A 112,926-nucleotide genomic window follows, 5' to 3' on the forward strand; every position below is an offset into this window, starting at 1 on the left:
TTGACTCCACGAATGAGGCCGCCGTGCAGTCTGCTCTGGGCGAGGCGCTGGAGGGCCGCACCGCGGTGGTCATTGCGCACCGGCTCTCCACCATCCGCTCCGCCGATTCCATCCTGGTCATTGAGGCCGGGCAGATTGTGGAACACGGCACGCACGACGAGCTGATTGTCAGGGGCGGGCGCTACGCCGAGCTCCACGACACCCAGTTCGCCCAGGCCGTCGCCGCCGTCGCGGACGCCGCCATTCCCGAGGAGGGCTGACACTTCTTGGATCTGTGTTGCGCTTGTTGGACGAAATCAGGCTGGAAACCGCTTTCTTCGTATAACAACTGCAACACAGATATTTAGGCGCTAAGCCGGGGCAGGACGTAGTCGGTCAGCAGCGGGGCGAGGTCGTCGAAGTCTGCCGCCCGGGCGGGGTCCATCCAACGCAGTTCGGCAATCTCGGCCGCGGCCTCAATGCCGGCTGGCGCCCAGCTCCCGGGTGCGGTAAAGACGGTGGCCTCAATGTCGGTGTTGGATTCGTTGGCGGCCGTCCCGGTCCATACGCCCATCAGCACAAGGTCCGAGGCAGCCACCTGGATGCCCACTTCTTCCGCCAGTTCGCGGGACCCGGCCTCCGCGGCGCTCTCCCCGGGCTCCGGCTTGCCGCCGGGGTGCATGAACTTGGCGGTGCCGGACTTGCGCACCGTCAGCAGGCGCCCGTCCCGGTCGTAGACACAAACGGCCGATACCCGCAAACAGTTCTTCACGGCTTCGATCCTAACTTCTCCGTTTCAGGCCGGACGCGGGGCGAACATGATGACGGATACGCCAAAGAGGCACACCATGGCGCCGATAACGTCCCAGCGGTCCGGCATGAACTTGTCGAAAACCATGCCCCACACCAGCGACCCGGCAATGAATACGCCGCCGTAGGCGGCCATCACCCGGCCGAAATTGGCGTCGGGTTGCATGGCGGCGATGAAGCCGTACGCGCCGAGGGCGATGACGCCGAGCCCGGCCCACCACCACGCACGGTCCTCGCGCACCGCCTGCCACACCAGCCAGGCCCCGCCAATTTCAGCGACGGCGGCTAGGGCAAACAGGACAATGGTTTTGGCGATGGTCATGGTTCAGTCTCCCAGCGCAAGTCAGGCAGACGCACACCGGCCCGGTTCCCGGGGACGTCAACATCTGAAGGTGCTGTCCATCCCGCTGCCTTGGTTGCACGGCCAGTACAGGACTCTTTCGCGTGGCATGCAAGGCGCCGCCCTGCTTCAGGCCGCTTCTTGGCCCGTTTTGAGGTCCGAGCCGGCGCCGCGGGGGCACTGTTCGTCCAGCTGGCGCGGAACGTTCGCGGCGACCGCGTGCGGACACGCCTGGGTCCGGTGCCGGTGCCGGTGCGCCAGCCCTGGACGAGGCGGGTTGGCCCGTCATCACCTCGTCATGACGGATGGCCGATTGTCGCGAACCACAACGGGCCAATGCGGCGACCTCCGGGGTGAGGTAACGGTTGGGCTGGTGTTAGACGTTGGATCGGTGGTTACAACGCGGTTTTGATAGCTAACACCAGCCGAATCGTATCTGGCACTGCTAACACCAGCACAACTGAAGTCCGGGCGGCCAGGGCGGCCGGTCCCCGGTGACCAGTGCTTGTTGAGAGCCGTGCCCCGAGGCGAGACAGGGACGGCCACTTCTCTTTCATCTCAACCCAAGGGGGTGTGCGGAACGGCGGCCGTCGACGGCCAGGAACACCAGTGCCAGCAGGATGGGGCCGTACGTCAGCAGCGCCGACCAGCCCAGCACCTCGCCCAACAGCAGCGACACCCCCACCAGCAGCACCGGCTCCACATAGCTGAGCAGCCCAAACAAGGACAGCGGCAGCCATTTGCTGGCCAGCAGGTAAAACAGCATGGCCAGCGCGCCCAGGATTCCGATGGCGCCGGCACCCCAGTAGCTGGTGTGCGGTGCCATGCCTGAAGCGCCGGCACCCAACAGGCCGTGGCCGGCCACCCCATGCGGGCCGGTAAGAATGAAGAAAATGCCCAGGGGCAGCATGGCCAGCAGCTCGGCGGCAAATGCGGCGAGGTTGTCAGTGCCGAGCTTGCGGCGCAGCACAAAGTACACGGGATAGGCCAGGCACACCACCAGGGTGGGCCAGGCCAGGCCGCCAGCGGAGAACGCCTGGTGCGCCACCCCGGCCGCCGCGGCCGCCACCGCCAGTTTCCGCAGCACGCTGAGCCTGTCGCCGAAAAACAGGCGCCCGGCGACCACCATGGTCAGCGGCAGCAGGAAGTAGCCAAAGGAGACGGACAGGGCCATGCCGTTCAGCGGAGCCCACATGAACAACCACAGCTGTACGCCCACCACTACGGCGGCCAGGGCCCCGGGCAGGAGCATGACCGGCCTGTTCCGGACCAGGGCAGCCAAGGCGGAAATTTCGGCCCGGCCCCGTGCCATCAACGGCAGGACCACCGCCAAGGTGGCCAGGGTGAGCACCACGCGCCACCCGAAAATTTCCTCCGCGCCCCAGCCCGGAAGGGAGCCGGCGATGAAGAAGATGACGGCGAACAGGGCCGACGCCGCGACGGAAACCGTCACGCCGCGTGCGGCAGTGTGAGTGCTCATGAATGGACCCTGCCACAAGTAGGAAACCGGCTCAAAACGCGTCCTTCGCGGCCGCTGCGGACAGACCCAAATTGCACATCTGAAGGAATGCCGCGCCGGGGATCGAACCCGGACAAAAAAAGTGCCCCCGCCGGGGATCGAACCCGGATTTGCCCTTTAGGAGAGGGCCGTCTTATCCATTGGACTACAGAGGCGCGTCAACCAGCCTAGCGGAACAGGTTAACAAGTAAAAAAACCGCGGGACGGCTGGGAAAAATCAGGCCGGGGCGGGGCCTTCCGTGACCGGGCCGGCTTTCTTTCGGCGGCCCGCGTACAGAGCCACGCCCAGCCCGGCCAGGGAAACCACCAGCAGGAACCACGACGAAACCACCAGCCACGAGGCCACGGTGACCGATCCGGCGTCGAGCGTTTTCGCCGAAAGCGTGTTGTCGATGGCCACATTGGCCCACAGCTGGGCCCCGGCAAAGAGGATCGGGAAAACCCACAGCAGGCGCCGGAGCCACTTTTTGGCCACGTTGATGGCAATGAGCGTCATGGCCGTGAGCCCAAACACCAGCGGGAACAAGGTGCCGGCCGTCTTGTGCACAAACTGCAGCTGCCCCATCGCATCGGCATTCATGGCCGAGCGGAGCGCCTCGATGTGCCCGCCGCCGAAGCCGAACACCATGGAGTCGGGCATGGCCAGGCCGCCGGAAAGGTCGGTCATCTGGTTCAGCGTCAGCAGGTGGAAGTACCAAAACAGGAACAGGCTGGCCACGGCGCCGGCAATCAGGATGAGGTTCGCGTTGCCCTGGGCCTTCGCCGGGGTGCGCTGCGTGCTGGCATTGACGACGGCGGCACTCGGGGGAGTGGCATGGTCGCCATGCTTGGCGGCGCGCTGGGCGGGAGTTTTAGCCATGGAACCATTATTGCCCAGTTCCCACCGGCGGAGTTTTCGCAGCCGGATTAGGGTGGGTACATGCCCGAACATCTGGACCCCGGCCTGGCCGACAGTGACCTCGCGGCCGCCCTGGTGCGCAACGCCGGCCGGCTCGCCCTTCGAATGCGTGACCGCGGGCTGGAGGCGCTGCGCAGCACGGCCACGGAGAAGGCCAATGCGGCCGACGTCGTCACCGCCGCCGATATGGCTGCTGAGAGCTATGTGGTGGAGCAACTCCTGCGCTGCCGCCCGCACGATTCCATTGTCGGCGAGGAGGGCGCCGCGCACAGCGGGTCGACCGGCCGCACCTGGGTGATCGACCCCGTGGACGGCACCTGGAACTTTTACAGCGGATCGACGTACTGGTGCTCGGCGCTGGCCCTGACGGAGGCCGGGCACGACGCCGGGACCTCCGTGGGTGCCGACCTCGCCGCCGCGCCGAGTGTGGACACGGCCGGCGCTTCCGCGGCCGATCCCGCAGATACGTCGTCTGGCTCGTCACCGGCTGGCCCGCCGGGTGCCGCTACGGCCGGAGCCGGCGCATCACCGTCCAGCCCATCGGGTGCCGATGCGCTTGCCGACGCGGACGTGCTGCTCGGCGCCATTTACCAACCGCAGGAGGACAAGCTGTGGTTGGGCGGACTGCTGCAGCCCGCAACCCTGAACGGCGTGCCGATTGGCGTGGATCCACGCCAGGATGTGGGCGCGCTGGCGGCCGTGACCTACCTCCACCCGGGCTGGCTGGCCGAACCCCGCGCGGCCGTTCCGTGGCAGCGGGCAGCCAGACTTCCCGCCACGCTGCGCATGCTCGGCTCCGGCTCCTGCGACCTCGGGCGCGTGGCCCAGGGCGAGCTGGGCGTCTGGTTCCAGCACAGCTGCCCGGCCTGGGACTGGCTCCCCGGAAAGGCCATTGTGCGCGCGGCGGGCGGGGGCACCGCCGTCGTGCGGGTCAACGGCCTGGACTGGTTTGTGGCCGGACCGGCGGGGGCCGTGCAGGCAATCCAGGCCGCCTTGGAATCCGCTGATCCGGCCGTGAGTGGTCAGTAGTGGCTGCTTTGGGGCGTTAAAGCAGCCACTACTGACCACTCACGGCGGCTGTGGGGGCTGCGGGAGGAATGTCAGTGAGTCCAACTAGACTGGACACCACCATGGACATGTTGTTTGACCCTTACGCCAAAAAGCCCAAACCCGCCGCGGAACGGGCCGCCGCGTTCCAGGACAGCCTCCCGTCGGTACCCCCTGTGTGGCAGCCCGCAGACCGGGACGATCCCGGGATGGACGAGCCCGAATTTCGTGAGCCCGAATTCGACGGTGGCGCCGGCCCGGGCACCGACGGGCACCCTGACCGGGACGCAGCGGCACCGGCGGGCCGCTGGCCGGACGCAGCCAGCCTGTTGGAGGGCATGAACCCGCAACAGGAAGCGGCGGTGCTCCATGCCGGTTCCCCGCTGCTGATCGTGGCCGGTGCCGGTTCGGGCAAGACCCGGGTGCTCAGCCACAGGATCGCCTACCTGCTGGCCACCGGGCGAGCGCACCCGGGGCAGATCCTGGCCATCACCTTCACCAACAAGGCCGCCGCGGAAATGCGCGAACGCGTCAGCAGCCTCATTGGCGACGCCGCGAAGACCATGTGGATTTCCACCTTCCACTCATCGTGCGTGCGGATTTTGCGCCGCGAGGCCAAGACCATTGGGCTGAACTCCAACTTCTCCATCTATGACTCCGCCGATTCCCTGCGCTTGATCACGCTGGTTTCCAAGGGACTGGAACTGGATCCGAAGAAGTTTGCGCCCAAGGCCATCATGCACAAGATCTCCGCGCTGAAGAACGAGCTCATCGACGACGATGAAAACTCCCTGAACACCAACTTCAACGAACCCTTTGCCGCCGCCGTGGCCGAGGTCTACAAGGGATACACCCGGCGCCTGCGCCAGGCCAACGCCATGGACTTTGACGACCTCATCGCCCAGACCGTTTACATGTTCCGTGCGTTCCCCGGCGTGGCCGATTCCTACCGCCGCCGCTTCCGCCACGTACTGGTGGATGAGTACCAGGACACCAACCACGCGCAGTACGCGCTGGTGCGGGAGATTGTCGGGGCCGACGGCGGGCCGGAGGCCCCTGGCGCCGGAGGCACCGGCCAGGCGCCCGGGATTGAGCCGGCGGAGCTGACGGTGGTGGGCGATTCCGACCAGTCCATCTACGCCTTCCGCGGGGCGGACATCCGCAACATCGTGGAGTTTGAAAAGGACTACCCGAGTGCGGCCACCATCAAGCTGGAGCAAAACTACCGCTCCACGCAGAACATCCTCAGCGCCGCCAACGCCGTCATTTCCCGCAACCCCAACCGGCGCGAGAAGCGGCTGTGGACGGCCGAGGGCGACGGCGAGAAGATCATCGGCTATGTGGCCGAATCCGAGCATGAGGAAGCCCGCTTCATTGCCGAGGAAATCGACCGGCTCCAGGACGAAACGGAGCTGCGCCCCGGCGACGTCGCCATCTTCTACCGCACGAACGCCCAGTCGCGGGCCATCGAGGACATCCTGGTCCGCACCGGCCTGCCCTACCGGGTGGTGGGCGGCACCCGCTTCTACGAGCGCAAGGAGATCAAGGACGCGCTGGCCTACCTGCGCGCCCTGGTCAACCCGGACGACGACGTGAACATGCGCAGGATTCTCAACGAGCCCAAGCGCGGGATCGGCGACCGCGCCGAGGGCGCCCTCGCGTCGCTGGCCGAACGCGAGAGGATCTCCTTTTCCGCCGCCCTGGCCCGGGCGGATGAGGCCCCCGGCATGGCTACCCGCTCGCTCAATGCCGTCAATATCTTTGCCAAAATGATGGGCGATCTCGGCGAGGTGGCCGCCAGCTCCGGCCCGGCCACGTCGCTGGAGGCGGTGCTGGAACAGTCGGGTTACCTGGAGACGCTGCGGAACTCCACGGACCCGCAGGATGAGTCGCGCGTGGAAAACCTGGCGGAATTGGTCGCCGTCGTGCGTGAATTTGAAAAGGACAACCCCGAGGGGACGCTCGGGGAGTTTCTGGAGCAGGTGTCGCTGGTGGCGGATGCTGACCAGATCCCGGATGCGCCGGGCGGCTCCGAGGCGGAGGCCGCGGCGGCCGTGGCCGAGGCCAAGCGGCTGGGCGTGGTGACGCTCATGACCCTGCACACGGCCAAGGGGCTGGAATTCCCGGTCGTGTTCCTGACCGGCATGGAGCACGGGATCTTCCCGCACTCGCGTTCGGCCACCGACCCGAAGGAGCTGGCCGAGGAACGCCGCCTTGCCTACGTGGGGCTGACCCGTGCCCGCAAGCGCCTGTACCTGACCCGGTCCGAGGTCCGCAGCCTCTGGGGACAGAGCCAGTACAACCCGGCCAGCCAGTTCATCGAAGAGGTGCCGGCCGAGCTGATCGAATGGAAGCGCGAGGGAATGGCCCGCATGACCCCGCCCATCGGCGGCGGCTTTGGTACCAGCCGGTACTCCGGGTCCTCCTGGGGGGCCGGCTCGGCCGTGGGCGGTCGCGACTCCGGCCAGCTGCCGCCGAGCATCTCCGCCCGGGCCGCCGCCGGCAGGGTGCAGCCGCAAAAGGAAGTCATCTCCGTCGGTGTCGGGGACACTGTCAACCACACGGCGTTTGGCGACGGGACAGTCTCGGCCGTGCAGGGTGCCGGGGATAAAACCGTGGCCACGGTGCAGTTCAGCATTGGCGAGAAGCGGCTGCTGCTGCGATACGCACCCCTGACGAAGGTGGAAAACTGAACCGGGGCGGGCGGCCGGCAGCCCTGCTGACGCTGGTCTGCGCCTTGGTGTGCCTGGCGCTTTCGGGCTGCATCACCGTCCCCACCGAGGAGCCGGCGCCCGCCAGCACCCCGGCCGCCGGTCAGCCCAGCTACGTTGACCGGCTCAAGGCCACGCCGGTGGACAAGCCCACGGACGGTGCCGCGTCCGGCACGCTGCCGCAATTTGTCACGGACTCCCGCAACATTGCCTGCGTCTTCACCACCTCACGGGCCGGCAACCTGAACCAGCCGTGGGAACCGAATAACTACGGCGACGCGGCCAACGCCAAGGCCCCCACCATCCCCGTGGTGAACTGCGAACTGGCAAGCTACCCGGATCCGTCCGCGAAGGACGTGACGGACGATTGCGCCGGCACCTCCATCGGCTACCTCGGCGGCACGGCGCTGCTGTCCCCGGACAAGGTGGGCTACGGCGGCTGCCGGGCAGGCGCCACGGCGGTGGAGGCTTCCTTCGGCACCGATGGAACAGCCAGCGAAGTGATGTCCCAGATCCCGGTCCTGGAACAGGGCAGGGCCATGGAGGCCGAGGGCTACCGCTGCGCACCCATGGACGACGGCGTGGCGTGCGCCAATCTGGCCACCGGGCTTGGGTTCTTTGCCGCCGCCGAGAAGTACGAGCTCTTTGGCCCCGGGCACAAGGCGGCCAGTCCCGCATCGGCAGCGACGCCCAAGGTGACCACCGCCAAAGCCGGCTGAGGCGGCTGGGGCCGGGACACGGCGTCGTGCGGGGAGGCTGTGCGGGGCGGCACTTTTGTGACTGGAATAACCCCCAACGCTGTGGTGCCAAGTGAAAATATGTGCTTGTCTGGCAAGGCGGTAGTGTGTGAAAAGGGGTTTTGCACCCCATGATTACTACTTCGACGTAGAAGGACACAAATCCGTGGACCTGTTTGAATACCAGGCGCGCGACATGTTTGAGGCTCACGGAGTTCCCGTGTTGGCCGGCATCGTGGCGCACACCCCTGAAGAAGCAAAGGCAGCAGCCGAGAAGATTGGCGGCGTCACCGTCGTCAAGGCACAGGTGAAGGTCGGTGGCCGCGGCAAGGCCGGCGGCGTCAAGGTCGCCAAGACTGCCGATGAGGCGTTCGAGCACGCCACCGCGATTCTTGGCATGGACATCAAGGGCCACACCGTTAACACGGTCATGATCGCCCAAGGTGCAGACATCGCCGAGGAGTTCTACTTCTCCGTCCTGCTGGATCGGTCCAACCGCAACTACCTGGCCATGTGCTCGGTGGAAGGTGGCGTGGAGATCGAGGTCCTGGCCGTGGAGCGCCCCGAGGCGCTGGCACGCGTGGCCGTTGATCCGGCCGTCGGCATCGATGCGGCGAAGGCTGACGAAATTGTCGCCACCGCAGGTTTCAGTGCCGAGCTGGCCCCCAAGGTGGCCGCGACCATCATGAAGCTGTGGGACGTCTTCGAAAAGGAAGATGCCACGCTCGTTGAGGTCAACCCGCTGGTACGCACCGGCGCCGGGGACATCCTGGCCCTGGACGGCAAGGTCACCATCGATGAGAACGCCGACTTCCGCCACCCGCACCACGCCGAGCTCGAAGACGCCGCTGCAGCTGACCCGCTGGAAGCCAAGGCCAAGGAAGCCGGCCTGAACTACGTCAAGCTCGACGGCGAAGTTGGCGTCATCGGAAACGGTGCCGGCCTGGTCATGTCGACGCTGGATGTTGTTGCCTACGCTGGCGAAAACCATGGCGGCGTCAAGCCCGCCAACTTCCTGGACATTGGCGGTGGAGCGTCCGCCGAGGTCATGGCCAACGGCCTGGACGTCATCCTCAACGACCCCCAGGTCAAGAGCGTGTTTGTCAACGTCTTCGGCGGCATCACCGCCTGTGACGCCGTCGCTAAGGGCATTGTCGGCGCACTGGCCGAGCTGGGGTCCGCTGCCAACAAGCCCCTGGTTGTCCGTCTCGACGGCAACAATGTTGAGGAAGGCCGCCGCATCCTCAACGAGGCCAACCACCCGCTGGTCACCCTGGCCGCCACGATGGACGAGGGCGCCGACAAGGCCGCCGAACTCGCCAACGCTTCGAAGTAGAGGTCTGGAAAACTATGTCTATCTTCTTGAACAAAGACTCCAAGGTCATCGTCCAGGGCATCACCGGCGGCGAAGGCACCAAGCACACCGCACTCATGCTCAAGGCCGGCACCCAGGTTGTTGGCGGCGTGAACGCACGCAAGGCCGGCACCAAGGTTGTCCACGGCAATGTTGAACTGCCCGTTTACGGCACCGTGGCAGAGGCCGTCGCCGAGACCGGCGCCGACGTCTCCATCGTGTTCGTTCCCCCGGCCTTCACCAAGGACGCCGTCGTTGAGGCCATCGAAGCCGGCGTGCCGCTGGTGGTTGTCATTACCGAAGGCGTGCCCGTGCAGGACTCGGCCGAGTTCTGGGCCCTGGCCCAGTCCAAGGTTGACGCCTCCGGCAAGCAGGTCACCCGCATCATCGGCCCGAACTGCCCCGGCATCATCACCCCCGGCGAGGCGCTGGTCGGCATCACGCCGAACAACATCACCGTCAAGGGCCCCATCGGCCTGGTGTCCAAGTCCGGCACCCTGACCTACCAGATGATGTACGAGCTGCGCGACCTGGGCTTCTCCACAGCGATCGGCATCGGTGGCGACCCCGTCATCGGCACCACGCACATCGACGCCCTGGCTGCGTTCGAGGCGGACCCCGAGACCAAGGCCATCGTCATGATCGGCGAGATCGGTGGCGACGCCGAAGAGCGCGCGGCCGAGTACATCAAGGCGCACGTCACGAAGCCCGTAGTTGGCTACGTTGCCGGCTTCACCGCGCCCGAGGGCAAGACCATGGGCCACGCAGGCGCCATCGTCTCCGGCTCCGCGGGTACGGCCCAGGCCAAGAAGGAAGCACTTGAGGCTGCCGGGGTCAAGGTTGGCAAGACGCCGTCCGAGACCGCCACGCTGCTGCGCGAAGTCTACGCAGCACTGTAATTCTGCCGCTGAGCGCGGCCGCCGCACCGGACAACCGGTGCAGCGGCCGCGCTTTTTTGTGGGTCCAGGGGCTCCGGATGCCGAAACGGACTATTGAGGCCGATATATCGGGCTCGAATCTCCGTTTCGACATCCGGACTGCCTCCGGGGCCGGCGTCGAGCTTGGCCTAACGGCTGGTGACGCCCGCGTGGAGTTGGGGGAGGGCCTGGACCAGCTGCGCCAGTTCGGGGAGCTGTTCCGCCTCGGCCAGGGCGCATTCAAGCGCTTCATCGTGGACCGGCCGGGCCCGGTGCAGCAGAGCGGAGCCGGACTCCGTCAGCTCGGTGTAGATGCCGCGTCGGTCGTCCTGGCACAGGATGCGCGTGAGCAGCCCGCGGTCCTCCAGGCGGTTGACCAGGCGGGTGGTGGCGCTGGGGCTCAGCGCGGTTGCGCGGCCCAGCTGCTGCATGCGCATGTGCCAGCCGTCCTGCCGGTTCAAGGCGTCCAAGACCGTGAATTCCACCACTGACAGTTGCGCCCCGGCCTGCAGCGCCTTTTCCAGCCCCGCCTCGATCATGCCGTGCAGGGCGGCAAGCGTCCGCCAGCCCTGGGTCCTGATTTCCAAGGCGTCGTCCCTGATGCCCATTTGATTTCCTTCCTGAGGAGCCGCCCATCGGCACACAGCAAAAGTAGTTGCTTGCGCGTCATAGTTGCTTGTGCAACAATATATACAGCGCCTGCAATTACGAGCTTACGCCGCATATATCCCACAACCAAGTTTTCTAAGGAGAATCATGCCTCTTGGCCTGATAGCCCTGGCCGTTGGCGGCTTTGGCATAGGACTGACAGAGTTCGTCATCATGGGGCTGCTTCCGGAAGTGGCGGCCGACTTCCATGTCAGCGAAGCCACGGCGGGCTGGCTCATCTCCGGCTATGCCCTCACGGTGGTGGTGGGCGCGCTGCTGGTCACCGCGGCCGTCACCAGGCTGCCCCGCAAGCCGGTGCTCGCCAGCCTTTTGCTGCTGTTCATCGCCGGCAATCTGATCTCCGCAATTGCGCCGGATTACGCGGTGATGATGGCCGGGCGCATCATCGCCGCACTGTGTCACGGCGCTTTCTTTGGAATCGGTGCCGTGGTTGCATCCGACATGGTGGCCCCGAACAAGAAGGCCGGAGCGATTGCCATCATGTTCACCGGGCTGACCGTGGCGAACGTGCTCGGCGTCCCCTTTGGCACCCTGCTGGGCCAGCACGCCGGCTGGCGCGCCACCTTCTGGGCCATCACGGTCATTGGCGTCATCGCGCTGATCGGCATTCTGGCACTCGTCCCGAACATCGCCCGGACTGAGGAACCTGCCGGACTGCGCGGGGAACTGCGTGCGTTCAAGTCACGCCAGGTTTGGCTCTCGATCGCTGTCACCATTCTGGGCTACGGCGGCATGTTCGGAGCCTTCACCTACATCGCCTTTACGTTGACGGAGGTCAGCGGATTCGCGGCCACCACCGTGCCATGGCTGCTGGTCCTGTTCGGGGTTGGCCTGTTCATTGGCAACACGGTCGGAGGCAAGGCTGCGGACCGCAACGTGGACAAGACGCTCCTGGTGGTGATCTCGGTCCTGGCCGTCATCCTGGTCCTGTTTGCCCTGACCGCCACCAGCCAGGTCATGACAGTTGCGGCGCTGTTCCTCATGGGCGGCTTCGGCTTTGCCACCGTCCCGGGCCTGCAGATGCGCGTCATGAAACACGCCTCCTCCGCACCCACCCTGGCCTCGGGCGCCAACATTGGCGCCTTCAACATGGGCAACGCCCTAGGCGCCTGGCTGGGCGGCGTCGCGATCACGGCGGGACTTGGCTACACCTCACCCATCTGGGCCGGCGCGGGCCTGACGGTGCTGGGGCTGGTCGTGATGGCCGTGGCCGCCGCGGACAACCGCCGTCAGGAGCGCACCTTTGCCGCCGTGAACGCCAAGTCTGCCGCCCTTCCGGCCAACGCCTGACCAGCCAATTCCCGGCCAGCCACTTTCCAAACGTCCATTCAAGGAGAAATTATGAGCACCGCGGCAACACAAAACACCATCACCCTGAACAACGGCGTGGAAATGCCCCAAATCGGCTACGGCGTCTTCCAGGTGCCCGACGCCGAGACCGAGACCGCGGTATCACTCGCCCTGGCCGCCGGATACCGCAGCATCGACACCGCCGCGATTTATGGCAACGAGGCCGGCGTGGGCCGCGCCCTGGCCGCCTCCGGAATTGCTCGGGAGGAACTGTTTGTCACGTCCAAGCTGTGGATCGAGGATCTCGGCTTCGACTCGGCCTTGGCCGCGTATGACTCCAGCCTGCAAAAACTGGGCCTGGACTACCTGGACCTGTTCCTGATCCATTGGCCGGCCCCGGCAACGGATGCTTTCCTGGAATCCTGGAGGGCCCTGGAAGAGTTGCTGGCCGAGGGCCGCGTGAGGGCTGTCGGCGTTTCCAACTTCCTGCCCGAGCACCTGCAGCGCATCCTGGACGCGGGCCGAATCGTCCCGGCCGTCAACCAGATAGAGCTCCACCCGGCGTTGCAGCAGCGCACCATCGCGGACTTCAACGCCGCGCACGGCATCGCCACCGAGGCGTGGAGCCCGCTGGCCCAGGGCGGCGTGCTCAGCGAGACCGCCATCACCGACATCGCCGCGGCCCACGGCCGTACGCCGGCGCAGGTCATCCTGCGCTGGCACCTGCAGCAGGGCCGGGTCATCATCCCCAAGTCCGTTACGCCGTCGCGCATAGCGGAAAACCTGGACATCCTCGACTTCGCGCTGACGGATGCCGAGCTTGCCGCGGTCGACGCCCTGGAGCGCGACGGGCGCACTGGCCCGCACCCCGCCGGGTTCAACGGGTAGCTCCCAAGCCCCATCCAAGTACGACGCCGGGCCGTCACCTTTCGCACGAAGGGTGACGGCCCGGCGTCGTACTGCCACGTGGTGCGGGGTGAGGTATAGCCTCGATGGTGTTGCGCAGGCGTTGTGGACCGTAACAATCACGAAAAGGCCACAAATCCACGTTAAAACATCCTAATGTCAGGACAAACTATTGACTTTAGTGATTCTCGTCACGATGATCTAGGTAGCGGAATTTACTGGCCGGGCAACGATGCTCCGGCATGAGTCCCAAGAAGGAGACTGCAAGTGAAAAGGATTTCCTGGCAAAGGCTGGCCGTAGTTGCCGCCATCGTGCCGATGCTCGCATTGAGCGCTTGTTCAAGTTCAGGCGGGCGCCCCGCCGAAACCGCAGCCGGCGGCGGCAGTGGCGGACAGGTGGCCACCACGCCGAGCATTAAGATCGCGCTCATCACCCACGCCGGCCCGGGCGACACGTTCTGGGACATCGTCCGCAAGGGCGCCCAGGAGGCGGCCACGAAGGACAATGTTGACCTGCTGTACACCTCCGACCCCGACGGCGGCCGGCAGGCTCAGCTCGTCCAGCAGGCCATCGACCAAAAGGTGGCCGGCATCGCCGTGACCCTGGCCAAGCCCGATGCGCTCAGGGATGTGCTAAAAAAGGCCGAAGCCGCTGGCATCCCGGTGGTCAGCCTGAACTCCGGTGGGGACGTGTTCCAAAGCGTCGGCGCCTTCACGCACTTTGGCTCGGATGAAAGCGTCGCCGGTGCCGCCGTGGGAACGAAGCTTGCGGAGGAGGGCATAAAACACCCGATCTGCGTGATCCACGAGCAGGGCAACGTGTCCCTGGAAGCCCGGTGCGCCGGCGTCAAGACCAAGGTGCCGGGAACTGAGATCCTCTATGTGCAGGGCACGGACATGACCCAGGTGTCCTCGACGGTCACCGCCAAGCTGCAGTCGACCCCAAGCGCAGACGCCATCGTAGGACTGGGTGCGCCGTTCACGGCCACCATTGTCAAGGCAGTGACGTCCCTGAACCTGGCCGGCAAGGTCAAGGTCGTCTCCTTCGACCTCAACGCCGAGCTGATCCAGTCGATCATCGACGGCAAGGTTGAGTTCACGGTTGACCAGCAGCCGTGGCTGCAGGGTTACGACTCCGTGGACGCATTGTGGCAGAACTACCGTGGCGGTTTCAAGGTTGGCGGCGGGCGGCCCGTGCTGACGGGGCCGGCCATCGTCGACAAGACCAACGCCCCGGCGATTCTCAAGTTCGCCAAGGAAGGCATCCGCTAAGGATGGCTTGCCTCCGGGTCCGCGGGGTGCACCCGCGGACCCGGGCAAGACAGGAGAAACTCATGACAACGCTCATAAAGCCCCCGCCGGCCCTTGATGAACGCGTCGGCAGGCGCAGTATGGTGGCGAACCTGCTGGGCCGGCCCGAGATCGGCGCCCTGGTGGGCGCCATCGTCCTCTTTATCTTTTTTTCCATCGTGGCGCCGGTGTTTTTGCAGGCGAACTCCTTCGCCACCGTGCTCTACGGTTCCTCGACCATCGGCATCATGGCCGTGGGTGTGGCCCTGCTGATGATTGGCGGGGAGTTCGACCTCTCCGCCGGCGTGGCCGTGATCAGCTCGGCCCTGACGGCATCCCTGTTCAGCTGGTACTTCTCCACGAACGTGTGGATCGGGGTGGGCCTGGCCCTGGTGGTCTCGCTGACCATTGGATTCGTCAACGGCTGGATCCTGATGAAGACCAAGCTGCCCAGCTTCATCGTCACCCTGGCCACCTTCTTGATGCTAACCGGGTTGAACCTGGCGCTGACCCGTCTGATTGGCGGCAGCGTCGCCACCCCGTCCATCGCCACCATGGACGGCTTCGCCTCGGCCCAGGCCGTTTTCTCCAATGACTTCATCATTGCCGGCGTGGATATCAAGTCCCCGGTGTTCATCTGGATCATCCTGGTGGCCATTACCTCCTGGCTGCTGCTGCGCACGCGAGTCGGGAACTGGATCTTCGCCGTCGGCGGCGACGCCAACGCCGCCCGCGCCGTCGGCGTGCCGGTCAGGTGGACGAAGATCGGCCTGTTCATGGGCGTCGGCTTCTGCGGCTGGGTCCTGGGCATGCACAACCTGTTCGCATTCGACGCCGTACAGTCCGGTGAGGGGATCGGCAACGAATTCCTGTACATCATCGCCGCGGTGATTGGCGGCTGCCTGCTCACCGGCGGCTACGGCTCCGCCATTGGCGGCGCCATCGGCGCGTTCATCTTCGGCATGGCCAACAAGGGCATCGTCTACGCGCAGTGGAACCCGGACTGGTTCAAGTTCTTCCTGGGCCTGATGCTGCTGCTGGCCACCATCGTGAACCTGATCGTCAAACGCCGCGCGGACAGCAAGTAGGGACGAAGAGACAATGGCTTCCAACGACATGACTTCCAACGAAACTGCCAAGCACGGCCCCGGGGGCGCTGGGACCGGAGCCCACGGCGCAGGACCCGACATTGACCAGGAGACCCTTTTGCAGCACGAGAAGGACACACTGACCCACACGCCCGTGCACCTGATGGAGCTGGAGGCGGTGGGCAAGCACTACGGGAACATCATCGCCCTGACGGAGGTGACCATGGCCGTGGACATGGGCCGGGTCACCTGCGTCCTGGGCGACAACGGGGCGGGCAAGTCGACGCTGATCAAGATCATCGCCGGCCTGCACCAGCACGACGAGGGGACCTTCAAGATCATGGGGGAGGAGCGCAGGCTGGGCAGCCCCCGCGAGGCGCTGGACGCCGGCATTGCGGCCGTTTACCAGGATCTGGCCGTGGTGGGGCTGATGCCGATCTGGCGCAACTTCTTCCTCGGCTCGGAAATCACCATCGGGCGGGGGCCGTTCAGGCGCCTGGACGTCAAGCGGATGAAGGAGGTCACCAAGAGCGAACTGGCCCAAATGGGGATCGACCTGCGCGACGTCGAACAGCCCGTTGGCCAGCTCTCCGGCGGGGAGCGGCAGTGTGTGGCCATTGCCCGTGCCGTCCACTTCGGGGCGAAGGCGCTGATCCTCGACGAGCCCACGGCCGCACTTGGCGTGAAGCAGTCCGGGGTGGTGCTGCGCTACATCCTCCAGGCCCGCGACCGCGGACTCGGCGTCATCTTCATCACCCACAACCCACACCACGCCTACCCCGTCGGGGACAGGTTCCTGCTGCTCAAGCGTGGCAAGTCGATCGGCTACTACGACAAGAAGGACATCACGCTGGAGGAACTGACCGCCCAGATGGCAGGCGGCGCCGAACTCGCGGAACTGGCCCACGAACTCGAGGCCATGGGCGGCCACGGCGAACTCGTGGATCAGGTCCAGGCTGAGGTCGCCGAAACCACCGGGCAGACGCCCCGCTAAAAACCGCTGCACTCGGCGACCGGCCCGGCGGCGGTCGTCGGCGGGGCCTCGGCTGCGGAGCGGACCCTGGCCGGACCGGCCCTTACCATGGAGGTGACGGATGAAATCCGGCGCCATCCCGGGGGAGCGGGCCGGCCGAAGCGCCGCCACGGAGCACGTGCCCGGCGCCTGGCAAGAGGGCGAATCCAGCTGGTGCTTCCCAACACAAACCATGTGGCCAACACGCCGGCCAGCAAGTCAACTGGAACGGAGACCTCCAATGGCATATCTGCAAGAATCATCCATCCCGCGTGCCCCGGCAGTGCGCCTGGGTCTTATTGGCGCGGGCTGGATGGGCGCCTTCCACGCCGAGACCATCGCTCGCCGGCTGCCCGGCGTCGTGCTCGAGGCAATCGCGGACCCAGCGACCGCGGCGGCACAGGAGCTGGGCTCCCGGCTCGGAGTGGCCAAGGTGGGCGCCGATCCGGCGGACCTGTTTGACGACCCCGCCATTGACGGCGTTGTCATCGCCAGCCCGGCCAGGTTCCATTCCCCACTCATTTCCCAGTCTGCCAAGGCCGGGAAGCACGTCTTCTGCGAGAAGCCAGCAGGCCTGTCCCTGGCCGAGCTGGATGCGGCGCTGGCCGACGTGGCCGCAGCGGGCGTGCACTTCCAGGTAGGCTTCAACCGGCGCTTTGCCGACGATTTCCTGGCCGCCAAGGCGGACATTGCCGGCGGCATCGTGGGCCGGCCGCAGCTGCTGCGCTCCCTGACGCGGGACCCCGGCACCGGCAGCATCCCCGGCGCGGCCAAGACCCCGCCGTGGACCATCTTCATGGAGACCCTGATCCACGACTTCGACACCCTGAACTGGTTCAATGCCGGTGCCGAGCCCGTGGAGGTCTACGCCGTGGCCGACGCCCTGGTGGAGCCTGGAATCAAGGAACAAGGCCTCCTGGACACCGCCGTGGTGACCATCCGGTACAGCAATGGCGCCATTGCCGTGGCCGAGGCGAATTTCAGTGCGCTCTACGGCTACGACGTCCGCGGTGAGGTGTTCGGCTCCAAGGGCATGGTTCAGGCGGGCCGGAGCACGGAAACCGCTGCCCGGCGCTACACGGCTGAGGGCCTCTCCGCCGCTACCCCTCGGCTGAACGTGGAACTGTTCAAGCAGGCCTATACGGACGAACTCGCCGATTTCGCCGCCACCATCGCTGGGACCCCGGCGCCGGACGGCGCCACGCCGGTCGGCACGGACGCGCGGCGCGCCCTGGCCATGGCGCTGGCCTGCATTGAGTCCGTGCAGTCGGGGCTGCCTGCTGTCGTCGCGCCGGCACCGAAGATCTCGGCCGCCGCCGGTGCTGCGTCGGGCATCGCCGCTTCGAGGAACGCGGCAGGTGCCTGATGCGCCTGGCCGTCTGCGCGGAAATGGTCTTCACGTCGCTGCCGTTGGGGAGCGGGTGCGCAAAATCCATGCCGCCGGCTTCGACGTCGAACTGTGGGACTCACGGAGCAAGGACGTCGCGGCGCTCAAGGCCACGGGTGCCGTGTTTTCCTCCATGACGGGATATTCAGCCGGCAGCGTGGTGGACCCGGACAGCTGCGACGACGTGGTCCGGACCGCCGCCGGGCTCATCCCCACAGCATTGGAGCTGGGCATTCCGCGCATGGTGGTCCATTCGGCCGAGCTGATGGACGGCCACGCCGCCCGCCCTGTTTTCCGTGCCACGGGGCAGATGTGGCTGACCGGCGTGCGCACCCTGGAACGCCTCGGCGCGTTCGGAGCCCGGCACGGCGTGACGTTCTGCCTGGAAAATCTCAACACCATCCTGGACCACCCGGGCATTCCGCTGGCGCGCGCCAAGGACACCCGGACCCTCGTGGAGGCGGCCGGGCACCCCAATGTGAAGATGATGCTTGACCTTTACCATGCCCAAATGGGGGAGGGGGACCTCGTCGAACTGGTCCGTTCATCGCTGCCGCACCTTGGCGAGGTCCAGGTGGCGGACGTGCCCGGGCGGTGCGAGCCAGGCACCGGTGAGATCAACTACGCCGCCGTATACCGCGCGCTCGCCGACGCCGGCTATGACGGCACGGTCGGCATGGAGGCGTGGGCCCAAGGCGACAGCGACACCGCGCTGGCCGCGTTCCGCAACGCGTTCAGCCCGGCCTGACTCCGGGGCCCAACCAGCGGAACCCTACTCCGGCGCCACCATCGGCAGGCCTTCGGCCGCCCAGTTGCTCATGCCGCCCACCAGGGTGTCGGCGTCGTAGCCCAGTTCGGTGAGGGCGGCGGCCACGCGGCCGCTGCGCCCGCCGCCGTGGCAGACGGCAATGACGCGGCGCGAACTGTCCAGTTCGCCGGCGCGTTCCAGCACGGATCCGGACGGCAGGTGCACAGCGCCGGCGATCATGCCGGTGGCGAGCTCGTCGCCCTCGCGGACGTCGATGATCTGCACGCCCGGATCGGCGGCAAGTACGTCGGCGGTGGTGATTTCGTTCATGGGGGCTCCTGGAGGTCGGGACGGCAGCGCGGGTTTGGCACCCAAGCCGGCTGCCGGCGTCGGGCATGGAAAACGTATGGGAAAAACAGTCTCTACCACCGTACCGGTTCCAGTGTGCCCGGCAGGCACGACGGCGTGGCTAAGCTAAAGGCGTGAAAGCACCACGCGCCCCGCGCAACCGGACCGTGGACGTCGACGGCCTGGACGGCTTCGACGCCCTGCTGGCGCGCGGCGCCACCTCCATGCACGGCTGGCACTTCCAATCCGTGGACCTGCGGCTCCGCTCCGTAGAGCTGGCGGGAATGCGGGCGTCGGGCGCCATTTTCATGGGCTGCCGCTTTGCAGAGGGGATCGAGGAAGCGCTGAGGGCGCGCGGGGCGCTGATCTTCCCCACGCTTCCCAACATCCCGTTCAGCACCTACCGCGGGCGCCTTTACACGGCCGCCGAGCTGTATGCCGGCATTGCCGGGACCGAGTACGAGGCCGTCCCGGACGCGCAAATCTACCAGTGGACGCTGCAGGACGGACACGGCCGGGCACTGGATGCGACGCTCGCCACCGCCATGCACGACCATGCCATCTCCGCTGTCCTGGACGGATTCCTGGACGACTGCGCCTCGGCCGGTAAGCCCGTGGCGGGCGTCATGGGCGGGCACGCCGCGGCGCGCGGCAGTGCCGGCTACGCTCAGGCGGCACAACTGGGCAGGACGCTGGCGGCCCGGGGTTTCATGGTGGCCACGGGCGGCGGCCCCGGCGCCATGGAGGCCGCCAACCTGGGTGCATATCTCTCCGCGTACGACGCCGGCGCGCTGAGGAGCGCGCTGCGCACCCTGGCCGCCGTCCCCGGCTTCCGGCCGTCCATCACCGCCTGGGCGCGGGCCGCGGGCCGGGTGCTCGACGACTTCCCAGGCGGGGCGGACAGCCTGGGCATCCCCACCTGGTTTTACGGCCACGAACCTCCCAACCTGTTCGCCACCCGCATTGCCAAATATTTCGCCAACTCGATCCGGGAGGCCATGCTGCTGGCCCGCTCCGGCGGCGGCATCATCTTCCTGCCGGGTGCGGCCGGCACCGTCCAGGAAATCTTCCAGGACGCGTGCGAGAACTATTATGCGGCGGAGGAAGCCGTGGCGCCCATGGTCCTCGTGGGGCGCCGGCACTGGGAAGAGGAACTGCCCGTCCGGGCGCTGCTGTCGGCGCTGGCCAACGGCCGGGCCATGGCCGAGAAGGTGCACGTGGTGGATACCGTCGACGAGGCGTGCGAGCTGCTTGGTCCCTGACAATGGCTGCCCCGTTCCGTGGAACGGGGCAGCCATTGTCGTCTAGTGTCTAGACCGCCGGGGCCATGGAGGCGAGCTGAAGCCACGTCTCCACGACCGTGTCCGGATTGAGCGAGATGGAATCGATGCCCTCAGCTACAAGCCATTCGGCCAGATCGAGGTGGTCGCTTGGCCCCTGCCCGCAGATGCCCACGTACTTTCCCTTGGCCTTGCACGCCCGGATGGCCATGCTGAGCAGTTTCTTGACGGCCGCGTTCCGCTCGTCAAAGCTGGCCGCCACAATCGCGGAGTCCCGGTCCAAGCCGAGGGTCAGCTGCGTCAAGTCATTGGAGCCGATGGAGAAGCCATCAAAGATCTCCAGGAACTCGTCGGCCAACAGGGCGTTGGAGGGCAGCTCGCACATCATGACCACTTCCAGGTCATTTTCCCCGCGGCGGAGCCCGTTTTGTGCCAGCAGCTCGATGACGCCCCGGCCTTCCTCCAACGTCCGGACGAAGGGGATCATCAGCTTGACGTTTGTCAGGCCCATCTCGTTGCGCACATAGGCCAGGGCCTGGCACTCCAGGTCGAAGCAGTCCCTAAATGACGGTTCAAGGTAGCGCGAGGCGCCCCTGAAACCGAGCATCGGGTTCTCCTCGTTCGGTTCATAGGCGGGGCCACCCACAAGGTTTGCGTACTCGTTGGATTTGAAGTCGGACATGCGCACAATGACGGGCTCCGGGGCGAATGCCGCAGCAATCGTGGCGACACCTTCGGACAGGCGCTTGACGTAGTAGTCCAGCGGGCCGTCATAGGCGGCGATCCGCTCCTGGATGACCTCCGCGACGTCGGCGGGCTGGTCCGCCGGATTCAGCAGCGCCTTCGGATGGATGCCGATCTGCCTGTTGATGATGAATTCCAGCCTGGCGAGCCCCACGCCATGGTTGGGCAACTGGGCGAAGGTGAAAGCCTGCTCGGGGGTTCCGACGTTCATCATGACCTTGACCGGCGCTTCAGGCAGGCTGTCCAGTTCGGTCACCTCCACCCGGAACGCCAAGAGCCCCGCATAGATGAAGCCGGCTTCCCCCTCGGCGCAGGAAACCGTCACATTGGTTCCCTCGGCCAGCGCCACACTGGCATCGCCGGTGCCCACCACCGCCGGGATGCCCAGTTCACGGGCAATGATCGCCGCGTGGCAGGTCCGCCCGCCGCGGTTGGTGACGATGGCCGAGGCGCGCTTCATGATCGGTTCCCAGTCAGGATCCGTCATATCCGCCACCAGCACGTCGCCAGTCTCAAATTCCGCCATCTGGTCAATGGAGGACAGGATGCGCACAGGTCCCGCACCGATCCGCTGGCCGATCGCACGGCCCTCCGTGAGCACCTTCCCGGTCCCCTCCAGCCGATAACGCGAAAGCTCGCCCGCCGACTGGCGTGACACCACCGTTTCGGGCCGGGCCTGCAGGATGTACAGCTCGCCGTCCAGGCCGTCCTTGCCCCACTCGATGTCCATGGGACGGCCGTAGTGCTCCTCAATCGCCAAGGCATGGCGCGCGAGCTGCTGGACGTCGTCGTCCGTAATGCTGAAGCGGCGCCGCAGCTTCGGATCGGTGGCAACCAGTTCAATGGTGTGGCCGACTTCCTCGCTGTCCGTGTAGGCCATGGTCAGCGCCTTGTCCCCCAAGCCTCGTTTGAGGATGGCCGGACGGCCGGCTTTGAGCGCCTCCTTGTAAACGTAGAACTCGTCCGGGTTTACGGCCCCCTGGACCACTGCCTCGCCCAATCCGTACGAGGAGGTCACAAAAATCGCATCCTGGAAACCCGACTCGGTGTCCATGGTGAACATGACCCCTGCTGCCCCCACGTCGGAACGGACCATCCGTTGGATGCCCGCCGACAGGGCCACGTCCAGATGTTCAAACTTGTGGTGCACACGGTAGGCGATGGCGCGGTCGTTGTAGAGCGAGGCAAAAACGTCCTTGACCGCCGCTAGGATGTTCTCGATGCCGCGGACATTGAGGAAGGTCTCCTGCTGCCCGGCAAAGGATGCGTCCGGGAGGTCTTCGGCGGTCGCACTGGACCGAACCGCCCAGGAAAGCTCGGTGGAACCGCCGTGTTTTGCCACAAGCTGGTCGTAGGCGGCGCGCAGCTGCGCCTCAAGATCCACCGGAAAGGGCGTGTCCACAATGGCGTTGCGGATGGCGGACCCGGCCTCGGCCAGCGCCCGGACGTCCTCGGTGTCCAGATCAGCCAAGATTCCAGCAATCTTCGCCTCAACGCCGGTTTCACGCAAAAACCGCCGGTAGGCATCCGCCGTCGTGGCAAATCCGTCCGGAACCTTCACCCCGGCGCCGGTCAGGTTCCCTACCATCTCTCCCAGGGACGCGTTCTTGCCGCCAACCCGGTCCAGATCTTTTAGGCCAAGTTCGGAAAACCAGAGGATGTCTGTCGTCATTGTCAGTGCTCCTTGAATATAAATCGTGGTTGTCTGTTGGGCAACCACTTCGGTCCATCTTCGCAGCGAAGGGGACGGGCTGGCCATGTACTGCATCACACTTTCCGGTCGTCGCTCCAGTTGCGGCAGCCGGGGCCGGGCAACAGCTAATGCCGTAATCCCATCCTTTCCAGAATCACCGCCGAGATTTCCTCCACGGACATGCTGGCGGAATTCAGATGCGGGATGTCGTGCGTCGCGTACATGCGTTCTGCGCTGCGCAGTTCGATTCCGCATTGCCGCAGGGACGCGTAGTCCGAGCCGGGCCGACGTTCGGTCCGGACCTGGCTCAAGCGCATGGGGTTGGACGTCAGGCCGAAACACTTGGTTTTGTAGGGCCGCAGGGGTTCCGGCAGGGTGTTCCCGGGAAAATCCTCGTCCACGAGCGGGAAGTTGGCCGCATAGACCCCGTGCTGCAGGGCCAGGAACATGGTGCTGGGAGTCTTGCCGCAACGCGATGGTGCGATGAGGATGACCTCCGCCTTTTCCAGTGCACGCAGGCTTTGGCCGTCGTCATGCTCCATCGCGTACTCAACGGCCAACATCCGCGACTGGTATCTCAACGCGTTTCCCAAGCCATGTGCCTGGCCGGCCTGATGGCTGGCTTTGGTGTGAAGTGCCTTCTCCAATACCGGTACATGCGCGCCGATCAGGTCCACCAGGACCCCCTTGCACTTGGCCAATTCGTTGCGAATATTTTCATCAACCGCTGTGGAGAACACCAATGGCGCTTCGTCCCGCAGCGCCATCTGGTCGATCTCGTTGACGATCGATCTGGCCTTGGCGATGGTCGATATGAACGGTACAGTAGTGCGGTAAAAGCGGCCGTGGGGAAACTGTGTCAGCAGCGTGCTGCCTAGGGTTTCGGCGGTGATGCCGGTTCCATCGGAGAGAAAATATACGTGGCGGAGTGCCTCTGGCATGGTCATGCTCCTATGTGGAAACTTCTTGTCATATCCTAGCCGTCCGCTAGAGACGAGCCGGCGTCCGGACGACGGGCAACTGCGGGAGTTGTGCCGGGCAATACACCGGTTGGGACGGCACGCCGCCGGGCGCGGGCCGCCCTGGCGGAACCGAACCCGGAGAAATCCGCACGTCCCGGTTCACCCCATATGACGAGCACCCGCAGGATCCCGTCGCCGGTGTTGGCCAGGTCGTGGTCCACCCCGGACGGTGCGTACACGGAGTCGCCCGGGCCCAGATGGTGCACCTGGTCGCCGAGCTGCATGCGGGCGGTCCCGTCCAATACCTGGTAAAACTCCTCCAACGGGGCATCATCCGGGGAGTGGGAATGCATGCCCTCGGTGCCTCCGGGCGGCAGCTCCCACGTCTGGACGGCCACCGGGAGCCGGAGCTCGTCCAGGAAGTGCCACTGCATGGTGATGGGGGCGGTGCCACCGTGAAGGCTGTGGTCGAAGGCGTTTTCGCCCCTCGGTTCGAACATGCTTGCTCCTTGGAATTTGTGGATGTGCGCGCAGCCCGGGCCCGTCAGCCGCCGAGGCGGCTGGTGACCAGGCCCGCCGTCCGCGCACAGGCCTCGCCGAGGGTCTGCAGCCGCTCCTGCGACACCCGGAATTTGGGTGCGGGGATCAGGACGGCGGCCACGGGGTCGCCTCGGTGGTCGTAGACCGGGGCCGCTACGCCCACCTCGTCCAGCGAGGACTCGCCGTAGTTGGTGGCGTAGCCGAGCGGGGCGACTCCGGCGAGCCGGAGGAGATAGGCCTGGAGCCCGGCGTCGTCCAGGCCGGGGTGGGAGATGGTGCCGTCGAGGAGCAGGGCGCGCACCCGCTCTTCCGGTTCCTGCGAAAGAAACACCTGCACCGAGGCGCTGAGGGCATCGTGGTAGCGGGCGCCCAGGGGGGCCGTGTGCTTGACCTGCTGGGGGCTGGCGATTTGCTCCACGCACATGGATTCGCGGCCGTTCCACACCATCAGGGCGCTGGTTTCGCCCGTCTGTTCCGTCAGCCGGCGCAGCAGCGGATAGGCGGCGCGCCGTTCCTCCAGCTCGGCCAGGAGCGGGCCGGCCACGGCGATCAGCCCCAGGCCCAGCTTAAAGCGGCGTGAATCCGGATCCCGCTCCACCAGCTCTTCCTGCTCCAGGGTGGCCAGGATCCGGGACACGCTGCTCTTGTGCATGCCCACCCTCTGGGCGATTTCTGTCACGCCCAGGAGCGGCTCCTGCGCTGAAAAACAGCGCAGCACGGCAATGGCGTTGACAATCACGGACGTCCCGCGGGGATCGGAGGTGCCGTTGCCGGCGCCGGCCGTGGCTGCGGAAGTAGTCATGGACACCATCTTTCCTTACTGGCCCGTGGTTTAAACACAGCTGCGGCGGGTGGGTTGGCCGCCGCAGCTGTGGTTGTGGGGTGGGGGTTAGGGGTTGATGATGTTGTTGTTGGGGCCGTAGCCGAATTTGGTGATGTTTTCGGCGCCGTTTTCGTCGATGACGAGGATGTCGTGTTCGCGGTAGCCGCCAGCGCCGGGTTGGCCGTCGGGGACGGTGATCATGGGTTCCATGGAGACGACCATGCCGGGTTCCAGGACGGTGTCGATGTCTTCGCGCAGTTCCAGTCCGGCTTCGCGGCCGTAGTAGTGGGAGAGGACGCCGAAGGAGTGGCCGTAGCCGAAGGTGCGGTTGGCGAGGAGGCCGTGGCTGATGTAGATCTCGTTGAGTTCGGCGGCGATGTCCTTGCAGACGGCGCCGGGCTTGATCAGTTCCAGGCCGCGTTCGTGGACTTCGACGTTGACGTTCCACAGTTCCAGGGAGCGGGCGTCGGGTTCGCCGAGGAAGAGGGTGCGTTCCAGGGCGGTGTAGTAGCCGCTGGTCATGGGGAAGCAGTTCAGGGACAGGATGTCCCCTTGCTGGAGTTTGCGGGTGGTGGCCCAGTTGTGGGCGCCGTCGGTGTTGATGCCGGACTGGAACCAGACCCAGGTGTCGCGGACTTCCTGGTCGGGGAAGGTGCGGGCGATTTCGTGGACCATGGCTTCGGTGCCGATGAGGGCGACTTCGTATTCGGTGATGCCTTCGGTGATGGCGGCCTTGATGGCTTCGCCGCCGAGGTCGCCGATGCGGGCGCCGTGTTTGATGACTTCGATTTCCTCGGCGGACTTGATCATGCGTTGGCGCATGGCGGCTTGGGAGACGTCGGTGAGGGTGGCGTCGGGGAAGGCGGCTTGGAGTTTGTCGCGGAGCAGGACCGGGAGGGTGTCGTCTTCGACGCCGAGGCGGGTGGCTTTGATGCCGCGGCGGTTGAGGGCTTCCTGGATGCCGAAGTAGAAGTTGTCGCGGCGCCAGTCGGTGTAGACGATGTTGTCGCCGTAGCTGGTGCGCCAGGGCATGCCGGCGTCGATGTTGGCGGTGATGGAGACGGAATCGTCGGCGGTGACGACGAGTGCGTAGGAGCGGCCGAAGTAGGTGAAGAGGTAGTCGGAGTAGTACTTGATGTTGTGGTAGCTGGTCAGGACGACGGCGTCGAGGTTCTTTTCGGCCATGATCCGGCGCAGGCCATTGAGGCGGCGTTCGAACTCCGCGTCGGAGAACGTCAGCTTTTGCTTGCTGCCGTTGTGCAGGGTCTTCAGGCGCTCCAGCTCGGAAACGTTGGTGGCGGCGGAGGAAGTTGAGATGGTCATGGTGACTCCTTGTCAGGGGTGGGGTTGTTGGAATGCGGAGGGAAAGGGGGCTCAGCTTTGGAGCGGGGCCTTGGAGGTTTCCCTGGCGAGGGACACCGCGATCAGGGAGACGACGGCAGCTCCCATGAGGTACCAGCCGGGGGCCAGGTCGGAGCCGCTGAGCTTGATGAGCAGTGTCGAGGCGAACAGTGCGGTACCGCCAAAGAGTGCGTTGGTGAGGTTGAAGCTCACGGCGAATCCGCTGTAGCGGATCTTCGTGGGGAACAGTTCGGCCAGGAAGCTCGGCAGGGTTCCATCGTTGAGGGTCAGCATGGCCCCGAGCAGGATCTGAACCAGCAGGATGACCAGGAAGTTCCCGGTTGCCAAAAGCATGAACGCCGGAACGGTCAGCAGCACGAAGAGGATCGACGCGGTGATCAGGACCCGTTTCCGGCCAAACCGGTCTGAAGCCAGGCCGGTGAGGAAGATGAAGCCAATGTATGTGGCCAGGGCCACGGTGGTGGCCAGGAACGACGCCGAGGAGCTCAGCCCCACCACCTCGCTGAGGTAGGTGGGCATGTAGCTGAGGACCACATAGAAGCCGACGGCATTCAACACCACCGCACCAACGGCGATCAGGAGCGGACGCCAGTGTTCCCGGAACAGGGCCGTCACGGGGGCCTTGACGGCCTCGTCTTCCTTTTCCAGGGCCAGGAAGGCCGGGGTGTCCTCCAGCCTGGTGCGGATGTACCGGCCAATCAAGCCCATCGGTGCCGCCAGCAGGAACGGCAGGCGCCAGCCCCAGGAGTTCATCTGGTCCGGTGACAGGGAAACGGACAGCAGCAACGCGATCAGTGAGCCAAGCAGCAGCCCGGTGGCCGTGCTGGCCGGGACCACGGCGGCGTAGATGCCGCGGCGGTTCGCCGGGGCGTACTCCACCAGGAACGCTGAGGCGCCGGCGTATTCGCCGGCGGCCGAGAAGCCCTGAACCACACGCACCAGCAGCAGCAGGATCGGCGCCCAAATGCCAATGACTGTGTAGCCCGGGATAAGCGCGATGGCGAATGTCGCGGCGGACATGATCAAAATTGACAGCGACAGGGCATTCTTGCGTCCGACCCGGTCGCCGATGTGCCCCCAGACAAACCCGCCGAGCGGGCGGACAAAGAAGGAGACAGCGAACAGGCCGAAGGTCAGCAGCAGGCCGGTCTGCTTGTCCGCCTCGGGAAAGAACGCATGGGCGATGGTGACTGCCAAATAGCCGTAGACGGCGTAGTCAAACCATTCAACAAAGTTGCCGATGAAGCTGGCGCCAACAACGCGGCGCAGGGTGCCCTTGGAAACTCCGGCACCGTCATTGGGGTATTGCTGGCCACTCAGGGTCAGGGCAGCGGGCGTGGCCGGCATCGTTGCCGTCTTGCCGGTGCCTGCGGATTTGCGATTTGTCATTGGTCCACCAAAAAAGTTTGGAGTTGCGATGTCTATGAGTTGCAATCAGTGCAACACTGTTGCACCAGACTATGTGTGGCACGAGTCACTGTCAAGGGGTTGCCTGCGCCTTAATTTGCCACGAGATGCAATAAATGCGCCGCAGCGGGAATTGTTCCGCTGCGGCGCATTTGTTGCACTCAAGGCAATTGAGTTGGATAGGCCAAGAGTTTGTCCCGCTAGGCTGGCACGCCTGCGGGGACGGTAAGCAGCTCGCCGGCCAGATCCAGGGACAGGTCCTCAACAACCTGGCCATGGAGCAGTTCACCCTTGGCTGCGCTGGACCCGGCTGCCGAGGACAGGCAGCCGGTGGCCGGCGTCCGCTCCGGCACCACGGGGAGCCGGTCGAAGCGCGGCAACACCGCGGCCGGACCGTCCACCAGACGGTCCATGTCAACCCTGGCCGGCTCAAGGTGAAGCATGAGCGAGGTCTCCAGCACCCCGCCATGCTCGATTTCCCAGCCGGGGAAGCCGTCGGGGTAGACCTGGGCCAGTGTTTCCTGGCTGACAAAGTCCCAATAGGACAGCAGCAATACGCTCTGCCCCGCCCCCGGCCCGATCCCGAGTTCCTCCAGGGCCAGATCGATCCCTTCGTAGAGGAACTGGTAGTTCTCGAAGTGCCCGTTGACAAAGACCACGTGCCGGACGCCCTGGTTGAGGAAGGACTTGACCAGGTTGCGCGCTATGCCGATGAGCGCGGCGCCGTCCAGGCTGGTGGTTCCGGAGAGATGGTTGCCGCCGCCGGACTTCTGCTGTGACTTGTAGCCGTAGGCGATGGGCTGGGCAACAAGTGCCCCCAGCCGCCTGGCCACCGCCTCCGCGAAATGCGTGGACAGGATGGTGTCCGTCCCCAGAGGCAGGTGTGGCCCGTGCTGTTCCAGCGACCCGACGGGGATGAGGACAATCGTCTCCCCGGACGCCAAGGCTTCGCGGTAGGCGAAGGCGTCCAGGTCTTCGAGAAATACTGATGTGTCCATGGTGGTGCTCCTCGGTGGGTGCGGTGTACAAATGGTGAATGCTGCGGCGGGTGGGTTGGCCGCCGCAGCTGTGGTTGTGGGGTGGGGGTTAGGGGTTGATGATGTTGTTGTTGGGGCCGTAGCCGAATTTGGTGATGTTTTCGGCGCCGTTTTCGTCGATGACGAGGATGTCGTGTTCGCGGTAGCCGCCAGCGCCGGGTTGGCCGTCGGGGACGGTGATCATGGGTTCCATGGAGACGACCATGCCGGGTTCCAGGACGGTGTCGATGTCTTCGCGCAGTTCCAGTCCGGCTTCGCGGCCGTAGTAGTGGGAGAGGACGCCGAAGGAGTGGCCGTAGCCGAAGGTGCGGTTGGCGAGGAGGCCGTGGCTGATGTAGATCTCGTTGAGTTCGGCGGCGATGTCCTTGCAGACGGCGCCGGGCTTGATCAGTTCCAGGCCGCGTTCGTGGACTTCGACGTTGACGTTCCACAGTTCCAGGGAGCGGGCGTCGGGTTCGCCGAGGAAGAGGGTGCGTTCCAGGGCGGTGTAGTAGCCGCTGGTCATGGGGAAGCAGTTCAGGGACAGGATGTCCCCTTGCTGGAGTTTGCGGGTGGTGGCCCAGTTGTGGGCGCCGTCGGTGTTGATGCCGGACTGGAACCAGACCCAGGTGTCGCGGACTTCCTGGTCGGGGAAGGTGCGGGCGATTTCGTGGACCATGGCTTCGGTGCCGATGAGGGCGACTTCGTATTCGGTGATGCCTTCGGTGATGGCGGCCTTGATGGCTTCGCCGCCGAGGTCGCCGATGCGGGCGCCGTGTTTGATGACTTCGATTTCCTCGGCGGACTTGATCATGCGTTGGCGCATGGCGGCTTGGGAGACGTCGGTGAGGGTGGCGTCGGGGAAGGCGGCTTGGAGTTTGTCGCGGAGCAGGACCGGGAGGGTGTCGTCTTCGACGCCGAGGCGGGTGGCTTTGATGCCGCGGCGGTTGAGGGCTTCCTGGATGCCGAAGTAGAAGTTGTCGCGGCGCCAGTCGGTGTAGACGATGTTGTCGCCGTAGCTGGTGCGCCAGGGCATGCCGGCGTCGATGTTGGCGGTGATGGAGACGGAATCGTCGGCGGTGACGACGAGTGCGTAGGAGCGGCCGAAGTAGGTGAAGAGGTAGTCGGAGTAGTACTTGATGTTGTGGTAGCTGGTCAGGACGACGGCGTCGAGGTTCTTTTCGGCCATGATCCGGCGCAGGCCATTGAGGCGGCGTTCGAACTCCGCGTCGGAGAACGTCAGCTTTTGCTTGCTGCCGTTGTGCAGGGTCTTCAGGCGCTCCAGCTCGGAAACGTTGGTGGCGGCGGAGGAAGTTGAGATGGTCATGGGATATTCCTTTGCATTGATGGTGAAATTTGGGTGGCGGCCCGGTCTCAGGCCACGGGCTCCGGTGTCGGGGTACTGTCCACGCAGGCATCGCCGTGCACCGCGAGGACGGATTCTTCGAGCAGGTTGGCGCGAATGCCGAGGGGCACGCCGGCCCGGATGCGCTTACGGAAGCGCGGGTAACCGAGGCCGAAGTAGATGGCGGAGGATGTGAGCGTGCCGGCCAGCCAGGAGATGTCGATGCCGCCCATGGCCTTGGCGATGGGACCCTGAAGTGCGGGGATGCCGCCGTACATGAACAGCCACGTCATGATGAGGCCGGCGAAGAACGCAATGAACGCCGGGGGGTTGATCGACTTCAGCGCCGTGGACTTCGGATCCAGGAACAGGTACGAATAATCCTTGTGGCGCCGTTCAAAGATGAAGTAGTGCACGGCCATGATGCCGCCCCAGGTGGCCACCCAGGCCACAATGGCGCCGAGCCAGGTGTCGAGGATCGTCGCAAAGTCCTGCGCGAACATGAAGGCGATGACGGCGCCCATGGATAGAATGCCGACTAGGATCGAGAGCTTGCGGCGGGAGATCTTCACATCCAGAGCCTGGAAGGCGACGCCGAAGGTGTACAGGTTGATGATGTTGGTGGCGATGGGGCCGTGGATGACCAGCAGGATGACCGGTATGGCCATGGTGCCGAAACTGGAGACGATCAATTCCCCGGGGTCGGCCGAGCCGTTCCTGGTGGCGAGGCTGGCGCCGAGGATGCCGAGCCAGACGACGGGCAGGAACTGGCCCAGGACGCTGACCAGAAACAGCTTGGCAGGCTTGACCTTGCGGCTGACGAAGCGGGAGTAATCGGGGGCATAGGTGAACCAGCCGATGCCCCAGCCAATGCCGATGACGGTCATGATGGAGGACATCGCGGCGATGCGCGGGAGGCCTTCCAGGACGGCGCCGGCCGGTCCCGCGTAGCCCCAGTTGATGTCAAGGTGCGTCCAGGCGATGATCGACATCGCGACCAGGACGATAATGGTGGGCGGCATGGTGATGCGTTCGAACTTGGCGATGGCGCGGTAGCCGCGGTAGCAGATGGCCACCTGCACGCTCATGATGACGGCGGCAACGGCGATGCGCACCAGGAGGTTGCGCTGGCCCGGATCCACCCAGCCGATCATGCCGAACAGGGCCATGACGAGGTCCAGGATGACCCAGGTGTTTACGGCGGACCAGCCGATGGCAATCGTCGCCTGGATGGCCGCCGGCAGATAGGCGCCCCGGCGGCCAAAGGCGCCGCGGGCCAGCAGCATGCCGGTGGCGCCGGTCCGCTGGCCCAGGATCACAAAGAACCCGAAGCCCATCATGCCGATGATGTTGCCGGCGATGAGGACCGTGATCGTGTCCCTCAGGCCCAGGCCAAGCGAGATGCCGAGAGCACCGAGGATCCAGTTGATGGGGGCGACGTTGGCGCCCGCCCAGATCCAGAACTGGCCGGACAGCTTGGTGGTGCGTGCCGATTCGGGGATGGGCTGCAGGACGTCTTCGACCTCAAGGGTCGCAGCTTCGTGCGACCGTACTCTAGTTCGGCTCATGCAGGTCTCGATTCACTACGTTGTGCTGGGGATGCAATGTTGCTCCAGCTTATGGGTGATCCACGGCACAGAATAGAGACATTTCGACTACACTAATTCATTATTAGACGACAAAATGTCGTATATTGCTGAGGGAGCTCCATGATTACGCTCGCAGAAGTCCTTGCTTCGGCGTCGATGTCCGCCGCCGACCCGCTGCTGTGCAGCAATGTGCCCGGCACCTTGGACCGCGTGGTCCGGTGGGTGCATTCCAGCGAGGTCCTCGAGATCGCACCCCTCCTGCGCGGGGGCGAGTTGCTGCTCTCCGGGGGCGAGGCCTTATTGGCCCTGCCCCCGCAGGAACAGGAAGAATATATCCGCAGCCTCGCAGCCCGGAACGTCGCGGCGCTGGCCTTGCAGACGGCGGGCCATTCCGCACCCTTGCCGCCACGGCTGATTGCCGTGGCCAACGAGGGGGGTTTGCCCTTGATCGACCTCCGCGCGGTGGCGCCTTTTGTCGATATTGCCGAGGCGGTCAACCGCCTGGTGGTCAACGAGCAGGCCGACGCCCACCTGATCGTCGACGACGTCTCACGGCGCATTGCCCGCCAGATTACCGACAAGGGCCCCCACCTGCCCACCATTCTCGACCTGATCGCCGATGCGTTCGCGGCAGAGGTGTCCCTGGCAGCTGCCGACGGCACGTCCCTGGGCCATGCAGGCAGCGCCGTCACGGGGGATGGGTCAACGGCGGTGGCCGGCATCGTGGTTGGCGGTCAGCTCGCAGCCCAGCTGACCCTCAGTTCACTGTCGCCGGACCCGTTCCTGCTGAAACTGGCGGCCGACCGGCTTTCCGGCATCCTGGCCCTGGCCCTGGCGCAGGCCTTTCGACCGACGCCGGCCCAGGTCGCCGATGCGCGCCTGCTGGAATCGCTGATTGAGGGCGCCGGGGCCGCAACGGTCCAGCGGCAGTGGCTGCAGGCCGGGCTGCAGCCGGGCCAGGCCGCGGTCATGGCCGTCTTTCGTTCCTCAGGCAGGGAAGTGAATTTCTCTGCCGTCGAACGTGCCCTGCGTGTGCGGGGAGTGAATGGCAGGTCGCACCTGTGGGACGGGGAGCTGGCCGTGCTGTTTGCCCTGCCACGCGACAATGCGCGGAAGGCCCGCGAAGCCCTGCTCCGCGCAGCGCGGGACGCCGTGCGGGGCACAGACGCCTGTGCGGCATTCGGGCCGAACGTGGGCGACGGTGTCCGCGCGCACGAGTCCTACGTGGAGGCGCAGGCAACCCTGGGGCTTGGGCTGACTGAAACGGGCGAGGTGTTCGATGCCATGGACTTCCTGGCCCGGAGGGTCCTGGGGATGGTGCCCGGGCCGGGTTTTTGGGACTTGTATGTGCGCTCGAGTGTCGGGGAGCTGCTGGACTGGGACCGAAAGCACGGCACCGTCCTGCTGGCGAGCCTGCTGTGCTGGCTGGACTCGGGGTGCAACACGACGGCCTCGGCGTTGACCTTGAACGTTGAACGGCAGACGATGCACAAGAGACTGAACAAGATCCAGGAACTGTTGGGCGGGGACCCGCGCGCGTCCGGCCACCTGCTGGACCTTCACCTCGCCGCCAAGGTTGCTGCCGCGACCGCGGGTCCCGCCCCGCACGCACCCGGGCGCAAGTCCTAGAGCACGCTGCGGACCGTCTTCTCAAAGCTGGTCACGTGGCCCAGGGCCAGGCTGCCGGCCAGCTCGGCATCGCCGTCGGCAATGGCCTCGAGCAGCTCAACGTGTTCAATGATGTGCCCGGCCACCGACGGGATCTTGTCCAGCACCAGGCACCAGATACGCGTGGCCAGGTTGTCGTACCGGATGAGCGCGTCCTCCAGGTGCGGGTTGGCCGCGGCAGCATAGATCTGCCGGTGCACCATAATGTCATAGCGCATGAGCGCCTGCTGGTCTGCGCCGCCGGGGCCCGAACCGGCGATGTCGGCCGCCAGTTCCCGCAGCCTGGCCCGCATGTCCGCGGTGGCGGTCCGGGCCGCCCGCCGCGCCGCCAGGGGCTCCAGGAGCTCACGGATCTCGGAGATGTCGGCCAGCTCCGTGATGTCGACCCGGGTGGCGAAGGTGCCCCTTCGCGGGTAGGAGATCACCAGGTGGTCGATTTCCAGCCGCTTGAGCGCCTCGCGCACCGGGGTGCGCCCAATTCCGAGCTTCGCCGCCACGGCTGAGTCATTGATGGCTTCGCCCGGGCGGATTTCCAGCATGATCAACTGGTCGCGCAGGTTTCGGTAAGCCTGTTCCGACAGCGAAAGCTCCGCTGGGGCCGCTGCCTCGTCTTCCACTGCAAGGCTCATCAGGCCTCCTCCTCGTGTCCTTGAAAAGTGCCGGCGCAACCGGCCGGCGGCACCTTGTCCCAACGACGCCCTTGACGTCGAGTGATCTACAACATATTGTTGCACTCAATCTAATATATCAGTCATGTATTAGTTGACCAGTAGTCGTGGACTACTTACGAATTGCAAAGGAGCAACCCATGGTGGACGTGCTGACAGGCACCCTTTCCAGCGTAGACCCCGAGGTCGACGCGGCCATAGCCAGGGAGCTGGACCGCCAGCAGTCAACGCTGGAAATGATCGCCTCTGAAAACTTCGCACCGACTGCCGTCATGACGGCCCAGGGATCGGTGCTGACCAACAAGTATGCCGAAGGGCTCCCGGGCAAGCGGTACTATGGCGGCTGCGAGCACGTCGACGTGATCGAACAGCTGGCCATTGACAGGGTGAAGGCCCTTTTCGGCGCCGAAGCAGCCAATGTCCAGCCGCACTCCGGCGCCCAGGCAAACGCCGCGGCAATGTTTGCGCTCCTGGATCCGGGCGACACCATCATGGGCCTGGACCTGGCCCACGGCGGCCACCTCACCCACGGCATGCGCATCAACTTCTCCGGCAAGCTGTACAACGTGGTTCCGTACCACGTCCGCGAAACTGACATGGTCGTTGACATGGCCGAGGTGGAGGCGCTGGCGCTCGAACACCAGCCGAAGCTGATTGTGGCCGGCTGGTCCGCCTACACGCGCCAGCTCGACTTTGCCGAGTTCCGACGCATCGCAGACCTGGTGGGCGCCTACCTCATGGTCGACATGGCGCACTTTGCCGGCCTTGTGGCCGCCGGGCTGCACCCGAACCCGGTGCCCTACGCCGACGTCGTCACCACAACCACGCACAAGACCTTGGGCGGCCCGCGCGGCGGCGTCATCCTCAGCCGCGAATCGCTGGCCCGCAAAATCAACTCTGCCGTCTTCCCCGGCCAGCAGGGCGGCCCGCTGGAACACGTGATCGCCGCGAAGGCCGTATCCTTCAAGATCGCCGCCACGGACGGCTTCAAGGATCGCCAGGAGCGCACCCTGGAGGGTGCCAGGATACTGGCCGAGCGCCTGCTGGCCCCGGACGTGGCTGAGTACGGGATCTCCGTGGTGGGCGGCGGCACCGACGTCCACCTGGTTCTGGTGGACCTGCGCAACTCCGAACTGGACGGGCAGCAGGGCGAGGACCGCCTGCACCGGATCGGGATCACCGTCAACCGAAACGCCGTCCCCTTTGACCCCCGCCCCCCGATGGTTTCCTCCGGGCTGCGCATCGGCACCCCGGCGCTGGCCACCCGCGGCTTTGGACCGGCCGAGTTCACCGAGGTTGCCGACATCATCGCCGAGGCCATCAAGGGTGAGCTCAGCGAAGAGACGGCAGTGCTGCTCCGCGACAGGGTCACCGTCCTGGCCGAGAAATTCCCGCTTTACCCGAACCTGTCCGGCGCCAACCTTTCCAACGCTGCCGGATCAACTCCGAACGGAGCCGCACAGTGACCACCGAACACCTGCCCGAACACCCCGACTTCCTGTGGCGCAACCCGGACCCCAAGAAGTCCTACGACGCCGTCATCGTCGGCGGCGGCGGCCACGGACTGGCCACCGCCTACTTCCTGGCCAAGAACCACGGCATGACGAACATCGCCATCCTGGAAAAGGGTTGGCTGGCAGGCGGCAACATGGCCCGCAACACCACCATCATCCGTTCCAACTATCTCTGGGATGAAAGCGCGGCCATTTACGAGCACTCGCTCAAGCTCTGGGAGATCCTGCCCGAGGAGCTCGAATACGACTTCCTGTTCAGCCAGCGCGGGGTCATGAACCTGGCCCACACCCTGGGCGATGTGCGCGAAAGCGTGCGCCGCGTGGGCGCCAACCAGCTCAACGGCGTCGACGCCGAATGGCTGGACCCGAAGCAGGTCAAGGAACTGTGCCCCATTCTGAACATCAACGACAACATCCGCTACCCCGTGATGGGCGCCACCTACCAGCCGCGGGCCGGCATCGCCAAGCACGACCACGTGGCCTGGGCGTTTGCCCGCAAATGCGACGAGCTCGGCGTGGACATCATCCAAAACTGTGAGGTCACCGGCTTCATCAAGGACGGCAACAAGGTCACCGGGGTGCAGACCAGCCGCGGGACGATCAACACCGAAAAGGTGGGCCTGTGCGCCGCCGGGCACAGCTCGGTCCTGGCCGAGATGGCCGGGTTCCGGCTTCCCATCCAGTCGCACCCGCTGCAGGCACTCGTCTCCGAGCTGCACGAACCCGTCCACCCCACCGTGGTCATGTCGAACCACGTGCACGTCTATGTTTCCCAGGCCCACAAGGGCGAACTGGTGATGGGGGCCGGTGTGGATTCCTACAACGGCTACGGACAGCGCGGTTCCTTCCACGTGATCGAGGAGCAGATGGCGGCCGCCGTCGAGCTTTTCCCCATCTTCGCCAGGGCACACGTGCTGCGCACCTGGGGCGGGATCGTGGACACCACCATGGACGCCTCGCCCATTGTCAGCCTCTCACCGGTGGAGAACATGTTCGTGAACTGTGGCTGGGGAACCGGCGGGTTCAAGGGCACTCCAGCGGCCGGGCTCACCTTCGCGCACACCATTGCCACGGGCTCGCCGCACGAGCTGAACAAGCCCTTCGGGCTGGAGCGCTTTGAAACCGGCGCCCTCATCGACGAACACGGCGCCGCCGCCGTGGCCCACTAAACCGGCCCCAAGACAAGGAGCACACCATGTTGTTGTTTTCATGCCCCAACTGCGGGCCGCGCAACGAAACCGAATTCCACTACGGGGGACAGGCCCATGTGGCCTACCCCGACCAGCCCGGGGAGCTCTCCGACCGCGAATGGGCGGAGTACCTCTTCTATCGCCAGAACACGAAGGGGCTGTTTGCCGAGCGCTGGGTGCACAGCACCGGCTGCCGCAAATGGTTCAACATGATCCGGGACACCGTGAGCTATGACATCCAGGCCGTCTACCGGATGGGTGAACAGCCCCCGGAAGGCCTGACCGCGCCACCGGCCGCACAGGCCAAGTCCCAGCCCTTGGCACCCGCCGAGGCGAACCCCACCAACACATCGGAAGGAGTGTAGTCATGACCGCGCAGAACAACCAGCCCAACCGGCTCACCAGCGGTGGCCGGATCGACCGCAGCACCACCTGGAGCTTTACCGTCGACGGCGTTGGCTACAGCGGCCACCCGGGCGACACAGTGGCTTCGGCGCTGATCGCCAACGGCCGCCTGGCCGCCGGAAACTCCCTCTACGAGGACCGCCCCCGCGGCATCCTTTCCGCCGGTGTGGAGGAGTCCAACGCCCTGATCAAGGTCGCAGGCCGCTTCCCCGGCCACGCCGCCGAATCCATGCTGCCGGCCACGGCCGTGTCGGTCGTTGAGGGGCTCGACGTCGAGTTCCTCTCCGGCCTGGGCAGGCTCGACCCGTCCGAGGATGAGGCCGTCTACGACAAAAAGTACGTCCACAGCGACGTAGTTGTGGTCGGTGGCGGCCCCGCCGGCCTGGCCGCGGCCAGGGAAGCGGCCCGCACCGGCGCCCGCGTTATCCTCATCGACGACCAGCCGGAACTTGGCGGCGCGCTGCTTTCCGGCCGCGGAGAAGACGTCGGGGGCAAGCCGGCACTGGACTGGGTGTCCGACGTCGAGGCCGAGCTGTTGACCAGCGAGGAATGCACGGTGTTGCACCGCACCACCGTGTTTGGCTCCTACGACAGCAACTTCCTGATCGCTGTGGAGAACCGCACGGACCATCTGGCGCAGGAGCCCGGCGACGGCGTCTCCCGCCAACGCATCTGGCATATCCGCGCCAAGCAGGTGGTCCTGGCCACGGGCGCCCACGAACGACCGATCGTCTTTGAAAACAACGACCGGCCCGGCATCATGCTCGCCTCCGCTGCCCGCAGCTACCTTAACCGGTATGGCGTCGCAGCCGGCTCCCGCGTGGTCATCGGCACCACCAATGACAGTGCCTACCAGCTCGCCGCGGACCTGACAGCCGCGGGAGTGGCTGTGGCCGCAGTCGTCGACGCCCGCCCGGAGCTCTCCGCGCTGGCCGCTGCCGCGGCCGACGGCGTGCGCGTGATCCACGGCAGTGCCGTGGTCAACACGGCAGCAGCGGCGGACGGCCGCGTCCACAAGGTCATGGTCGCCGCGATCGATGCCGACGGCGCCCCCGTCGGTGCCGTCGAGGAAATCGACGCGGACCTGCTCGCCGTCTCCGGCGGCTGGAGCCCCGTGGTGCACCTGCACAGCCAGGCGCAGGGCAAGGTCCGCTGGGACCTGGAGCTGGCCGGCTTTGTCCCGTCCACCACTGTGAAGAACCAGCAGAACGCCGGCGCCTGCCGCGGCAGCTACGCCCTGGCGGACTGCGTGGCCGAAGGCGCCACGGCCGGTTCGGTTGCCGCCGTCAACGCAGGGTTTGCCACGGCCGACGCCGTTGCTGCCGCCACCGCGGCCGCGTCCCGCCCCGCCCGCGCGGCCCAGCCCACCGGGCCCACCCGCCCGCTGTGGCTGGTCGGCGGGACGGAAGGAACGGCGTCGGACTGGCACCACCACTTCGTCGACTTCCAGCGCGACCAGTCCGTGGCCGACGTCTGGCGGTCCACCGGCGCTGGCATGCGCAGCGTCGAGCACATCAAGCGCTACACCTCCATCAGCACCGCCAACGACCAGGGCAAGACCTCCGGTGTGAACGCGATTGGCGTCATTGCCGCCGCGTTCCGCCAGCAGGGCACTGCGGTGGACCCGGACATCGGCGCAATCGGAACCACCACCTACCGGGCTCCGTTCACCCCCGTCCCGTTCGTGGCATTGGCCGGGCGCCAGCGCGGGGAGCTGTTCGACGCCGCCCGCCGCACATCCATCCACTCCTGGCACGAGGACCGCGGCGCTCTGTTCGAGGACGTTGGCCAGTGGAAGCGCCCCTGGTACTACCCGCTGCCGGGGGAGGACATGGACGCCGCCGTGCTGCGTGAATGCGCCGCCGTCCGCGACTCCGTGGGCTACATGGATGCCACCACGCTGGGCAAGATCGAGATCCGCGGCAAGGACGCCGGTGAGTTCCTGAACCGGATCTACACCAACGCGTTCAAGAAGCTCGCCCCCGGCTTGGCACGCTACGGCGTCATGTGCACCCCGGACGGCATGATCTTCGACGACGGCGTGACGCTGCGCCTGGATCAGGACCGCTACTTCATGACCACCACCACCGGCGGTGCCGCCAAGGTGCTGGACTGGCTGGAGGAATGGCAGCAGACCGAATGGCCGGAACTGGACGCCACCTTCACCTCGGTGACCGAACAGTGGACGACCATCGCCGTCGTCGGGCCCAAGTCCCGCGCCGTGCTGGCCAAGGTGGCCCCGGGGTTGGACCTCTCCAACGAGGCGTTCAAGTTCATGGCCTTCCAGGAAACAGTGCTGGCCTCCGGCGTTGCCGCCAGGGTGTGCCGGATCTCCTTCTCCGGCGAGCTTGCCTACGAGATCAACGTCCCGGCCTGGTACGGCATGTCCACCTGGGACGACGTGACGGCGGCGGGGGCGGAATTCAACATCACCCCGTACGGCACCGAAACGATGCACGTGCTCCGCGCTGAAAAGGGCTACCCGATCGTCGGCCAGGACACCGACGGCACGGTCACCCCGCAGGACGCGGGCATGGACTGGGTGGTCTCCAAGGTCAAGGACTTCATCGGCAAGCGTTCCTACCAGCGCACCGATGCCGTCCGCGAGGGCCGCAAGCACCTGGTCAGCGTCCTGCCGGTGGATGGTTCCATCCGCCTTCCGGAGGGAACCCAGCTCGTGGACGCCGGCGTGAGCGTCAACCCCGCGTACGGTCCAGTCCCGATGCAGGGATTCGTCACCTCCAGCTACCACAGCGCCGCCCTGGGACGGTCCTTCGGGCTGGCCCTGATCAAGAACGGACGCAACCGGATCGGCGAACGCCTCGTCGCCGCCGTCGGGACCGAACTGGTCGATGTAGTTGTCGGGGAAACAGTACTTTTTGATGCCGAAGGGAAGCGCCGAGATGGTTAAAACAGCATTCAACACAGAGGTTGCGGCACTGCGCCAGAGCCCCGCCCAGCACCTCTGGGCAGACTTCTCTGCCGGTTCGGTGGAGGGTGAGCGAGGGGTCGGCCTGCGGGAAGTCCCGTTCCAGGGCATGGTCGGCATCCGCGTCGACCCACTGTCCGAAGCCGGGGAACGGATCGGCGCGCTGACGGGCGGCCTGCCCGCGAGTTGCGGGACTGTCGCCTCCGGCCCTGCCGGGGTGTCCACCCTGTGGCTGGGACCGGACGAGTTCCTCACAGTGACCCCCGACGCCGGCGGCCAGGACGGCTTCGTCGCCGGACTCGTGGCGGCCCTGGGTGACGGCGCCGGTCAGGTCATTGACCTTTCCAGCAACCGGACCACCTTTGAGCTGGCCGGACCCAGCGCCCGCGAGGTGCTGGAGAAGAGTTGCGCGGCGGATCTCCACCCGCGCGCCTTCGCCTCCGGCACGGCCATCACCACCGAGGTGGGCAAGATCCCGGTGCTCCTGTGGAAGACCGGGCCGGAGACCTTCCGGCTCCTGCCGCGGGCATCGTTCGCTGACTACCTGGGCCGCTGGCTCCTGGACGGCATGCGGGAATTCGCCACGGCAGGCAGCCCGGCATGGCACTGAGCGTCCTTGACCTGTTTTCCGTCGGCATCGGGCCCTCCTCCTCCCACACGGTGGGCCCGATGCGGGCGGCGAAACGCTTCGCCGACGGACTTGAGCGCGACGGCGAGCTGGCCGGCGTCGTGCGCGTGAAGTCCGAACTGTTCGGCTCGCTGGGCGCCACAGGCCGCGGCCACGGCTCCGACAAGGCAGTGGTGTTGGGGCTGCAGGGGCGGGACCCCGAAACCGTGGACACGGCCCGTGCGGACGACCTCGTGGCAGAGGCCGCCCTGGACGCCGAGCTGATGCTGGCCGGCACCCACCGGGTCGACTTCAACTTCGACGAGGACGTGGTCCTGCACCGGCGCAAGTCGCTGCCGGCCCACCCCAACGGCATGACGTTCCGGGCACTTGACCACCGCGGCGAGGTGGTGCGCGAGCGGACCTACTACTCCGTGGGCGGAGGCTTTGTGGTGGACGAGGAGGCCGTTGGTGCGGACCGGGTGATCATGGATGAAACCGTGTTGCCCCACCCGTTCACCACCGCGGACGAGCTGCTGGCCATCTGCAAGCGGGAAGGGCTGTCCATTTCCGAGGTCATGCTCGCCAACGAGCTGGTGTGGCACACGGAGGAGGAACTGCGCGCCAAGCTGCTGAACATCTGGTCCGTCATGCAGGCGTGCGTGTCCAATGGCTGCGCCGCCGAGGGCATCCTGCCAGGCGGGCTGAAAGTGACACGGCGGGCGCCGGGGCTGCTGCGCGACCTCCAGACGCCGGACGATGCCGCGGATCCGCTGCTGGCCATGGAATGGGTCAACCTCTTTGCCCTGGCCGTCAACGAGGAAAATGCCGCCGGCGGGCGCATCGTCACCGCCCCCACCAACGGGGCGGCCGGCATCATCCCGGCCGTGCTGCACTACTACATGAAGTTTGTGCCCGGCGCCAATGACGACGGCGTGGTGCGGTTCCTGCTCACGGCCGCCGCCATCGGCATCCTCTTCAAGCTCAACGCCTCCATCTCCGGCGCCGAGGTTGGCTGCCAGGGCGAGGTGGGCTCGGCGTGCTCCATGGCCGCCGGCGCCTTGTGCGAGGTGCTCGGCGGGAGCCCGGTCCAGGCCGAGAATGCCGCCGAGATTGGCATTGAGCACAACCTCGGCCTGACCTGCGACCCGGTGGGCGGGCTGGTGCAGATCCCGTGCATCGAACGCAACGCCATCGCCAGCGTCAAGGCCATCAACGCGGCACGGCTGGCCCGGCACGGGGACGGCAGCCAAAAGGTGTCATTGGACAAGGCAATCGAGACTATGCGCCAGACAGGAGCGGACATGATGAGCAAGTACAAGGAAACCTCACGCGGAGGCCTCGCCGTGAACGTGATTGAGTGCTGAGATGAGTGAAGCTGCAACGTGGCCCGAGACGGCCCAATACGTCCTGACCCTTGACTGCCCGGACAGCCCGGGGATTGTCAACCAGCTCTCCGGCGCCCTGTTCAACCATGGCGCGGACATCATTGACAACCGCCAGTTCAGCGACCGCCAGCACCTGCGGCCGGTCCCCGGGACACCCGAGCCCGACGGTCACTTCTTCATGCGGCTGCACTTTTCCGCACCAGCGGGGGAGTCGACGCTGGCGGCGCTGCGGGCGGATCTGGCTCCGCTCGCGGCACGGCATGGCATGCGCTGGGAGCTGCGCCCGCACGGCGCACGGCGCCGCGTGTTGATCATGGTCTCGAAGTTTGAGCACTGCCTCAACGACCTGCTGTTCCGGACCCGCACCGGGGAACTGCCGGTGGAAGTCGTCGCCGTCGTTTCCAACCACCCGGACCACCAGCGCCTGGCCGAGTGGCACGGCATCCCGTTCCACCACGTGCCCGTCACGGCCGCGACGAAGCCGGATGCGGAAGCCAGGCTGCTGGAGCTCGTGGACGAACTTGACGTGGAACTGGTGGTGTTGGCCCGCTACATGCAGGTGCTCAGCGACGGTCTGACGCGCAGGCTGGAGGGGCGGGCCATCAATATCCACCACTCGTTCCTGCCGTCATTCAAGGGAGCCAAGCCGTACCACCAGGCGTATGCGCGCGGTGTGAAGACGGTGGGTGCCACGGCGCACTATGTCAACAGCGAGCTGGACGAAGGGCCGATCATCTCCCAGCAGGTGATTGAGGTGGACCACACCTTCGGCCCGGAGGACCTGGTGGCCGCGGGCCGGGACACCGAATGCAAGGCGCTCAGCAATGCGGTGCGCTGGCATTGCGAGGGGCGCGTGATCGTCCAAGGGAACCGGACCATAGTGCTCCGCTGACGTTGTGCAGGCAGGCCATCCGCGCGGAGGCCTGCAGGCCCCCCAGGGTGCCGGTTCCGCGCGGGCCGCCGCCTGGCAATGAGAATATCCGGTGCGGCCAGTCGTGCGGCGACTGCCGTTCCGGAGGGAACACACGCGCCGTTTCCGCCGTGGGGCAGCCGAACTTCAGCCAGGTGTCCAGGGTTCCCAGAAGCTGGCTGCCGCGCTTGGCATCGTGGTCGAGCAATCCGCCAACGAGCTCGGTGACAAAACCCCGCACCAGCTCCGGCCCGGCCGCGCGCCGCGAACCGTTCCACGGCGGGCCCCACGGCAGACACTGTGGGGCCCGCCGCCACCAACCCGACAAGCCCGGCAACCAGGGCGGTGCGCGAGGCCCGCACTTCCTTTGGATCCAGCATTGCCACGGCCACCAGTTCCCGCGCGTCCGCATGGACCATCACCCGCCAGGATGTGCGTGCCAGCAGCTTCTCAACGGCAGCCGGCCGGTAGCCGCCATCGTGGGACTGCCCGACGACGACGCACAGCGGACCGCGGGTGTCGACACGGCCGCCTCGGCGAACTGGACCAGCCGGGCCGGCGCAGTTCGAAGGCATGGCCCGCACCAGGTGCGCCCCGCCCACCTCCTAAAGTGACGGCGGGCTCGCAGCCCGATCCGGCGTTCACGGCCACCTAGGGGTGGCGCCCACCACGCTCCTGACCGGAATCCCAAACTCCAGGGTCACCGGGGAACCGGCGTCGTCCCCCAGCGCAGCCCGGGTCCCGGCCAGGCACGAAGATTCCGCCGCGACCTGCCCGGAATCGTCCGGCAGGGTCAGGTCTGCCTTGAACCCGCGAGCCAGGATGCCCACGAGTGCGGTGATGCCCGCGAACGGCACCACCTTGGGCGGTTCGATGAGTGGCAGCCCGGCCTCGGCCGCGGCGGCAGCGAGCCGTACGGACACGGCGGCCGGGGCGCAATGTTCAGGACATCCGGGAACTGTACCCACTGAACGGGTGGCGGAAACCTGCTCGCAATGGCCGTGGAACAGCGGATCGCCAGCCATCACGGAAGGCTGCAACAGCACGTCACCCAAAGTTAGGGTCATGACTAATCGTCCATTTTTTGCCCGATGTCTTTGACATAATGTATCTTGTCGACTGTGATATACCACACATAGGCTTGGAACGTCCCCTCAACACTGGAGGTTTTCCATGCGAGACACCAAAGCTTCGTCGCCGGGCAATGACGCCCAAGGCGGGCACACGTCACCCGGTGGCGACGTCGAACAAAACTTGCAGGCGATCCCTGAATCGTCCCGCACCCGGAGCGTTTCCGGACAATTTTGGATCTGGGCCGGGGCAAACCTGGCCCCGATCAACTGGGTTCTGGGGGCCTTGGGCATTCAATTGGGACTTGGATTCGCCGACACCGTCACGGTACTCGTGGCCGGGAACCTGGTCGGCATGTCCCTATTCGGTATATTCGTCCTGCTCGGCCAGCGCACCGGCGCCACCGGCATGGTGCTGGCCCGGGCCGCCTTTGGCCGGCGCGGCAATTACCTGCCCAGCGCCATCCAGGCCGTCCTGGTTATCGGCTGGTGCGCCGTCAACACCTGGATCATCCTTGACCTCGTGATGGCCCTGATGGGCAAGCTCGGCTTCGTGGATGCGGACGCGGCCAACGTGGGACCCAAGGTGGTCGTCGCCGCCCTCATCATGGCCATCCAGGTCACCATCGCCTGGTTCGGCTATAAGGCCATCGCCGCCTTTGAACGTTGGACCGTGCCGCCCACCATTGTGGTGTTGATCGCCATGTCCGCCGTGGCGTGGTTCGGTATGCACATCGACTGGTCCTACGCCGGGCCGGCTGGCCACATCCTGCACGGCGGCCCTCGGATTGCCGCGATGACCACCGTCATGACCGTCATCGGCATCGGCTGGGGCATCACCTGGTTTACCTACGCTGCCGACTACTCGCGCTTCGTCAGCCGTGGCGTGCCCCGACACAAGGTCTACCTGGCCTCCGTCTTTGGCCAGTTCCTGCCCGTCGTCTGGCTCGGGATCCTCGGTGCCAGTCTGGCCACCAAGAGTGGCTCGGCCGACCCCGGCAAGCTGATCGTGGACAACTTCGGGCTGCTGGCGATTCCGGTATTGTTCCTGGTGCTCCACGGCCCGGTCGCCACGAACATCCTGAACATCTACACCTTCTCCGTGGCCGCCCAGGCGCTCGACATCAAGATCAAGCGCCGCGCCCTCAACGTCGGCGTCGGAGTCCTTGCCCTGGGCGGCGTCGTCTTCTTCGTGATGCAGGAATCCTTCGCCAACACGCTGAGCACCTGGCTCGGTGCGCTCGTGGCCTGGGTGGCCGCCTGGGGCGGGATCATGCTGGTCCACTACTTGTGGGTGGACAAGCGGAAGCCCGTCGGCATTGACCGGCTCTTCGACCCGATCGGCACCAGGCGCCTCCCGGTCGTCAACTGGGCCGGCATCACCGCCCTGCTGATCGGCATCTTCTCAACCTGGCTGTTCATGTACGGCGTCGAGCCGATCATGCAGGGACCGATCGCCACGGCCATGGGCGGCATCGACCTCTCCTGGCTGGCCGGCGGGCTTGTCGCCGCCGGCGTCTACGCCATCCTCGGGCCACGGGTCCACGCACGGTACGCCACCGACGCCGTGCAGGGCGTGGCGGCACCGGCCGGTTCGGACGTTGTCTCCGGGGACCCCGTCGACCATGTCGCAGCCGCAGTGGATGCGGCGATCCCCGGCGAGGATCTCCCCGACGTGGCCGTCATGGATGTGGCTGCCGTGGATGCGACGGCCCCGATGGTGGCTGCGGTGGATGCTGCGGCCACACCGGCCTCGGAACGCAACTCCGCACTGATCGCAGAGTAAGGCCAGGAGGCGTCATGTTGCACGCTGCGATGGCCCGGCGCACAGTCGCCGGGCCGGTGGGCCTCATGGTCGAAGCACCACCGACGCCGGCTGGCGGGAGATTCTAATGCCGGTCATCGTCGGCTACGTGCCCACACCCGTCGGCGAGGCGGCACTGGAGAGGGGAATCCATGAGGCCAGCCTGCGGGGGGAGCGGCTGATCATCGTCAACGCCTCCGCCGGCGACGCCGTCGAAGGGGATTCCGCCCTCGCCACCGCAGCGGCGGTGGCGAGGGTGGCAGGCCAGTTGGAAAATGCGGGGATCGAGCACGAGATCCGCCAGCCCCAACGCACCCATTCCCCGGCCGAGGAGCTGCTCAGCATTGCTGCGGCTGACGAGGCGTCGATGATCGTGATCGGCCTGCGGCGCCGCTCGCCCGTGGGCAAGATGCTGTTTGGCAGCACGGCCCAGGAGGTCCTGCTCAACGCGGACTGCCCCGTGGTGGCGGTCAAGCCGGACCGGCGGCCACGGGGCCGCGGACACTAGCCGAGGATGGAGCCGAAAGCCAGGCCCAGCAGGTAGGTGGCGGCCGCGGCGCCCATCCCGATGGCCAGCTGGCGCAGCCCCCGCCATAGCGGCGACGCCCCGGACAGCAGGCCCACCACGCCGCCGGTCCCCAGCAGCACCATGCCCACCAAGGCGCAGGACAGGGCCAGGGCGCCGATGCCGGTCATCCCAAACAAAAACGGGATGATCGGCACAATGGCGCCGGAAGCAAAGAAGCAGAAGCTCGACGATGCCGCGCCCCAGGCGGTGCCCAGGGTCTCGTGCTCGTCGGCCTTTTCGAGGCTGTCCGGCCGCAGGGACAGGCTGGGGTCGCAGTCGCAGTTGGACTGGCCCAGGCGTTCGGCAGCACGGTGTTCCGCTGTTTCCCGGGACATGCCGCGCGCAAGATAGACCAGGACCAGCTCGTTGTTTTCCAGATCCAGGGACGGTGCGGCGGTCAGCGTGACCTGGGTGGGCGTGGACGCGTCCAGGAGTTCGCGCTGGGACCGGACGGACACAAATTCGCCGGCACCCATGGACAGTGCCCCGGCGAGCAGGCCGGCGACGCCGCTGAACAGCACCACATGGCTGCCAACTCCGGTGGCGGCCATGCCCATGACCAGGGAGAGGTTGGAGACCAGGCCGTCGTTGGCGCCAAACACGGCGGCCCTGAAGGATCCGGCCAGCCGGTTACGGCCCCGGGTGGCCAGCCCACGGACCACTTCCTCGTGGATGGACTCGTCGGCTGCCATTGCCTTGGTCGCGTCCGCGTCGGTGGCGTAAGGGGAGCGGGATTCGGAGCGCTGGGCCAGGGCCAGGACAAATACCGAGCCAAAGCGGCGGGCCAGCAGGCCCAGCACGCGGTTGCGGGCGGAGGCGCGCCTGGCCGGTCCGTCGTGGCCTCCCAGCAGTTGAAGCCAATGCTGCTCATGCCGGCCTTCGGCCTCGGCCAGTGCCAGCAGGATGGCCTTTTCCTCGCCGTCCCGGCGCCTGGCCAGGTCGCGGTAGACGGCGGCCTCGGCCCGTTCATCGGCCAGATACTGACGCCAGCGCTTGATTTCGGCCGGGGTGGGAATGCGGTCGGGCATGGTGCGGAACTCCTCAAGTCAGCCATCACTGTAGCGCGGATCCGCGCCGATTTCCGGCCGGTGGACCTAGGGAAAAGGTTTCGGCCCGCCGCAACCGGCCCCTGTCAGCCGGCGCCGTCAGCTAGTGGCAGCGCGTCGAGACCTGCCTGGATTCGGGCGGGTTTCGACGCTTTTGCGCTACCTCGGCGCGAGGGCGGAACCGGGTTAAGTTGCTATCCATGCCGCTGCCGCAATGACGGTAAAAGTTGGTGTCATCTGTCCTGGCGCAATGCGTCTTCCGTGGATTGAAAATACAGCAGATGCGGGTGTTGTGGCTCTTCCGTGGAATGAAAAGACAGCACATGCGGGTCAGCCTGCCTGCGACCCGCATCTGCTGTCTTTTGAATGGGCGGACGGCGCCAACACCCGCATCTGCTGTCTTTTGCTTCGTTCGAACAACCCGAGGCGCGGCGAAGGCACCCAGGCCCGGGGAAACTTCCCGTGATCCGTAAATTCACAGCAGCAACATGGATAGCCGCTCTGCGGTAATCTGGCCATATAAGGAGCGGTGATGCAGCCCACATTTGGCCGTGACGAGAATACGCCGACGTTGATTGCCTCGGTGAGCCGCGCGCTGGCCGTCCTGGACTGCATTGGTTCGGCATCACGGCCGCTGCCGGCAAAATCCATTGCCCGGTCCACGGCCCTGAGCCTGGGCACCACCTACAACGTGCTGCGCACCCTGGCCCACTCCAGCTACGTGGTGGCGGACCACGACGGCTTTGTCCTCGGCCCGGCCCATCCCGCGCTGGTAGCGGACAGCGGCGCCATCGCCCTGGCCCAGGGGCGCGGGGTCCTCAATGGCATCCGGGATGAACTGCGGGCCGCGAGCTACCTGAGCCGGTTTAATGACGGGGAAATTGAGATTGTGGACATTGTGGACGGGCCGCTGACCCCGCGGGTGGACCTGTGGGTGGGTGTCCACGACAGTGCCCACGCCACCGCCTTCGGCAAGCAGATCCTGGCCGGCCTGGAAACGGCCGCCCGGATGGACTACATTTCCCGCCATCCGCTGGTGGAATTGACCCCCTATACCCTGTCCTCCCCGCGTAAATTCATGCGACTGCTCGCCAGCAGCCCCGCGTCCATGGTGGATGACCAGGAATACGCCTTGGGATTCTCCTGCGTGGCCGTCCCTGTTGCCACGTCGTCGTGGGTAGGGGCCCTGGCGGTGTCGTTCCCGGCCGGCGAGAAGCGCGAAGACGCACATGACACCCGGACCCTCCGCGCGGCGGCGTCCCGGCTGTCCCTCCTGCTCGGGGCCGGCGGCTACATCCCTCAGCGGCGTCAAGGGTGATTTTTTCACGCCTTGAAATGGCTGCCATGTTGACCCCCCTTGTTCCGGCCTAGGCTCGAAACACAGCTGAGGCAACGACCATGCCCACCATCGCGCCATGGATTTGCCGCTGAGGGATGGAGCAATGATGACCATGGAATCGACCGAGACCGCTGCCGGGCTCGATACAAAACAGCGGCAGGACCTGTTCCGCCAAATGGTCCTGATCAGGACGTTTGAGGAAGCAATCCTGCGGGAATACCACGCGGACAAGAGCCCGGGCTTTGACATTGGAAAGGGCTTGATTCCCGGCGAGATGCACCTCTCCGCCGGACAGGAGCCGGTGGCCGCCGGTCTGTGCGCACACCTGACCCGGGACGACGCCCTGACGGCAACGCACCGCCCGCACCACCTGGCCATCGCCAAGGGCATGGACCTGCGCTCGCTGGCCGGGGAGATCTTCGGCCGGGAATCCGGTCTGGGCCACGGCCGCGGCGGCCACATGCACCTGTTTGACCCCGCCACGCACTTTTCCTGTTCCGGCATTGTGGCCGAGGGGTTTCCGGCGGCACTGGGCCAGGCATTTGCGTTTCAGCGTGCGGGCACCGGGAACGTCGCCGCCGCGGTGGCCGGCGAAGGCGCGGCCAACGCCGGCCCGTTCCACGAATCGCTTAACCTCGCGGCCTTGTGGAAACTGCCGGTCATCTTTGTCATCGAGGACAACGACTGGGGCATTTCCGTGGCCCGGGCCGCGTCCACGTCCGTGCCTTCCAATGCCGTCCGCGCTGCGGGCTACGGCATGCCGGGGATCCGGGTGGAGGGCAACGACGTCGAGGCCGTCCACGCCGCCGCCGGGGAAGCGGTTTCTCTGGCCCGGGCCGGTGGCGGGCCGAGCCTGATCGAGATCCACACCCTGCGCCTGTGGGGCCACTTTGAGGGGGACGCCCAGGGCTACCGGACCGAGCTCGCGGACGTTCCGGGCCGCGACCCCATTCCAGCGTACGAGCGCAGGTTGCGCGACGCCGGCGTGCTCACCGACGCGGACGTGAGCGACGCGGAGGCCGCGGCACGCACCCGGGTCGAGGACGCCGTCGACCATGCCAAGGCCGCGCCGGTACCCAACCCGGACGAGGCACTCAAGTATGTCTTTGTGGAAGGAGCACAGTCATGAGCATCTCAACAGGCACGACGGCGGCACGGCGGTCCCTGCCCATCGAACCGGACGCGGGCACCCGCCGGCTGAACACGGCCAAGGCCCTGCAGGAGGCCATCGCCTCGCAGATGGAGCAGGACGATTCCGTGTTTGTGATGGGCGAGGACGTGGCTGCCTATGGCGGCATCTTCTCCTCCACCACAGGGCTGCTGGAGACGTTCGGCCCGCAGCGCGTCATTGACACGCCCATCTCCGAGTCCGCGTTCATCGGGCTCGGGATCGGTGCGGCCGTGGAAGGCATGCGGCCCATCGTGGAGCTCATGTTCGCGGACTTCTTCGGCGTCTGCATGGACCAGATCTACAACCACATGGCCAAGATCCACTACGAATCCGGCGGCAACGTCCGCGTTCCCATGGTGCTCATGACGGCGGTGGGAGGCGGATATTCCGACGGCGCGCAGCACTCCCAGACGCTGTGGGGGACGTTCGCGCACCTGCCCGGCATGAAGGTGGTGGTCCCGTCCAACCCGTACGACGCGAAGGGGCTCATGACGGCGGCCATCCAGTCCGATGACCCCGTGGTGTACATGTTCCACAAGGGCGTCATGGGCCTGGCCTGGATGGCGAAAAACAAGCGCTCCATCGGCGCCGTTCCCGAAGAGGACTATGTGGTGCCGATCGGCAAGGCCAAGGTGGTCCGCGAAGGCACCGACGTGAGCATTGTGACCCTGTCACTGTCCGTGCACCACAGCCTGGACGTGGCGGAGAAGCTGGCGGGAGAGGGCATCAGCGTTGAGGTGCTGGACCTGCGCTCGCTGGTGCCGCTGGACCGGGAGGCCGTCATCGCCACGGCCGCCAAGACCGGAAGGGTCATTGTGGTGGATGAGGACTACCAGTCATTTGGCCTGTCCGGGGAGATCGCGGCGACCATCACCGAACACGACCCGGCACCGCTGTTGCACTTCAGCCGCGTGTGCGTGCCGGACGTGCCCATTCCGTACGCCCGGGAACTGGAATATGCTGTGTTGCCAACGGCCGCACGCATCGAGGCCGCAGTCCGGACGGCGGTTACTGCATGAGCGAAGTCCTGTTCCCGATGATGACGGGTGACGCGTCCGAGCCCGGCGTGCTCGCCACCTGGTACGTGGCCGACGGTGATGTGGTGGCCGAAAAGCACCTGCTGGCCGAGGTGGCCATCGACAAGGTCGACGCCGAAATCTACGCGCCCGTGGCTGGGACGGTCCGGCTTCGGGTGGTGGAGGGCGACGAGGTGGCGCAGGGGGCCGTGATCGCCGTCATCGAATAGTCCCTGACTCCTCCCGAAGCGGAGCCGCTGGCGCGTCTCCGCTTCGGGTCCCGCGGAGTCAGGGGCCCAGTCAACTGCTCCCCAAAGGGAGCCGCTGGCGCGACTCCGCTTCGGGTCCCCTCGCAGTTGTGGGCCCACCACGCCTCCCGCTGGCGCGTCTCGCCTTGGGACCCCTCGCAGTTGTGGGCCCACCAGGCCCTCGAGTGCTCGCGACTCCGCTTCGGGTCCCGCGCAGTTGTGGGCCCGCCACGCCCTCCCAAGAAATTCGCGCCGCCCTCAGTGGGCGGCGAGGCGGAAACCAAGCCGGCGGCCGGCCCGCAGTCCGGTCTGTGCCACCGTCACCACCAGGGTGCCGATTTCCGGGATCCACTGGGCGGGGCGGACGGCCTGCGCAAGGGAGTTCACCAGTTCGGCCGGTTCGGCGGACCAGTACAGGTGGTGGCCGCTGGGGGTGAAAAAAGTGACGGAACCGAGGTTGACATCCACGGCCGGGAGTACCGGAATGCCTTCGGGACGCTGCGCCTGCTGCTGGGCCCGGATGGGGCGGCGGATGCGGTTAACTGACGTAGCGGTCATGGTCATTGCCCTTTGAGAGTGCTCTTGCCCGCACCGGTCGGCGGCGGGCCGCTTCCTCATCCGAGCCACCCTGTGAACATGGGGTTGGCGTGCGACCAGTCGGAGCTTGGCATCGCATCTCTTGAAGCTGGCACCACACTACCGCCAAAAAGTACGACGGCGGGAGCCGGCGTAATAAATTACGCCACCTCCCGCCGTCGTCCGCTCCCACTGCTCGCAAGCTCGCAGCGGGGCCCGTGCGGCTGTGGGCCTCGGGCGCGGGACCCTCGCGGGCGTGGGCCCAGTCGTCCGTCCCCGGCCATCCGCAAGGGCGGCTACTTTTTGGCGGTCACCGTATCAAGGTCGTCAACGTTGGAGTCCGTGGCGGCCGCGGCGAGGCGGTCGTCCCAGGCCTGGCGGATGTGTGCCGGCGTGCGCGGGGTGGCCAGCGAGACGGCCACATAGACCACCAGCGAGGCGGCGAGGCCATAGTAGATGGGCTCGTTGGCGTAAATGCCGTCGGCGCTGGCGATCACGCCGGTGGCGTACAGGATCAGCAGCGCCACCGTCAGCGCGCAGCCAACGCACATGGACCAGGCCGCGCCCAAGCCGGTGCCGCGCTTCCAAGCCAGGCCGCCGATGATGGCGACGAGCAGGCCGCCCACGAGGATGTCATAGGCGATGGTCAGGGCAAAGACCACGTCGTTGACCACAATGGAGATCAGCACCACCAGCAGGCCCAGGCCCAGGACGTACCAGCGGTTGGCGTTGACGTCGTGCTCGGGGTTGGAGGTATCCGAGGTGTCAATGGTCTTGCCGAACCAGCTGGCCACAAACGGAACCACGTCCTTGCGGGCCACCGTGGCGGCGGCGATCAGCGCCCCGGAAGCGGTGGACATCATGGCGGCGACGGCGGCCGCCATGACGATCCCGCCCAGGCCAATGGGCAGCAGGTTCGTGGCAACCTCGGCATACACCACGTCCTTGCCCAGGTTCGCGACGTCAATGGCGGGCAGGGCCACGCTGGCGGCCATGCCGATCAGCGCGCCGGCCACACCGTAAAGGATGCAGTAAATGCCGGCGGTGGCCCCGCCCAGACGGGCAACCTGGGGATCGCGGGCCGTGAACACGCGCTGCCAGATGTCCTGGCCGATCAGGATGCCAAGGGTGTAAATGACAAAGTAGGTGATGATGGTCTGCACGCCGATGCCGTTCCACTGGAAGAAGCTGGAGGCAACGCGGTCCTGGATGCCGGAAAGGCCGCCGGCGGCATTCCAGGCAAACGGGAGCATGAGCAGGAACACTCCCACGGTCTTGATCACGAACTGGACCTGGTCGGCCAGCGTGATGGACCACATGCCGCCGATGGTGGAGTACACCAGCACAATGGCGCCGCCCACGGCGATGGCCAGCCAGCGGTCCCAGCCGAACAGGACCACAAAGATGGTGGCGTAGGCGCCGGTGGAGGTCGCGGAGATCATGATGGTGTAAGCGAGCATGACAATGCCGGACATCTTGGTGGTTTCCTGGCCGTAGCGCAGGCTGAGCATTTGCGAGACTGTGTAGATCTTCAGCCTTTGGATGGTGGGCGCAAACAGCAGGCTTAGCAGCAGCACGCCAACGCCGATTGCCACCACCAGCCACATGCCGGAGATGCCGAACTTGTAGCCGAGCCCCACCCCGCCGACGGTGGAGGCGCCACCCAGTACGACTGCGGCCATGGTGCCGGTGTAGAGGAACGGGCCAAGGCGGCGGCCTGCGACCAGGAAGTCGCTGTTGCTCTTGGTGCGCGACTTTCCCCACCAGCCAAAGGCCAGCATGGCCACCAGGTAGAGGACGACTATGGCAATGTTCAAGGTCATGTGATGCTCCAGAGTGCGGTGATGGTGAATCCCCCAAGAGAAATTGCCTGAGAGGCAACATTCGTTGTCCATTAGGCTAAACTGTGATTGACGTAACAGTCAATATGAGAACCTGCGGGCGGGCCGTATAGAGTCGCGGTGGGTGCCAGTGGCCCGGATATCCTAGGAGCAAATATGAAGGCATTGCCTGTTGAACCCAGCTCGGCGCCGGTTGCCATCGGGTCGCGGATCCGCGCCGCCCGGCAGTCCCAGCGTCTCACGATAGAACACGTCGCCGGCGCGACCGGGCTGACGAAGGGATTCCTGAGCCGCGTTGAGCGCGACCTGACCTCACCCAGTGTGGCGTCCCTGGTGACCCTGTGCCAAGTCCTGTCCGTCTCCATCGGCGACCTGTTCGCCGTGCCGGAGACGCACCTGACCCGCCGCGGAGAGGGGCCCCGCATTTCACTGGGAGGCGAAGGCATCGTGGAACGGCTGCTCACGGCCCGTTCCGAACGGCGCCTGCAGATCCTTGGCACCACCATTGCGCCGTTTGGCCGCGGCGAATCCGAGCTCTATGCCGTGGACTGCGACGTGGACGTGCTGCACATTGTCAGCGGCGAGCTGACCTTGATCATGACCCAGGAATCGTATGACCTGAAGGCCGGCGACACGCTCTCCTTCCCCGGGCGCGAGCCGCACTCCTGGGAAAACCGCTCAGCGGCGCCGGTGGAGGCACTGTTCATCCTGGTTCCCGCAGCGTCGGGAACGGGTTCGTAGCCGGACGTCCCGCTTGGACGAATAGTTCGACCAATTCCGGTCCCGCCGGGCCGACCGACCAATTCCTAAGGTCCCGCCGGGTGCCTCACGGCTAACTCAAAGCCAACGCGTGGAATGTTGGAGTCAACAATCGGCGTGAAGTACTTGATTTTGAGAGCGAGGCACCGTCATGGCAGCAGCTGCGAACGGCAAGACGATCGCCAAGGCCGTCACCTCAGTGGTGGCCGCGGGCGCCTTGGGAGCGGCGGGCCTGGGCAGCGTTGCCCTGTACGGAACCATCACGGCCGCGAATGCGGCCAAGGCGGCCACCACCCAAAGCGCACCCTCCACCACGACGCCGGACACCTCCGGCGGTTCCGGTTCCCAGTCCAATTCCGGCACGCAGCTGCTCCCCGGCAGTGGCGGCGCCAGCCAGTCGCGTTCGTCGGGTTCCTGAGATGGCCGTGGTAAGCCCGACGGCGCAGCGGGCCTGGCAGGTCTGGGGCCTGGCGGCATCGGTGGTGGTGTCCGACCCCGCGCAAGGCGACGCCGCGGCGGCACTGGCGCAAGGGGTGCTGGCCGCCGTCGACCTGGCCTGCAGCCGCTTCCGCAGTGATTCGGAGCTGATTACGCGCCGGCAGGACCTGGCCCGCGGCGCCACGGTCACCCCGCTGCTGGCCACCTTGATGGAATCCGCGCTGGCAGCCGCCCGCTGGACCGGCGGGGCCGTGGATCCCACGCTGGGCGGGGACCTCATGTCCCTGGGCTACGACAGGGACTTCGCCGCGCTTTTGCCCGGCGAAGGGCTTTTGCCAGGCGCCCACCAGCCCGGAATGGGCACGGCCAGGCTCCCCGGCTGGCAGCGCATCAGCCTGGACGGCCGGTTCCTGACGGTGCCGGCGGATGTCACGGTGGACCTGGGGGCCAGCGCCAAGGCCGTGGCGGCGGACATGGCGGCGGCGCGCATCGCCGTCGAACTGGGATGTGGCGTGCTGGTGAACCTGGGCGGCGACATCGCCACCGCCGGCCCTGCCCCTGACGGTCCGGCCGGGCACTGGCAGGTTCTGGTCCAGGACCTGCCGGGGGACCCCGCCCAGCAGGTTGCCCTGCCGGCGGGGCATGCGCTGGCCACCTCCAGCACGGCCAAGCGCCGCTGGCAACAGGCAGGGGCGCTGCGGCACCACATTCTGGACCCGCGCTTTGGCATGCCGGCCGACGCCGTCTGGCGCACTGCCAGTGTGGCGGCCCCGAGCGCCTTGGAGGCGAATGCGTTCAGCACGGCCGCCATTGTCAAGGGACATGCGGCCGTGGCCTGGCTGCGCGGGTCGGGTGTCAGCTCCCGTTTGGTGGACGGGCGCGGGCGAGTCATCACGACGGCGGGTTGGCCGGCGGTAGCACTTGCGGGGGCCGGTTCGCATGGATGAAGCCATGTGGGCCTTTGGCCGGGTGAGCGGGCTGGTGTCCATGGTGCTGCTGACGGCGTCCGTGCTGCTGGGCATCCTGGCCCGTTCCGGCCGGCCCCTGCTGGTTATTCCGCGGTTTTCCGTGACCCTGTTGCACCGCAACATCTCCCTGCTGGCCGTGGTCTTCCTGGTGCTGCACGTGGCGCCGCTGCTGCTGGACTCGTACGCGCGGGTGAACGTGGTGGATGTGGTGGTCCCATTCCTGGGCAGCTACAAGCCGTTTTGGCAGGGCTTGGGCACGGTGGCACTGGACCTGGTGGCTGCCGTGGTGCTGACCGGGGTGTTCCGGCACCGGCTGGGGCCACGGACGTTCCGGACCGTGCACTGGCTCAGTTACGCCATGTGGCCGCTGGCGCTGGCGCATTCAGTGGGGAACGGCACGGACGGGACCAGCGCGCCGGTGGTGGCTGCCGCCGTCGTCCTTTGTGTGGCAGTCCTGGCCGCGGCGGCGTGGCGGATGTCCGCCGGGTTCCTGGAGACGGCGGCCGTGCGGCGCAGCGGCGGGAACGCCCGGAAGGGCTGGGGGCGGCCATGAGCGCGGACACGGCGGTGGCCGTGGGCAGCGGCGGGAACGCCCGGACCGCGGCGTCCCGGCTCTTTGCTGCCGGCGCGAACGCCGGGCACGCAGCCCACCTGGCAGCCTACGGTGCGATGCCGCACCGCGGGCGGGGCTGGTCGCTGGTGCAGGAGTTGGAGGCGTCCGGGCTGACGGGGCGCGGCGGTGCCGGGTTCCCGGCCTGGCGAAAGTTTGCCGCCGCCGACCTTGCCCGCAGGCCCAACAGGTATGCGCGGAGGTCGGGCGGGCCGGTGCTCATCGCGAACGGCGCGGAGGGCGAGCCGCTCAGCTTCAAGGACGCCACACTGCTGCGCAACGCCCCGCACCTGGTCATCGACGGCCTGCTCGCGGCCGCACAGGCGCTCGGAGCGGGCAGCCTGTTCATTTACGCGGGCGCAGATGAACAGGCAGCTGTGGGCGCCGCGCTCGCCGAACGCGGGGATGCCGGGCACATCGCGCTGGTCGAAGCGCCGGACGCCTTCGTTGCGGGCCAGGCCAGCGCCGTCGTCAACTTCCTGGAAACCGGCAGGGCCCTGCCCAGGGACCTGGCCGGCAGGCTCGCGGAAAGCGGTCTCAAGGGCCGACCCACCCTGATTCACAATGTTGAAACGTGGGCGCACATCGCCCTGGTGGCCTGCTACGGGGCCGGCTGGTACCGGTCGGCGGGCACGGCGGAGGACCCCGGCACCCGGCTGGTGTCCGTCACAGGAGATGTCCCTTCCGAACTGGTGCTCGAGGTGCCCGGCGGTTCCGTGCTGGAGGATGTGCTGTCGTCGGCGGGGGTCCGGGTGGGCGGTGTGGGGTCCGACGCCGTTTCCGCAGTTTTGGTGGGCGGTTACCATGGGCGCTGGGTCAGGCCGGCGGGAATGGTGCTTTCCGCCGGGGTGGGGGCCGTTGGCAGCGTCAGGTCCGGGGTGATTGTCAGGCCCGGGGCCGGGGTGCTCCACGTGCTCGGAGCGGGCAGGTGCGGGCTCGCGGCAACCGCTGGCATGGTGCAGTATTTGGCGGGGGAATCGGCCCGGCAGTGCGGCCCCTGCATGTTTGGGCTGCCCGCGCTCGCGGACGTCATGACCAGACTTGCGGCCGGAACGGGCGGGACAGGACTGGTCCGTGAGGTGGAGCGTCTGGCGGCTCTGGTGTCCGGCCGCGGCGCCTGCCACCACCCGGACGGCACGGTGCAGCTCATCCACAGCGCCCTGGAAACGTTCGCCGACGACGTCCGCTGGCACCTGGCCGGGCAGTGCAATGCGGACCAGGATCCGGCCGTGCAGGGGGTGTCCGGTCAGGGCCCGGCGGATCCGGCTGGGCAGGGCGTGGCCGGGCAGTATCCGGCTGGAGTCGCGCAGTGAGTCCCATCGGGCCGGCGGCGCGGCTGCACATCGACTGGACCAGGTGCGACGGCCGCGGGCTTTGTGCCGAACTGTTGCCGGAAGCGCTGACCCGCGACGACTGGGGCTACCCGCTCGCCGCCCCCGGCCGCGTCCGGTCCGGGGCGGACAAGTCGAACGTCCCCGTCACGGGCGCGGAACTGGCTGCCGCCATGGACGCCGTGAAGCTCTGCCCGCTCCTGGCCCTGCGCATCACCCGTCCTTGAGTGACGCTACCTGACATTCCCTCCTGCCAGCCGTCGTTGAGGGAGGGTCGGTTCAGCCGACGTGGACCCAGGGGCGCTGGGTGAGATCGGGCTCTGCCTCGCGGAGAACCTCGCGGGTGACAGGGGCAATCTCGCCCTCGCCAAAGAACAGGAACTTGAGCAGGTTGGTGATGGGGTTGCCCTCGTTCCAGCGGAAATAGATGTGCGGGATGACCCCGGTGGCGTCGCGGACATGGAGGAGGACGGCCGCCACGGTGTTGGGGACGGTGGAGCCGTGGACCTCCAGGATCTTGAAGCCGTGCCGGATGACACCACGGATTTCCAGGGCGGTCTCGAAGTCCGAGGAGTCGTCGACGATCACCTCAAGGAACAATGCCTCCTTGGGGTCGCCGATCTCGTTGACGGTGGCGGCGTGGCCGAGCTTGCGGCGGTAGGCGGCGGCGCTGCGGGTCTTGGGGTCGTGGGAGATGAAGCGGATGGTGCCTTCGTCCACGGCGGCGACAAATTTCATGGCCTGCTCGTCCATGCGGATGTACGTGGCCCGGAGCTCGAAGGCGCGGCGCATCCGGGAGAGAAGGCTGACCCCCACAATGCCCACGATGAACAGTGCGGCAATCTTCAGCCCGTCGGGCCGCTCGATCGAGTTCGCCACGGTGGTGTACAGGAAGACGACGGACACGGCACCAAAGCCGATGGTCTGCGCGCGTTGTTTCTTACGCCTGGCCGAAAGCGTGACGGCGACGGAGGCGGAGGTGATGAGGACCAGGACGCCCGTGGCATAGGCCCCGCCCTGGGCGTCGACACTGGCCTTGAACGCGAGTGTGATGATGACGGCGATCGCGGAGAACACCAGCACCAGCGGACGCACCGCGCCGGCCCATTCCGGGGCCATGCCGAAGCGGGGCAGGTAGCGCGGAACCAGGTTCAGCAGGCCGGCCATGGCGGAGGCGCCGGCAAACCACAGGATGGCGATGGTGCTGACGTCGTACACGGTGCCGAAGCCCTCGCCGAGCAGCTGGTGGGCCAGGTAGGCCAGGGCGCGTCCGTTGGCGGCGCCGCCGGGCTGGAACGCGGCGGCGGGGATGAGGATGGTGGTGGCGAGCGAGGACGTGATGAGGAAGGTGCTCATGATGACGGCCGCCGTCGTCAGCAGCTTGTGCGCCCCGGCGATGCGGCCAGCAGGATTTTCCTCCGTGTCGCCGGGGCGGCCCTTGATCTGTGGCATGACGGCTACGCCGGTTTCAAAGCCGGACAGGCCCAGGGCCAGGCGCGGGAAGACAAGCAGCGCTATGGCCACGACCATGACGGGGTTGCCGTGTTGGGTGGTCAGTGCCGTCCACCAGTCGGCGGTGAGCAGCGGGCTGCCCGCGGCGTGCACCAGGGCGACGACGATTACCACCAGATTCAGCGTCAGGAACACGACCACCAGGACCACCGCGATGCCGATGGCCTCCTTGAAGCCGCGCAGGAACACGGCCCCCAGCGCAGCGACCAGCACCAGGGTGATGATGATGTTTTGCCCGTGCAGGAAGCTCGGCGCAAACGGGTTTTCAATGAGGTGTGCCGAGGCATCCGCGGCGGACAGCGTAATGGTGATCATGAAGTCCGTGGCGGCAAAGCCCAACAGCGCCAGCACAAACAGCTTGCCCCACCAGCGGGGGAGCAGGCGTTCCAACATGGCGATCGAGCCGGCGCCGTGGGGGCTTTCGCGGGCAACACGCTTGTAGACGGGCAGCGCGCCAAAAAGGGTCACCAGGACCAGGACAATGGTGGCCAGCGGGGCGAGTACGCCGGCGGCCAGCGCGGCGATGGCCGGCTGGTAACCCAGGGTGGAAAAGTAGTCCAGGCCGGTCAGGCACATGACCCGCCACCACGCATGTGGCTTGTGGCCGGGGTCGGGACGGCCGTGGGGACCCTGGCGCTTGCCCGAGCTTTCCGGCAGGCCCTCCATGAGCCATTGGCGCAGGGCATGCGTGCCCGCGGGCTTGAGACGATCGCCGGGTTCCGCGGGTGGATGGGAGAGGGAAGTCACGGGAAGATCCTTTCGCCCCTGGACGCATGGCAGCAAGCACCGCTTAGTGTCGGCTAAGTGAGACTAACACCGGAATTTGGCGGCGGGCCCGGTCTTGACGGAATCTTGACGCACGGGTTTCCGGTGGCGGCATTCCAGGGTCGCGAGGGCGGTGTTTCCGGCTCTCCGGCGGGGAGCCGGGAACACCGCCGTCGTGCTTGTTCCCGGCGCACGCTCCAACACCGGTATTTATCTGAGGAAAACTTTTGGTTCACATTGGGAAACTTCGGCTGTACGATGGTTTCACAGACCGCATGTGACGCAGGTCTACTGCTTCAAGAAACGAGGACGTCCATGAAAGAGATCCGCATCGAGGCCAACGGGAACCTTGGCCCCATCGATTCTGCCCAGATTCCGCGCTACGCGGGCGCCGCCACGTACGCGCGCCTGCCGCGCCTGGACCAGGTCGCCAAGGCCGACGTGTCCGTCGTCGGCGTGCCCTTTGACAGCGGTGTTTCCTACCGTCCCGGTGCGCGTTTTGGCGCCAACCACGTCCGCGAAGCGAGCAGGCTGCTGCGCCCCTACAACCCGGCCTGGGACGTTTCCCCCTTTGAAAACTGCCAGGTGGCCGACGCCGGCGACATGGCTGTGAATCCGTTCAACATCAACGAGGCCATCGAGACCATCCAGCACAATGCCCTGGACTTGACCGCGGGCGGCTCCAAGCTGCTGACCATCGGCGGGGACCACACCATCTCGCTGCCGCTGCTGCGCGCCGCCGCGGAGCGCGCCGGCGAGCCCGTCGCCATGCTGCACTTTGACGCGCACCTGGACACCTGGGACACCTACTTCGGCGCCGAATACACCCACGGCACCCCGTTCCGCCGTGCCGTGGAGGAAGGCCTCCTGGACACCGAGGCCATCTCCCATGTGGGCACCCGCGGGCCGCTGTACGGCAAGAAGGACCTCGACGACGACCACCGCTTCGGTTTCGGCATCGTCACCGCCGCCGACGTCTACTACCAGGGCGTGCTGGAAACCGTGGCGAAAATCCGCGACCGCATTGGCAAGCGCCCCCTCTACATCTCCGTGGACATCGACGTCCTGGACCCCGCGCACGCCCCCGGCACCGGCACCCCCGAAGCCGGCGGACTCACCAGCCGCGAACTGATCGAAATCATCCGAGGCTTCCGCGGCATGAACCTCGTTGGCGCCGACATCGTCGAGGTCGCCCCCGCCTACGACCATGCCGAAATCACCGGCGTCGCCGCCAGCCACGTGGGCTTTGAGCTCATCTCCCTGATGGCTGACAACTTTGTCCCCGGCGACCGCTTTGGCACACCGAACGGCTATGCCGCGCAGGCCCTGGATGCGGAAGCACGACGCCGGCCGGCCGGGTTTTCGCCCACGGCTCCCGTTGCGCCCGGTGAGACCCGGGACGGCGCCAAGTGACGCCCCCGGCAGATCAGACGACGACGGCAGGCGTGGAAGTCGTCGGGGCCACGCAGGGTGTGGCAGTGGAAACCGGGCACGCCCAGCGCAACGGCGGGGACCTCGTGGTCGAAACCCTGGCCGCCCTCGGTGCCAAGACCGTTTTCGGCATCCCCGGCCAACACGCGCTGGGCCTGTTCGACGCCCTCAGCCGCTCGCCGCTCCACTTTGTCTCCTCCCGCGTGGAAAACAACTCCGCCTTCGCAGCGGACGGCTACTCGCGCGCCACCGGCGAGGTGGGCGTGCTGTTCCTGTCCACCGGCCCCGGCGCACTGACCGCGCTGGCTGGCTTGCAGGAGGCCTATGCCACCGGCGTGCCGATGATCGTGGTTGCCAGCCAGATCCCGTTGGAAGGCCTGGGCGCCCGGCGCAAGGGAATGTTGCACCAGCTCGACGACCAAAAGGCCTCGGCGGCCAACGTCACCAAGAGCCAGCGGCTCATCCAGCACGCCTCCGGCATCCCGTCCGCCATCCAGGACGCCTGGACGGAGGCCGTTTCCTCGCCGCAGGGGCCGGTGTGGATTGAGGTGCCGCAAAACGTGCTGCTGGATCCGATTTTTGTGCCCGCCGTCGAGGACGCCCTGGCCGACCCCTTCGACAACCCACCGCGCGTGGAACTGGTCCGCGAGGCCGTCAAGTGGCTGACGGATGCTGTGCGCCCGGCCATTGTGGCGGGCGGCGGGGTGCGCCGCGGCAACGCATCCGCGCAGCTGCTCTCCATCGCCGAAAAGCTGAACGCCCCCGTGGTTTGCACTCCGGGCGGCAACGGCGCGTTCCCCTGGCACCATGAGCTGTCGCTGCAGTCGTGGGTCGAGGACCGCTACGTCACCGAGGTGCTCGAGGATGCCGACGTCCTGGTGGTCATCGGCTCCTCCCTGGGCGAGGTCTCCAGCAACTACTTCACCATGGAGCCACGCGGGCGCATCATCCAGATCGACGCCGAACCCCGGGTCCTGGAGTCCAACCGTCCCGCGCTTGGCATCCGTGCGGACGCCGGCCAGGCGCTGACCGCGCTCGACGACGCCCTGGACGCTTCACTGAGCGCCGACGCCAACTGGCACGGGGCAACGCCGCAGGCTGTGGTCGCTGAGACGCTCGCCCAGGTCAATGCGCGGCTCGACGAGCAGGACCTGGCCCTGGAACGGAAGTTCATGGCGGACATCCGCGAGGCCGTTCCGTCGGATATGCAGACGTTCTGGGACATGACCATTTCCGCCTACTGGGGCTGGAGTTGCTGGGATTCCCGCGACGGCGAATTCCACTCCGCCCAGGGCGCCGGCGGCCTCGGCTACGGATTCCCGGCAGCCATTGGCGGGTCCCTCGGGCTGCAAAGTTTGGGCTTGCCCGCACGGGTGCTGGCCGTGGCCGGCGATGGTTCGTCCATGTACTCCATCTCCGAACTGGCTACTGCCAAGCAGCACAACGCCCCGGTCACATGGCTTATTGTGGACGACGGCGGCTACGGCATCCTGCGCGAATACATGGTCGGCGCCTTCGGCAAGGCCACGCACACCGAACTGGCCCGGCCGGACTTCGTGAAGTTGGCAGAAGCGTTCGGCGTCCCGGCCAAGCGTGTGAAGCCAGAGGACGTCGGGGACGCGCTGAGGGAGGGCTTCGCCGCGGGCGGTCCCAACGTCGTCGTGGTTGACGTGCTGTTGAAGATGTTCGGGCCCACGCACCTGGACATCTAGGGCTGACGGCGTCGGCACACTTGGCATTTTGCCTTGAGCCGGTGCTTTTCCGGGCTTGCCGCGATAAGATGTCAGACAAGCGTCAGACATAGGAGATCATGATGGCCACCATCACCGTCCGCGAGCTTGCACGGAATGCCAAGGAAGTTTTCGATGAGCTGGAGGAGAGCGGGGCTCCGTTGGTCATCACCAGAAATGGGCTGCCGGTCGCGGCGCTGGTGTCCATCGACCAGCACGAGGCCGAAGCGTACCTGATCGCCTCCGCGCCTGAGCTCATCGAGAATCGGAAGCATGCGGAAGCGGCCATCCTGGAGGGCCGCACCATTCCGCTGGCCGAGGCACTGCTCGAGTTTGGGAATGAACCGGCGGAGAGCGAACCGGAGGAGATCACTGCCGGGGAACCGGAGCTGGTCGACGCCACGGATGGACGCCAGGCAGTGGAACCGGGTTGGGCCTTGGAATGGACCGAACTGGCACCGCTCATTGGCTCGAGTTTGGTGGGCGAGGTGGAAAAAGAGGCTGTCCAATTCACCGAGGAGGTCACGAAGAAAACGCTCCAGGCCGTTGGGGCGGCTCAGGGCGCCGTTGCGGGCGAGGGTGGAAAGTGGCAGGCGGAACTGCAACAACTGAATGAGCGCCTGTTCGGGCTGAAATTTCGGGACGAGATACTTCGCGTCACGCAGGAGCGCCTGTCCGCCATCAGCGGTGGAGTTCTGACAGGCGTGGACATTGGTTCGGACAGGCTGGTGGGGCGCCACCAAACCGACGCCGCATTCAAGGTGGTCGCGGTGAGCGTGGGCAAAATGAACAGTACTTTGATCGCTCACAGTGCGAAGCAGCGTGACCCGCTTGTTGCCTACCAGCTCCTTGAATCCGGGTTGCAGGGCGGCATTGCGTCCTTTGCGTAGCCGGTGCGGGTGTCAGTGCGATGGGTCAAGATGCCGCGCCATGTAGGCGTCATCTTCGCGTTGTTGGGCCGAAAGATTGACGATGCCGATGTAGACAACCGTGGTCACGGCAGTCGCCGCGCCAGCCAGTGTTGCTGCAAAGAAGTATCGATACGGCTCGAACGGCCAGGTGGGTATCATGCCGAGTATCCCGCCCGCTTCCCCAACCCCAAACCAAAGAAACGTCGCCGGGCTCAATGCCTTCCGGATGCTGTGGCCCATCCGTGCGGGAAAGGCCGAGAGCAAGGCAAGCGCAACAAGCAGTGTTGCGATGATGACTGCCATGGTGGAGAAGAACACGGCCATGTCGGACACCGTGGGTTTGGTGGGACCCACCGCCGGGGCGAGAAACGCCGAAATTATGCCCACGGCCAGAGGTGCTCCGATGTGAACAAGAAGAGACTTCATTTTTGACTTGCCGGCTGCCATGGCAGGCCCCCTTGCCTGCGTATCGCCCGGTATCGCTCTTCGCTGACAATGCGGACAACTGTCAAGGTGCCGAATCCGCGGCCGGACTCCCAGAAATCTGGTTCCCCCTTGTCCCATAGGCAAATGGCCATGCGGGTACCGAGCGGGAAGCCGATCCATGACCCGTGTGGATCGGACGCCCATTTCATGGGACTTGCCTGATACAAAAAATCGTTCGTGAGATTGTCCAGCAGCTTCAAGTACTTTATGCGGTCGGACCGCAGGCCGAGGTCGTCCGTCATGAGGGAAGGCGCGCGGCCGTCTGGATCTGCGGGCACCAGTTTAATGGTGAAATTCGTGGCCATCCCTCACCATCCCGGGTGTTGCCGCCAAGCCAACTCCTTGTACACACGATACCCTCACCTGAACCCGCCTGGCCCGGTCACGCGGATAATGGGCACATGGAGTCGGTGGAGCGCTTTGAGGCGGTGGTGAACCGGTTTGCCGGTGTGCCGGGGGTGGAGCCGCCCGATGTCCGACGCGGCTTTGGGCGCTCGGCGCTGCGGATTGACGGCCGGATTTTCGCCATGCTGGTGCGTGGCAGCTTTGTGGTAAAACTTCCCAAGTCCCGCGTGGACTCCTTGGTCGTGGCGGGGCAGGGCGGCCGCTTTGACGCCAACAAGGGAACGCCCATGAGGGAATGGTTCGCCGCCGGCTTGGACTCGAGCCTGGATTGGGGCGGCTTGGCGGGGGAGGCGCTGGAATTCGTGCGCGGCCCGGCGCAGGCGGGCACCTAGACTGGTCCGCATGGCGATTGTGTATGCGGCCCAACTGCGGCCCACGAAAATGGAACTTTTGGCTCAATGGCTGCCCCAACATCCGTGGTTCGGCGGCGACGCCACGGCGCTGCTGCGGCTGGGCTCCTTCCGCTTTGACGACCCCGACGGCGAGGTGGGCGTCGAAACCATCCTGGTGGGCGCCGGGGACAACGCGTACCAGGTGCCGCTGAGCTACCGCGGAGCGCCGCTGGACGGGGCCGAAGCGTTCCTGATCGGCACCATGGAGCATTCGGTGCTCGGGCGCCGCTGGGTGTATGACGCCACGGCGGATCCCGTCTACGTTGGTGAACTTGCCGCCGCGGTGCTCACCGGCAAGGTGCAGGCCGTGGAATACCGCGAGGTGGACGGGCGCCATGAAACCCTTCCGACGACGGCCCAGCTCGCCAGTACGGGAACCGCTGCGTCAGTGCCTGTCCTGTCGCCCAGCCAGCCGACGACGGCGGACACGGTCACCACCGTTCCTGCCGGGGCACTCACGCTGCGCATTGCCCGTGTACTGGACCTGCCCGGCGTCGTGCACGGGGATCCCGCGCTTACGGTGACGTGGGCGGGACATGAAACGCCCGTTCAGCTGGCCTCGGCGGGATCCGCCTGAGCGGCCAGGAAATCCGCCAGCGACTGCGGCGCGCGGCCGGTGATGTCCTCCACTGACGTGCTCACCCTGGACATGGCCCCGGAGGCGATGGCCATGTAGGTCGAAACCCAGGCGTCGTACTGCCACTGCGGCGCATCCCAGACCCTGCGGGATTCGTAGGCCTCGGGGATCGTTTCGTCGTGAAAGGTGATGTCCAGCCCAAGCCCGGTGCTGAGGGTCGACGCCACCTCGGCCATGCACAGCGCCTCGGGGCCCGTGAGGTCGTAGCTGCGCCCCGCGTGCGAAGAGGGATTCCGCAGGATGGCGGCAGCCGCCGCCGCGACGTCGCGGCGCGAGACCAGCGCCGCCCGGCCGCTGCCCGCGGGACCCCGGATGACGCCGTCGTCCCCGACCATCACGGGCATGAAATCCAGGTAGAAGTTATCGCGCAGGAACGTCCACGCCATGCCCGACGCCCGAAGGTGTTCCTCCGTGGCGAAGTGGTCCCGGGCAAGCGTGAAGACGGCGTCCGGCGCCGCGGCCATTAACGAGGTGTACACAACGTGCCGGACCCCGGCCGCCGCGGCCACGTCAATGAACGCCTTGTGCCCGGCCAGCCGCGTGGCGCTTTCCGCCGCGGACACCATCAGCATCGTGTGTATGCCGTTCAGGGCATGTTCGACGGCGGACCGGTCGCCGAACGCCGCCACCGCAACTTCCGCCCGGGGCAGCGTCGGGGCCTTGTCCCTGTTGCGCACGACCAGGTGCAGGGGCAGGCCGGCGCCGGCCAAAGCCCGGGCCACACGGCCGCCGATGAATCCTGTGGCGCCCGTGATGGCGATGGCTGGCTGGCTCATGGGTTCATCCTTCGATTCGGAGTTTTGGGTCCGTCAGGGGTTGGCAGCTTCTGATGCGGGCGCTTTCTGTGCCTGGTCCTCACCACGGCAACGAATGCGACAGCCAGGAGGGCGGCCAGAATGGCCAGGCCTGCCCAGATGGCGGACGCCGACGTCGCTGTCAGGTTGGCGGTGTCCTTGCACTCTGTCGTGGCAACGGCGCACGATGCCTGGAGGCTGAGCGGGGGCATGGCTCCAGTCAATTCCCGGATGCGGTCCTTGTACAGCACAGGCTGGCAACGGTCCGGAGGTTGGCGGGAGTGGCTTGCCCGCTGCCCCGCCCGGTGTTTTGACGATGCACGAACAGGGGCGGTGAGGATATGCACCGCGCCTCCCCTTGCTGGCGGAAGCGCTCGGCCAGTGTCCAGGCGCGCCGGCCGAAGAAGACGACTCCCGCGGCCAGCGGTGTCCGACTTCAAACCGGCAAACGTGAACGTGATGCCACAAGTGACTGCGTAGGCATGGAACGGCGTGGTGACCGGCGGAGGATGACTTTTTTCGTATTTTGCGTAGGCATAGTTCCGGAAGCTCTCCCTTCATCGAGAAAGCGTTCGAACTTTCGAGAGGCTGTCGAAGGCGATCAAGGATTGGCGTCAATTGAGGTGAGGACGACGGCGCTTGCTCCCGCAGCGGTCCGATGTTCGATGCCGCGCAGCACCTGGCTGAGACCCTCGGCTGTGGCGAAGCGATGGGTCTGGATACCCAGCGCTTCGGCTGCGCGAAGATTCTCGTCTCGATCATCGATAAACAGTGTTTCTTGTGGCGATCTCCCGGCTCGCGATAGGGCAATATCGAAGATCTCCGCTGCTGGTTTAGCTAACACCTGTCGATACCATCGACCAGTCAACTCATTTGATCGCGCGATGAATCAGACTCCCGGGACAAATGAGCTTCACTGGTGGAGCGCGGTTGCTGCCGCAAACGAAGCGGCCAATGCAAGACTGAACAAGTTGACTCGTCCGGGCTCCTGCCTCGTTCCTTTCATAGGAGCGGCAACGTGCAGGACCAACGAGGCCGTTCATCAACAGCTTGCCCCGTATACCATTCCCCTTGCGGTCCGCATCTGTTCAATCCGACGATAGCCAGACTTGCCTGGTTGCCACACGCTGTGGCAGTTGGAACGGAGGTCTCTGGAATTGAGAATGTGGAGCGAATCAGACGCAGGGAGTCTTCTCCACGCTGCCGAAAGTGACGATCCAAGAAGCCAGTTCGGTGCTGCCAACTTGACGACCATCGCGGCGAGAGCGTTGGCCTCGGCGTCGGACTCGGCCCTTACCGAAATCGGACCCCACCGTCTCAAACTTGGCCATCGCATGAATAATGCGACCTCGGCCGCGTCGCAGAGAAGGCAGGCTTCAAAGCCGAGGGGGTCGAACGCCAGAAGCTTCGCTATGGTCAGGAGCGGTTCGACGTCGAAACACCCGCCCTGACAGACCCCTTGCCGCCGCTTGAACTCTTGCCAGTCCCCTGACCGTTCCGCCTTCCGACGCCGCAGCTGTCATCTAACGCTGCGAATAGGCAGCCATGTGGATTGTGGTGACGTCCGGTAGCTGGTGGATCATTCTCGTCCGCTTCCATTGTCAGGGGCACGGGCCGGAGCCGCTTTTTGATAAAACCTCCTCCCGTGCTTCCGATCACGCAGGGCGACAACGACGTAGAAGATCCCGAGCGCGAGCCAGAATGCCCCCAGCAGAAGGCGCGTCACAGTGGGTCCCTCAAGTGCCGCTAGGAGAAGCCAAACCAGTCCGATGCAACACCAGAGCGCACCGACCAAGATACGCGGCCTCCCGATCAACCAACGCGCGGTCCCGGAACTTGCACTGTCGGCGTTACTCATGTGGCAACGGTACCTCCTGCCGTTGATGTGTGGCGAGCAAGAGAGAGGATCCCCTTTAGAAACTCCGTACGGAGAAGCCTCGTCCTGAGATCGTCTCCCGGGGGAGCTTCCCGCTATGGCCAGCGTCGTGGGCATACTGGAGCAGTGCTGTTTCGAGCTTTGCGCAGATGCCAGGAGGATACCCCTACCCCGAACATATTTCGAATACTCCCGGCAAGCCACTTCGGATCTTCATCCAAGCTGGCCAGGGTGCTCTGCATTGGGACGAACCGGAGCGGAACTGGCTTTCAAACATCCTCAGGGTCGCTGTGGCACTTGCAGAAGCCGGCTACGACTTCCGCTTCGTTCTCGGCGACGGTGGACATAGTCCCAATCACGGCGGCGTTCTACGTCCCGATGCCCTCCGTTGGCAGTGGCGATAGCGGCTTGTCTGATAGGCGGAGCAGTGAATCGCAGCGGTAACGGGCGTGATGCCTGCTTGCCGCTAATGAGGTTCCCGTGACGGCACTGGCCAAAGTGGTAGTTCCAACGGTGCGGCTTCGATTCCGGGCCCTCTGGTCCTTGGCGAAGGACCACGCACTGTTCAGCGATATATCCTGCTCCGAACGAAAAGCTCGGTGCAGTCCCACAGGGCGTTCCCTAGGACGCGGGAGGGCTTTGCAGGCGAATAGATAAATTGGCGCAGAACGCCTCCGAGATATTATTTGAACACGTTCAAAAAGCGTGCTTTACTCAGTATTGAACACGTTCGAAAATAATGGAGGCATCTCATGGACCACGCCAAGAGCGCGCAAACCAAGGCCCTGGTGCTCGAAACAGCCCTGGCCATGTTCCGCAGCAAGGGCTTTGCGAAGACCACTATGCGCGCCATTGCCACGGAGGCCGGTGTCTCGCTTGGCAGCGCCTATTACTATTTTGCGTCCAAGGACGAGCTGGTGCTGGAGCTGTACAGGGAGTCCGTGGCTGAGCAGCGCGTCCGCGCCACCACGGCATTGGTGGGAACCACAGGGCTGTCCGACCGGCTCAAGGCGGCCGTTCACAGCGGGCTCGACGCCCTTGGGCCTTATCACCACTTTGGGGGAGCATTCATTGCCAGCGCGCTGCCGCCGCAGTCCGCAGTGAACCCCTTCGGGGAGGCATCGCGGCAGGCCCGGGGGGACGCCGTCGCGATCTTTGAAGAGGTCATTGACGGGACCAAGGTTCCGGCGTTCCTGCGCCCACAACTGCCCGAACTGCTGTGGCTGGCCTACATGGGCGTGGTGCTGTTTTGGGTGTACGACCGCTCCGGGGACCAGCGCCGAACCCGCATGCTCATCGATGGGGCCGCACCCCTCATCGCCAAGCTGGTTTCCATCTCCCGGCTGCCCGTGGTGAGGCCCCTGGTCGAGGAAGCACTGGCACTCAAGGCCCGGGTGCAGGCATGAAAACGGCAGTGATTGCCGGGGCCACGGGCTTCATTGGCGGCCACTTTCGGCACGAATTGGAAGCTGCGGGGTGGCGGGTGCGCACCATTGGCAGGACGGGATCCGCAACTGACGCAGCCTGGGGCGACACCGCCGCCATCACTGAGGTGCTCGAAAGTGCGGATTTTCTGCTGAACCTGGCGGGCAAATCTGTGTCGTGCCGCTACAACGCCCGCAACAAGGCGGAGATCCTCCAGTCCCGGCTCGAGACCACCGCCGAGCTGGGCCGCGCCGTGGCCGGGTGCCAGGTTCCGCCGCGGGACTGGTTCAACGCCAGCACCGGCACCATATACCGGGATGCGCGGGACCGTCCCCAAACCGAGTACGACGGCGAACTTGGCTCCGGCTTCTCCGTGGACGTGGCGCGGGGCTGGGAAGAGACGCTGGCGGCGGCATCCACTCCCTTGACGCGGAAGATCCCGCTGCGGATCACCATCGTGATGGGCCCGGGCGGTGGAGTGATGAGGCCATTCGTGAACCTCGCGCGCGTGGGCTTGGGCGGGCCCATGGGCAGCGGGCGGCAGAAGTACAGCTGGATTCACGTGCAGGACTTGTTCCGCGCCGTCATGCTTGTGCACGAACACCCGCAAATTACAGGGCCCGTCAACATCGGCTCGCCCAATGTGGTGGATAACCGGGAACTGATGGCGGAAGTGCGCCGGGCCGTCAAGGCGCCGTTGGGGCTGCCCACGCCCACCCGGCTGCTGAAAGCGGGTGCGGTGCTGATCCGCACGGAGTCCGAGCTGGTGCTCAAGAGCCGGTGGGTGCAGCCGGCGAAGCTGCAGGATGCCGGGTTCACCTGGCAGCACCCGGACTTGGGCGAAGCGCTCGCCGACATCTTGGCGGCTGACCGTGGCTGACCATGCGACGGGAGGAAGCGCAGGGCATGCAGAGGTGGCCGCCGCGTTAAGAGCTGAACAGTTGGCCCGACATGCCCGCGAGGACCGTTTTAGCATGCGCTACGGGGTACCGGCGCTGCTGCTCGGCTGGCTCCTCACGTTCGTCCTGTTTTGTCTGGGCCTGACGGTGGGCACAATATCCTTCACGGGAGGCGGCAGCGGCCTCGGCTGGTACTTCCTGCCAATTTCGCTGGTGTATGGGTTCCCCGTGGCAGCGGTCATCGGCCTGCCGTTTGCAATCCTTGTTGCCTGGCCGCTGCGCCGCTTGCGCAAGCAATGGATGCACGTCGCGGCCCACGCACTGGCAACCGGCATTGCCTTCTGGGTCGTGGTCACGGCATTGGGCGGGTGGACCGATGCGATCTCAAGCGCCTGCATTGGACTCTTCGCCGCCGCTTGCGCCGCAATTGGCCGGGCCGTCGTCATTCCCTTGGTGGCCCGCCGAAACGCAAGGCCGTCCCAGCCGCCCACCGGGCCGCCCACCGCTATTCCTGCTCCCTGACCACCCGTGACCATGCAATGAAAAGACAGAAGATGCGGGTTGCGGCCCACACGAAGAATTGAAAAGACAGCAGATGCGGGTATTCGGGCCCCACACCCGCATCTGCTGTCTTTTGAAAGTCGGATCGGGCCCCGCACCCGCATCTGCTGTCTTCTGAATAGGAGCGATCAAGAAGCCAAGCGCATGGGCCGGTTCGATATGCTCGAATATGCGTGTTAGTTGCCTGCATCACAGCCCAAGCCCCACTGGCTGCAATTCCTTGACGATTGGACCCCATGAGCCACGCCGCCACCGTAAAAATCACCACCCGCACCATCGAGTTGGCCGAGCTTGGTCCGGCGTCGCCGCTGCCCCCGGTGCAGCCGCTGCTGGAGCCGCCGTACACCGTCGGCAACGGCATCCCCGAGGAAATCGCGGACGGTTCGCGGTGGGGCCATGCAAAAAACATTTTCCCGTACCAGCTGCAGGATGCCTACTCGCGCGAGACAAGCCCAACGGAGCTGACCGCCGTCGTGCTTGAAAACGAGCACCTGAAGGCGACGTTCCTGCCGCAGCTGGGCGGGCGGCTCTGGCAGCTCAGGGACAAGAACGCCGGCAAGGAACTGCTGCACACCGGCAATCGCATCCAGTTCGCAAACCTGGCGCTGCGCAATGCGTGGTTCGCCGGCGGGATTGAGTGGAACATTGGCACGCGCGGGCACTCGCCCACCACGTGCTCCCCGCTCCACACCGCCATTGTGCACGCGCCGGACGGGCAGGAGGTGCTGCGCATGTGGGAGTTCGACCGCCTGCGCGAGGTGGTGTTCCAGATCGATGCCTGGCTGCCCGCCGATTCCAAGGTGCTGTTCACCGCCGTGCGCATCCGCAACCCCAATGACCGCGCGGTGCCCATGTACTGGTGGAGCAATGCGGCCATCCCGCTAACCCCGGAAACGCGCGTCATTGCCCCGGCCGCGCGAGCCTACGCCACCGGTTACGACGGCTCCATGACCGTGGTGGCGCCCACCGACTTCCACGGGACCGACGCCACCTGGCCCGCACGGAACCCGCACGCCGCGGACTTCTTCTTCGACCTGGCCCCGAACCAGCGGCGCTGGGAAGTTGCCATGGACGACGCCGGGGACGGGCTTGCGCTCGTATCCTCACCCCGGCTGCGGGGCAGGAAGCTGTTCGTTTGGGGCGAGAATCCGGGCGGCCACCGGTGGCAGGACTGGCTGACGCCATCCGGCGGCGGACCGTCCGCAAGCGGCCAGGGGTCCGACAACAGCCCGGGTTCCGAAAGCACGGTCCCGCGGCAGTATGCGGAGATCCAGTCAGGGCTGGCGCAGACCCAGTTTGAGCACGTGTCCATGCCGGCGGGGGAGTCCTGGCAGTGGGTTGAGGCGTACGGCAACGCCGCCCTGGATCCCGCGATTGGCGGCGGGGACTGGGACTCCGCAGTGTCGCATGGGGCGGAGCGGGTGGAGGCGCTCGTTTCCGCTGGCGGGGTGGATGCTGCGCTCGACGACGCCGCACGCTGGGCGGACCTGCCGCCGTCGGAGTTTGTGGTGGCCGGGAACGGCTGGGGCGCGCTGGAGCGTTCCCGGCGCCGCGCCGCGAAGCTGGACTGGATTGACGAGGCGGGCACGCCGTTTGCGCAGGAAACGCTCACCGCCGCGCAGGCTCCGTGGCTGGAACTGCTGCAGGCGAACGAAGGCATTGTGGAGAAGCCGTTTGAGCCTTCCGCCTCCGAGGCGGCCAGCCAGCCGTTCGGCGGTGCGGCGTCGTTTGTGCGCGGCCTGGATTGGGAAGACCTGCTCACCGCCGGCCGCAATGAAAGCGCTGAGGCCGCGTTTCACCACGCGGTCATGGTCCACGCACGAGCCGATTCCACCAAGTCGAAGGACATGGAAACTGTGGCCGGGCTGTACCGCAGGACGCTCGCGAAAGTTGGACTCAGTCCCGCCAGCCGGGCGCTGGCACATCGCGGGCTCGGCGTGGCGCTGCTGTCGGCAGCCGGCACCGGCGGCACCGCCGGCAAAGCAGATTTTGCCGCCGGCACCGAAGGTGGCGCTGCCGGGGGAGTGGCCGAGCTCGTTGCCGGCTGCGCCGCGCAGCCGGACAATCGCTGGCTGCTCGTGGAGGCGATGACGCTTGCCATCGCCCATGGTGCGCCCGGGGAGGCACTCGCCCTGGTGGGCCGGGCGCCGGAGTCCCTGGCCGGCGTCGGACGCGTGAAGTTCCTGGGGGCGCTGGCACACGCCCGCAGGGGGAACCCGGGGGAGGCTGCCCGCATGCTTCGCGCCGGGCTCGAAGTGGCGGACCTTCGCGAGGGTGAAAACTCCATCACGGCGCTGTGGCAGGAGGTCTGCCCCGGCGAAGACGTGCCTGAACGCTACCAATTCGGCATGCACTGACACGCAAATGCAATTCGCGGGAACCACTGGCGCTGCGAAGCAGCCATCCAGGCATGCCGGCAATGGCGGGTCGGCGGTGCCGGCCGGGGCGGGTGATGCCCAGCTCGAAGTCCAAGGCAAGACCGATGGTGCAGCTCCCACGACGGAAGGGGGCCGGTTCCGTGGCCCAAACAGCCAATGTTTTTGTTGCCGGCCGGCCATGGCGCCCAACGTGAATCATTTGATCTGCTTCGGAAGTCGCACTCAGGGCCTTGCGCCGGACAAGCTGTCCACTGGCCGCTAGCATTGCCGTATACAAGGATCTTCGCTCCGGGGAGTGCATAATGAATGTCACGAGAAGCGTTTCAACCAACGTCCGGTTGCGGCTGAACCCTGGAGGGGACGGGCCCCGTTGGGCCGCTCCCGGGCCGTCGCCAGACGGCAGCAGTGTCCAATAAAGCGTGTCCTCGGTGGTCTGGCATGGGTGTTGTTCTACTTGCTGTATTGCTTGGCGCCACTGTTGCTGGCCCTTGGCGAGCCGGCCTCGGAAGGCCGTTCATTCCGGATTGATTTTTCCGTTGCCCTGGGATTTGTCGGCTTGTCGATGCTGGCGCTGCAGTTTGTCTTGGTGGCCCGTTTCAAGTTCGTGGCAGCGCCATTTTGCATTGATGTCCTGCTCAAATTTCACATCCAAATCACTTTCGTGGCGCTCGCCTTCGTGGTGGCTCACCCGATCCTGTTATTTGTGGCTGACACCCGGTATTTGGCGCTGCTTAATCCGGTGACGGCGCCGTGGCGTGCACGGTTCGCCGTGCTCAGTGTCATCGCACTCCTGGTCCTGATCTGGTTGCCGATGTGGCGGAAACGCCTTCGCCTCCGCTACGAGGCGTGGAAGCTCACGCACGGGCTTATTGCCGTTGCGGTGGTCCTCTTTGGCCTGCTGCACGCAAGCCTGGTTGGCTACTTCGTTACCGGGACGTTTCGCCATCTCCTTTTCGAGGGATACATCGGCGTCCTGATCTTCCTCCTGGTGTGGGTGCGCCTCATCAGCCCGCTCATGCGGCTGCGCCGCCCCTGGCAGGTGGTGGAGGTTGTTGCCGAGCACGGGGAGGCGACCACATGGGTCGTTGCCCCAGTGGGACATGAAGGATTCCGGTTCAATCCAGGGCAGTTCGAGTGGATCGCGATCGGGCGCTCTCCGTTCAGCATCAAACAGCATCCATTTTCCTTTTCCTCCGCAGCGGACACGCGGCCCGGCGGGACCGTCAGCATGACGATCAAGGCCGCGGGGGATTTCACCCAGACTGTTTCACAAGTTACGCCGGGAACCCGCGTCTACGTGGAAGGCCCCCACGGCGTCTTCTCCATGGAACACCGGCAGGCGCCGGGGTACGTGTTCATTGCCGGCGGCGTTGGCGTCACGCCGATGTACAGCATGTTGCTGACCAAGTTTGAACGGGACGATGTGTGGCCCGTGACCCTCTTTTAGGCGAGCGGCACTTGGGATGGGGTGGTTCTTCGGGACGCGTTGGTCCAGCTGAGCGAGAAGATGCCCAACCTTGAACTGGTCCAAGTCCTCGGCACCCCGCCACCAGACTGGACTGGCGAGTCCGGCCGCATTACCCCTGACATGCTCCGACGCCGCCTGCCGGCACATTTTCGACGCCATGAGTTTCTCATTTGCGGCTCAACGCCGATGATGGACGCAATGGAGGCTGCCTTGGCAGAGGTGGGCTTGCCGTACAGCCAAGTCAGTTCCGAACGCTTTGACATGATCTGAGGAGGTCGCCTTGCGTCAAGCCTGGACTACCCGAGTGGTGCTCATCATTGGGGGCGGACTTCTTCTGGCCGGCGTATTTTTCGCCCTGTCCCGTTCGTCAAACCGTGAGCCCTCCACGCGGATGCACGACGCCGGCAATGCCGCCCAGCCCAGGGGGACACCGTTATTGACACCATCCTGTGAGCCGTGTCATAGTCACTGTATGAACTTGTCAGACAGCTGGACAGCCGGACAGCAACAAATTGTCCGGGTAAGTGCCGCAGAGGCCGTTTTCAAGGCGATCCGCGACGCCATCGAGGGGGGCCAGCTCGCCGTCGGGGCCAAGCTGGGCTCCGAAACGGCGCTGGCCCAGCGGTACGGCGTCAGCCGCTCCGTGGTCCGGGAGGCCCTTCGTACCTGCACAGCACTTGGCCTGACCGCCACGCAGACCGGCAAGGGAACGTTCGTCATTGCCGAACGCCCCACCGGCGACCTGGTCCTGGGCAAGTTTTCCGCCCGCAGCCTCATGGAGGCGCGCCCGCACATCGAGGTGCCGGCCGCCGAACTGGCCGCAACCCGCCGCAGCGAGGAGCAGCTGGAACAAATGCGCGGCATCATCGAGGCCATGGCCGGCGAGGACGACCCCGAAATCTGGGTCAGCCTGGATGGCAGCTTCCATGCGGCCATCGCCACCGCCAGCGGCAACGGCGTCTTCGAGCGGGTGGTCCACGACATCGGAGAGGCCCTGGCCAAGCAGTCGGAAACCATCAACCTGATCACCGGCCGCCGCCTGACGTCCGACCACGAACACCGCCTTATCCTGGACGCCATCGCCCGCGGCAACACCGGGGAGGCCGGCCGCGCCATGGCCGTCCACCTCAACGCCGTCGACGCCGCCCTGACCTTGATTATGGGAGACAGCAAGGCATGAATATTACGCAATTCCCGGCCCACGCGCCCCTCGCCGTGCAGACCCGCGGGGCCATCGTGGAGAGCGTCCACTACGGTTCGCTGGCGGCCGTGAAGCCCGACGGCGGGATCCTCCTTTCGCGCGGGGAGCCCACCGCCCGCATCTACCCCCGGTCGGCGTTGAAGCCGCTGATGGCCGTGGCGATGCTCCGCGCCGGCCTGGAACTGCCCGACCAGCAGCTGGCCCTGGCCGCCGCCAGCCACTCTGGCGCGGCTGTGCACCAGGAGACGGCTGCCACAATCCTGGCCGGTGCCGGGCTCACTCCGGCAAGCCTCGGCAACTCCGCCGACCTCCCCTACGGCACCGCCGAACGCAGCGCCTGGCTGGCCGCTGGCCTCGGACCCACGCAGCTGGCGCAAAACTGCTCCGGCAAGCACGCCGCCCTGCTGGCCACCTGCGTGGCGAACGGCTGGCCACTGGAAAGCTACCTGGATCACGGCCATGCGCTGCCCGCCCTGATCCGTGAGGTGGCGGCCGAGCTGACGGGGGAGGAACTGACCGAGATCAGCACCGACGGCTGCGGCACCGAGGTTTTCGCGCTCTCCCTCACCGGCATGGCGCGCGCGTTCAGCCGGCTGGCCACTTCGGCGCCGGGCACCGCTGAGCACCGTGTGGCTGCCGCCATGCGGGCCCATCCGGACATGGTGGCGGGCGAGGGCCGCGACGTCACGGCGTTGATGCGGGCCGTTCCGGGCCTGCTGGCCAAGGACGGCTTTGAGGGCATCCAGCTCATCGCGCTGGAGGATGGCCGGGCCCTGGCCCTGAAGATATCCGACGGCGGCGACCGGGCCCGCATGCCGTCCGCGGTTCCGGCGCTGATCACCCTCGGCGTGGATCCTGCCCTGCTGGAACCGTTCAACGAGCTGCCTGTGCTGGGCGGCGGCCGTCCCGTCGGCACCCTCCACGGACTGCCCTACTGACCCTCCCTCAGTTACAGGGCGCTGTGCCGTGACGCTCAATCACGGCCCCTTCTGTCTGCCCATCCAGTGAACGTCCAGCTTTTTGACCACCGCCCCGCACGTTTTCGTAAATCACCCATACTTCCTCCAAGGAGCATCATGACTGACCTGACAGCCATCCCGCTGGACCCCCTCGCCACCATCGCAACTGCCGTCCGCAGCGAACACGACCTGATCGGCGACCGCGACGTGCCGGCGGACGCCTACTGGGGCGTGCACACTCTGCGCGCCGTGGAAAACTTCCCCATCACCGGCCAACCGCTGTCCACCAACACCCACCTGGTGAACGGGCTGGCCATGGTGAAACAGGCCGCCGCCCAGGCCAACCACGAACTGGGCCTGCTCGACGACGACCGCGCCGCCGCGATCATCCAGGCGTGCCAGGAAATCATCGCCGGCGAACTGCACGAACAGTTCGTGGTGGACGTCATCCAGGGAGGTGCGGGGACGTCGTCGAACATGAACGCCAACGAGGTCATCGCCAACCGGGCACTGGAAATCCTGGGCCACGCCAAGGGCGAATACCAGTTCCTGCACCCGAACGACCACGTCAACCTCAGCCAGTCCACGAACGACGTCTACCCGACCGCCGTGAACGTGGCCACCATCTTCGCCGCAACGTCGCTGGTGGCGGCCATGGAATACCTGGGCACGGCGTTCAGTGAGAAGGCCGTGGAATTCCGCACGGTGGTGAAGATGGGGCGCACGCAGCTGCAGGACGCCGTGCCCATGACGCTCGGCCAGGAGTTCAACACTTACGCGGTGACCATGGGGGAGGACCGGGCGCGGCTTGCCGAATCAACCCTGCTGGTGCACGAAATCAACCTCGGCGCCACAGCCATCGGCACCGGACTCAACGCCCCGAAGGGGTACTCCGAGCTGGCCTGCAGGCACCTGGTGGAGATCTCCGGGCTGCCGCTGGTCACCTCCGCGGACCTGATCGAGGCGACGCAGGACGTCGGGGCGTTTGTGCACCTTTCCGGCGTGCTTAAGCGGGTGGCCGTCAAGCTGTCCAAGATCTGCAACGACCTGCGGCTGCTCTCCTCCGGCCCGCGCGCAGGATTTGGCGAGATCACACTGCCCGCCGTTCAGGCAGGTTCCTCGATCATGCCCGGCAAGATCAACCCGGTGATCCCGGAAGTAGTGAACCAGGTGGCCTACGAGGTCATCGGCAACGACGTCACCATCACGATGGCGGCGGAGGGCGGGCAGCTGCAGCTCAACGCCTTTGAACCGATCATTGTGCACAGCCTGACCAAGAGCATGCGCCACCTCGAAGCTGCCTGCCTGACCCTGGCGGACAAGTGCGTCCGCGGCATCACCGCCCATGAGGACAAGCTGCGGGCGCAGGTGGAGCACTCCATCGGCCTCGTCACGGCGCTGAACCCGCGCCTGGGCTACGCGGCGTCGACCATGATCGCGCTCGAGGCGCTGTCCTCCGACCGCGGCGTGGCGGAACTGGTACTGGAGCACAAGCTCCTCACGGCCGAACAACTGGAAGAGCTGCTGCGCCCGGAACACCTGGCCAACCTCAGCGATTAAGCGAGCGGCCCGCAACGGTGCGGGCCGCCTTCACCGATAGGCAAGCGTATGCACCATGAAACAAATGTAGACACCTCCGATCTGGTCCAGGACGTACCGAATGCGGCACTGACGGCGGAGGATGCAGGACTCCACAAGGGGCTGAAATCCCGCCAAATCCAGATGATCGCCATCGGCGGGGCCATCGGCACGGGGCTCTTCATGGGCGCCGGCGGCCGCCTGGCCGGGGCCGGGCCCGCCCTGATGTTCAGCTACGCGATCTGCGGCTTTTTCGCTTTTCTGATCCTGCGGGCGCTGGGCGAGCTGGTCATCCACCGGCCGTCGTCGGGCTCGTTTGTCTCCTACGCCCGCGAGTTCTTTGGCGAGAAGGCCGCGTTTGTGTCCGGCTGGCTGTACTGGCTCAACTGGGCCATGACCGCCATTGTGGACATCACCGCAATCGCCCTGTACATGCACTTCTTTGCCAGGTACGTGCCCTGGATTGGCGCGGTCCCGCAGTGGGTCTGGGCATTGGCCGCGCTGTTGCTGGTGCTGGGCTTGAACCTGGTCTCGGTGAAGGTGTTTGGCGAGATGGAGTTCTGGTTCGCGCTGATCAAGGTGGTGGCCCTGGTGGGCTTCCTGTTGGTTGGCAGCTACTTTGTCATCTTCGGTACCCCCGTGGCCGGCCAGCAGGTGGGCTTCAACCTGATTGCGGACCACGGCGGATTCTTCCCCAACGGACTCCTTCCCGTGGTGGTGGTCATGCAGGGCGTGGTGTTTGCCTACGCCTCCATTGAGCTGATTGGCACGGCGGCCGGCGAAACGCAGAACCCTGAAAAGGTGATGCCGAAGGCCATCAATACCGTGATCATCCGTATTGCCGTTTTCTATGTGGGCTCCCTGGTGCTGCTTTCCCTGCTGATGCCGTACACCGCTTACAAGGCGGGGGAGAGCCCGTTCGTGACGTTCTTTGGTTCCATCGGCGTCCAGGGCATGGACTCCATCATGAACCTGGTGGTGCTCACCGCGGCCATGTCTTCATTGAACGCCGGGCTGTACTCCACCGGACGCATCCTGCGCTCCATGGCCCTGTCTGGATCCGCGCCAAAATTTGCCGCCAAACTGAACAAGCGCGGCGTCCCGTATGGCGGCATCGCGCTGACGGCGATTGTTGCCGGCCTCGGTGTCATCCTCAACGCCGTTGTTCCGGCAGCGGCGTTTGAAATTGTCCTGAACATGGCCGCGCTGGGCATCATTGCGTCCTGGGGCATGATTGTCCTGTGCCAGCTGGCGTTGTTCCGGCTGTCGAAAAGGGGCCTGGCCATCCGGCCGTCCTTCCGCATGATCGGGGCGCCGTACACCGGCTACCTGACACTGGCATTCCTGCTGGCCGTCATCGTCCTCATGGCGTTCGACAGCCCCGTGGGCACCTGGACCGTGGCCTCCATTGTGGTCATTGTTCCTGCACTCATGATTGGCTGGTACGCCTCCCGGGGCCGCATCAAGGAGATCGCCGCCGGCCGCGACGGATCCACCGGCGCCCACCCGGTCATCGCCCACCACAGCCACGCGACCGCCGCCGACACAGCTGATGCGGGCGGAAACCACTAGCGGCAGCACCGAGTGAGCGCGCCTTGCGCCCACCGCACCCGGCAGACCCTTTGCGTCTCCTGCAGGGTGCGTTGCCACCTGGGGCCATACGGCCCTAGCCAGCCGCCACTGCCGCGCGGTAGCGTCGAGAACAATCGGTTCCGGCGAGGCAGGCAGGCCTACTTTCGCCAGGAGCCGTGCGGGCGCGAGATCTCGCGTTCGGTGTTTCGAGGAAGGACCTGCCGTGAAGGCTGCACGTTTCTACGCACAAAAAGACATCCGGATTGAAGAGATCCCGGAACCGGAGCTGCGCGCCGGGTCCGTGGCCATCGACGTAGCGTGGTGCGGCATCTGCGGCACCGACCTGCATGAGTACCTCGAAGGCCCGATCTTCACCCCGGCACCGGGCCATCCACACCCGCTGTCCCATGAGGAAGCGCCGGTGACCCTGGGACATGAATTCTCCGGAACCATCACGGCCCTGGGCGAGGACGTCATGGATCTGGCAGTGGGACAAAACGTCGTCGTCGAGCCCTATTTCGTGTGCGGTCAGTGTGCCTCCTGCCGGGCCGGAAATTACCACCTCTGCGAAAAGATGGGCTTCATCGGCCTGGCCGGAGGAGGTGGCGGACTGGGTGAAAAGATTGTTGTGGACAAGCGCTGGGTCCACCCCATCGGGGACATCCCGCTGGACGAGGCCGCGCTGATCGAGCCGCTGTCGGTGGCGCATCACGCGGTGGTGCGAAGCGGCGTCGTGCAGGGGCAGTTCGCGCTCGTCGGTGGAGCCGGACCGATCGGCCTGCTGACGGCTGCGGTGCTCAAGGGCATGGGCGTGACCACCATTGTCAGCGAGCTTTCGGCGGCCCGCAAGGACAAAGCCCGTGAAAGCGGGGTCGCCGACCACGTGCTGGATCCCAGCCAGGAGGACGTCAAGGCCCGCGTCCTTGAGATCACCAACGGCATCGGCGTGGATGTGGCCTTCGAATGTGCCGGGGTCAACGCGGTGCTCGACACGCTGCTCGATGCGCTCAAGCCCGCCGGCGTGCTGGTCAACGTCTCCATCTGGGGGCGACCCGCCACCGTGGACATGCAAAAGGTCGTGCTCAAGGAAATCGATCTGCGCGGCACCATTGCCTATGTCCGCGACCATGCCGAGGTCATTGAACTGGTCGGAAGCGGCAAGATCGACCTCAAGCCGTTCATCACCGGACGCATCGCCTTGGAGGACCTGATTGACAAGGGCTTCGATACGCTCATCAACCACAATGAGACGGCTGTGAAAATCATCGTCTCGCCCAGCGGCAGGGGCCTCTAGCCATACTGCATGTTCCGATGCCTTCGCGGTGGAGTTCGCCACGGCTTGAAGCTAAACCAACGCTGCTTGGTATCGCATGCACCCAGTGTTCACGGCGCCAGCGGCTCCATGGCGGCAGGGCTCATGCCGTGCCGTCCGGCCCCGCTGTCAGCATGGCAACGCACCCTGCGGCCCGTTTGGCGTGGCCCGCAGGGTGCGTTGCCGGCCGCGGCAACCCGGGCTTAAGATGGCGGCATGAGGCGCGGAAATGATCCAATTCTCGTCATCGGCGCCGGTGTCAGCGGGCTGACTACAGCCGTGTGCCTGGCCGAGGCGGGCTGCGACGTGCTGGTCTGGACCGCCGAACCCCCTCAACGGACCACCTCGGCAGTGGCCGGCGCCATGTGGGGGCCGTCGTTCCAGGAACCCGCCGCCAAAACACTGGAATGGACAGCACAATCCCTGGTCGACTTCCGCCAACTGGCGCTGGAGCCGGAGTCCGGCGTCCACGTGGCGACTGTCCTGACCGCCGGCGACATGCCGGAACCGGGAGAGCTGCCGCCGCAGGTCCGACTGATCCCCGACCTTCGCCCGTGCGCCTCCGCCGAGCTGCCCGTGGGTTTCAGCACCGGATCCAGTGCCACCATGCCGCTGATCGACATGCCGCGCTACTTGGACTATCTGCTTCTGCGCCTGGAACGGGCCGGCGGCATGATCGAGCTTCGCACGGTTGACACCCTTGACGAGGCAACGCAGGGTGCGCCGGTGGTCGTCAACTGCTCGGGACTCGGAGCCCGGGTGCTGGCCGCGGACCAGAGTCTCATTCCTGTGTTCGGCCAACACGTGGTGTTGACAAATCCCGGGCTTGACGTGGCCTTCATGGAACTGTCCGACAGCCCCGAGTGGACCTGCTATTTCCCGCATCGAGAGCGCGTGGTGTGCGGAGGCATTCGCGTCCCGGACCGGTGGGACAGCAGTCCCGACAGCGACGCCGCACAACGGATACTCGAGCGGTGCCGGCTCGCGGAACCACTTCTCAATGACGCCGAGGTGGTGGCCGTCATCGCAGCCCTTCGCCCGGACCGCCCCGTAGTGCGCGTCGAGGCGGAGTCCCTCGGGAATTCCCGGGTGGTGCACAACTACGGCCACGGTGGAAGCGGTGTCAGCCTGTCGTGGGGTTGTGCCCGCGAGGCGGCTGAACTCGCCGTGGCCTGACAGGCCCGAAACTTTGGCGCAGAGGTGGGAACGGGCCCCGGGAATAACATCACTCCACCACAAGTTGACCCCAGTAGATGCAAACGCATGTACAGCGCGTCAGTAAAGGGAGTCACAGTGCAGCGCACCATAGTTGTTATCTCGGCAGGCCTCGGCGTCCCGTCGTCCACCCGCATGCTCGCGGACCAGATGGCCGCCGCAGTCCAGGAGCGCCTGGGTGAGGCGGGTGCCGAAGCCGTGCTCGACGTCGTCGACCTCCGCGACTACGCCGCAGACATCGCCAACAACATGCTCGCCGGCTATGCGGGCCCGGCGCTGGCGGACGTCATCAGCCGCGTGGCCGGCGCCGACGCCATGATCGCCGTCACCCCCACGTTCAGCGCGTCGTACAGTGGTTTGTTCAAGTCCTTTTTCGACGTCCTTGACCCGAAATTCCTCGATGGCATGCCCGTGCTGTTTGGTGCCACCGGCGGGTCCTCGCGGCATTCGCTGGTGCTGGACATGGCCATCCGCCCGCTGTTCAGCTACCTGCGTGCCCGCACGATGCCCACCGCCGTCTACGCCTCGCCCGAGGACTGGGGGCAGGCAGGCACCGATGCCCTGGACCGCCGCATCGGCCTGGCAGCCGCGGAACTTGCCGCCGTCCTGGCACCAATCCCAACCACGACGCCGGCCCCAGGGGACACGTCCAGCGCCCGTCCCGCCGTGGACCACAAGGCCAAGCGCCGCGAACGTGAAACGGTTGAAATGACGTCCCTGCCGTTCGAGCAGCTGCTGGCCCAGACCCAGGCGCGGTAGCGGGGCCGCCCTAGAAGATCGGCTGGATCGGCCGGGTGGTCAGCGGCGGCGGATCCAGCTGGTCCAGGATGACGGTGAGCGCCACCCGGTAGATGTCGGGGTGGATTTCCGGGCTGGCGTGGCCGGTGTCCGGGATGTCGTATTCAAAGTGCGGGTTCTTGGGGAACAAAGCCTCCCAGCCCACAATGGCCATGCGGGCGTTGACAATGAAGTCCTTGGGGTCGTACAGCAGGCCGATCCCGGTGCTGCGCGGGATGCCGCCGTCGTACTGGGCGGGGAACGCCTGCAGGAAGGTGGCCTGGGTGGTCTTGAGGATCAGCGAGTTGTTGGCCTGGTTGAGGGAGCCGCCAACGCCGGAGCGGGCCGCCTGGTACATCCCCTGGCCGTTCGGGTTGGCCAGCCCGCTCCACACGCCGGCGGCCAGGCGCCCCACCAGTCCCAGGTAGGGGACAACGCTGCCGGCCAGGGAAATGTATTCCTTGCCCGGGTCCAGGACGTCGCTGACACTGCTGGGGCTTGAGCCCATGACGATGACTCGGACGTGGATGCCGATCTCCTCCAGCAGGCCCGCCAGCACCGTGGCCGCCATCCCGCCAAAGCTGTCGCCGTAAAAGTAGACGGTGTCGATCCTGCGTTCATAGGTGTCGCGCTGGATGGCGATGAACAGCTGGGCTATGTCGATCCCGCCGTTGGAGTAGCCAATGTAGGACGCCGGCGCCCGCTCGTTCATGGCCGGCTGCAGGGCAGCGAGCTTGCGGCCGGCGTCGCGGTAGCTGACCCCAAACCCGCCCAGCAGGTACCAGGCCTTGCCGGGAAACCTGTTGGCGGCCGTCTTGTTTTCGTCATTGTCCGGGGTCGTGACGCGGAACTGGGACCGCTCGGTCAGCAGATAGTCGGCAGCAATGTTGGCGTTGAACGCCGTGGTGGCCGCCGCGCCGGCCATGATGCCCAGGAACCAGCGCCGGGGCGTATTCGGGGGCTGGCGGGTGTGGCCATGGTGCTCCGGGGACTTGTGCGCCGGATGGTGTCCGGCGCCGCTGTCGGGGAGCGGTTCTTCGGGGCGGTGTTTTTTGGCTGACATGGTCGATCACCCTCATTCTTCCACGGTCCGCTACTTTGGCGGCGACGGGAGGTACGTTTAAGGTGTCTGCCAGCCCCCGCAAATCCTATAGGATTTAAAAATGATAACGCCTTCCCGTGGAGCACGCCCAGTCAGTCGGCAGGTCCTCGCTGATCACGTCTATGAAGAAATTCTGGAATCACTGATGGACGGGCGGCTTGAGCCGGGGTCTCCCGTGAGCATTGACGGCACGGCACGGGACCTTGATGTTTCCCCAACGCCGGTGCGCGAGGCGCTGGCGAGGCTGGAGCACACGGGCCTGGTGGTCAGGGTTGCCTTGAAGGGTTACCGGGTCGCTCCGGTTTTTTCACGTGATGATTTTGCCAACTTGATGGACGCGCGGCTGGTCATTGAGCCTGTCACCACGCAGTTGGCCTGCCGGCGCATGTCCCCGGAGGTGCTGAGTGGGCTGCGGCAGGCGATCGCCGACCTCAAGGAGGCGCCGCGGGGGCCGTCGTTTGCTGAATTCCGCGATTACCTGGACGCCGACGAACGCTTCCACCGCCTCATCGCCGAAAATTCCGGCAATCCGTTCATGCTCGCCGCCTATGAGGCCCTGGGCGGCCAGGTCCAGAGGTTCAGGTTGTTTGGCGGTGTGGGCATCACCGATGCCGACCATGCCATCGCAGAGCACCAGGCGGTTTTCCGGGCCATCGAACTGGGCGACCCGGAGGCCGCCGCGGCCGCCATGACGGAGCATGTGGGGAAAGTGCGCCAGCGTGCCATGCAGGACGCGCCACAGGCCTGACCCGCCCCTGACGTGCCGGCGCCTGGCCCGCCACGTCTGACCCGCCCCTGACGTGCCGCCGCGCGGGGCTGACGCACGGCTGCACGCTGGTTCGCGGGGCTTCCCAAAATGTGATTCTTGACATAGTCTGTAGCGATAGTAGATCCTATAGGAAACAGGATCACAACCAAGGAGCTACACCCATGGCCTACACAGCCGCCAACTGGCCCATCAGCGCAGCACTGCTGCAATTCCCGGGCACCAACGCCACCGGCCGGCACATCAATGATGCAGTCCCCGCCGAATGGGTGCAGGTGTTCCAGGAGGTCAAGAATGCCGGCTTCGCCCATGCGGACCTGACCGACAGCTGGGTTCGCCCGGGGGACCTGGGCACCGCGCGGCTCGCCGAATTCAAGCAGGCCGCCGCACAGGCGGAGATTGGCATCCCGGTCATCTCGGCCATCCGCAGCAGCGTGATTGATGCGAAGAACTGGGAAGACAACCTGGCCTACAGCCACCGCACCATCGACGCCGCCGCGGGACTCGGATGCGAGGTGGTCTCCTTCGGCCTCCACCAGGCACTGACTGCGGAGCAGCAAAAGCAGCTGTGGTTTTGGACCGTCCAGGGGCACACGGATCCGGCGGGGAACACGGAAACGTGGAATGACGCCGTCGTCCGTCTCCGCGAACTGGGCCGGCATGCAGCCGAGGTCGGCGTCCTGCTGTCCCTGGAGATGTATGAGGACACCTACCTGGGCACGGCCGACTCATCGGTGAAGCTGGTCCAGGACATCGGGCTGGCCAATGTGGGCCTCAACCCGGACGTGGGAAACCTGGTCCGGCTGCACCGCCCCATCGAGGACTGGCGCGAGGTGCTGGAAAAGACCCTGCCGTACTCCAATTACTGGCACGTGAAGAACTACATCCGCGACGAGGACGTGGCCCGCGACAGCTATGTTGCCATGCCGGCGCCCATGGAAAGCGGCATCATCAACTATCGGGACGCGTTCCGCACGGCCATCTCCGTCGGCTTCCAGGGGATCATCTGCACCGAGCACTACGGAGGCGACGGGCTGAGTGTGACCGCCACCAACCAGGCGTACCTGCGCAACCAGGTCCTGCCCAAGCACGAGGGCTATGCACTGGGCACCAGCCAGGTGGCCCAAGGCCGGCAACAGCCCGCCACATCAGTTTCCGTCTAACCGGCGACGGCCCAGCCCGACAGCACGGCCACAGCTCACTAGCAAGCAACTGGCTCAACCCAGCAGAGTGCAAGCCTGCGGATTCAAAGAGGAACCATGACCCAGATTTTCGATGATCCCGCCAACTTCGCGGACGAGGCCCTTGACGGCTTCGTGGCCGCAAACCGGCAATACGTTTCCCGCGTGGACGGCGGCGTGGTCCGCTCCACGGCCAGCCCGGACGGCCAGGTGGCAGTCGTCATTGGCGGCGGCTCCGGGCACTATCCGGCCTTCGCGGGCCTGGTCGGCGCCGGGCTGGCCGCGGGTTCGGCCTGCGGCAACATGTTCGCCTCGCCGGCGGCCGGACAGGTTTACCGCGTGGCCAAGACTGCCAGCAACGGTGGAGGCGTCCTGCTCAGCTACGGCAACTACGCCGGCGACGTCCTGCATTTCGGCCAGGCCCAGGTGCGCCTGAACGCCGAGGGCATCGACACGCGCACCGTGCTGGTCACCGATGACATTGCGAGCGCTCCGGCGGACCAGATGGGCAAGCGCCGCGGGATTGCCGGTGACCTGACCGTGTTCAAGATTGCCGGCGCCGCCGCCGAAGAGGGCCTGAACATGGACGAGGTGGAGCGGCTGGCCATTCTGGCCAACGCCCGGACCCGCTCCCTCGGCGTCGCTTTCGACGGCTGCACGCTGCCCGGGGCGCCGGAACCCCTCTTCCACGTCCCCGCCGGCCTCATGGCACTCGGCTTGGGCATCCACGGCGAACCCGGAATTTCCGAACACCCGCTTCCGACGGCGTCCGAGCTCGCCGAGATCCTCGTTTCCCGGCTGCTTGCGGACAAGCCGGAGAACTCCGGGACCCGCGTGGTGCCGATTATCAACGGCCTGGGCACCGTGAAGTACGAGGAATTGTTCCTGCTCTTCGGCAAGGTTGAAAAGCTGCTTACCGCTGCGGGGTTGACCGTGGTTGAACCGGAGTGCGGGGAGTTGGTCACCAGCTTGGACATGTCCGGGCTTTCCCTGACGCTGTTCTGGCTGGACGACGAACTCGAACGCCTGTGGGGCGCACCCGCGGACACTCCTGCCTTCCGCAAGGGCACGATGGCCCGGCGCGCCCACCGCGACGTCGACGTCCTCGCTGCCGCAACTGACGTGGAGACCGAGCGGCCCACGGCAGCCGCGGCGGCACTGGGCCTGCACGCCGTCTCAGCCATCGCGGCGGTCCGTGACGTCGTCGTCGAGCACGAACAGGAACTGGGGAACCTTGATGCCATCGCCGGCGACGGCGACCATGGCATCGGCATGCGCCGGGGAGTGGATGCTGCGGTTGCCGCGGCCCGGTCCACGGCGTCGAACGACGTCGGTGCCTCCGTGCACAGCATCCTCGCCGCGGCGGGGGAGGCTTGGAGCGAAAAGGCCGGCGGGACCTCGGGCGCCCTATGGGGCACAGCGGTCATCGCGGCCGGTGCGGCGCTGGGCAATAAGGACAGCTACACCAGCCGGGACGCCGCGGCCGCCGTGGAGGCCTTCTCCTCAGCCATCACTGAACTGGGCAAGGCTGAGCTCGGAGACAAGACCATGGTGGATGCGCTGCTGCCGTTCCGGGACGCGTTCACGGCCGCAATTTCAGGTGGCGCACCGGTGGGCCGGGCCCTTGCCGTGGCCGCCGCCGCGGCCAGGAGCGCCGCCGAACAAACCGCCAAACTGCGCCCGCTGAAGGGGCGCGCACGGCCGCTGGCCGAGAAGAGCGTTGGGCACCCGGACCCGGGTGCGGTGTCTTTTGGCCTCATCGTCGAACGGTTGGGCCGGCACATTGATGCAGAACTCATAGGACAAGGAGCAAAGGCATGACGCAGGAAAAGGCAGGATTCCGGATAGTGGTGGGCAACGATTCCGCCGGGGTGGAATACAAAAATGCGCTCAAGGAACTTCTTGAAAATGACCCCCGGGTTGCCTCCGTCACGGACATTGGGGTGGGACCGGACGATTCCCGTGCCTACCCGCACGTCGCGGTGGACGGGGCCCGCATGGTGGCCAACGGCGACGCCGACCGCGCGCTGCTGATCTGCGGCACGGGACTCGGGGTGGCCATCGCGGCCAACAAGGTGCCAGGCATTCGTGCGGTCACCGCCCACGACAGCTACTCTGTGGAACGCTCGGTGCTCAGCAACAACGCCCAAGTGCTCACCATGGGACAGCGCGTCATCGGCCTGGAACTTGCCAAGAAGCTGGTCACCGAGTGGCTCGCTTACACCTTTGACGAAAACTCCGCCTCGGCTGAAAAAGTCGATGCGATCTGCTCCTACGAACCCGACTACACGAAGGCCTCCTGAACCATGACTGAATCAACCTCCACCACCGGAACCCAGAAGAAGTACGCCGTTGTTGGCTCCGGCTACATGGGCGGCGGCATTGCCCAGGTACTGGCCTTGGGCGGCGCCCGGGTGGCCCTGGCCGACGTCTCGGCCGAAGTGGCGGCGAAGAATTACGACCGCCTGCTCGTGGAATCGGACCAGTTCGTAGCCGACGGGCTGTTCCCGGCCGGGTCCACCGAGATCCTGCGAAAGAACCTGTGGGCCGCGGAAAACATCGAAGAAGCGGTGTCCGACGCCGAGTTCATCGAGGAAGCTGTGCCCGAAGTACTTGCCATCAAGCACCAAACCCTGGCCCGGATCAGCGCAGCCGCCCGTCCCGACGCCGTGATCGGATCCAACACCTCCACGATCTCCATCGCGGACCTGGCCGGCCCCGTCGAGCACCCGGAACGCTTCCTAGGCGTGCACTTCTCCAACCCGTCACCGTTCATCCCTGGTGTCGAGGTCATCCCGCACGCCGGCACCTCGGCCGCCACGGTGGGCACCATCCGCGAGCTGGTGCGCTCCTCCGGGAAGCAGAGCGCCGTAGTCAAGGACGTCACCGGATTTGTGCTCAACCGCCTGCAGTACGCCCTGTTCCACGAGGCCGCGCAGCTCGTGGAGCAGGAAATCGCAACCGCCGAGGACATCGACACCCTGGTCCGCACCACCTTCGGCTTCCGGCTTCCCTTCTTCGGCCCGTTTGCCATCGCGGACATGGCCGGGCTGGACGTCTACAACTTCTGCTACCAGTCCCTCCAGACCGAATTCCCGGAACGTTTTGCCACGCCCAAGGCCCTGCGCGACCTGGTCGACGCCGGCAAGCTGGGCACCAAGACCGGTGCCGGATTCCTCAATGTTCCGGCAGAACGGACCCCGGAGTTGATCGCCTACCGCAACAAGGCCTATGTGGCGATGCAGCAGCTCCTGGACGACCTCGGCCCCGCACCCATCAACTAATTCTTCCCCCCCCAACGAACCTCCTGGAGTCACCCATGTCTGAAATCACCGCGGCCTTCCCGGCCGAACGCACCGCCATCCTCACCGGAGCCGTCTCCGAGCGCGGCATTGGCCGCGCCACGGCCATCTATCTTGCCGAGCGGGGCTGGAGCATCGGCATCATCGACCTCGACGACGCCGCCTGCAAATCCGTCGCTGCCGAGCTGACCGCCACCTACGGGGTCAAGGCCCACGGCGTTGGGGCGAACATCGGTGACGAATCCTCAGTCCGGGCCGCCATCGACGAACTGGAGGCAGCCCTGCCGCAGATCATTGCGCTGGCCAACATCGCCGGCGTCAGCTCGCCCGTCGGCTACCTGGAACTGGAGCCGGAGGAGTGGAACAGGGTCCTGAACATCAACCTCAACGGAGTCCACTACGCGACGCGCCGGGTTGCCGAGTCCATGGTGAAGAACCGGCTGGGCCGCATCGTGAACATCTCCTCCGTCTCCGCCCAGCGCGGCGGCGGCACGTTCTCCAAGACCCCGTACTCCGTGGCGAAGGCCGGAGTCATCGGCCTGACCCGCGCCACAGCCCGGGAGCTGGGCCCGTACGACATCACCGTCAACTGCGTCTCGCCCGGTCCCATCGACACGGACATCATGGGCGGCACGCTGAGCGAAGAACGCAAGGACGAGCTGGCCAAGGACCTGGTCGTCAACCGGGTGGGAAGCACCCGCGACATCGCCGCAGCCATCCACTACTTCATCGGCGAGGACTCCGGGTATGTCTCGGGCCAGACGTTGAACGTGGATGGCGGACTCTACATGCACTAAAAGGACCGTTTTCCCAGTGCCAATATTTGTCGGCACGTTAAGTGCAATGCCGGTGGCCTGGCCGCCGGGTAGTTCCTTTTAGCACCACCGACGGTGCAATCGATTTTGAAGCCATACACAAGGAAGTGTCATGAGTCAGTCAACGGAAAGCGTCAGGGACAGCCAGCGCAGCAGGGACCGCAAGAAGGTGAAGAACCTCCGATATTTTGTTCTGGGATGGCTGTTGGTCGCGGGGCTGCTGAACTATCTGGACCGGTCTGCGGTTTCGATCGCGGCGCCGGAAATGATCAAGGAACTGGGCCTGACCAAGACGGACATCGGCCTGCTGGGGACTGTGTTCTCCTGGACCTACGCTTTTTTCCAGCTCCCGGCCGGCTACCTGATTGACAAGTTCGGTCCGAAGAAGATGTACTTCATCGCGGTGGCGCTCTGGAGCGTAGCCAGCTCATTGATGGCCTTCGGGCACTCGATGGTGCACTTCTTGGCGTTCCGGGTCCTCTTGGGCATCGGGGAGTCTCCGAATTCGCCTAACAGCTCGAAGATCACCACCCAGTGGTTTCCTCGCGAAGAACGCGGCCAGGCCAGTGGAATCTGGGACAGCGGCTCCAAATGGGGCTCGGCCGTTGCCCCGCCAGTCCTGACGCTGTTGATGCTCGCTTTTGGTTGGCGGGGAATGTTTATAGTCATTGGCATTTTGGGCCTCATCGTGGCCATCGCGTTCTATATGTTCTACAAGGCGCCGGAAGAAGCCAAGAACCTTTCCGAGGAGGAATACCGGCACATCCTGGCCGGGCGCGACAAAACTGATGTTCCGGCAGCCAACATTCCATGGCTGTCATTCTTCAAGTACCGCCAGACGTGGGGCATGATGCTGGGATTCTTCACCTCGATCTGGATCTGGAACATCTTCATCACCTTCCTCCCGCTCTTCCTTCAGGACACTCTCGGAGTTTCGATCGGCAAGACCGGCTGGGTCGCGGCAATCCCCTACCTTGCTGCGGCAATTGCAGGAATCTACGGCGGACGCATCACTCTTATGCTGGTTCGCCGCGGCGGAAAGTCCGCGATGGGATCCAAGAGGCTGGTACTGGTCGCCGCTGCCATCCTGACCGGAATCCTGCTGGTCATTGTTCCGTTCATGCACTCGCTCACAGGGGCCATCGTTGTCTTGTGCCTGGCGCTCGGGTTCATCGCCATCATCCAGTCCCAGTCATGGGCAATGACCAGCGACATCGTCCCGGACACGCACGCCGCGCGGTTTGGTTCAATCATGAACTTCGGCGGCTACTTCGGTGGCGCACTCGCTCCGGTCATCACCGGAATCGTCGTCGACAGGACCGGCTCTTACACGCCGTCGTTCATCCTGGCCGGCATTATCGCGGCTCTCGGCGCCCTGTTCTTCGGGCTGATGGTCTCCAAGCCCATCGATGTGAAGGAGCGGGCAACCGCATGAGAGTCACCCTGGCTCCGGCCCTGACACGCAAGGAGAACCAACGTTGAGTTCCAAAGACCGCTACGTCGTCGGACTGACCCGCGATGGGGCACGTGCGGATGGGTCCACCATATTCGGGGATGTGGGGCTGGAAAGATTGGACCAGGCTGGCATCTCCTGGCGGCTGATGCCGGAGGGGTCCCAGGGATCCGTCAATGCTGAAGTACTGGCCGGACTGGACGCGGTACTTTCCTTTGGCCACATGCCGTTCAGTGCTGAGCTGGCCCGCCAGGCACCGCGGCTCAAGCATGTGGCGCGCTTCGGCGCAGGCTTCGACGGTATTGATCCGGCGGGATTGGCAGCCGAGGGCGTGCTGGTGACTACCACCCCGGCCGCAGTGCGCAAGCCGCTGGCACTGAGCGGCTTGACGCTCATCCTGGCCGCCGCCCACCGATTGGTCGAGAACCACCGGGTGGCGGCCAACGGCCTGTGGGAAACCCAACGCGGCCACTACCGCGGACCAGGCATTGACGGCAGGACGGTCGGCATTATCGGGTTTGGAAGTGTTGGCACCCAGCTTGCGGAATATCTGCAGCCGCTGGGAGTCAAGGTCATCACCACTGACCGTAATGCAAGCCGGGCCGCCCAGCACGGGATCGAAAGTTATCCGCTCCTGGAACTCGCCATGCGCTCTGACTTTGTTGTGGTCACGGCAGCGCTGACCGGCGAGACACGGGGACTGGTGGACGGGAAGTTCTTCGCCGCCATGAAGCCCAGCGCCCACTTCGTCAACATTGCCCGGGGCGGACTTGTGAACCAGGCGGATCTGACCCACGCGTTGGTGGACGGCACGATAGCAGGCGCCGCGCTGGATGTTTTTGACCCGGAGCCGCCGTCGACGGCCGATCCGCTCTTTGCACTGGACAACGTCATCCTTTCCCCACATTCCCTGTGCTGGACGGCCGATTTCACCCGGGAGGTCTCCGCCAGCGTCATGACAGCGGTGATTCAGGCGTCCCAAGGGGAGATCCCGGAGACGGCGCTCAGCCGTGAGCTCCTTAACGTTTCCACCTGGCGCGGCACGCCACGAAGACTGCCCGTCGCCCAGCACGCATGACCGTGGCCCCAATCATCATTGTTCCAGCGATCACAAATACCCCATTAAGGAGAGACCCATGGAACCCCAAACCCCCGGAGCTTGGAGCACCGCCCGAAAGCTGTACCTGTTCGTCGGCATCATTGCCTGCGTTGGTGCCGTCATTCTGATGGCCTACCCGCGCTGACCAGCACCACAAACAACACCCTTTCCAAACACCATCAACACTCGATGAGGAGTCTGCATGACCAACCTGACTAACACCGGCAAGGAGTTGTTGGAGTCGCCTGCCTTGAAGTCGGCCGTCCACAAGGCCACCTTCCGCCTGATGCCAATGCTCGTGATTCTCTATGTGGTGGCCTTCCTGGACCGCACCAACGTTGGCTTTGCCGAAGCTGCCCTCGAAGCCGACAAAGGCATCTCCGCCGGCGCCTACGCCCTTGGCGCCGGCATCTTCTTCATCGGCTACGCGATCTTTGAGATCCCCAGCAACCTGATGCTGAAGAAGGTGGGCGCCAAAATTTGGCTGGCCCGCATTGCCATCACCTGGGGCATCGTTTCGGCATGCTTCGCGTTTGTGCAGGGGGAGCAGTCCTTCATCGCCCTGCGTTTCCTGCTCGGGGTCACCGAGGCCGGACTCTTCCCCGGCATCATCATGTACCTGGCCGAATGGTTCCCCAACAAGCACCGCGTAAAGATGTTCGCCATCTTCTACCTGGCCCAGCCCTTCTCCCAGCTCATCGGCTCCCCGATGTCGGGCGGACTGATCAACATCGGTGACAAGATTCCCGGTGTGCACGGCTGGCAGGTCATGTTCTTCATTGAGGGCCTGCTCGCCGTCATTGCAGGCATTGCGGCGTTCTTCCTGCTCATCAACGGCCCGGCGAAGGCCAAGTTCCTCTCCCAGGAGGAAAAGGAAGCATTGACGGCGGCCATGGCGCAGGAGGACACCCTCCGCAAGGAATCCGGGCCGTCCGGTGTGTGGGCCGCCATGTCCAGCGGCAAGGTTTGGTACTTCACCGTGATTTACTTCTGCCTGCAGATCGCCGTCTACGGCGTCACCTTCTACCTTCCCCAGCAGGTGGCCCAGCTGACCGGCCAAAAGGTCGGGTTCACCGTCGGGCTGCTCGCGGCCGTGCCGTGGTTCTTCGGCATCTTTGCCTGCTATTTCATTGGCAAGTATGCCTCGACCGTCATCCGCCGCCGCGTCCTGGGCACCTGGCTGTTCGTCTCCACGGGGCTGTGCATCTTCGGTTCCGCGTGGGCCGGCGCCAACGGGCTTCCGGTCCTGGGCATCATCTTCATCACCCTGGCCGTGTGCAGCTTCCTGTCCATCGGCCCCATCGCCTGGTCCTACCCGACGGCGTTCCTCACCGGAACGGCGGCCGCGGCCGGCATTGGCCTGATCAACTCCCTCGGCAACCTGGGTGGATTTGTTGCCCCGATCCTGCGCACCAGCATCAATGAGACGTTCTCCTCCGCATCCGGTGCCATGGGCATCTACGCGCTGGGCGTGTTGCCCTTCCTGGCGGCCCTCATGATGTGGGGCACCCGCCGGTTCAAGAACAAAGCCGACGAGCTCCTCGACGACTGACACTAAGGAAAGTTGCACCCATGACGCACACACCACCCACTCTGCCGCCCCTCTACATCGGTGTCAGCACCAAGATGTACCTGGGCTTTCAAGCCAGCCTGCGGTGGTTGGAACAAGTGCGCGCCGAACTGGACGCCCGCCCGGCACTTGCTGCCGGGCGGGTGGTCCCGTTTGTCATCCCGTCCTTTCCGGTGCTGCCCTCGGCAGCGGGGATTCTTGCCGGCTCTCCGGCGATTCTTGGGGCCCAAAATTGCAGCCCCGCGGACGGCCCCTGGACGGGCGAGGTGTCCGCGGCCATGCTTGCCGAGCTGGGCGTCGGCATCGTGGAGATCGGGCATGCCGAACGGCGCCGGCACTTTGGCGAGAACGACGGAGTCGTGGCCGCCAAGGTGCGCCAGGCCCGGGCCGCGGGGATCGCACCCTTGGTGTGTGTGGGGGAGGAACGCCGCGGCACCCCCGAGGATGCGGCCGGCTTCGTCGTCGGCCAGCTGGAAGCTGCATTTTCCGGTTCCTGGGACGACGCGGGAAGTGCCATTGTGGCCTACGAGCCGGTTTGGGCCATCGGCGCCGCCGAACCCGCCGACGCCGGTTACGTCTCCGCCGTGGTCCGTGGCATCAGGCGACGGCCGGAACCGCACGGCGCGGGGGAACTGGCGATCATCTACGGGGGCTCGGCGAAGCCGGGCCTGCTGCCGCAGCTGAACGGGGTCTCGGGCCTGTTCCTGGGGCGGTTTGCCCATGACGCGGCCAATTTTGGGCGCGTCATGGACGAGGCCCTGGAGGCCGTACAGCCTGCGTAACGATGGCGCCATGCGCGCACCATAAAACGGTTTGTGTCCGCGACTTCACCATCGAGGAGAGCGCGGCTTCCTTCAGACTGAGGTGCCACCCATCGGCTTGCCGGCGGCTGCCGTGGACGTTGCGGGCGCCGTCCCGATCACTGCGGACGGGTCTGCCGCCGGGTGGGGGCGACGACCTTGATCACGGCGGAGTCGTCGGAGGCGGCCAGGCCCTGTGCCTGGCCCAGCAGGAACAGCTGTTCGGCGGCGGCGGCAACCGGGGCAGCCAGGCCGGCGGCGCGGGCGGCCTTGCCAACAATGCCCATGTCCTTGACGAAGATGTCCAGGCGGCTGAGCACCTCGGCGCCACCTTCCGTGTAGGCCTCGAGAATACGCGGGCCGCGGTTGGACAGCATGAAGGACCCGGCCGCCCCCGCCTCGAGTGCCCCAAGGGTCTTGGCCTGGTCAAGTCCCAGGGCGTCGGCCAGGGCCAATGCCTCGGCGGCGGCGGCGATGTGGATGCCGCACAGCAGCTGGTTGACGGTCTTCAGGGCCTGTCCGTCGCCGGGCTTCTCGCCCACGATCGACAGCGTGGAGGCGAGCAGTTCAAGGACCGGGGCGGCCTGGCTCCGCGCGGAAGGGGTGGCGCCGACCACGATCAGCAGGTCACCCTGGCCGGCACGGACGGGTCCGCCGGAGAGCGGCGCGTCCACCAGTTCCACGCCGTATTCGGCCAGGCGCTCCACCGTGGCCGGGATGGCCTCGGTGCCCACCGTGCTGGTGAGGATGACGACCGATCCCCGGGCCAATACGGGGGCGACGCCGTTCTCACCGAAGAGCACGTCGTTGAGCTGTTCGCCGTTGCGGACGGCCAGCAGGAGGGCGTCGGTGCCCCGGGCCGCGTCCCGGGCGGAGTCGAAGGTGGCGATCCCGGCCGCTGTGGCCAGTTTCAGGCGCGGCCCGGCGATGTCAAAGCCGTGGACGGTCAGCTGTGACGCCAGGCGCGTCGCCATCGGCAGGCCCATGGCGCCCAGGCCAAGGACGGTGACGGTGTAGTTGGTGTTCATGGTGGTCTCCTTCAAAAATGGGGTTTAGAACGTGTTGCTGAGCTTGCGGGTGACGTCGACCAGGGACTGGTCGTCGCCCACATTGCCGGCGAAGACGATGTACGGGATGCCTGCGGCCGGGCCATCAACGGGTTCCCACAGCGAAACGATGCCCGGAAGCATGGGTCCGCGCACAATGGCGTGCCGGATTTCCAGGCCGTGTGTGGCCACGTCGGAGGAGGTGATGCCGCCCTTGGCGATGACGAACCGCGGGGGAGCGGCCTTCAACGTCCGGTTGACCACCTCGACGACGGCGGCCGAGACGGTGCGCGCGATCTTCAGGCTCGCTATGGGGTCCTCGGACTTGATGAGCAGGCGGCTGGTGTGGACGATGACGTCGCCCGCCGCCAACGCGGCCGCGATGTCGGCGACGACGGCTGACACGTGGGTGGCGCCGTCGTCGGGCAGCAGCTTTTCCACGTCAATCTCGACGATGTAGGCCGAGCTGTGGGCATCGGTGAGCGCCTTGAGCTGGCGGGTGGTGACGCCGACGTGGGAGCCAACGACGATCAGCCCGCCGCGGGCGGAACCGGCGGGAACGGTACGGCCGGCGTGGAAGATCTCCGCGGCGGACAGCGGCTCGCGGATCTCCTGGCCAATGCGGGCGCGCACAAAAGGCGGCCCCACCCGGTAGATGAGGGATTTTCCGCGGCGCTCGGATTCCGCCAGGCCCAGGGCGAGGATCCGCAGGTCGTTTTCCGTGACGGCGTCCACCACGATGGGTGTGGAATTGGCGGCCGAATCGATGGCGTCGGCAATGGCGGTGGCGCCGGCCCCAGGCGTGCCGCGGCGGATCAGGGAAAGGTCGATCGAGATGACGCGGGAGGCGGGAATCCGGCCATCGGATTTTTCCTCCACGTAGGCGGCCAGGGAGGAGTTGGTGAAGCCGAAGCTGGCATCCCTGGCGAATTCGGTCTCGGCCACCGGGATGAGCGTTCCCTGGCCGCCGCGTGTGTAGTGGACGCCGCCCACGGTGATGCGGCCGGCGTCGGGGAAGGCCGGGACGATGACCACGCCGTCCACGGTGCCGCCGTTTTCGGAGGCCAGGGTTGCGGCAATGGTGTCCGGTTCCAGGGGGAAGTGCCCGCGCAGGGTTGAATCGCTGCGGCTCACGAAGCCCACCGCGATGCCTGCCGTGCGGGCCGCGGCCAGGGCGTTGACCACGATATCCCGGTTTCGGGCCCGGGCCTCGGCGGAATCCAGGCTGCGGGTGTTGGTCAGCACGTACACGGCCTTCGCGGCGGCGCCGTCGATCCGGTGGCCGAACACCCAGTCGAAGTCCGCAACGTCCCAGCGCGTCAGCACGGGCAGCCCGGCCACCGACTGGGTTCCCGTGGGGTCGTCGTCGAGCACAATAAGCACCCGGTTTGAGGCGGACACCTGGGCGGCCACCGTGCCGGCCGGCACGCTGACCTCGGCGGGGTACCCGGCCAGGAGTTCGGATTCAAGGGTCATTTCTTCACACCTCGTTGTGGGGTTTCTTTTGTAAGATGTCTGACATCTAGCATTTGAATGTTATTGTGGCACAAGACACACGGGCTGTGCAAACGGATGCCGGAGGCGCGGCCGGATAGCGCAGCCCCGGGCGCGGCGGAAGCCCCTAAACTGGAGCTTTACGGGCGGGACGAAAGGGAGACATGGCGCGCAAGTCGTTGACCGACATGGTGGCTGATGATTTGCTGGACCGGATCGTAGCCGGCGAGTTCCCGCCCGACTCTATTGTCCCTGGTGAGCTCGAGCTGAGTTCCCAGCATGAAGTGAGCCGGATGACCGTCCGCGAGGCCATGAAGACCCTGGCGGCCCGGCGCATCCTGCGGGTCGAGCGGGGCCGGGGGACGTTCGTCAATCCGTTCAGCAGCTGGGGTTCACTGCACGCGGTGCTCCGGGCGGTGTCCGAGGGCGAGGACGACGCCGCCGTGGCCATCCAGCTCATTGAACTACGGCGCATGTTGGAGACGGGCGCCTGCGAACTGGCGGCAAGCCGCATCTCCGACGGGGACCTCGAACGCCTGTCCGGCCAGGTGGAACGGATGAGGGAGGCCCACGCAGCCAATGACGTGACCGCCTTCGTGGAGTCCGATCTGGCCTTTCACGACATCATCCTGCATGCGTCCGGCAACATCTTTGTGGCTGTCCTGTTTGAGCCGCTGCACCGCATCCTTCAGGACCGCCGTGCCGAAACGTCCCGCGTCCCGGAGATCCAGGCCAATGCCATCGCCATGCACGCGGCGATTCTGGCGGCCCTCACCGCGCGCCGGCCCGAGCTGGCCCGGGTTGCCATGGACAAGCACATGACTCAGACCCTGGAGGACCTGAAGAGCTACGTGCTGCGGGCCCCGTGATCACCGCTGGGGTGCCGCGGTGCGGCACCCCAGCGGTGTACCGTCCCTGGCGAGCGCTACGGCATGATGCCCTGCGAGCCAACCACCTTGGCGATGAAAATGTGGAATGCCTTCAGCCAGTCGCGCAGGAATTCCTCCGTGGCGGGCACCGAGACGTTCCCGTGGATGTCCATCAGCCCCTTGGTGAAATGGATGTAGGCCTCCGGGCTCGCCAGTTCCGGGGAGTTCACGAACGACAGGATGCTGCGCAGGTGCTGCTGGGCCACGGCCGTGCTGATCAGGCCCGGGGACGCCCGGTCACGGCGGACGGCTTCTTAGCGAAGGAGTTGCTGCCCCAGGGCCGTAGGAATGTGCTGGGCGATTTGCCCGTCCACTGGCGCCCGTGCCGTAGTGGTGGTGGACTGGGCACATGGCTGGCGGCACGCACTCAGGCAAGTCGGAGGACACTTCCCGGAACACCGGTTCCCGGCTCCCGGACGCCCGCCGCGCGGAACATGCGCGTGGTCCGACGCCGGCCCCTGCCACGCTGTCCGCATCCGGCGCGGAGCCCTCGCTGTGGCTATCGACGCCCTGGTTGGCGATCCTGTTCATCACCGGCGTATTTCACGTTTACCGCGGCGTGCCCGTTGACGCGTTCGTTTTCCTGTCCGTCGGGGTGGCGCTGGCCGTGGACACTGCCGTGCGGCACAGCAGGCACAGCAGGCCGAGGGGGCGCAGGGGGCGCAGACCTGACGGGCATGCGGCAATTGCCGGCCATGTGCGGTACCTCAGCGTGCGGCACCCCACGGTGCCGCACGCTGGGGTACAGCCCGGGCAACCCGTTTTCGGTGAACTCCGAGGTGAACACCGCGGCGCACGGGTGGTGCCCCGGTGGCTGTGGATCGGCATAGCCGTGGGAACGGGGGCCATTTCACTGGCCGTGGTAGTCCTTGCCCCGGAGGGCAGCAGCGGGATTCCGGCAGTGGTGTGCCTGGTGGGCGCTGCGATGCTGCTTGTAGCATGGCCCGACCCTCCCCGGCCGCCGGGACCCCCGGCACCCAGGGTGCGCCGGGCCGCTTACTGGTGGGCCGGCGTCGTGCTCTTCCTGTGCATTTGGGAACTGGGCACCTACTTCATCGACAGGTTCGCCCCCGACGAGACGGCCGTGTTTCCCCCATTGACGGACCTATTGCAGCCGTTGTTCGACGGCGATTCCAGCCGCTGGTTCATGACCGGGCTGTGGCTGGTGGCGTGCGGGGCGCTGCTGAGGGTGGTGCGCAGTCCGTGATGTATGTGCTGGTGGTGGCCGGGTACGCGCTGATTCCGGCGGCGGGTGTTGCGCTGGTGGTCGTCTCCCATGTGAAGCCGGCGGCGCTGGCCGGTTTGGGCGAGCTGCTGTCCCGCGTGTTTGCGACGCGGCCCGCCCGCATCACGCTGCTGTTGTTCGTGTGGTGGCTGGGCTGGCACTTCCTGGTGGGGTGAACCCATATGGAGCGGGATTGGTCAGCGGCTGTGACCGGTGGCACCATTGAGCCATGCAGGATTTTTGGCAGTTCATCGGGCACTTCTGGTGGCTGGCCTTTCCTATGGCGGGAATCGTCGGCGGTTGGGGCCGGGCCATGTCCAAGGCCTCCGAGCGGCGGCATGAGCAAAAGATTGAGATGTACAAGCTCAAGCACCCGGAGGCCGCCGGACTTCCCCCGGTGCAGCAGCTGACGCTGGCCAAGGACCCGGACGCCTTCACCGAAAGCGACGTCGCCAGGGTCATGGAGGCGCACGATTCCGTTAACCGCCGCTGGCTCGACTACGAACTCGACGTGGGCAAGCTGATCGACTTCCCGATGATGACCGACGTCCGCCAGCCACTCACCGTGGCCTTCCTGCGGGCCAAGCGCGACGCCGATGCGCTCCGCCCCGTGGCCGCAGCCGAGGTTGCGTCCAAGGCGAGGTGGGACGACTACCGCAACGCCGTCAACGCCTATGATGTCGCTTTCGACGTCGCGGAAAAGGAGGCACGGCGCCTCAAGGACACGGCGTTCAGCGAGCCCGACCGCCAGCGCCTAAGCACTGCCCGCAAACTGGTTAACATTGCCGAGAACGAGGCCGCCAGCCCGGCCGAGCGCCAATCGGCCTTCAAACGGGCCCGCAAGGAACTGGACGGCATCATCGTGCTGCCGGACGTGACGCTCGCGGCCCTGGAACAAAAAGTGGCCCGGATGATCAACCGCTCAAACTAGCCGCGTGCACCACGCATCGAAAACGCAGACGTTGGACCAAAAGATCGCCTTTGCGCCCATTTCCGTCCACTTTCTGAGTTCTCGATTTTCAGGACTCCGTTTAACCCGGAATTCGTGCCGCGGCCCATGCCCGAAACAGTCACACTGCCGAAGCCTCGATCGCGGCAAGCTCCGGCAGCAGGCTGGGGTTCACGCGGTTGAGGATCAGCCGTATTTCGCTGGCTGGCACCGCTGTGTACAACGCACGGCGGGCCTCCCGGTAGCGCGGCGACGGAACCGTATTCCCCTCCGCCAATTTTGCGACGCGTTCCGGATCTGAGTTGTGGGCATTGTCAGCAATCTTCACGAGGGTGGCGTCGTGGTCTTTGGCAACGTACCGGATGCCAGCTTGGTAGTCAGCCATCTGCGGATGAAGGTTCCGGGATACCCGGGAAATGATTTCGATGGCCCTTGGGGAAACGCCCAAAGCCGCCAAGTCTTCTGCACTGGTTCCGGTGTCTTCGATGACGTCGTGCAGGTAGCCCGCAATCCGGATGTCATCGGGGAAATCCGCCAGTGCGTCGCCCACTGCGGTGACGTGGAGGATGTAGGGCTTCCCGAGCTTGTCGACGTCGAGGGCATGCTTTTACGTGGCCAACGCCAGGGCGTCGTCGACGGTGAATGGTGTTTTGGCGATGTCCTGCGTCATGGCTGAAATGTCCTCACGGTGGTCATCGGCCCCCAATGGTGCCGATGGGTTCAGACTAGCGCCGTGAAGCGACAGTGAAGCCCGAGAGGAGGAACACGGCGGGCCTGTAAGCGACCACCGCTTCCGGCACTATGTTTAAGGCACAGCACCAGCCGGCCGCAGACTAAGGAAGCAAACATGGCACGCACAATCGTTATTACCGGGGCCAGTGATGGCATTGGCGCCGCCGCCGCGAAGATGCTGGCATATCCCGGCGATCGGCTGGTGGTCGTGGGGCGCTCGCCGGCGAAGACAAAGGCAATTGCGGACGAGCTGGAGGCGGACAGCTTCATCACAGACTTCACCGAGCTGGCCCAGGTGCGGGAACTGGCCGCCGCCCTGGCCGAAAAGTATCCGCGCATTGACGTGCTGGCCAACAACGCCGGGGGCATCATGGCCGGGCGCGAATTAACCGTGGACGGCCACGAGAAAACGTTCCAGGTCAACCACCTGGCCCCGTTCCTGCTGACTACGCTGCTCATCGACAGCCTGGTGGCCAGCCGGGCCACGGTCATTAACACCTCCAGCCAGGCCAACAGGATCATGGCCAAGTTCGACATTGACGACCTCGACGCCGGGAAGAAGTACTCCGCCAACGCCGCCTACGGCAATGCCAAGCTGGAGAACATCATGTTCACCCGGGAACTGCAGCGACGGTACGGTGATCACGGCATTTCCGCGGCGGCCTTCCACCCGGGCGTGGTGGCGAGCGGTTTTTCCGCCGAGTCAAACTGGATCACGAAGCTGATGTACGGCAGCTTTGCCCAGCGGTTCATGCTCTCCCCGGCGCAGGGTGCGGACACGCTGGTCTGGCTGGCCACTTCGGTGCCTGGCGATGACTGGACGCCCGGCGAGTTCTATGCCAAGCGCAAGGTGGCCAAGGCGAATCGGCTGGCCTACGACCCCGCGCTGGCCCTGAGCCTGTGGGAGCAAAGCGCCGCCATGGTGGCCGGCGCGGCTTGACGACCCGCGCCGCAGGCAGCCTGCCGCCCACGAAACCGCTCAGCCAAACACTTCGCCGGTGTAGACTCCTTCGGCGAACTGGCGGACCAGCCAGGGGCTAAACGCAAATGGCGTGGCTTCCACGGACACCTCCAGGTCCCCCATGTCCGCCCACGCCCAGTCGCAGACCTCGTCGGGGTTCGGGGAGATAACGCCGTCGCCCGTGTAGACCGCGGTGAAAACGGGGCAGATCTCGTTCTCCACGATGCCTGACGCGTCCACGGCCCGGTAGCGGAAGTCCGGCAGCGCGGGGCGGATGTCGGTGACCTCAAGGTTAAGTTCGACGCCGGCCCGCCGCCTCACAGCGTCCTCAAGAGTTTCGCCGGGCGCCGGGTGCCCGCAAAACGAGTTGGTCCAGACCCCGGGCCAGGTCAGTTTTGAGAGGGCACGGCGCGTGACGAGGGTGCGTCCGGCGCCGTCGAGCAGGTGGCAGGAAAAGGCCAGGTGCAGCGGGGTGTTGTCGCCGTGCACCAGTGATTTGTCCGCGGTGCCGATCTCGGTGCCGTCGTCGTCCAGCAGCCGGACCAGTTCGATGGGTGAAGACATGGCGGGACGCCTTTCGCAGGGGGTGTGGCCGGACTATCCAACCAGCCTATGGCTTCACGGCGTCGTGCGGCACAACCTCGTGGAGCTCGAAGCCGCCGGACTTGAGCTTCCAGTAGTGCAGGCGCAGGGCAGCGGCCGTGCCCTGCTCCACATACAGCCGCCAGCATGCATCGTCGCCGCGCATGCGGGCAGGTGCGTGGGCGCCCTCATTTTCGCGCAGGACGTGCGGCTTGCGGTTGCGAAGCGGGCCGGAGCGGTCGGCCACCAGGTCGACGACGGCGCGCATCGCCTTGGCGCGTTGGGGTGCTGGCAGCTGTGCCAGGGATGCCAGGAAGTGCGGGCCCACCATGTACACGCCCAGCGGCTCGGCGGCCTTGTCCACGGCGGGAACCATGCGGGCCCACTCGTTGCGCAGCTCAAGATCGAACTGTTCCATGGGGTCGGTGAACAGCACGGCCGGGGCAGACTCCGACCTGGAAGCCGCGGACCTCCGGCGCTGCCGCGCATCCACCAGCTTCGCGTTGGTCCTGGCCAGTTCCGCCTTCAACGCCTCGAGCTGCCGGACGGCATCGAGGTGCCGACGGGCCTCCAGATCGGCCTTCCCGCGCTCGGCATCATACCTGTCCTGCCAGATCCGCGCGATCTTGTCCGTGGCCCCGCGCCGGGTAGCATCGGCCAGCAGCTCGGCGATGGTGTGTCGTGCCGCCTCCAATTCCATCTGCGTGGACTTCAGCGCCGTCCTGCGCTCTGACGCCGTCAGCGCAGGCCCTTCCGCCGCCAGTACGACGCCGGCCTCCTCACCCGAGGTGCCGTCTTCCGGTCCGCCTGTCCCACCGAGCGGCCAGCCGGAAGCGGTTCCCCCGGCGGCAGCGGGCGCCGCGGGCGGTGCGAAGATGCTGGTGTAGGGCCGGTCCGGGGCCAGCCACGGCGGTCCGCCTGCAACGAGGGACGGGGCTGGGACGTGGGGATCGTCGTCGTCCACGTCCAGCATGGAGAGCACCACGGCGCCGTTTTCGTACAGCACCCGCACGCGCACCACCTCGCCCTCGGTGAGCAGGTCCTCGGCCGCGTCGAGCTCGTTGGAGGAGATGTGCCCGATCCCGATCCGGAAGTCGGCGTCGGGCCACAGGGTCACCACGGCATGGGTGGCACGGGCCGCCTTGACCCGGGCCAGGGCCACGTCGCCGGACCCGTACACGGTGACGGGCGATCCCGGCCGCTGCAGCAGGGCGCGGATGTCCAGGGTGTGCGTTTCCTCGTCGAGCAGGCCGGTGACCTGCTGGCCGCGCGTGAGCAGCCAGTCCAGCGGCACGCCGGGCAGCAGGTCCTCCGCGCGGATGTAGGCCAGCTGGCCGGTGGTTGCGAGCCTGACGAGCGCACGGCTGTTGTCATCGGCGGCAAAGCTGCCCACCGTCCCGGTGGCCGTGGTGCCGGCTGCCTTAGGGGGTGCGGGCGCTGCGGGTTCCATACGTAGAGGGGCGGCTCGGACATCGGCGGCCAGGTCCTCGATGAGCCGGGCCACGTTCGTGCCGGGATACACCAGCCGGGGCTCGGGGGTGGACGCCGCCCAACCCGGTCCCGCGGGGTAGGCCCGTCCGCCGGTGCCGTAAATCTCCAGGCCCTCCGGCAGCCCGTCCTGTAAATTCCGTGTTTCTTCGCCATTTTGCAGCTCGAAGACATCGGCTTCGCCGTCGAGCAGCCGCGCAAGCGTTCCGGCGTCAATACGCTGCGTGGCGGCGTCGGCCTTGTAACTGACGACGATGGCCGGCAGGGTTCGCTCCCCGTCCGCCAACCGCTGGGCAACCGTGGCGCCGGGCAGGTGCAGGACAGGGGCGTCGTTGACGGCGGATTCCGGGGCAGCGGCGGTCCGCGGCTTGCGCCATTTTCTCTGAGCAGGCACGCCGTCTCCTCTCGCCGCAGGCCGGCCGGCAGCTACAGTGCCGTGTCAGTCACACTACAACGAGCGCGGCCGTGGGGCGGTTGCACCCCGCGGAAACGTTGCGGCGAAATGGAGATTTTTCCTGAGCCGAAGCCGGTTCCCTGTATGGCCGGTGCTAGACGACCCTTCCCGGTGTCCCAAACGGCGGCGCGGGCGGCATGGGCGGCAGCGGCGCGTCGGGCTCCGGAGGGTCCAGCGGGTCCGGCGGAAGCGGCGTGGGAGTCGGTTCCGTGGGATCCGTCGGCCGGTTGGGGTCGGTCGGCTGCGTGGGGTCGGGCGGAACCGGCGGCTGCCCCGGGGCTGGTTGGCCCGGGATTGGCTGGCTGGGGTCGGGAATCGATGCTTTGCCGTGATCGGTCATGATTTCGCGTCCTTCCTAAGGGGTTGGTGGCCGCTTCAGTCACCGGTGATGCGGGGTTTGTTGCCGGGTTGCCTTTCCTCTTCAGGCACATCCGCTTCCGGGACGATGAGCTTGAAGAGATCGTCCACTGCGGCTGCGGGGGCCGTTGGTGGTTCGGCGCCTTCCGTGGTTTCCTGTTCCTGCCCTGGATTGCTGGTCATTTCTTCACCCTACGCGGATGGCCGGAAACACGATACCCCGGTTCGGAGGCCCGTTGGGGATGGGGAGTTGTGCATGGGCAGGACGCCCCATCGACTCGGTTGCCGTACCCGGGATAGGTTTTTACCAAGAGCTTCACCGGATCACGGGGAAGCTGAACTGAGGAACACTGAACAATAAGGATGTGCATCATGGCTGGTTTGATTGGAAACAACCCCGAGGACATGGCAGATTTGGCCAGCAAGATCGGCCACGCCGTGGACCAGATCCAGCAGCTGACCTCCACCTTGGACGGCAAGGCCACCTCCGTGCAGTGGCAGGGCCCGGACGCGGACCGCTTCAAGCACACCGACTGGCCCACGTACAAGACCCAGCTGAACAAGGTCGCCCAGAGCCTGGCGCAGGTCCAGCAGAACGTGAACAAGCAAAAGCAGGAACAGATCTCCACCTCCGCACACTAAGACACGGCATCACCGCAACACGGCAACAAGGCAGGCCCGGCGCGAAGGAATCGCACCGGGCCTGCCTTGTGCCCCCTGCCGCTGAGGATGTCGATTTTGTGATTTGAGGCTGATTTATCAGCCTCAAATCACCAAATCCACATCCCGGGCCGTTTCTGGTCTCAGCGACCATGGCGAGGGCTACAGGCGGTCGGGCTCAGTATCTGTTTCCTGGTCCAAATGTTCGGCGTGCTCGTTGATTTCCTCAATGTCCGGCGTCACCATCTCGGAATAGATCTCGCCCAGCGGGTCAAGGTCTGGTTGATTGTGGGTGAATTCTTCGTCGCCACGCCCTGGATGTGTGCTCATGGACTCAGGATAGCCCCGGATCCCGGACCGGGACAGGGCGCAACTGCGCGAGGCTGTTGACCTGAGGGGCTTGGTCAAGTCCCGTGGAGTGGTGTGGCAGCGCCCAAGCCGGCATCCAGCGGCGATGAACCTTCACTTCTGCGTGGCGGCGCGTCGGCGTTGGCGGCCTTTTCCTCTTTGGTGAGGCACTCGTCATTTTCAATCGGGGCGTCGTGAAACGCGCGCAGCTGAAGCGACCGCGTCGGGTGCCGGAGCTTGGTGAGTGTCCTACTTTCAATCTGCCGGATGCGCTCACGGGTGACGCCGTAGACCAGGCCGATCTCCTCAAGCGTTTTCGCCTGGCCGTCCGCCAGGCCAAAGCGCATGGAGACCACGCCGGCCTCGCGCTCGGACAGCGTGTCCAGGACTGACTGAATGGCGGAGGCCCGGGCGCGAAATTCCAGGGCGTCGCAGGGGGAGGGCTCGTCCGGATCAGATAGCTGCTCGCCGAGCGGTTCCGTGCCGCCGCGGCCGTCCGGCACCTCCAGATCCAGGGAGAACACCGGGCGGGAGACCCGCTTGAGCTTGGCAACCATGGCCACGTCCACGCCAAGCGTCGTGGCCAGCTCTTCGGCGGTGGGACCCCGGTCCAGCGCGGCAGCCAGCTTGGTCTCCACGCCATGGAGCTTGTTCACCTGCTCCGCAAGATGCACGGGAAGGCGGATGCTCCGTCCCTGGTCCGCAAGTGCCCTGGCGACTGCCTGCCGGATCCACCACGTGGCGTAGGTTGAAAACTTGAAGCCTTTGGTGAAGTCAAACTTCTGAACGGCCCGCAGCAGCCCTTGGTTACCCTCGGCAATGAGGTCGATGAACTCCATCCCGCGGCCGCAATGCCGCTTGGCGATCGACACCACCAGCCGCAGATTGGAATTCATGAACGTTTCCATCGCGGCACTGCCCGCCCGTGCCACGGCCTCATGGTCGTGCAGCTCGCGCCGGGACTCCATCAGCCTGCCGGCAATTTTGTGTTCGGCCAGCAGCCCGGCCTCGATGGCCTGTGCCAGGTCAACCTCTTCCGAGGCTGTCAGTAGGGGGAAGCTGCCGATGCGCTTGAGGTAGTCCGCGACAATGTCGTCGCTGAGCCCGTCGAATGGCGACAGGACCTCCACAGCCTCGCCGTCGTCGTCGAACTCGGGATGTTCAAGCGGAACCGGCTTTTCGTCCGGGGCGTTCGACGCCGGGGCCGCCGGCGTGCGCTGTTGGCCCGCCGGCGCCTTGCCGGGCTTCGGGCGCCTGCGGAACTTCTCCAGCGTTTCCGGCTGCCACGGGTAGCCGAATGAGCGGTCGTTCGTGGCAGGGATGCCGGGAGGGGCGGCGGTGCCGGCTGTGTGAAGTGCGGTGGCCCCGCCGTTCTGGGTGAGTCCGTTAGCTGAGTCATGGTGTCCCCTTTTCCCGCTGTGTTCCGCCATCATGTGATGGTGGTCTCAGGGTAGGGGGAGGGTCTGACACTCAGAGGCGGCAGGTCTGGAGGGCAAATTCGCTAGAACGTCGTATCGACCGCTGCGGAGATCACCCGTGAAAGGCGTTGTATCCCCACTTCGATCATGCCGGCCGGGACCGCGCTAAAGGCCAGGCGCAGCTGGTTCGATCGCCCGGCTCGTGGCAGAAATGCCGCGCCGTGGAAGAAGGCAACATTGGCATCGAAGGCTCGGTGGACCAGGGCCTGGGTGTCGATCGACGGCGGAAGTGTCAGCCAAATAAAGAAGCCGCCGTCGGGCCTGGTCCAGGTGACTCCTGGGGGCATGCATGCAGCGAGAGCCGTGAGCATGGCATCGCGGCGTTGCCGGTACGAGCCGACGGCCACTGACAGGTGGGCTTGCCAGTCATAATCGCGAAGGTAGGCCGAGACGAGCATTTGGCTGAGCGCGGGAGGGCAGAGTGTGCTTGAGCCTCCGAGGATCAGGAATTTCTGTACCAGGTGCGGCGGCAACAGCGCCCAGCCGATTCTGAGCCCGGGGGCAAAGATCTTTGAGAACGATCCCAGATAGATCACGTCCAGCGGATAGCACGCACGGAGCGCTGGCAGATTTTCTCCGCCAAAGCGCAGCAGGCCGTAGGGATTGTCTTCCACCACGAAGATGTTGGCTTCCCTGCAAATCTCCACCACCCGGTTGCGCCTGTTGCCTGCCAGTGTAATTCCGGACGGGTTGTTGAAGTTGGGGATGATGTAGAGGAATTTGATGTGCTTTCCGGCATTCCGGAGACTGACAATGCGGAGCTGGAGCTCTTCCGGTATCAGTCCGTCGTCATCGGTCCTGACGGGTTGCACATCAGCCTGATACCCGGCAAACGTACCGAGCGCGCCCATGTATGTCGCATCGTCGGTCAGAATGGTGTCGCCTGGGTTGCAAAGAATTTTGGTGACAGTGTCCAGGGCTGATTGGGAACCGATGGTGACTGCGACGTTGCCGGGGGAGGCACCGATGATTCCTTCCAAGGCCATGAGCTCGCAGATTTGGATCCGAAGCTCCTCCGTACCCTGCCCCGCGCCGTATTGCAGCGCCTGCTGGCCCTGGTTGGCAACAATGGCATCCGTTGATTTGCCCAGCTCCGGCATGGGCAGAAAGCTGAGATCCGGATTGCCCCCGGCCAGCGAGATCATTCCGGGCCGCGCTGCTGCCGCAAAGATTTCGGCAACGGCAGTGGAGACAGGCCCGGCGGCGCAATCGGCCAGCAGGCTTTCGTGCCGGATCGCGGGTTCGGAATTCTCCAGTACGCTGATGGCCTCGGGGAGCATCAGGGACCTTCGGGGTGCGTGGTGTTCGGGTCAAGGGCGCCGGTGCAGAGCTGCGAAAGCACTCCTGTCAGCATGGCCAGTCCGGCCACAATGTCCTCGTCGGTGGTGTATTCGTGCTCGTTGTGCGAAATCCCCTCAACGCTTGGCACGAAGAGCATCACGGTCGGCACAATGTCCTTCATGTTCGTTGAGTCGTGGCCGGCAAGAGTCATGACGGCCTTGTTGGACAGGCCGAGGTCCGCGGCCACCTTTGCCGCGAGCTCCACGCCCTCGGGCTGGTAGGGGGTCACGGGCCAGGAATGCGCGTGGTGCTGCTCAACGGAAACACTGGCCAGCACCTCAATCTCCGCAATGCGGCTGTGCAGCAGCGAATCGGCCTCGGCCAGAACTGCCTCGTCGGCACTGCGCAGGTCCAGCAGCAGGTTCACACGGGACGGCACAACAACCGGCGAGTTCGGGTACACGTTCAGCTGCCCCACCGAAGTGTGCAGCACGCCAGGAAAGAGGTTGGCCAGCTCGCGGGCAGCCACCACCAGCATGGAAGCGCCCAGCAGCGCGTCCTTGCGGTCCTCGATCACGGTCGACCCGGTGTGCGCCTGCTCGCCGTGGACAACGAATTCGTACTTATTTGCCGCCCAATTCGAGGACACCAGGCCAATTGTGACACCGTCACGTTCCATGCTGCGCCCCTGCTCGATGTGGATCTCGGCACAGCAGGCAGCCTCCGGACCGGCGTAGTCGCCGCGGCAGCCAATCGCATCCAGGGCGTCGCGGACTGAAATGCCTGCGGCGTCCGTCGTCGCGAGCGCCGTTTCCAACTCAAGTTTGCCCGTGTATACGGAGGAGCCCATCATGGAAGGCTTGAAGCGGGAGCCTTCCTCGTTGAACCAATTGACGACGGCGATGTTGTACTTGGGTGCCTCGGCACCGGCTTCGCCCCAAGCGGCTCTTAGGCGAAGGGCTGCGTGTGCGGCTGCGAGGACCCCATAGGCGCCGTCGTAGCGTCCGGCGGTCGGCTGGGAATCCATGTGCGATCCGGCCACGACGAACGGTGCTCCCGGCACGGCCTCGTACAGCCCCCACTGGTTGCCGGCGCGGTCGAATTTTACCGTGAAACCGCGTTCTTCCAGCAGGCCCTTAAGCCAGTGCCGCTGCTCGCCGTCCGGGGCGCTGGCCGCCTGGCGGTCAACACCGCCGTTGCCAGTGGCACCAAAGGTGCCCATGGTGCGGAAGTCCTCGACGAAGGCAAGGTCCTGATCGGTGAAGCTGGCAGTTGAAGTCATGGTTCTCCCCTTCGGGTGGTGAGTGAAGCGTTAGGACGCGTGGGCTGGCACCGGCACGGGACGCTGGCTGAGCGGTTTGTTGAGGAAAAACAGGGTGTTGTAGCTGAAGGTGCCGCCCACAGCGGTGGCCAGCACCTGCAGTTCACCGATGTCGTTGGCTGTGAGTGGCGAGCCGGACAGCACCGTGAAGTCGGCGAATTTCCCGGTGGTCAGCGATCCCTTGACGGATTCCGTCCCGGTGGCCCTGGCGGCGCCGGTGGTGTACGCGGCGAGGGCCTGGCGGGGGGTGAGCCGTTCGTCGGGATTGCCGAATACCGCTCCGGAGGAGGTCGTGCGGTCCACGAAGGCCTGCATGCCGCGCAGGACATTCCCGTTGGCCACGGGCCTGTCCGAGCTGCCGGCAAGGGTAACCCCGGCGGCCAGGAAGGAGGAGGCGCGGTAGGCCCAGGGCAGGCGGTCGGGCCCGAGGGAGACGGCCATGCCGTCCCCGCCGTCGAGGAAGAAGCTGGCCTGGGGCGTGACCGCGATGCCTGCCGCAGCCATCCGTCCCAGCTGGTCGGGCCGTGTCAGGGAAGCATGCTCAATTCTGTTCGGCATGGCATGCCGGCCGTATTTACGGTCGCAGGTGCCGATGATCTCAAGCGCCAGGTCCACGGCCCGGTCGCCAATGGCGTGGGCCGCGATCGACCATCCGGCCGCGTAGACGGACTCAATTTTCGCCTGCAGCTGCTCCGGGCTGGCCTGGAAATATCCGACGTTGCCCGCATTGTCCCTGTGCCCGTGGCTGCAGTACTCAGCACTGACTGCGGCCGTTTCACCCATCAGGGAACCATCAAGGAATACCTTGGCGGGACCAAGGGAAAGCATGTTGTCGCCAAAACCGCTGGCGATGCCCAGGTCGAGCCCCATCGGCTTGGATTGCCCGCCGTCGTCGGGGTGCCCGTCCAGGGCGTGGAGCACGTCGAGGACCGGCATGACCTGTGCGCGCGCATGCAGCCGCCCCGTGGCGGCGGCCCGCTGGTAGGCCGCGAGTTCGACGGGGCTGTGCCCGATCCAGCCGCCACCGGCACCGGCTTCCGTGAAACTGGTGATCCCTTCGGACGCGTAATGTTGTGTCGCCCGGTCAAGTGCCGTTTCGATGTTCTCGATGGAGTACGGCAGGATCAGTGCCTGGATGAGGGTCTGGGCGGTTTCCTGGACCAGGCCCGTGGGCTGGCCGGAAGCGTCGCGAACAATGACGCCGCCGTCGGGGTCGCGGTATGAGGGGGCATGCGCGCCGGCCAGGCGCAGCGCGGCGGTATTCACCACGGCCATGTGGCCGGAGTTGTGCCGCATGAACAACGGCCGGTCGCCGGTGATGCGGTCCAGTTCGCGGATGTCCGGGAACGTCCCGGAGTGCTGCTGGTGGCTAAA

107 protein-coding genes, 1 tRNA gene and 1 riboswitch (2 of these 109 cut by a window edge) are annotated in these 112,926 nt (G+C 65.9%); of the genes, 69 read left to right on the forward strand and 39 right to left on the reverse strand.

Features of this window, described 5'->3' with window-relative positions; all coding sequences use genetic code 11:
* A protein-coding gene (locus tag CVV68_RS04070; RefSeq protein WP_110499732.1) for an ABC transporter ATP-binding protein crosses the window boundary here: on the forward strand, positions 1-260 show its end. 1,642 nt of this gene lie to the left of the window's left edge; only the last 260 of its 1,902 coding nucleotides appear in the window; the start codon falls outside the window, past its left edge; the stop codon is at positions 258-260.
* Between the two features lie 83 nt (positions 261-343).
* Here the strand turns inward: CVV68_RS04070 and CVV68_RS04075 are convergent, their stop codons facing one another.
* From CVV68_RS04075 to CVV68_RS04095, 5 genes are all read right to left on the reverse strand, one after another.
* Positions 344-751: an NUDIX hydrolase gene (locus CVV68_RS04075; protein ID WP_110499733.1), complete on the reverse strand. Its 408-nt coding sequence runs from the start codon at positions 749-751 to the stop codon at positions 344-346.
* A 24-nt stretch (positions 752-775) separates the two neighbouring features.
* Entirely contained in the window at positions 776-1,111 is a 336-nt protein-coding gene (locus tag CVV68_RS04080) for a YnfA family protein (protein ID WP_110499734.1), read from the reverse strand.
* A gap of 571 nt (positions 1,112-1,682) precedes the next feature.
* The gene (gene rarD, locus CVV68_RS04085) at positions 1,683-2,609 is read right to left on the reverse strand and encodes an EamA family transporter RarD (RefSeq protein WP_110499735.1); all 927 of its coding nucleotides are present in this window, start codon (positions 2,607-2,609) and stop codon (positions 1,683-1,685) included.
* Positions 2,610-2,731: 122 nt separating this feature from the next.
* Positions 2,732-2,803, reverse strand: a tRNA-Arg gene (locus CVV68_RS04090).
* Positions 2,804-2,865: 62 nt separating this feature from the next.
* Positions 2,866-3,507: a hypothetical protein gene (locus CVV68_RS04095; protein ID WP_110499736.1), complete on the reverse strand. Its 642-nt coding sequence runs from the start codon at positions 3,505-3,507 to the stop codon at positions 2,866-2,868.
* A gap of 60 nt (positions 3,508-3,567) precedes the next feature.
* On the opposite strand from CVV68_RS04095, the gene CVV68_RS04100 reads away from it, so the two are divergent.
* The 5 genes from CVV68_RS04100 (at position 3,568) to sucD (ending at position 10,294) form a co-directional block, all read left to right on the forward strand.
* The gene (locus CVV68_RS04100; protein WP_245933324.1) at positions 3,568-4,575 is read left to right on the forward strand and encodes an inositol monophosphatase family protein; all 1,008 of its coding nucleotides are present in this window, start codon (positions 3,568-3,570) and stop codon (positions 4,573-4,575) included.
* 107 nt (positions 4,576-4,682) lie between these two features.
* The gene (gene pcrA / locus CVV68_RS04105; RefSeq protein WP_110499866.1) at positions 4,683-7,286 is read left to right on the forward strand and encodes a DNA helicase PcrA; all 2,604 of its coding nucleotides are present in this window, start codon (positions 4,683-4,685) and stop codon (positions 7,284-7,286) included.
* A gap of 47 nt (positions 7,287-7,333) precedes the next feature.
* The gene (locus CVV68_RS04110) at positions 7,334-8,023 is read left to right on the forward strand and encodes a hypothetical protein (RefSeq protein ID WP_146238817.1); all 690 of its coding nucleotides are present in this window, start codon (positions 7,334-7,336) and stop codon (positions 8,021-8,023) included.
* A gap of 184 nt (positions 8,024-8,207) precedes the next feature.
* A complete protein-coding gene (gene sucC / locus CVV68_RS04115; RefSeq protein WP_110499738.1) occupies positions 8,208-9,377 on the forward strand; it encodes an ADP-forming succinate--CoA ligase subunit beta in 1,170 nt (389 codons plus the stop codon).
* A gap of 14 nt (positions 9,378-9,391) precedes the next feature.
* On the forward strand, positions 9,392-10,294 hold the full coding sequence (gene sucD, locus CVV68_RS04120) for a succinate--CoA ligase subunit alpha (protein ID WP_110499739.1): 903 nt from the start codon (positions 9,392-9,394) through the stop codon (positions 10,292-10,294).
* A gap of 167 nt (positions 10,295-10,461) precedes the next feature.
* Here the strand turns inward: sucD and CVV68_RS04125 are convergent, their stop codons facing one another.
* The gene (locus CVV68_RS04125; protein WP_110499740.1) at positions 10,462-10,920 is read right to left on the reverse strand and encodes a MarR family winged helix-turn-helix transcriptional regulator; all 459 of its coding nucleotides are present in this window, start codon (positions 10,918-10,920) and stop codon (positions 10,462-10,464) included.
* Between the two features lie 148 nt (positions 10,921-11,068).
* Here CVV68_RS04125 and CVV68_RS04130 point away from each other — a divergent pair, with 148 nt between their 5' ends.
* The 7 genes from CVV68_RS04130 to CVV68_RS04160 all read left to right on the forward strand — a co-directional run bounded on the left by CVV68_RS04130 (position 11,069) and on the right by CVV68_RS04160 (position 18,702).
* Positions 11,069-12,271 (forward strand): MFS transporter, encoded by a 1,203-nt coding sequence (locus CVV68_RS04130; protein WP_110499741.1) that lies wholly within the window; start codon positions 11,069-11,071, stop codon positions 12,269-12,271.
* 51 nt (positions 12,272-12,322) lie between these two features.
* Positions 12,323-13,159, forward strand: a complete 837-nt coding sequence (locus CVV68_RS04135) for an aldo/keto reductase (protein WP_110499742.1) — start codon at positions 12,323-12,325, stop codon at positions 13,157-13,159.
* A gap of 285 nt (positions 13,160-13,444) precedes the next feature.
* Positions 13,445-14,449, forward strand: coding sequence for a substrate-binding domain-containing protein (locus CVV68_RS04140; protein WP_245933325.1), 1,005 nt, complete (start codon positions 13,445-13,447; stop codon positions 14,447-14,449).
* 62 nt (positions 14,450-14,511) lie between these two features.
* Complete coding sequence (locus CVV68_RS04145; RefSeq protein WP_110499743.1) at positions 14,512-15,555, forward strand: ABC transporter permease; 1,044 nt, start codon at positions 14,512-14,514, stop codon at positions 15,553-15,555.
* A 163-nt stretch (positions 15,556-15,718) separates the two neighbouring features.
* A complete protein-coding gene (locus CVV68_RS04150; protein WP_245933339.1) occupies positions 15,719-16,549 on the forward strand; it encodes an ATP-binding cassette domain-containing protein in 831 nt (276 codons plus the stop codon).
* A gap of 259 nt (positions 16,550-16,808) precedes the next feature.
* Positions 16,809-17,933 carry a Gfo/Idh/MocA family oxidoreductase gene (locus tag CVV68_RS04155; RefSeq protein ID WP_110499744.1) on the forward strand — a complete coding sequence of 375 codons (1,125 nt, stop codon included), beginning with the start codon at positions 16,809-16,811 and terminating at the stop codon, positions 17,931-17,933.
* A complete protein-coding gene (locus CVV68_RS04160) occupies positions 17,926-18,702 on the forward strand; it encodes a TIM barrel protein (RefSeq protein ID WP_306415681.1) in 777 nt (258 codons plus the stop codon). The genes CVV68_RS04155 and CVV68_RS04160 overlap by 8 nt, the downstream gene beginning before the upstream one ends.
* 24 nt (positions 18,703-18,726) lie before the next feature.
* Here CVV68_RS04160 and CVV68_RS04165 read toward each other — a convergent pair whose 3' ends face one another.
* Positions 18,727-19,032, reverse strand: coding sequence for a rhodanese-like domain-containing protein (locus CVV68_RS04165; protein WP_110499745.1), 306 nt, complete (start codon positions 19,030-19,032; stop codon positions 18,727-18,729).
* Between the two features lie 152 nt (positions 19,033-19,184).
* On the opposite strand from CVV68_RS04165, the gene CVV68_RS04170 reads away from it, so the two are divergent.
* A complete protein-coding gene (locus CVV68_RS04170) occupies positions 19,185-20,312 on the forward strand; it encodes an LOG family protein (RefSeq protein ID WP_245933326.1) in 1,128 nt (375 codons plus the stop codon).
* Positions 20,313-20,361: 49 nt separating this feature from the next.
* On the opposite strand, the gene ppsA is transcribed toward CVV68_RS04170, so the two are convergent.
* From ppsA to CVV68_RS04215, 9 genes are all read right to left on the reverse strand, one after another.
* Positions 20,362-22,746 carry a phosphoenolpyruvate synthase gene (gene ppsA, locus CVV68_RS04175; protein ID WP_110499746.1) on the reverse strand — a complete coding sequence of 795 codons (2,385 nt, stop codon included), beginning with the start codon at positions 22,744-22,746 and terminating at the stop codon, positions 20,362-20,364.
* A 146-nt stretch (positions 22,747-22,892) separates the two neighbouring features.
* Complete coding sequence (locus CVV68_RS04180) at positions 22,893-23,714, reverse strand: pyruvate, water dikinase regulatory protein (protein ID WP_110499747.1); 822 nt, start codon at positions 23,712-23,714, stop codon at positions 22,893-22,895.
* Between the two features lie 29 nt (positions 23,715-23,743).
* On the reverse strand, positions 23,744-24,229 hold the full coding sequence (locus CVV68_RS04185; protein ID WP_110499748.1) for a cupin domain-containing protein: 486 nt from the start codon (positions 24,227-24,229) through the stop codon (positions 23,744-23,746).
* A 44-nt stretch (positions 24,230-24,273) separates the two neighbouring features.
* On the reverse strand, positions 24,274-25,080 hold the full coding sequence (locus CVV68_RS04190) for an IclR family transcriptional regulator (RefSeq protein ID WP_110499749.1): 807 nt from the start codon (positions 25,078-25,080) through the stop codon (positions 24,274-24,276).
* 78 nt (positions 25,081-25,158) lie between these two features.
* Entirely contained in the window at positions 25,159-26,415 is a 1,257-nt protein-coding gene (locus tag CVV68_RS04195; protein ID WP_110499750.1) for a M24 family metallopeptidase, read from the reverse strand.
* A 51-nt stretch (positions 26,416-26,466) separates the two neighbouring features.
* Positions 26,467-27,801: an MFS transporter gene (locus CVV68_RS04200; protein ID WP_438502610.1), complete on the reverse strand. Its 1,335-nt coding sequence runs from the start codon at positions 27,799-27,801 to the stop codon at positions 26,467-26,469.
* A 260-nt stretch (positions 27,802-28,061) separates the two neighbouring features.
* A complete protein-coding gene (locus CVV68_RS04205; protein WP_110499752.1) occupies positions 28,062-28,859 on the reverse strand; it encodes a creatininase in 798 nt (265 codons plus the stop codon).
* A gap of 88 nt (positions 28,860-28,947) precedes the next feature.
* Complete coding sequence (locus tag CVV68_RS04210; protein ID WP_110499750.1) at positions 28,948-30,204, reverse strand: M24 family metallopeptidase; 1,257 nt, start codon at positions 30,202-30,204, stop codon at positions 28,948-28,950.
* 47 nt (positions 30,205-30,251) lie between these two features.
* Positions 30,252-31,790 (reverse strand): purine-cytosine permease family protein, encoded by a 1,539-nt coding sequence (locus tag CVV68_RS04215; protein WP_110499753.1) that lies wholly within the window; start codon positions 31,788-31,790, stop codon positions 30,252-30,254.
* A gap of 141 nt (positions 31,791-31,931) precedes the next feature.
* Between CVV68_RS04215 and CVV68_RS04220 the strand changes: the two genes are divergently transcribed.
* Positions 31,932-33,440: a PucR family transcriptional regulator gene (locus tag CVV68_RS04220; RefSeq protein ID WP_110499754.1), complete on the forward strand. Its 1,509-nt coding sequence runs from the start codon at positions 31,932-31,934 to the stop codon at positions 33,438-33,440.
* Here the strand turns inward: CVV68_RS04220 and CVV68_RS04225 are convergent.
* Positions 33,437-34,108: a GntR family transcriptional regulator gene (locus tag CVV68_RS04225; RefSeq protein ID WP_110499755.1), complete on the reverse strand. Its 672-nt coding sequence runs from the start codon at positions 34,106-34,108 to the stop codon at positions 33,437-33,439. The genes CVV68_RS04220 and CVV68_RS04225 overlap by 4 nt on opposite strands.
* 179 nt (positions 34,109-34,287) lie before the next feature.
* On the opposite strand from CVV68_RS04225, the gene glyA reads away from it, so the two are divergent.
* Genes glyA through purU form a run of 7 tightly spaced genes read left to right on the forward strand, consistent with a single transcriptional unit; the run spans position 34,288 to position 43,072 of the window.
* Positions 34,288-35,613 (forward strand): serine hydroxymethyltransferase, encoded by a 1,326-nt coding sequence (gene glyA, locus CVV68_RS04230; protein WP_110499756.1) that lies wholly within the window; start codon positions 34,288-34,290, stop codon positions 35,611-35,613.
* Positions 35,610-36,830 (forward strand): sarcosine oxidase subunit beta family protein, encoded by a 1,221-nt coding sequence (locus tag CVV68_RS04235; protein ID WP_110499757.1) that lies wholly within the window; start codon positions 35,610-35,612, stop codon positions 36,828-36,830. Before glyA ends, CVV68_RS04235 begins: the two co-directional genes overlap by 4 nt.
* 26 nt (positions 36,831-36,856) lie before the next feature.
* Positions 36,857-37,216: a sarcosine oxidase subunit delta gene (locus CVV68_RS04240; RefSeq protein ID WP_110499758.1), complete on the forward strand. Its 360-nt coding sequence runs from the start codon at positions 36,857-36,859 to the stop codon at positions 37,214-37,216.
* Positions 37,217-37,218: 2 nt separating this feature from the next.
* Positions 37,219-40,167, forward strand: a complete 2,949-nt coding sequence (locus CVV68_RS04245; protein WP_110499759.1) for an FAD-dependent oxidoreductase — start codon at positions 37,219-37,221, stop codon at positions 40,165-40,167.
* Positions 40,160-40,795 carry a sarcosine oxidase subunit gamma gene (locus tag CVV68_RS04250; protein ID WP_110499760.1) on the forward strand — a complete coding sequence of 212 codons (636 nt, stop codon included), beginning with the start codon at positions 40,160-40,162 and terminating at the stop codon, positions 40,793-40,795. The genes CVV68_RS04245 and CVV68_RS04250 overlap by 8 nt, the downstream gene beginning before the upstream one ends.
* On the forward strand, positions 40,786-42,159 hold the full coding sequence (locus tag CVV68_RS04255; RefSeq protein ID WP_110499761.1) for an L-serine ammonia-lyase: 1,374 nt from the start codon (positions 40,786-40,788) through the stop codon (positions 42,157-42,159). The genes CVV68_RS04250 and CVV68_RS04255 overlap by 10 nt, the downstream gene beginning before the upstream one ends.
* A 1-nt stretch (position 42,160) precedes the next feature.
* Positions 42,161-43,072, forward strand: a complete 912-nt coding sequence (gene purU, locus CVV68_RS04260) for a formyltetrahydrofolate deformylase (protein ID WP_110499762.1) — start codon at positions 42,161-42,163, stop codon at positions 43,070-43,072.
* A gap of 659 nt (positions 43,073-43,731) precedes the next feature.
* Here purU and CVV68_RS04265 read toward each other — a convergent pair.
* Positions 43,732-44,157, reverse strand: a complete 426-nt coding sequence (locus CVV68_RS04265) for a hypothetical protein (protein ID WP_110499763.1) — start codon at positions 44,155-44,157, stop codon at positions 43,732-43,734.
* Between the two features lie 106 nt (positions 44,158-44,263).
* Here CVV68_RS04265 and CVV68_RS04270 point away from each other — a divergent pair, with 106 nt between their 5' ends.
* Together CVV68_RS04270 and CVV68_RS04275 are read left to right on the forward strand one after the other, a co-directional pair.
* A complete protein-coding gene (locus tag CVV68_RS04270) occupies positions 44,264-45,946 on the forward strand; it encodes a purine-cytosine permease family protein (RefSeq protein ID WP_110499764.1) in 1,683 nt (560 codons plus the stop codon).
* A gap of 106 nt (positions 45,947-46,052) precedes the next feature.
* Positions 46,053-46,472 carry a universal stress protein gene (locus CVV68_RS04275; RefSeq protein WP_110499765.1) on the forward strand — a complete coding sequence of 140 codons (420 nt, stop codon included), beginning with the start codon at positions 46,053-46,055 and terminating at the stop codon, positions 46,470-46,472.
* Here the strand turns inward: CVV68_RS04275 and CVV68_RS04280 are convergent.
* Complete coding sequence (locus CVV68_RS04280; protein WP_110499766.1) at positions 46,469-47,560, reverse strand: VIT1/CCC1 transporter family protein; 1,092 nt, start codon at positions 47,558-47,560, stop codon at positions 46,469-46,471. The two genes, CVV68_RS04275 and CVV68_RS04280, sit on opposite strands and share 4 nt — an antisense overlap.
* 232 nt (positions 47,561-47,792) lie before the next feature.
* Here CVV68_RS04280 and CVV68_RS23785 point away from each other — a divergent pair, with 232 nt between their 5' ends.
* The 5 genes from CVV68_RS23785 to CVV68_RS04300 all read left to right on the forward strand — a co-directional run bounded on the left by CVV68_RS23785 (position 47,793) and on the right by CVV68_RS04300 (position 51,334).
* Positions 47,793-48,044, forward strand: coding sequence for a hypothetical protein (locus tag CVV68_RS23785; protein WP_146238818.1), 252 nt, complete (start codon positions 47,793-47,795; stop codon positions 48,042-48,044).
* 66 nt (positions 48,045-48,110) lie between these two features.
* Positions 48,111-48,896, forward strand: a complete 786-nt coding sequence (locus CVV68_RS04285; RefSeq protein WP_110499767.1) for an IclR family transcriptional regulator — start codon at positions 48,111-48,113, stop codon at positions 48,894-48,896.
* A 127-nt stretch (positions 48,897-49,023) separates the two neighbouring features.
* On the forward strand, positions 49,024-50,046 hold the full coding sequence (locus CVV68_RS04290) for a thiamine pyrophosphate-dependent dehydrogenase E1 component subunit alpha (protein WP_245933327.1): 1,023 nt from the start codon (positions 49,024-49,026) through the stop codon (positions 50,044-50,046).
* Positions 50,043-51,107, forward strand: coding sequence for an alpha-ketoacid dehydrogenase subunit beta (locus tag CVV68_RS04295; protein ID WP_110499768.1), 1,065 nt, complete (start codon positions 50,043-50,045; stop codon positions 51,105-51,107). Before CVV68_RS04290 ends, CVV68_RS04295 begins: the two co-directional genes overlap by 4 nt.
* The gene (locus CVV68_RS04300) at positions 51,104-51,334 is read left to right on the forward strand and encodes a biotin/lipoyl-containing protein (RefSeq protein ID WP_110499769.1); all 231 of its coding nucleotides are present in this window, start codon (positions 51,104-51,106) and stop codon (positions 51,332-51,334) included. The genes CVV68_RS04295 and CVV68_RS04300 overlap by 4 nt, the downstream gene beginning before the upstream one ends.
* Positions 51,335-51,610: 276 nt before the next feature.
* Here the strand turns inward: CVV68_RS04300 and CVV68_RS04305 are convergent, their stop codons facing one another.
* Both CVV68_RS04305 and CVV68_RS04310 read right to left on the reverse strand, forming a co-directional pair.
* On the reverse strand, positions 51,611-51,910 hold the full coding sequence (locus tag CVV68_RS04305; protein ID WP_146238819.1) for a hypothetical protein: 300 nt from the start codon (positions 51,908-51,910) through the stop codon (positions 51,611-51,613).
* A gap of 15 nt (positions 51,911-51,925) precedes the next feature.
* Positions 51,926-52,037: riboswitch (SAM riboswitch) on the reverse strand.
* A gap of 187 nt (positions 52,038-52,224) precedes the next feature.
* Positions 52,225-53,751: a sodium:solute symporter family protein gene (locus CVV68_RS04310; RefSeq protein ID WP_110499771.1), complete on the reverse strand. Its 1,527-nt coding sequence runs from the start codon at positions 53,749-53,751 to the stop codon at positions 52,225-52,227.
* Between the two features lie 174 nt (positions 53,752-53,925).
* On the opposite strand from CVV68_RS04310, the gene CVV68_RS04315 reads away from it, so the two are divergent.
* From CVV68_RS04315 to CVV68_RS04340, 6 genes are all read left to right on the forward strand, one after another.
* On the forward strand, positions 53,926-54,510 hold the full coding sequence (locus tag CVV68_RS04315; RefSeq protein ID WP_110499772.1) for a helix-turn-helix domain-containing protein: 585 nt from the start codon (positions 53,926-53,928) through the stop codon (positions 54,508-54,510).
* A gap of 169 nt (positions 54,511-54,679) precedes the next feature.
* The gene (locus CVV68_RS04320) at positions 54,680-54,946 is read left to right on the forward strand and encodes a hypothetical protein (RefSeq protein ID WP_110499773.1); all 267 of its coding nucleotides are present in this window, start codon (positions 54,680-54,682) and stop codon (positions 54,944-54,946) included.
* Between the two features lies 1 nt (position 54,947).
* A complete protein-coding gene (locus tag CVV68_RS04325) occupies positions 54,948-55,913 on the forward strand; it encodes an FAD:protein FMN transferase (RefSeq protein ID WP_110499774.1) in 966 nt (321 codons plus the stop codon).
* Entirely contained in the window at positions 55,906-56,487 is a 582-nt protein-coding gene (locus tag CVV68_RS04330) for a ferric reductase-like transmembrane domain-containing protein (protein WP_245933328.1), read from the forward strand. The genes CVV68_RS04325 and CVV68_RS04330 overlap by 8 nt, the downstream gene beginning before the upstream one ends.
* Entirely contained in the window at positions 56,484-57,857 is a 1,374-nt protein-coding gene (locus tag CVV68_RS04335) for an NADH-ubiquinone oxidoreductase-F iron-sulfur binding region domain-containing protein (protein WP_110499776.1), read from the forward strand. The genes CVV68_RS04330 and CVV68_RS04335 overlap by 4 nt, the downstream gene beginning before the upstream one ends.
* Complete coding sequence (locus tag CVV68_RS04340; RefSeq protein ID WP_245933329.1) at positions 57,854-58,102, forward strand: ferredoxin; 249 nt, start codon at positions 57,854-57,856, stop codon at positions 58,100-58,102. The genes CVV68_RS04335 and CVV68_RS04340 overlap by 4 nt, the downstream gene beginning before the upstream one ends.
* Positions 58,103-58,154: 52 nt before the next feature.
* Here the strand turns inward: CVV68_RS04340 and CVV68_RS04345 are convergent, their stop codons facing one another.
* Positions 58,155-60,134: an APC family permease gene (locus tag CVV68_RS04345; protein WP_110499777.1), complete on the reverse strand. Its 1,980-nt coding sequence runs from the start codon at positions 60,132-60,134 to the stop codon at positions 58,155-58,157.
* A gap of 333 nt (positions 60,135-60,467) precedes the next feature.
* On the opposite strand from CVV68_RS04345, the gene speB reads away from it, so the two are divergent.
* The 3 genes from speB to CVV68_RS04360 all read left to right on the forward strand — a co-directional run bounded on the left by speB (position 60,468) and on the right by CVV68_RS04360 (position 64,203).
* The gene (gene speB, locus CVV68_RS04350; protein WP_110499778.1) at positions 60,468-61,565 is read left to right on the forward strand and encodes an agmatinase; all 1,098 of its coding nucleotides are present in this window, start codon (positions 60,468-60,470) and stop codon (positions 61,563-61,565) included.
* A gap of 59 nt (positions 61,566-61,624) precedes the next feature.
* A complete protein-coding gene (locus tag CVV68_RS04355; RefSeq protein ID WP_110499872.1) occupies positions 61,625-63,295 on the forward strand; it encodes a thiamine pyrophosphate-binding protein in 1,671 nt (556 codons plus the stop codon).
* A gap of 101 nt (positions 63,296-63,396) precedes the next feature.
* Entirely contained in the window at positions 63,397-64,203 is an 807-nt protein-coding gene (locus CVV68_RS04360; protein WP_170133081.1) for a type II toxin-antitoxin system Phd/YefM family antitoxin, read from the forward strand.
* 12 nt (positions 64,204-64,215) lie between these two features.
* Here CVV68_RS04360 and CVV68_RS04365 read toward each other — a convergent pair whose 3' ends face one another.
* Both CVV68_RS04365 and CVV68_RS04370 read right to left on the reverse strand, forming a co-directional pair.
* Complete coding sequence (locus CVV68_RS04365) at positions 64,216-64,671, reverse strand: hypothetical protein (protein ID WP_146238820.1); 456 nt, start codon at positions 64,669-64,671, stop codon at positions 64,216-64,218.
* The gene (locus CVV68_RS04370; RefSeq protein WP_110499781.1) at positions 64,647-65,015 is read right to left on the reverse strand and encodes a hypothetical protein; all 369 of its coding nucleotides are present in this window, start codon (positions 65,013-65,015) and stop codon (positions 64,647-64,649) included. Before CVV68_RS04370 ends, CVV68_RS04365 begins: the two co-directional genes overlap by 25 nt.
* 96 nt (positions 65,016-65,111) lie before the next feature.
* Between CVV68_RS04370 and CVV68_RS23790 the strand changes: the two genes are divergently transcribed.
* Together CVV68_RS23790 and CVV68_RS04380 are read left to right on the forward strand one after the other, a co-directional pair.
* Positions 65,112-65,447 (forward strand): hypothetical protein, encoded by a 336-nt coding sequence (locus CVV68_RS23790; RefSeq protein ID WP_211320714.1) that lies wholly within the window; start codon positions 65,112-65,114, stop codon positions 65,445-65,447.
* Between the two features lie 10 nt (positions 65,448-65,457).
* Positions 65,458-66,084 carry a CG0192-related protein gene (locus tag CVV68_RS04380; protein ID WP_110499782.1) on the forward strand — a complete coding sequence of 209 codons (627 nt, stop codon included), beginning with the start codon at positions 65,458-65,460 and terminating at the stop codon, positions 66,082-66,084.
* Here the strand turns inward: CVV68_RS04380 and CVV68_RS04385 are convergent.
* Both CVV68_RS04385 and CVV68_RS04395 read right to left on the reverse strand, forming a co-directional pair.
* On the reverse strand, positions 66,057-66,920 hold the full coding sequence (locus CVV68_RS04385; RefSeq protein ID WP_110499783.1) for an SDR family oxidoreductase: 864 nt from the start codon (positions 66,918-66,920) through the stop codon (positions 66,057-66,059). The two genes, CVV68_RS04380 and CVV68_RS04385, sit on opposite strands and share 28 nt — an antisense overlap.
* A gap of 619 nt (positions 66,921-67,539) precedes the next feature.
* The gene (locus tag CVV68_RS04395) at positions 67,540-67,806 is read right to left on the reverse strand and encodes an HAD-IA family hydrolase (protein WP_281268266.1); all 267 of its coding nucleotides are present in this window, start codon (positions 67,804-67,806) and stop codon (positions 67,540-67,542) included.
* Positions 67,807-69,566: 1,760 nt separating this feature from the next.
* Between CVV68_RS04395 and CVV68_RS04410 the strand changes: the two genes are divergently transcribed.
* The 13 genes from CVV68_RS04410 to CVV68_RS04470 all read left to right on the forward strand — a co-directional run bounded on the left by CVV68_RS04410 (position 69,567) and on the right by CVV68_RS04470 (position 84,141).
* Entirely contained in the window at positions 69,567-70,220 is a 654-nt protein-coding gene (locus tag CVV68_RS04410) for a TetR/AcrR family transcriptional regulator (RefSeq protein ID WP_110499786.1), read from the forward strand.
* Positions 70,217-71,119: a TIGR01777 family oxidoreductase gene (locus CVV68_RS04415; RefSeq protein ID WP_110499787.1), complete on the forward strand. Its 903-nt coding sequence runs from the start codon at positions 70,217-70,219 to the stop codon at positions 71,117-71,119. Before CVV68_RS04410 ends, CVV68_RS04415 begins: the two co-directional genes overlap by 4 nt.
* A 94-nt stretch (positions 71,120-71,213) precedes the next feature.
* Positions 71,214-71,660 carry a hypothetical protein gene (locus tag CVV68_RS04420; protein ID WP_110499788.1) on the forward strand — a complete coding sequence of 149 codons (447 nt, stop codon included), beginning with the start codon at positions 71,214-71,216 and terminating at the stop codon, positions 71,658-71,660.
* 275 nt (positions 71,661-71,935) lie between these two features.
* Complete coding sequence (locus CVV68_RS04425; RefSeq protein WP_211320716.1) at positions 71,936-74,056, forward strand: DUF5107 domain-containing protein; 2,121 nt, start codon at positions 71,936-71,938, stop codon at positions 74,054-74,056.
* A gap of 583 nt (positions 74,057-74,639) precedes the next feature.
* Entirely contained in the window at positions 74,640-75,524 is an 885-nt protein-coding gene (locus CVV68_RS04430; RefSeq protein ID WP_245933340.1) for a ferredoxin reductase family protein, read from the forward strand.
* Positions 75,525-75,545: 21 nt separating this feature from the next.
* Positions 75,546-75,815, forward strand: coding sequence for a hypothetical protein (locus CVV68_RS04435; protein WP_110499790.1), 270 nt, complete (start codon positions 75,546-75,548; stop codon positions 75,813-75,815).
* A 202-nt stretch (positions 75,816-76,017) separates the two neighbouring features.
* Positions 76,018-76,725: a FadR/GntR family transcriptional regulator gene (locus CVV68_RS04440; RefSeq protein WP_110499791.1), complete on the forward strand. Its 708-nt coding sequence runs from the start codon at positions 76,018-76,020 to the stop codon at positions 76,723-76,725.
* A complete protein-coding gene (locus tag CVV68_RS04445) occupies positions 76,722-77,684 on the forward strand; it encodes an asparaginase (RefSeq protein ID WP_110499792.1) in 963 nt (320 codons plus the stop codon). Before CVV68_RS04440 ends, CVV68_RS04445 begins: the two co-directional genes overlap by 4 nt.
* A gap of 138 nt (positions 77,685-77,822) precedes the next feature.
* A complete protein-coding gene (gene aspA / locus CVV68_RS04450) occupies positions 77,823-79,265 on the forward strand; it encodes an aspartate ammonia-lyase (RefSeq protein ID WP_110499793.1) in 1,443 nt (480 codons plus the stop codon).
* A gap of 48 nt (positions 79,266-79,313) precedes the next feature.
* On the forward strand, positions 79,314-80,855 hold the full coding sequence (locus CVV68_RS04455) for an amino acid permease (RefSeq protein ID WP_110499794.1): 1,542 nt from the start codon (positions 79,314-79,316) through the stop codon (positions 80,853-80,855).
* 223 nt (positions 80,856-81,078) lie between these two features.
* Positions 81,079-82,149 carry a 2,3-butanediol dehydrogenase gene (locus CVV68_RS04460; RefSeq protein WP_110499795.1) on the forward strand — a complete coding sequence of 357 codons (1,071 nt, stop codon included), beginning with the start codon at positions 81,079-81,081 and terminating at the stop codon, positions 82,147-82,149.
* A 234-nt stretch (positions 82,150-82,383) separates the two neighbouring features.
* The gene (locus CVV68_RS04465) at positions 82,384-83,343 is read left to right on the forward strand and encodes an FAD-dependent oxidoreductase (protein WP_110499796.1); all 960 of its coding nucleotides are present in this window, start codon (positions 82,384-82,386) and stop codon (positions 83,341-83,343) included.
* Between the two features lie 87 nt (positions 83,344-83,430).
* Complete coding sequence (locus CVV68_RS04470; RefSeq protein ID WP_110499797.1) at positions 83,431-84,141, forward strand: FMN reductase; 711 nt, start codon at positions 83,431-83,433, stop codon at positions 84,139-84,141.
* Between the two features lie 10 nt (positions 84,142-84,151).
* Here the strand turns inward: CVV68_RS04470 and CVV68_RS04475 are convergent, their stop codons facing one another.
* Positions 84,152-85,222: a hypothetical protein gene (locus CVV68_RS04475; protein ID WP_110499798.1), complete on the reverse strand. Its 1,071-nt coding sequence runs from the start codon at positions 85,220-85,222 to the stop codon at positions 84,152-84,154.
* Between the two features lie 100 nt (positions 85,223-85,322).
* On the opposite strand from CVV68_RS04475, the gene CVV68_RS04480 reads away from it, so the two are divergent.
* The 10 genes from CVV68_RS04480 (at position 85,323) to CVV68_RS04525 (ending at position 96,229) form a co-directional block, all read left to right on the forward strand.
* Positions 85,323-86,009 (forward strand): GntR family transcriptional regulator, encoded by a 687-nt coding sequence (locus tag CVV68_RS04480; protein ID WP_110499799.1) that lies wholly within the window; start codon positions 85,323-85,325, stop codon positions 86,007-86,009.
* A gap of 182 nt (positions 86,010-86,191) precedes the next feature.
* Entirely contained in the window at positions 86,192-87,190 is a 999-nt protein-coding gene (locus CVV68_RS04485) for a sugar phosphate isomerase/epimerase family protein (protein ID WP_110499800.1), read from the forward strand.
* 96 nt (positions 87,191-87,286) lie between these two features.
* Positions 87,287-89,029 (forward strand): dihydroxyacetone kinase subunit DhaL, encoded by a 1,743-nt coding sequence (gene dhaL / locus CVV68_RS04490; RefSeq protein WP_110499801.1) that lies wholly within the window; start codon positions 87,287-87,289, stop codon positions 89,027-89,029.
* Positions 89,026-89,511 carry a ribose-5-phosphate isomerase gene (locus CVV68_RS04495; protein ID WP_110499802.1) on the forward strand — a complete coding sequence of 162 codons (486 nt, stop codon included), beginning with the start codon at positions 89,026-89,028 and terminating at the stop codon, positions 89,509-89,511. Before dhaL ends, CVV68_RS04495 begins: the two co-directional genes overlap by 4 nt.
* A 3-nt stretch (positions 89,512-89,514) precedes the next feature.
* Positions 89,515-90,492 carry a 3-hydroxyacyl-CoA dehydrogenase family protein gene (locus tag CVV68_RS04500; protein ID WP_110499803.1) on the forward strand — a complete coding sequence of 326 codons (978 nt, stop codon included), beginning with the start codon at positions 89,515-89,517 and terminating at the stop codon, positions 90,490-90,492.
* A 35-nt stretch (positions 90,493-90,527) separates the two neighbouring features.
* Entirely contained in the window at positions 90,528-91,307 is a 780-nt protein-coding gene (locus CVV68_RS04505; RefSeq protein ID WP_110499804.1) for an SDR family NAD(P)-dependent oxidoreductase, read from the forward strand.
* 130 nt (positions 91,308-91,437) lie between these two features.
* Positions 91,438-92,760 (forward strand): MFS transporter, encoded by a 1,323-nt coding sequence (locus tag CVV68_RS04510; RefSeq protein WP_110499805.1) that lies wholly within the window; start codon positions 91,438-91,440, stop codon positions 92,758-92,760.
* Between the two features lie 43 nt (positions 92,761-92,803).
* The gene (locus CVV68_RS04515; RefSeq protein ID WP_110499806.1) at positions 92,804-93,856 is read left to right on the forward strand and encodes an NAD(P)-dependent oxidoreductase; all 1,053 of its coding nucleotides are present in this window, start codon (positions 92,804-92,806) and stop codon (positions 93,854-93,856) included.
* Positions 93,857-94,079: 223 nt separating this feature from the next.
* Positions 94,080-95,429, forward strand: coding sequence for an MFS transporter (locus CVV68_RS04520; protein ID WP_110499807.1), 1,350 nt, complete (start codon positions 94,080-94,082; stop codon positions 95,427-95,429).
* A 20-nt stretch (positions 95,430-95,449) separates the two neighbouring features.
* Positions 95,450-96,229: a triose-phosphate isomerase family protein gene (locus tag CVV68_RS04525; protein WP_110499808.1), complete on the forward strand. Its 780-nt coding sequence runs from the start codon at positions 95,450-95,452 to the stop codon at positions 96,227-96,229.
* Positions 96,230-96,366: 137 nt separating this feature from the next.
* On the opposite strand, the gene CVV68_RS04530 is transcribed toward CVV68_RS04525, so the two are convergent.
* Both CVV68_RS04530 and CVV68_RS04535 read right to left on the reverse strand, forming a co-directional pair.
* Positions 96,367-97,275, reverse strand: coding sequence for an NAD(P)-dependent oxidoreductase (locus CVV68_RS04530; RefSeq protein ID WP_110499809.1), 909 nt, complete (start codon positions 97,273-97,275; stop codon positions 96,367-96,369).
* A gap of 24 nt (positions 97,276-97,299) precedes the next feature.
* Positions 97,300-98,769 carry a four-carbon acid sugar kinase family protein gene (locus tag CVV68_RS04535; protein ID WP_110499810.1) on the reverse strand — a complete coding sequence of 490 codons (1,470 nt, stop codon included), beginning with the start codon at positions 98,767-98,769 and terminating at the stop codon, positions 97,300-97,302.
* A 182-nt stretch (positions 98,770-98,951) separates the two neighbouring features.
* Between CVV68_RS04535 and CVV68_RS04540 the strand changes: the two genes are divergently transcribed.
* Positions 98,952-99,656: a FadR/GntR family transcriptional regulator gene (locus tag CVV68_RS04540; protein WP_110499811.1), complete on the forward strand. Its 705-nt coding sequence runs from the start codon at positions 98,952-98,954 to the stop codon at positions 99,654-99,656.
* A 56-nt stretch (positions 99,657-99,712) separates the two neighbouring features.
* Here CVV68_RS04540 and CVV68_RS04545 read toward each other — a convergent pair whose 3' ends face one another.
* Complete coding sequence (locus CVV68_RS04545; RefSeq protein WP_110499812.1) at positions 99,713-99,922, reverse strand: hypothetical protein; 210 nt, start codon at positions 99,920-99,922, stop codon at positions 99,713-99,715.
* Between the two features lie 143 nt (positions 99,923-100,065).
* Between CVV68_RS04545 and CVV68_RS04550 the strand changes: the two genes are divergently transcribed.
* The 3 genes from CVV68_RS04550 to CVV68_RS04560 are packed head-to-tail and all read left to right on the forward strand — an operon-like array spanning position 100,066 to position 101,872.
* Positions 100,066-100,923: a hypothetical protein gene (locus CVV68_RS04550; protein ID WP_110499813.1), complete on the forward strand. Its 858-nt coding sequence runs from the start codon at positions 100,066-100,068 to the stop codon at positions 100,921-100,923.
* Complete coding sequence (locus CVV68_RS04555) at positions 100,923-101,117, forward strand: DUF6186 family protein (RefSeq protein ID WP_110499814.1); 195 nt, start codon at positions 100,923-100,925, stop codon at positions 101,115-101,117. The genes CVV68_RS04550 and CVV68_RS04555 overlap by 1 nt, the downstream gene beginning before the upstream one ends.
* A 53-nt stretch (positions 101,118-101,170) precedes the next feature.
* Positions 101,171-101,872, forward strand: coding sequence for a hypothetical protein (locus tag CVV68_RS04560; protein ID WP_110499815.1), 702 nt, complete (start codon positions 101,171-101,173; stop codon positions 101,870-101,872).
* Positions 101,873-102,011: 139 nt separating this feature from the next.
* Here CVV68_RS04560 and CVV68_RS04565 read toward each other — a convergent pair whose 3' ends face one another.
* A complete protein-coding gene (locus tag CVV68_RS04565) occupies positions 102,012-102,440 on the reverse strand; it encodes a phosphohydrolase (protein ID WP_306415683.1) in 429 nt (142 codons plus the stop codon).
* A 297-nt stretch (positions 102,441-102,737) separates the two neighbouring features.
* On the opposite strand from CVV68_RS04565, the gene CVV68_RS04570 reads away from it, so the two are divergent.
* Positions 102,738-103,562: an SDR family NAD(P)-dependent oxidoreductase gene (locus tag CVV68_RS04570; RefSeq protein ID WP_110499816.1), complete on the forward strand. Its 825-nt coding sequence runs from the start codon at positions 102,738-102,740 to the stop codon at positions 103,560-103,562.
* 39 nt (positions 103,563-103,601) lie between these two features.
* Here the strand turns inward: CVV68_RS04570 and idi are convergent, their stop codons facing one another.
* The 3 genes from idi to CVV68_RS23370 form a co-directional block, all read right to left on the reverse strand.
* A complete protein-coding gene (gene idi / locus CVV68_RS04575) occupies positions 103,602-104,147 on the reverse strand; it encodes an isopentenyl-diphosphate Delta-isomerase (protein ID WP_110499817.1) in 546 nt (181 codons plus the stop codon).
* 46 nt (positions 104,148-104,193) lie between these two features.
* Positions 104,194-106,047, reverse strand: coding sequence for a S1 domain-containing protein (locus CVV68_RS04580; RefSeq protein ID WP_110499818.1), 1,854 nt, complete (start codon positions 106,045-106,047; stop codon positions 104,194-104,196).
* A 435-nt stretch (positions 106,048-106,482) separates the two neighbouring features.
* Entirely contained in the window at positions 106,483-106,647 is a 165-nt protein-coding gene (locus tag CVV68_RS23370) for a hypothetical protein (RefSeq protein WP_170133083.1), read from the reverse strand.
* 189 nt (positions 106,648-106,836) lie between these two features.
* On the opposite strand from CVV68_RS23370, the gene CVV68_RS04585 reads away from it, so the two are divergent.
* Positions 106,837-107,106 carry a WXG100 family type VII secretion target gene (locus tag CVV68_RS04585; protein WP_146238824.1) on the forward strand — a complete coding sequence of 90 codons (270 nt, stop codon included), beginning with the start codon at positions 106,837-106,839 and terminating at the stop codon, positions 107,104-107,106.
* A gap of 180 nt (positions 107,107-107,286) precedes the next feature.
* Here CVV68_RS04585 and CVV68_RS23375 read toward each other — a convergent pair whose 3' ends face one another.
* The 5 genes from CVV68_RS23375 to CVV68_RS04605 all read right to left on the reverse strand — a co-directional run.
* The gene (locus CVV68_RS23375; RefSeq protein WP_170133084.1) at positions 107,287-107,454 is read right to left on the reverse strand and encodes a hypothetical protein; all 168 of its coding nucleotides are present in this window, start codon (positions 107,452-107,454) and stop codon (positions 107,287-107,289) included.
* Between the two features lie 74 nt (positions 107,455-107,528).
* Positions 107,529-108,902 carry a sigma-70 family RNA polymerase sigma factor gene (locus tag CVV68_RS04590; RefSeq protein WP_211320717.1) on the reverse strand — a complete coding sequence of 458 codons (1,374 nt, stop codon included), beginning with the start codon at positions 108,900-108,902 and terminating at the stop codon, positions 107,529-107,531.
* Positions 108,903-108,973: 71 nt separating this feature from the next.
* Positions 108,974-110,230: an aminotransferase-like domain-containing protein gene (locus tag CVV68_RS04595; RefSeq protein ID WP_110499821.1), complete on the reverse strand. Its 1,257-nt coding sequence runs from the start codon at positions 110,228-110,230 to the stop codon at positions 108,974-108,976.
* On the reverse strand, positions 110,230-111,513 hold the full coding sequence (locus tag CVV68_RS04600; RefSeq protein WP_110499822.1) for a M20 family metallo-hydrolase: 1,284 nt from the start codon (positions 111,511-111,513) through the stop codon (positions 110,230-110,232). Before CVV68_RS04600 ends, CVV68_RS04595 begins: the two co-directional genes overlap by 1 nt.
* 30 nt (positions 111,514-111,543) lie before the next feature.
* Positions 111,544-112,926 carry the 3' portion of an amidohydrolase gene (locus CVV68_RS04605; protein WP_110499823.1) on the reverse strand. The gene runs 342 nt beyond the window's last position, so 1,383 of the gene's 1,725 nt are visible here — the last part of the coding sequence; the start codon falls outside the window, past its right edge; its stop codon occupies positions 111,544-111,546.

The sequence above is a fragment of the Arthrobacter livingstonensis genome (assembly GCF_003219815.1).
GTDB lineage: Bacteria > Actinomycetota > Actinomycetes > Actinomycetales > Micrococcaceae > Specibacter > Specibacter livingstonensis.

Bases quoted from the DNA above. Each gene is read 5' to 3' on its own strand.
- CVV68_RS04080 (WP_110499734.1), bottom strand. From the start codon at position 1,111: ATGACCATCGCCAAAACCATTGTCCTGTTTGCCCTAGCCGCCGTCGCT.
- rarD (WP_110499735.1), bottom strand. From the start codon at position 2,609: ATGAGCACTCACACTGCCGCACGCGGCGTGACGGTTTCCGTCGCGGCG.
- CVV68_RS04095 (WP_110499736.1), bottom strand. From the start codon at position 3,507: ATGGCTAAAACTCCCGCCCAGCGCGCCGCCAAGCATGGCGACCATGCC.
- CVV68_RS04100 (WP_245933324.1), top strand. From the start codon at position 3,568: ATGCCCGAACATCTGGACCCCGGCCTGGCCGACAGTGACCTCGCGGCC.
- pcrA (WP_110499866.1), top strand. From the start codon at position 4,683: ATGTTGTTTGACCCTTACGCCAAAAAGCCCAAACCCGCCGCGGAACGG.
- sucD (WP_110499739.1), top strand. From the start codon at position 9,392: ATGTCTATCTTCTTGAACAAAGACTCCAAGGTCATCGTCCAGGGCATC.
- CVV68_RS04125 (WP_110499740.1), bottom strand. From the start codon at position 10,920: ATGGGCATCAGGGACGACGCCTTGGAAATCAGGACCCAGGGCTGGCGG.
- CVV68_RS04130 (WP_110499741.1), top strand. From the start codon at position 11,069: ATGCCTCTTGGCCTGATAGCCCTGGCCGTTGGCGGCTTTGGCATAGGA.
- CVV68_RS04135 (WP_110499742.1), top strand. From the start codon at position 12,323: ATGAGCACCGCGGCAACACAAAACACCATCACCCTGAACAACGGCGTG.
- CVV68_RS04145 (WP_110499743.1), top strand. From the start codon at position 14,512: ATGACAACGCTCATAAAGCCCCCGCCGGCCCTTGATGAACGCGTCGGC.
- CVV68_RS04150 (WP_245933339.1), top strand. From the start codon at position 15,719: ATGGAGCTGGAGGCGGTGGGCAAGCACTACGGGAACATCATCGCCCTG.
- CVV68_RS04155 (WP_110499744.1), top strand. From the start codon at position 16,809: ATGGCATATCTGCAAGAATCATCCATCCCGCGTGCCCCGGCAGTGCGC.
- CVV68_RS04165 (WP_110499745.1), bottom strand. From the start codon at position 19,032: ATGAACGAAATCACCACCGCCGACGTACTTGCCGCCGATCCGGGCGTG.
- ppsA (WP_110499746.1), bottom strand. From the start codon at position 22,746: ATGACGACAGACATCCTCTGGTTTTCCGAACTTGGCCTAAAAGATCTG.
- CVV68_RS04180 (WP_110499747.1), bottom strand. From the start codon at position 23,714: ATGACCATGCCAGAGGCACTCCGCCACGTATATTTTCTCTCCGATGGA.
- CVV68_RS04185 (WP_110499748.1), bottom strand. From the start codon at position 24,229: ATGTTCGAACCGAGGGGCGAAAACGCCTTCGACCACAGCCTTCACGGT.
- CVV68_RS04190 (WP_110499749.1), bottom strand. From the start codon at position 25,080: ATGGTGTCCATGACTACTTCCGCAGCCACGGCCGGCGCCGGCAACGGC.
- CVV68_RS04195 (WP_110499750.1), bottom strand. From the start codon at position 26,415: ATGACCATCTCAACTTCCTCCGCCGCCACCAACGTTTCCGAGCTGGAG.
- CVV68_RS04200 (WP_438502610.1), bottom strand. From the start codon at position 27,801: ATGCCGGCCACGCCCGCTGCCCTGACCCTGAGTGGCCAGCAATACCCC.
- CVV68_RS04205 (WP_110499752.1), bottom strand. From the start codon at position 28,859: ATGGACACATCAGTATTTCTCGAAGACCTGGACGCCTTCGCCTACCGC.
- CVV68_RS04210 (WP_110499750.1), bottom strand. From the start codon at position 30,204: ATGACCATCTCAACTTCCTCCGCCGCCACCAACGTTTCCGAGCTGGAG.
- CVV68_RS04215 (WP_110499753.1), bottom strand. From the start codon at position 31,790: ATGAGCCGAACTAGAGTACGGTCGCACGAAGCTGCGACCCTTGAGGTC.
- CVV68_RS04220 (WP_110499754.1), top strand. From the start codon at position 31,932: ATGATTACGCTCGCAGAAGTCCTTGCTTCGGCGTCGATGTCCGCCGCC.
- CVV68_RS04225 (WP_110499755.1), bottom strand. From the start codon at position 34,108: ATGAGCCTTGCAGTGGAAGACGAGGCAGCGGCCCCAGCGGAGCTTTCG.
- glyA (WP_110499756.1), top strand. From the start codon at position 34,288: ATGGTGGACGTGCTGACAGGCACCCTTTCCAGCGTAGACCCCGAGGTC.
- CVV68_RS04240 (WP_110499758.1), top strand. From the start codon at position 36,857: ATGTTGTTGTTTTCATGCCCCAACTGCGGGCCGCGCAACGAAACCGAA.
- CVV68_RS04245 (WP_110499759.1), top strand. From the start codon at position 37,219: ATGACCGCGCAGAACAACCAGCCCAACCGGCTCACCAGCGGTGGCCGG.
- CVV68_RS04250 (WP_110499760.1), top strand. From the start codon at position 40,160: ATGGTTAAAACAGCATTCAACACAGAGGTTGCGGCACTGCGCCAGAGC.
- CVV68_RS04255 (WP_110499761.1), top strand. From the start codon at position 40,786: ATGGCACTGAGCGTCCTTGACCTGTTTTCCGTCGGCATCGGGCCCTCC.
- purU (WP_110499762.1), top strand. From the start codon at position 42,161: ATGAGTGAAGCTGCAACGTGGCCCGAGACGGCCCAATACGTCCTGACC.
- CVV68_RS04265 (WP_110499763.1), bottom strand. From the start codon at position 44,157: ATGACCCTAACTTTGGGTGACGTGCTGTTGCAGCCTTCCGTGATGGCT.
- CVV68_RS04270 (WP_110499764.1), top strand. From the start codon at position 44,264: ATGCGAGACACCAAAGCTTCGTCGCCGGGCAATGACGCCCAAGGCGGG.
- CVV68_RS04275 (WP_110499765.1), top strand. From the start codon at position 46,053: ATGCCGGTCATCGTCGGCTACGTGCCCACACCCGTCGGCGAGGCGGCA.
- CVV68_RS04280 (WP_110499766.1), bottom strand. From the start codon at position 47,560: ATGCCCGACCGCATTCCCACCCCGGCCGAAATCAAGCGCTGGCGTCAG.
- CVV68_RS23785 (WP_146238818.1), top strand. From the start codon at position 47,793: ATGACGGTAAAAGTTGGTGTCATCTGTCCTGGCGCAATGCGTCTTCCG.
- CVV68_RS04285 (WP_110499767.1), top strand. From the start codon at position 48,111: ATGCAGCCCACATTTGGCCGTGACGAGAATACGCCGACGTTGATTGCC.
- CVV68_RS04290 (WP_245933327.1), top strand. From the start codon at position 49,024: ATGACCATGGAATCGACCGAGACCGCTGCCGGGCTCGATACAAAACAG.
- CVV68_RS04295 (WP_110499768.1), top strand. From the start codon at position 50,043: ATGAGCATCTCAACAGGCACGACGGCGGCACGGCGGTCCCTGCCCATC.
- CVV68_RS04300 (WP_110499769.1), top strand. From the start codon at position 51,104: ATGAGCGAAGTCCTGTTCCCGATGATGACGGGTGACGCGTCCGAGCCC.
- CVV68_RS04305 (WP_146238819.1), bottom strand. From the start codon at position 51,910: ATGACCGCTACGTCAGTTAACCGCATCCGCCGCCCCATCCGGGCCCAG.
- CVV68_RS04310 (WP_110499771.1), bottom strand. From the start codon at position 53,751: ATGACCTTGAACATTGCCATAGTCGTCCTCTACCTGGTGGCCATGCTG.
- CVV68_RS04315 (WP_110499772.1), top strand. From the start codon at position 53,926: ATGAAGGCATTGCCTGTTGAACCCAGCTCGGCGCCGGTTGCCATCGGG.
- CVV68_RS04320 (WP_110499773.1), top strand. From the start codon at position 54,680: ATGGCAGCAGCTGCGAACGGCAAGACGATCGCCAAGGCCGTCACCTCA.
- CVV68_RS04325 (WP_110499774.1), top strand. From the start codon at position 54,948: ATGGCCGTGGTAAGCCCGACGGCGCAGCGGGCCTGGCAGGTCTGGGGC.
- CVV68_RS04330 (WP_245933328.1), top strand. From the start codon at position 55,906: ATGGATGAAGCCATGTGGGCCTTTGGCCGGGTGAGCGGGCTGGTGTCC.
- CVV68_RS04335 (WP_110499776.1), top strand. From the start codon at position 56,484: ATGAGCGCGGACACGGCGGTGGCCGTGGGCAGCGGCGGGAACGCCCGG.
- speB (WP_110499778.1), top strand. From the start codon at position 60,468: ATGAAAGAGATCCGCATCGAGGCCAACGGGAACCTTGGCCCCATCGAT.
- CVV68_RS04360 (WP_170133081.1), top strand. From the start codon at position 63,397: ATGGCCACCATCACCGTCCGCGAGCTTGCACGGAATGCCAAGGAAGTT.
- CVV68_RS04365 (WP_146238820.1), bottom strand. From the start codon at position 64,671: ATGGCAGCCGGCAAGTCAAAAATGAAGTCTCTTCTTGTTCACATCGGA.
- CVV68_RS04370 (WP_110499781.1), bottom strand. From the start codon at position 65,015: ATGGCCACGAATTTCACCATTAAACTGGTGCCCGCAGATCCAGACGGC.
- CVV68_RS23790 (WP_211320714.1), top strand. From the start codon at position 65,112: ATGGAGTCGGTGGAGCGCTTTGAGGCGGTGGTGAACCGGTTTGCCGGT.
- CVV68_RS04380 (WP_110499782.1), top strand. From the start codon at position 65,458: ATGGCGATTGTGTATGCGGCCCAACTGCGGCCCACGAAAATGGAACTT.
- CVV68_RS04385 (WP_110499783.1), bottom strand. From the start codon at position 66,920: ATGAGCCAGCCAGCCATCGCCATCACGGGCGCCACAGGATTCATCGGC.
- CVV68_RS04410 (WP_110499786.1), top strand. From the start codon at position 69,567: ATGGACCACGCCAAGAGCGCGCAAACCAAGGCCCTGGTGCTCGAAACA.
- CVV68_RS04415 (WP_110499787.1), top strand. From the start codon at position 70,217: ATGAAAACGGCAGTGATTGCCGGGGCCACGGGCTTCATTGGCGGCCAC.
- CVV68_RS04420 (WP_110499788.1), top strand. From the start codon at position 71,214: ATGCGCTACGGGGTACCGGCGCTGCTGCTCGGCTGGCTCCTCACGTTC.
- CVV68_RS04425 (WP_211320716.1), top strand. From the start codon at position 71,936: ATGAGCCACGCCGCCACCGTAAAAATCACCACCCGCACCATCGAGTTG.
- CVV68_RS04430 (WP_245933340.1), top strand. From the start codon at position 74,640: ATGCTGGCGCTGCAGTTTGTCTTGGTGGCCCGTTTCAAGTTCGTGGCA.
- CVV68_RS04440 (WP_110499791.1), top strand. From the start codon at position 76,018: ATGAACTTGTCAGACAGCTGGACAGCCGGACAGCAACAAATTGTCCGG.
- CVV68_RS04445 (WP_110499792.1), top strand. From the start codon at position 76,722: ATGAATATTACGCAATTCCCGGCCCACGCGCCCCTCGCCGTGCAGACC.
- aspA (WP_110499793.1), top strand. From the start codon at position 77,823: ATGACTGACCTGACAGCCATCCCGCTGGACCCCCTCGCCACCATCGCA.
- CVV68_RS04455 (WP_110499794.1), top strand. From the start codon at position 79,314: ATGCACCATGAAACAAATGTAGACACCTCCGATCTGGTCCAGGACGTA.
- CVV68_RS04465 (WP_110499796.1), top strand. From the start codon at position 82,384: ATGAGGCGCGGAAATGATCCAATTCTCGTCATCGGCGCCGGTGTCAGC.
- CVV68_RS04470 (WP_110499797.1), top strand. From the start codon at position 83,431: ATGTACAGCGCGTCAGTAAAGGGAGTCACAGTGCAGCGCACCATAGTT.
- CVV68_RS04475 (WP_110499798.1), bottom strand. From the start codon at position 85,222: ATGTCAGCCAAAAAACACCGCCCCGAAGAACCGCTCCCCGACAGCGGC.
- CVV68_RS04480 (WP_110499799.1), top strand. From the start codon at position 85,323: ATGATAACGCCTTCCCGTGGAGCACGCCCAGTCAGTCGGCAGGTCCTC.
- CVV68_RS04485 (WP_110499800.1), top strand. From the start codon at position 86,192: ATGGCCTACACAGCCGCCAACTGGCCCATCAGCGCAGCACTGCTGCAA.
- dhaL (WP_110499801.1), top strand. From the start codon at position 87,287: ATGACCCAGATTTTCGATGATCCCGCCAACTTCGCGGACGAGGCCCTT.
- CVV68_RS04495 (WP_110499802.1), top strand. From the start codon at position 89,026: ATGACGCAGGAAAAGGCAGGATTCCGGATAGTGGTGGGCAACGATTCC.
- CVV68_RS04500 (WP_110499803.1), top strand. From the start codon at position 89,515: ATGACTGAATCAACCTCCACCACCGGAACCCAGAAGAAGTACGCCGTT.
- CVV68_RS04505 (WP_110499804.1), top strand. From the start codon at position 90,528: ATGTCTGAAATCACCGCGGCCTTCCCGGCCGAACGCACCGCCATCCTC.
- CVV68_RS04510 (WP_110499805.1), top strand. From the start codon at position 91,438: ATGAGTCAGTCAACGGAAAGCGTCAGGGACAGCCAGCGCAGCAGGGAC.
- CVV68_RS04520 (WP_110499807.1), top strand. From the start codon at position 94,080: ATGACCAACCTGACTAACACCGGCAAGGAGTTGTTGGAGTCGCCTGCC.
- CVV68_RS04525 (WP_110499808.1), top strand. From the start codon at position 95,450: ATGACGCACACACCACCCACTCTGCCGCCCCTCTACATCGGTGTCAGC.
- CVV68_RS04530 (WP_110499809.1), bottom strand. From the start codon at position 97,275: ATGAACACCAACTACACCGTCACCGTCCTTGGCCTGGGCGCCATGGGC.
- CVV68_RS04535 (WP_110499810.1), bottom strand. From the start codon at position 98,769: ATGACCCTTGAATCCGAACTCCTGGCCGGGTACCCCGCCGAGGTCAGC.
- CVV68_RS04540 (WP_110499811.1), top strand. From the start codon at position 98,952: ATGGCGCGCAAGTCGTTGACCGACATGGTGGCTGATGATTTGCTGGAC.
- CVV68_RS04550 (WP_110499813.1), top strand. From the start codon at position 100,066: ATGGCTGGCGGCACGCACTCAGGCAAGTCGGAGGACACTTCCCGGAAC.
- CVV68_RS04555 (WP_110499814.1), top strand. From the start codon at position 100,923: ATGTATGTGCTGGTGGTGGCCGGGTACGCGCTGATTCCGGCGGCGGGT.
- CVV68_RS04560 (WP_110499815.1), top strand. From the start codon at position 101,171: ATGCAGGATTTTTGGCAGTTCATCGGGCACTTCTGGTGGCTGGCCTTT.
- CVV68_RS04570 (WP_110499816.1), top strand. From the start codon at position 102,738: ATGGCACGCACAATCGTTATTACCGGGGCCAGTGATGGCATTGGCGCC.
- idi (WP_110499817.1), bottom strand. From the start codon at position 104,147: ATGTCTTCACCCATCGAACTGGTCCGGCTGCTGGACGACGACGGCACC.
- CVV68_RS23370 (WP_170133083.1), bottom strand. From the start codon at position 106,647: ATGACCAGCAATCCAGGGCAGGAACAGGAAACCACGGAAGGCGCCGAA.
- CVV68_RS04585 (WP_146238824.1), top strand. From the start codon at position 106,837: ATGGCTGGTTTGATTGGAAACAACCCCGAGGACATGGCAGATTTGGCC.
- CVV68_RS23375 (WP_170133084.1), bottom strand. From the start codon at position 107,454: ATGAGCACACATCCAGGGCGTGGCGACGAAGAATTCACCCACAATCAA.
- CVV68_RS04590 (WP_211320717.1), bottom strand. From the start codon at position 108,902: ATGGCGGAACACAGCGGGAAAAGGGGACACCATGACTCAGCTAACGGA.
- CVV68_RS04595 (WP_110499821.1), bottom strand. From the start codon at position 110,230: ATGCTCCCCGAGGCCATCAGCGTACTGGAGAATTCCGAACCCGCGATC.
- CVV68_RS04600 (WP_110499822.1), bottom strand. From the start codon at position 111,513: ATGACTTCAACTGCCAGCTTCACCGATCAGGACCTTGCCTTCGTCGAG.